The 81,011-nt window shown below is 34.4% G+C and carries 68 protein-coding genes (1 of these 68 only partly in view); 45 read left to right on the top strand and 23 right to left on the bottom strand.

What is annotated here, in order from left to right:
- Positions 1-2,415, top strand: a 2,415-nt coding sequence (locus ABD859_RS04455; protein ID WP_345140813.1) for a T9SS sorting signal type C domain-containing protein, incomplete at its 5' end; no start/stop codon positions are given.
- A 72-nt stretch (positions 2,416-2,487) separates the two neighbouring features.
- Here ABD859_RS04455 and ABD859_RS04450 read toward each other — a convergent pair.
- The 4 genes from ABD859_RS04450 to ABD859_RS04435 all read right to left on the bottom strand — a co-directional run bounded on the left by ABD859_RS04450 (position 2,488) and on the right by ABD859_RS04435 (position 6,185).
- Complete coding sequence (locus ABD859_RS04450; RefSeq protein WP_345140810.1) at positions 2,488-3,354, bottom strand: cupin-like domain-containing protein; 867 nt, start codon at positions 3,352-3,354, stop codon at positions 2,488-2,490.
- A gap of 81 nt (positions 3,355-3,435) precedes the next feature.
- Positions 3,436-4,527, bottom strand: coding sequence for a biotin synthase BioB (gene bioB, locus ABD859_RS04445; protein WP_345140807.1), 1,092 nt, complete (start codon positions 4,525-4,527; stop codon positions 3,436-3,438).
- A gap of 172 nt (positions 4,528-4,699) precedes the next feature.
- On the bottom strand, positions 4,700-5,137 hold the full coding sequence (locus ABD859_RS04440; protein WP_345140805.1) for a hypothetical protein: 438 nt from the start codon (positions 5,135-5,137) through the stop codon (positions 4,700-4,702).
- 118 nt (positions 5,138-5,255) lie between these two features.
- Positions 5,256-6,185 carry a bifunctional riboflavin kinase/FAD synthetase gene (locus ABD859_RS04435; protein WP_345140803.1) on the bottom strand — a complete coding sequence of 310 codons (930 nt, stop codon included), beginning with the start codon at positions 6,183-6,185 and terminating at the stop codon, positions 5,256-5,258.
- Between the two features lie 199 nt (positions 6,186-6,384).
- On the opposite strand from ABD859_RS04435, the gene ABD859_RS04430 reads away from it, so the two are divergent.
- Entirely contained in the window at positions 6,385-9,072 is a 2,688-nt protein-coding gene (locus ABD859_RS04430; RefSeq protein ID WP_345140800.1) for a zinc-dependent metalloprotease, read from the top strand.
- Between the two features lie 85 nt (positions 9,073-9,157).
- Here ABD859_RS04430 and ABD859_RS04425 read toward each other — a convergent pair whose 3' ends face one another.
- Positions 9,158-9,841 (bottom strand): ComF family protein, encoded by a 684-nt coding sequence (locus tag ABD859_RS04425; RefSeq protein WP_345140797.1) that lies wholly within the window; start codon positions 9,839-9,841, stop codon positions 9,158-9,160.
- Between the two features lie 98 nt (positions 9,842-9,939).
- Entirely contained in the window at positions 9,940-10,938 is a 999-nt protein-coding gene (locus tag ABD859_RS04420) for a hypothetical protein (RefSeq protein ID WP_345140794.1), read from the bottom strand.
- A gap of 230 nt (positions 10,939-11,168) precedes the next feature.
- On the opposite strand from ABD859_RS04420, the gene ABD859_RS04415 reads away from it, so the two are divergent.
- The 5 genes from ABD859_RS04415 (at position 11,169) to ABD859_RS04395 (ending at position 17,091) form a co-directional block, all read left to right on the top strand.
- Positions 11,169-12,710: a glycine--tRNA ligase gene (locus ABD859_RS04415; RefSeq protein WP_345140792.1), complete on the top strand. Its 1,542-nt coding sequence runs from the start codon at positions 11,169-11,171 to the stop codon at positions 12,708-12,710.
- A gap of 282 nt (positions 12,711-12,992) precedes the next feature.
- Positions 12,993-13,802: a LytR/AlgR family response regulator transcription factor gene (locus tag ABD859_RS04410; protein ID WP_345140790.1), complete on the top strand. Its 810-nt coding sequence runs from the start codon at positions 12,993-12,995 to the stop codon at positions 13,800-13,802.
- Positions 13,803-13,978: 176 nt separating this feature from the next.
- Complete coding sequence (locus ABD859_RS04405) at positions 13,979-14,236, top strand: hypothetical protein (protein ID WP_345140787.1); 258 nt, start codon at positions 13,979-13,981, stop codon at positions 14,234-14,236.
- 103 nt (positions 14,237-14,339) lie between these two features.
- Complete coding sequence (locus ABD859_RS04400; RefSeq protein ID WP_345140784.1) at positions 14,340-16,403, top strand: tetratricopeptide repeat-containing sensor histidine kinase; 2,064 nt, start codon at positions 14,340-14,342, stop codon at positions 16,401-16,403.
- On the top strand, positions 16,393-17,091 hold the full coding sequence (locus ABD859_RS04395; RefSeq protein ID WP_345140782.1) for a response regulator: 699 nt from the start codon (positions 16,393-16,395) through the stop codon (positions 17,089-17,091). Before ABD859_RS04400 ends, ABD859_RS04395 begins: the two co-directional genes overlap by 11 nt.
- Before the next feature lie 88 nt (positions 17,092-17,179).
- Here the strand turns inward: ABD859_RS04395 and thiL are convergent, their stop codons facing one another.
- A complete protein-coding gene (gene thiL / locus ABD859_RS04390) occupies positions 17,180-18,226 on the bottom strand; it encodes a thiamine-phosphate kinase (RefSeq protein ID WP_345140779.1) in 1,047 nt (348 codons plus the stop codon).
- 285 nt (positions 18,227-18,511) lie between these two features.
- Here thiL and ABD859_RS04385 point away from each other — a divergent pair, with 285 nt between their 5' ends.
- Together ABD859_RS04385 and ABD859_RS04380 are read left to right on the top strand one after the other, a co-directional pair.
- Positions 18,512-18,997 carry a DinB family protein gene (locus ABD859_RS04385; RefSeq protein WP_345140776.1) on the top strand — a complete coding sequence of 162 codons (486 nt, stop codon included), beginning with the start codon at positions 18,512-18,514 and terminating at the stop codon, positions 18,995-18,997.
- Positions 18,998-19,046: 49 nt separating this feature from the next.
- Positions 19,047-19,544: a DinB family protein gene (locus tag ABD859_RS04380; protein WP_345140774.1), complete on the top strand. Its 498-nt coding sequence runs from the start codon at positions 19,047-19,049 to the stop codon at positions 19,542-19,544.
- Between the two features lie 40 nt (positions 19,545-19,584).
- Here ABD859_RS04380 and ABD859_RS04375 read toward each other — a convergent pair whose 3' ends face one another.
- The 3 genes from ABD859_RS04375 to lepA form a co-directional block, all read right to left on the bottom strand.
- Complete coding sequence (locus tag ABD859_RS04375) at positions 19,585-20,541, bottom strand: helix-turn-helix transcriptional regulator (RefSeq protein WP_345140772.1); 957 nt, start codon at positions 20,539-20,541, stop codon at positions 19,585-19,587.
- Between the two features lie 118 nt (positions 20,542-20,659).
- A complete protein-coding gene (locus ABD859_RS04370; RefSeq protein WP_345140770.1) occupies positions 20,660-21,277 on the bottom strand; it encodes an outer membrane beta-barrel protein in 618 nt (205 codons plus the stop codon).
- A 229-nt stretch (positions 21,278-21,506) separates the two neighbouring features.
- Positions 21,507-23,303 (bottom strand): translation elongation factor 4, encoded by a 1,797-nt coding sequence (gene lepA / locus ABD859_RS04365; RefSeq protein ID WP_345140768.1) that lies wholly within the window; start codon positions 23,301-23,303, stop codon positions 21,507-21,509.
- A 484-nt stretch (positions 23,304-23,787) separates the two neighbouring features.
- Here lepA and ABD859_RS04360 point away from each other — a divergent pair, with 484 nt between their 5' ends.
- On the top strand, positions 23,788-23,997 hold the full coding sequence (locus ABD859_RS04360; protein ID WP_345140765.1) for a hypothetical protein: 210 nt from the start codon (positions 23,788-23,790) through the stop codon (positions 23,995-23,997).
- 55 nt (positions 23,998-24,052) lie between these two features.
- On the opposite strand, the gene ABD859_RS04355 is transcribed toward ABD859_RS04360, so the two are convergent.
- Both ABD859_RS04355 and ABD859_RS04350 read right to left on the bottom strand, forming a co-directional pair.
- The gene (locus tag ABD859_RS04355) at positions 24,053-24,787 is read right to left on the bottom strand and encodes an NUDIX hydrolase (RefSeq protein ID WP_345140762.1); all 735 of its coding nucleotides are present in this window, start codon (positions 24,785-24,787) and stop codon (positions 24,053-24,055) included.
- Between the two features lie 22 nt (positions 24,788-24,809).
- The gene (locus ABD859_RS04350) at positions 24,810-25,526 is read right to left on the bottom strand and encodes an NUDIX hydrolase (RefSeq protein WP_345140759.1); all 717 of its coding nucleotides are present in this window, start codon (positions 25,524-25,526) and stop codon (positions 24,810-24,812) included.
- A gap of 499 nt (positions 25,527-26,025) precedes the next feature.
- Here ABD859_RS04350 and ABD859_RS04345 point away from each other — a divergent pair, with 499 nt between their 5' ends.
- The 11 genes from ABD859_RS04345 to ABD859_RS04295 all read left to right on the top strand — a co-directional run bounded on the left by ABD859_RS04345 (position 26,026) and on the right by ABD859_RS04295 (position 49,695).
- Positions 26,026-29,157 (top strand): SusC/RagA family TonB-linked outer membrane protein, encoded by a 3,132-nt coding sequence (locus tag ABD859_RS04345; protein ID WP_345140756.1) that lies wholly within the window; start codon positions 26,026-26,028, stop codon positions 29,155-29,157.
- A gap of 11 nt (positions 29,158-29,168) precedes the next feature.
- On the top strand, positions 29,169-30,743 hold the full coding sequence (locus tag ABD859_RS04340; RefSeq protein ID WP_345140753.1) for a RagB/SusD family nutrient uptake outer membrane protein: 1,575 nt from the start codon (positions 29,169-29,171) through the stop codon (positions 30,741-30,743).
- Positions 30,744-30,766: 23 nt separating this feature from the next.
- Positions 30,767-32,134 carry a hypothetical protein gene (locus ABD859_RS04335; protein ID WP_345140750.1) on the top strand — a complete coding sequence of 456 codons (1,368 nt, stop codon included), beginning with the start codon at positions 30,767-30,769 and terminating at the stop codon, positions 32,132-32,134.
- Between the two features lie 79 nt (positions 32,135-32,213).
- Positions 32,214-34,697 (top strand): glycoside hydrolase family 2 TIM barrel-domain containing protein, encoded by a 2,484-nt coding sequence (locus ABD859_RS04330; RefSeq protein WP_345140747.1) that lies wholly within the window; start codon positions 32,214-32,216, stop codon positions 34,695-34,697.
- A gap of 200 nt (positions 34,698-34,897) precedes the next feature.
- Complete coding sequence (locus tag ABD859_RS04325) at positions 34,898-37,297, top strand: glycoside hydrolase family 31 protein (protein WP_345140744.1); 2,400 nt, start codon at positions 34,898-34,900, stop codon at positions 37,295-37,297.
- Positions 37,298-37,513: 216 nt separating this feature from the next.
- Entirely contained in the window at positions 37,514-39,520 is a 2,007-nt protein-coding gene (locus ABD859_RS04320; protein ID WP_345140742.1) for a glycoside hydrolase family 97 protein, read from the top strand.
- Between the two features lie 79 nt (positions 39,521-39,599).
- On the top strand, positions 39,600-41,156 hold the full coding sequence (locus tag ABD859_RS04315) for a GH39 family glycosyl hydrolase (RefSeq protein WP_345140739.1): 1,557 nt from the start codon (positions 39,600-39,602) through the stop codon (positions 41,154-41,156).
- Positions 41,157-41,254: 98 nt separating this feature from the next.
- Positions 41,255-43,489: a glycoside hydrolase family 3 C-terminal domain-containing protein gene (locus tag ABD859_RS04310; RefSeq protein WP_345140736.1), complete on the top strand. Its 2,235-nt coding sequence runs from the start codon at positions 41,255-41,257 to the stop codon at positions 43,487-43,489.
- Between the two features lies 1 nt (position 43,490).
- Complete coding sequence (locus tag ABD859_RS04305) at positions 43,491-44,996, top strand: cellulase family glycosylhydrolase (RefSeq protein ID WP_345140734.1); 1,506 nt, start codon at positions 43,491-43,493, stop codon at positions 44,994-44,996.
- 114 nt (positions 44,997-45,110) lie between these two features.
- Positions 45,111-47,057 (top strand): sialate O-acetylesterase, encoded by a 1,947-nt coding sequence (locus ABD859_RS04300; RefSeq protein ID WP_345140731.1) that lies wholly within the window; start codon positions 45,111-45,113, stop codon positions 47,055-47,057.
- A gap of 235 nt (positions 47,058-47,292) precedes the next feature.
- Positions 47,293-49,695, top strand: a complete 2,403-nt coding sequence (locus ABD859_RS04295) for a glycoside hydrolase family 95 protein (RefSeq protein WP_345140728.1) — start codon at positions 47,293-47,295, stop codon at positions 49,693-49,695.
- A gap of 287 nt (positions 49,696-49,982) precedes the next feature.
- On the opposite strand, the gene ABD859_RS04290 is transcribed toward ABD859_RS04295, so the two are convergent.
- Positions 49,983-50,528 carry a CvpA family protein gene (locus ABD859_RS04290; protein ID WP_345140725.1) on the bottom strand — a complete coding sequence of 182 codons (546 nt, stop codon included), beginning with the start codon at positions 50,526-50,528 and terminating at the stop codon, positions 49,983-49,985.
- Positions 50,529-50,579: 51 nt separating this feature from the next.
- Between ABD859_RS04290 and ABD859_RS04285 the strand changes: the two genes are divergently transcribed.
- The 7 genes from ABD859_RS04285 (at position 50,580) to ABD859_RS04255 (ending at position 56,245) form a co-directional block, all read left to right on the top strand.
- On the top strand, positions 50,580-51,365 hold the full coding sequence (locus ABD859_RS04285) for a hypothetical protein (protein WP_345140723.1): 786 nt from the start codon (positions 50,580-50,582) through the stop codon (positions 51,363-51,365).
- Between the two features lie 183 nt (positions 51,366-51,548).
- On the top strand, positions 51,549-51,905 hold the full coding sequence (locus ABD859_RS04280; RefSeq protein WP_345140721.1) for a hypothetical protein: 357 nt from the start codon (positions 51,549-51,551) through the stop codon (positions 51,903-51,905).
- Between the two features lie 128 nt (positions 51,906-52,033).
- A complete protein-coding gene (locus ABD859_RS04275) occupies positions 52,034-52,543 on the top strand; it encodes a hypothetical protein (protein ID WP_345140719.1) in 510 nt (169 codons plus the stop codon).
- A gap of 189 nt (positions 52,544-52,732) precedes the next feature.
- A complete protein-coding gene (locus tag ABD859_RS04270; protein WP_345140716.1) occupies positions 52,733-53,752 on the top strand; it encodes a phenylalanine--tRNA ligase subunit alpha in 1,020 nt (339 codons plus the stop codon).
- Positions 53,753-53,875: 123 nt separating this feature from the next.
- Positions 53,876-54,283, top strand: a complete 408-nt coding sequence (locus tag ABD859_RS04265; RefSeq protein WP_179004119.1) for a hypothetical protein — start codon at positions 53,876-53,878, stop codon at positions 54,281-54,283.
- 134 nt (positions 54,284-54,417) lie between these two features.
- Complete coding sequence (locus ABD859_RS04260) at positions 54,418-55,194, top strand: isocitrate lyase/PEP mutase family protein (protein WP_345140710.1); 777 nt, start codon at positions 54,418-54,420, stop codon at positions 55,192-55,194.
- Positions 55,195-55,201: 7 nt separating this feature from the next.
- Positions 55,202-56,245, top strand: a complete 1,044-nt coding sequence (locus tag ABD859_RS04255; protein WP_345140707.1) for a bifunctional transcriptional activator/DNA repair enzyme AdaA — start codon at positions 55,202-55,204, stop codon at positions 56,243-56,245.
- 143 nt (positions 56,246-56,388) lie between these two features.
- On the opposite strand, the gene ABD859_RS04250 is transcribed toward ABD859_RS04255, so the two are convergent.
- Positions 56,389-57,384, bottom strand: coding sequence for an NAD(P)H-dependent glycerol-3-phosphate dehydrogenase (locus tag ABD859_RS04250; RefSeq protein WP_345140704.1), 996 nt, complete (start codon positions 57,382-57,384; stop codon positions 56,389-56,391).
- 252 nt (positions 57,385-57,636) lie between these two features.
- On the opposite strand from ABD859_RS04250, the gene ABD859_RS04245 reads away from it, so the two are divergent.
- The gene (locus ABD859_RS04245) at positions 57,637-60,057 is read left to right on the top strand and encodes a toxin-antitoxin system YwqK family antitoxin (RefSeq protein ID WP_345140701.1); all 2,421 of its coding nucleotides are present in this window, start codon (positions 57,637-57,639) and stop codon (positions 60,055-60,057) included.
- A gap of 273 nt (positions 60,058-60,330) precedes the next feature.
- Here the strand turns inward: ABD859_RS04245 and ABD859_RS04240 are convergent, their stop codons facing one another.
- Positions 60,331-61,488 carry an iron-containing alcohol dehydrogenase gene (locus ABD859_RS04240; RefSeq protein ID WP_345140698.1) on the bottom strand — a complete coding sequence of 386 codons (1,158 nt, stop codon included), beginning with the start codon at positions 61,486-61,488 and terminating at the stop codon, positions 60,331-60,333.
- A gap of 107 nt (positions 61,489-61,595) precedes the next feature.
- Positions 61,596-62,357 (bottom strand): type 1 glutamine amidotransferase domain-containing protein, encoded by a 762-nt coding sequence (locus ABD859_RS04235; protein WP_345140695.1) that lies wholly within the window; start codon positions 62,355-62,357, stop codon positions 61,596-61,598.
- An 87-nt stretch (positions 62,358-62,444) separates the two neighbouring features.
- Between ABD859_RS04235 and ABD859_RS04230 the strand changes: the two genes are divergently transcribed.
- From ABD859_RS04230 to ABD859_RS04160, 15 genes are all read left to right on the top strand, one after another.
- On the top strand, positions 62,445-63,350 hold the full coding sequence (locus tag ABD859_RS04230) for a LysR family transcriptional regulator (RefSeq protein WP_345140692.1): 906 nt from the start codon (positions 62,445-62,447) through the stop codon (positions 63,348-63,350).
- Positions 63,351-63,481: 131 nt separating this feature from the next.
- Positions 63,482-64,174: an NUDIX hydrolase gene (locus tag ABD859_RS04225; RefSeq protein WP_345140689.1), complete on the top strand. Its 693-nt coding sequence runs from the start codon at positions 63,482-63,484 to the stop codon at positions 64,172-64,174.
- A 74-nt stretch (positions 64,175-64,248) separates the two neighbouring features.
- The gene (prs, locus tag ABD859_RS04220) at positions 64,249-65,082 is read left to right on the top strand and encodes a ribose-phosphate diphosphokinase (protein ID WP_345140686.1); all 834 of its coding nucleotides are present in this window, start codon (positions 64,249-64,251) and stop codon (positions 65,080-65,082) included.
- 119 nt (positions 65,083-65,201) lie between these two features.
- Positions 65,202-65,585, top strand: coding sequence for a hypothetical protein (locus ABD859_RS04215; RefSeq protein WP_345140683.1), 384 nt, complete (start codon positions 65,202-65,204; stop codon positions 65,583-65,585).
- 2 nt (positions 65,586-65,587) lie between these two features.
- The gene (locus ABD859_RS04210) at positions 65,588-66,457 is read left to right on the top strand and encodes a hypothetical protein (RefSeq protein ID WP_345140682.1); all 870 of its coding nucleotides are present in this window, start codon (positions 65,588-65,590) and stop codon (positions 66,455-66,457) included.
- 158 nt (positions 66,458-66,615) lie between these two features.
- Positions 66,616-67,701, top strand: a complete 1,086-nt coding sequence (locus ABD859_RS04205) for an adenylosuccinate synthetase (protein ID WP_345140680.1) — start codon at positions 66,616-66,618, stop codon at positions 67,699-67,701.
- Positions 67,702-67,710: 9 nt separating this feature from the next.
- A complete protein-coding gene (gene ybiA, locus ABD859_RS04200) occupies positions 67,711-68,238 on the top strand; it encodes a riboflavin biosynthesis intermediates N-glycosidase (protein WP_345140678.1) in 528 nt (175 codons plus the stop codon).
- A 6-nt stretch (positions 68,239-68,244) separates the two neighbouring features.
- A complete protein-coding gene (locus tag ABD859_RS04195; protein ID WP_345140675.1) occupies positions 68,245-68,658 on the top strand; it encodes an ADP-ribosylation/crystallin J1 in 414 nt (137 codons plus the stop codon).
- A 123-nt stretch (positions 68,659-68,781) separates the two neighbouring features.
- Complete coding sequence (locus ABD859_RS04190) at positions 68,782-69,288, top strand: O-acetyl-ADP-ribose deacetylase (RefSeq protein WP_345140672.1); 507 nt, start codon at positions 68,782-68,784, stop codon at positions 69,286-69,288.
- A gap of 88 nt (positions 69,289-69,376) precedes the next feature.
- The gene (locus ABD859_RS04185) at positions 69,377-69,847 is read left to right on the top strand and encodes a macro domain-containing protein (RefSeq protein WP_345140669.1); all 471 of its coding nucleotides are present in this window, start codon (positions 69,377-69,379) and stop codon (positions 69,845-69,847) included.
- Between the two features lie 63 nt (positions 69,848-69,910).
- Positions 69,911-70,552 (top strand): DUF4291 domain-containing protein, encoded by a 642-nt coding sequence (locus ABD859_RS04180; protein WP_345140666.1) that lies wholly within the window; start codon positions 69,911-69,913, stop codon positions 70,550-70,552.
- A gap of 48 nt (positions 70,553-70,600) precedes the next feature.
- A complete protein-coding gene (locus ABD859_RS04175) occupies positions 70,601-71,149 on the top strand; it encodes an RNA 2'-phosphotransferase (RefSeq protein ID WP_345140664.1) in 549 nt (182 codons plus the stop codon).
- A gap of 3 nt (positions 71,150-71,152) precedes the next feature.
- Positions 71,153-71,884, top strand: a complete 732-nt coding sequence (locus ABD859_RS04170; RefSeq protein ID WP_345140661.1) for a metallophosphoesterase family protein — start codon at positions 71,153-71,155, stop codon at positions 71,882-71,884.
- Position 71,885: 1 nt separating this feature from the next.
- Positions 71,886-72,824, top strand: coding sequence for an ADP-ribosylglycohydrolase family protein (locus ABD859_RS04165; protein WP_345140658.1), 939 nt, complete (start codon positions 71,886-71,888; stop codon positions 72,822-72,824).
- A 6-nt stretch (positions 72,825-72,830) separates the two neighbouring features.
- Positions 72,831-74,300, top strand: a complete 1,470-nt coding sequence (locus tag ABD859_RS04160; protein ID WP_345140655.1) for a nicotinate phosphoribosyltransferase — start codon at positions 72,831-72,833, stop codon at positions 74,298-74,300.
- 338 nt (positions 74,301-74,638) lie between these two features.
- Here the strand turns inward: ABD859_RS04160 and nadD are convergent, their stop codons facing one another.
- The 4 genes from nadD to ABD859_RS04140 form a co-directional block, all read right to left on the bottom strand.
- Positions 74,639-75,220, bottom strand: a complete 582-nt coding sequence (nadD, locus tag ABD859_RS04155) for a nicotinate (nicotinamide) nucleotide adenylyltransferase (RefSeq protein WP_345140653.1) — start codon at positions 75,218-75,220, stop codon at positions 74,639-74,641.
- A 109-nt stretch (positions 75,221-75,329) separates the two neighbouring features.
- Positions 75,330-75,902 (bottom strand): guanylate kinase, encoded by a 573-nt coding sequence (gene gmk / locus ABD859_RS04150; RefSeq protein WP_345140650.1) that lies wholly within the window; start codon positions 75,900-75,902, stop codon positions 75,330-75,332.
- Between the two features lie 57 nt (positions 75,903-75,959).
- Positions 75,960-76,820, bottom strand: a complete 861-nt coding sequence (locus ABD859_RS04145) for a YicC/YloC family endoribonuclease (RefSeq protein ID WP_345140647.1) — start codon at positions 76,818-76,820, stop codon at positions 75,960-75,962.
- A 95-nt stretch (positions 76,821-76,915) separates the two neighbouring features.
- Entirely contained in the window at positions 76,916-77,263 is a 348-nt protein-coding gene (locus tag ABD859_RS04140) for an arsenate reductase family protein (RefSeq protein ID WP_345140644.1), read from the bottom strand.
- Between the two features lie 78 nt (positions 77,264-77,341).
- Here ABD859_RS04140 and ABD859_RS04135 point away from each other — a divergent pair, with 78 nt between their 5' ends.
- The gene (locus tag ABD859_RS04135) at positions 77,342-77,797 is read left to right on the top strand and encodes a DinB family protein (RefSeq protein ID WP_345140641.1); all 456 of its coding nucleotides are present in this window, start codon (positions 77,342-77,344) and stop codon (positions 77,795-77,797) included.
- A 34-nt stretch (positions 77,798-77,831) separates the two neighbouring features.
- Here the strand turns inward: ABD859_RS04135 and ABD859_RS04130 are convergent, their stop codons facing one another.
- The 3 genes from ABD859_RS04130 to ABD859_RS04120 all read right to left on the bottom strand — a co-directional run.
- Positions 77,832-78,320: a septal ring lytic transglycosylase RlpA family protein gene (locus tag ABD859_RS04130; protein WP_425554224.1), complete on the bottom strand. Its 489-nt coding sequence runs from the start codon at positions 78,318-78,320 to the stop codon at positions 77,832-77,834.
- Between the two features lie 93 nt (positions 78,321-78,413).
- Positions 78,414-78,836: a hypothetical protein gene (locus ABD859_RS04125; protein ID WP_345140638.1), complete on the bottom strand. Its 423-nt coding sequence runs from the start codon at positions 78,834-78,836 to the stop codon at positions 78,414-78,416.
- Positions 78,837-78,943: 107 nt separating this feature from the next.
- Positions 78,944-81,011: the 3' portion of a TonB-dependent receptor gene (locus ABD859_RS04120; RefSeq protein ID WP_345140636.1), read on the bottom strand. Its footprint extends 758 nt past the window's final position; 2,068 of the gene's 2,826 nt are visible here — the last part of the coding sequence; the start codon falls outside the window, past its right edge; the stop codon is at positions 78,944-78,946.

Here is an 81,011-nt window from a genome sequence, read left to right as displayed (position 1 = left end):
TTATGCGGATCAGGTGCGGGTCAGTTGACTTTCACCGCAAGTGCAGGAACTGGTCCTTATACTGTTGTATATACAGAAAACGGCGGAACAAACAGGACAGCAACGGGAGTTGTGAGCGGTACATCTTTTACACCGTTTACCACTCCGGTTACAGGAACGACTACATATGCTTTAGTTTCTGTTACGGGAGCAAATAGCTGTGTTAGGAATACAGGTTTTACAGGCGGATCAGCAACGATCACAGTGAATCCTTTACCACAGGGAACTTTAAGTGCAGTCAGTCCATTATGCGGATCAGGTGCCGGTCAGTTAACTTTCACGGCAAGTGCAGGAACTGGTCCTTATACTGTAGTGTATACAGAAAACGGCGGAACAAACAGAACAGCAACGGGTGTTGTAAGCGGTACAGCTTTTACACCGTTTACTACTCCGGTTACAGGAACGACTACATATACTTTAGTTTCCGTTACGGGAGCAAACAGTTGTATTCGAAATTCTGGATTTACAGGTGGTTCGGCAGTAATTACAGTAATTCCAAAACCAGCAACTCCTACTACAGGAACAATAATTCAGCCAACTTGTGTTAATCCAACTGGAAGTATAACCTTAAATGGATTGTTGGATCCGGCTAGCTGGACAATTACACAAAGTAACGGAACAGTGTCGCAAACCTATACAGGTTCAGGACCTAACTTTACGATTACTAACCTAGCGCCGGGAACCTATACTTTTACAATTCATGAAAATTCACTCTGCCCTTCAAATCCTACTGCAGCAATAGAAATTCTGGCTCCGGTTACTAATACCTGGAATGGAACTACCTGGTCAAAAGGTAGTGAACCTGTATTGACAGATGCAATTAGATTTTCTGGAAATTATTCAACAACGGGTAACTTAAGCGGTTGTTCTTGTATGGTCGATCCGGGTGTAAATGTTACTGTAAATTCTAATCATACATTAACAATAACAAATGCCGTTACTAATAATGGAGGAACATTGACTTTTGAAAATAATTCAAGCTTATTACAGACTACTAATGCTGTCAATACAGGAAATATTATTTACAAAAGAAATACAACAACAAGAAGATACGATTATACGTATTGGTCATCACCAGTAGTTAGAGCACCAATTCCTTTTACAATGCATGATTTGTCTCCAAATACTTTAGCAGATAAATATACGAGCTATAATCCTAATGCAAGCTGGGTGATTCATTTTGGAGGAAATGTTGAAATGATGCCTGGTCAGGGATACAGTATTAGAGGGCCACAGGATTTCGATATCGTAACACCAGCGACCCAACTCGTTTCATTTGTTGGAGTTCCTAACAATGGTCCAATTTCAGTTCCTTTAGTCACTGCAGAGAGATTTCATTTAATTGGAAATCCATATCCTTCAGCAGTATATGCAGATCAATTTATACTTGATAACACTGCAAATTTATATGGGACTTTATATTTTTGGACTCACAATACAGCGCCGGCAGGTGATGGAAGTGGTAAATACAAATATAACTCTTCAGATTATGCTACTTATAATATGACAGGAAGTACAGGTACTGGAACAGGTGCTACAAGTCCGGGAAATCAGACTGCTCCTTTAGGTTATATAGCCGCAGGTCAGGCTTTCTTTGCAAAATCTAAAACTACTTCTCCAGTTGTTTTTAATAATAATATGAGGGTTCCCGGTAATAACAGCCAGTTTTATAAAACTAATAATACCGCAAAAATTAATTTAGAAAGACATAGAGTCTGGCTAAATTTAACGAATACAGAAGGGGCTTTTAAACAATTATTAATTGGATATATTGAGGGAGCTACTAATTCATGGGATCAAAATTACGATGCACTTTCTTTTAATGGTAATCGTTATCTGGATTTTTACAGTATAAATGAAGGTCAAAATTTATCTATTCAAGGACGTGCACTACCTTTTAATAATTCAGATGTTATTCCGCTTGGCTATGAATCTACTATTCAGGGAGAATTTTCAATATCGATTGACAGAACAGATGGTGTTTTAAGCAATCAGGAAATCTATCTTGAAGATAAGGTAGCTAATAAGATTCATAATCTGCAGACTAGTAATTACAAATTTACTACAGCTATTGGAAAGTTTCCAGAAAGATTTGTTTTAAAATATGCTAATACAACTTTAGGAACAGATGATTTTGAAGGACAAAATAATGGTTTCTATGCTTCTGTAAAAGATAAAACAATACAATTAAATTCTTCAACCAACATAATGAGGGAAGTTTCAATTTTTGATGTTTCAGGAAAACTGCTTTACAACAATAAAAAAGTAGAAAACACAGAATTGCAGATTTCAAATTTTCAATCAGGAAATCAGGTTTTAATAGTAAAAGTAACTTTAGAAAATGGAAATATGATAACCAAGAAAATTATTTTTTAATTAAATGATATTCAATAAAAAACGAGCTGCAATTTAACACTGCAGCTCGTTTTTTTTAGATAAGGATTTTGTTTAAGCGCTCTTTCGAAGATTTAGATTCGTATTCTGAATCGCTTTTTCGTTTTTGTAATCAATCCATTTTTGGCCTTTAAACTTTCGCATCATGATATCGAAATGGCGCATGATTAATACATTGTAAGCGGCTTTAGATAAATTAGTAATACTTTTAGGAAAAGCACGCAGACTCATAGAAAACCCCGGAGTTAAATATTTCATATAATGCCAGTATCCTTCAGGCATATACAGCATTTCTCCGTGTTTTAGATTAGTGATATAACCTTCAGCATTTTCAAGAGCCGGAAATTTATCATAATCAGGATTATCAAAATCGATGTCTTCTCTTGAAATCAAAGCATGAGGTACTTTATACATATACTTTGATTGATCCGGCGGGAATATCATGCATTGCTTTTCTCCATGAAAATGAAAATGCAGAATATTAGAATAGTCAATATCAAAATGCATAAAAACTTTGGCGTTTTGTCCGCCAAAAAAAAGCATAGGCAATTGCTTTACTAATTTCAAACCAATATCCGGCCATAAAAAGTCATTTTTCAGCACCGGTACTTCTTTCATTAAATTATAAAGAAAAATGCGATAATTGGTTGGTTTTGATTCTAATAAATTGATATAGTCACTCATTTTCATTTTCGTATGAGCTTCGTTAAAACCCTCTTCATGATTTACGGGTCTGTCATCATACAAAGGAACTGTAATATCACCGGCGATTTTATTTATGTAAGATAGTTTCCATTTCTCATAAGCCGGCCAGTCTTCGGTTAGTTCTTCAACAACTACTGGAATTTGTTTTTTCACATATTGGGAAACAAAATCATCTTTAGAGATCTTTTTAACCCTTTCTATTTCTTTTAACTTCATTTTTATATATAAAAAAATTGCTTATAACTCTGTGTCATAAGCAATTTAAAAATATTTATCGAGATTTTTGAGCTCTATAAATTAAATTTTTGATTTAATCGAAGCTTCAACGTTTCTTTCAATTGTATGTCCCGGTCTTGACCATTTTGGTTTTTCTCCTAATGTAGTAAATTGAGAATCAATTGCTTCAACTGTTTTTGGCTGCATTATTTTAATAAATGGTTTCTGAGCCACCATTCCTAGAGTCTCAAACATTTTCATGTCTTCGTTAACATCAGGATTTGGAGTAGTAAGTAATTTATCACCGGCAAATATTGAATTAGCTCCTGCAAAAAAGCACATGGCTTGACCTTCGCGGGACATATTCGTTCTTCCGGCAGATAAACGAACCTGAGTTTCCGGCATTACAATTCGGGTAGTGGCAACCATGCGAATCATCTCCCAGATTTCTACTGGTTTTTCTTCTTCCATTGGTGTTCCTTCAACGGCAACTAATGCATTAATTGGAACAGATTCTGGCTGCGGATTTAAGGTTGAAAGCGCAACAAGCATTCCGGCTCTGTCTTCGATGCTTTCTCCCATTCCAATAATACCGCCGCTGCAAACTGTTACATTTGTTTTGCGAACATTTTCGATAGTTTGTAAACGGTCTTCAAAACCACGTGTCGAAATTACATCCTTATAATATTCTTCAGAAGTATCTAAATTATGGTTGTATGCATATAAGCCAGCTTCGGCTAAACGCTGCGCCTGATTTTCGGTAAGCATTCCTAAAGTACAGCAAACCTCCATATCAAGTTTGTTTATCGTACGCACCATTTCCAGAACCTGATCAAATTCTTCACCATCTTTTACATTTCTCCAGGCTGCTCCCATACATACGCGCGAAGATCCGTTAGATTTAGCTCGTAAAGCCTGAGCTTTTACCTGACTTACGCTCATTAGATCATTTCCTTCTACGCCAGTATTGTACCTTGCAGCCTGCGGGCAATAGCCGCAGTCTTCCGGACATCCGCCGGTTTTTATAGAAAGCAGAGTAGATACCTGAACCACGTTTGGATCATGTTGTTGTCTATGAATTGTTGCTGCTTCATAAAGCAAATCCATCAAAGGCTTGTTATAAATTGCGATTATTTCGTCTTTTGTCCAATTGTGTTTTGTAGTAATGCTCATGGATACATTGTTTTTGAAGCTTCAAATGTAATTAAATTTTCGAACCAACGACACAGAGTGTTGTAAATGAATATTTGTTAAATAATTTCATAAAATAAGCGTTCTAAAATCATAAAAATTTATAATTATATGATTTTAGAACGCTTAATATAGTTGTTTTATTTCAAATTAATTAATCGGCAGCGTATTTGTTGTTCCAATACAACATCATCATTAAAGTAACAATTACCGAAGATGCAAGTCCCTCAAAAAGCAGACAGATGCAATAAGTTGGCACTGAAGGATTTCCTCCAAACATAAACGTTTTTGATAATGTTTCGACGTAAGCATCACCGCCTCGGGCATAGCTGTAAACTAATAATCCAAAAACGCTCATAGCTACTCCAACAACAGAAGTTGCCATAGCAGAGACGGCGTTAGATACAAAACTTGTTTCCCCTTCGTGAAGATTCATCTGCATGGTCCTGTTTACACCGTAAAATATAAAAAATACGTTAAGAGTACGCAGGTAGAATAAATCTGCTAAACCTAATAGGTTCATCAATAAAAAATAAATCCCAATTCCGAGGAATATTAAAAAACCGTTTGTTATTTCTTTAGGTAATTTCATAGTGGTTATTTTTAAAGAAGTTAATAGTAAATATTTGAAAAACAGAGTTCTATATCAAATTTACTAAAAAAATAACTACGATGTTCTAAAAAGAAGTAAAAGTGTTTTTTTGAAACCTTTAAAGTTTGCTCACAAATGCCAAAGCATTCTGTTTGTCCTGATTTAACTGCGCTTTTAATAAATCAATAGAGCCAAATTTTTGCTCTTCGCGAAGATATTGCAATAATGAGACTTCAATTTTTTTTCCGTAAATATCGGCATCAAAATCAAAAAGGTTTACTTCAATAGTTTGTTTCTGACCATTTACAGTAGGGTTAAAACCAATATTCATCATTCCAAAAACTTCTTTTTCGTTGATTAAAGTACGAACAACGTAAACACCATTTTTTGGAATTAGTTTGTATTCTTCTTCGATTTGAATATTAGCAGTTGGAAAACCAATAGTTCTTCCTAATTGTTTTCCTTTTACAATTTCGCCGGTTAAAAAATAATCATAGCCAAGATATTCATTGGCCAAAACCATATTTCCTTCATTAAGTGCTTTTCTAATTTTGGTAGAACTTACAGAAACATCCTGAATTTCTTCTGCAGAAATTTGTTCTACTTCAAAACCATAATCAATTCCAAAAGCAATTAAATTATCAATATTAGCGGTTCTGTTTCTGCCAAAACGATGGTCATGACCAATAATTATTTTTTGAATATGAAACTGATCTACTAAAATTGAATGAACAAACTCTTCGGCAGTTAATCTTGAAAAGCTTTCGTCAAAAGGATGAATAACCAGATTTTCAATTCCTGTAGCTTCTAAAAGTTTTGTTTTTTCAGAAATTGTGTTTAAAAGCTTTATTTCTGATTTTTCCTGCAGGACCATTCTTGGATGCGGGAAAAAAGTAAGCACTAAACTTTCATACTTTCCACTTTCGGTATTTTCAGTAATTCTTTCCAGAATTTTTTTATGACCAATATGTACGCCGTCAAAAGTTCCAAGAGTTAAAATTGTTTTCTTGGTCGAACGGAAATCGTTTATAGAATGAAAGAGCTTCAAAACAAATTATTTAAGATGCTGCAAATTTATACTATCTATTTTAAATTTTGTGCTTCGACGAATTGATTTTTTAAGAAGATTCTCTTTCTTTTGTCGAAAAAATATTTAATTCGTCGACTAAAAAACGTTAATTGTCGTTTACATGTAAGAATTTGATTTAAATCAACTAATTTTGATGTATATAAAAGCCTCTGTAAGTATGAAAAAACAACTACTTTTTTTAATGTTTATATTTTGTTGTGTAGAACTTCATGCCCAAAGTGATGATTTATGGCAGCGATCTGGTTCTGCTTCAACTTTAAAAAAGCAGAACAACAGCACCGATTCTGAGAAATTGTATTATAAACTAAATACAGATTTTTTTAAAGCAAAGCTTTCTGCATCAACGGCTAAAAACTCAAAAAGTAACAAGTCAGAAATTACAATACCTAATTCAGATGGAACACTCGAAAGATTTCAGGTTTGGGAATCTTCTAATTTTGATCCTGAACTTCAGGCAAAATATCCTGAAATAAGATCGTATACAGGAAATGGTGTAGATGATAAATCGGCTGTAATACATTTCAGTTTTTCACCAAAAGGTTTGCAAACAATGGTTTTTCGTGCTGATAAAGCGACAGAATTTATAGAAGAGAACCCAGATAATAAAACAGAATATGTTTTGTTTTCTTCTAAAAGTGAATTTTCAAAAGCTAAATTATCCTGTAAAACTGCCGATTTGGTTTTGCAAAATGCCAGTACTTCAAAAACAGCAAAAACAACTTCAAACGACAAAGTTTTTAAAACCATGCGTTTAGCATTGTCCTGTACAGGAGAATATACTGCCTATTTTGGAGGTACAAAAACGGGTGCTTTAGCAGGAATGAATGCTACATTAACCCGAGTAAACGGAATTTTAAACAGAGATTTAGCATTACAGTTAATTTTAATTGCCAATACAGATGCTGTAATTTATACAGATGCTTCTACAGATCCTTATTCTAATGCAAGCAAAGGAACTTCTACAGATACAGACGGCAATGATTTTTGGAGTAAAGAAGTTCAAAGCACCTTAAATAACGTAATTGGAGATGCAAATTATGATATTGGACATTTGTTTGGCGCTTCGGGCGGAGGCGGTAATGCGGCCTGTATTGGTTGTGTCTGCCAAAGTCCAACACCATCTGATGTTATAGGAAAGGGAAGTGGTTATACTTCGCCATCAAACGCAAAACCAGAAGGAGATACTTTTGATGTTGATTTTGTGGTTCACGAAATCGGACATCAATTGGGAGCCAACCATACATTTTCTTATGATATTGAAGGAACAGGAGTAAGTGTTGAGCCTGGAAGCGGTTCTACCATTATGGGATATGCTGGAGTAACAGATGATTATGATATTCAGGATAATTCAGATGATTATTTTGCATATGCCAGTATTCTTCAAATACAAAATAATCTTGCAGGTAAAAGCTGTCCTGTAAGTACAAGTATTGCTAACAATCCGCCGGTAATTAATGCGGGTGCTGATTTTACAATTCCAATTAGTACAGCGTTTGTTCTAACAGGATCTGGTTCTGGTGCCGAGAATATAACGTATACATGGGAAGAAAATGACAGTGCGACAAACACTTCAGGAGCAAACAGTATTGCTTATGCAACAAAAGCAAACGGACCATTGTTTCGATCAATAGCTCCGGGAAGTTCTCCGGTTCGTTATATGCCAAGTTTCAGTTCTGTACTTCAAAATAGACTGTCAACAACTTGGGAATCTGTTTCTTCAATTGCCAGAACATTAAATTTTACCTTAACGGGAAGAAATAACGGTGCTTTAGGCATTGCACAAACAAATACGGATGGAATGGTAGTAACCGTAACACCGTCGGCAGGACCTTTTGCAATAACATCTCAAAATACTGATAATTTGAGCTGGCAGCAAGGAGCATATCAAAATATTACATGGAGCGTTAATAATACCAATACACTTCAAGGTTCATCAACAGTAAATATCAAATTATCTACAGATGGAGGATTGACTTTTCCAACTGTTTTGGCAACGGCTACACCCAATGACGGATCAGAAACGGTATTAGTTCCTGAAGGTATCGAAGCAGCAACAAACTGCAGGATTTTAATTGAGCCAACGGCAAATATTTATTATGCTTTAAATACAAAAGCATTTGCAATAGGTTACACATCAACTACAAGTTGTAACGATTATAGTTTCGGAAGTTCTTTTGCCATTCCATACGGAACTTCATTTACAACTCGCAATGTTTCAGTTCCGGCCTCAACAGGAACAGTTTCTGATGTAAATGTTTCGGTAAATGTTACTCATGCCAGATTTTCAGATCTTGAAATTCAAATCGTAAGCCCAAAAGGAACTGTTGTGCGATTATTCGATAAAGCATGTGCGAGTACAAATTCTACACTGGCATTGCAATTTGATGATTCAGGAACAAACTTGCAATGTTCAACAACCACAAGTCAAATTGTTATTCCGGCAGATGCATTAAGTGTATTTAATGGAGAAGACCCAGAAGGAAACTGGACGCTGAGAGTTCGTGATGCCGTTGTGGGAAGTTTTGGAACAATAAATACAGCGTCATTAAATATATGCAGTCAAACCTTTACTTTGGGAGTTGATACTCCGGTTACAGAAGAAGTGATACCATATCCTAATCCAAATAAAGGAACTTTTACAGTACAATTCAAAAGTCAGTCAAAAGGCGGTGCACAGATATACGTTCGCGATGTTTTAGGAAAAACTATTTATTCAGAATCATTTGAGCACGCAGATAATTTCAATAAAGAAATCACACTGCCAATAGGATCATCTTCGGGAGTTTATTTTCTAACTATTATGGATGGAGATAAAAGAACAGATAAGAAGATCATTTTAAATTAAGAAACTTCAAATTTCAAATACTTAAATTCCAAATTCCAATCTTCAAACATTGGAATTTGGAATTTTTTATTAAAAATAATGTGTTTTAAGAATTCGCCATTGCCATACAGATAATGCTGATTTTGGCTCCCGGAATTTTTAGTAACGCGCGAGAACAAGCTTCGAGCGTAGCACCGGTTGTTAATACATCATCAACAATTAAAAAATGTTTGTTTTCATTTTCTGCTGTTAAATGCACATCAAATATATTTTCGATATTTTCAGTTCTTCCCAAAAGATTCTTTTTAGATTGGGTTTTAGAATATTTCTTTCGGTATAAAATAGAATCATCAAAAGGAATTTTTAAACTTTCAGCTAAAGCTTTTCCAAATGTTGTAACCTGATTATAACCTCTTTCTTTAAATTTTCTGGGATGAAGCGGAACAGGAATTATGACATCAAAAGCCTTTTCGAGTTTTAATTCTTTTAAATCTTCCGCATGCCAATTACCTAAAATAGTTCCAATTTCTTCGTGGCCTTTGTATTTCAAATTGTGAATGAGTTCCTGCACAATTCCCTTTTTATTAAAATATAAAAATGCCGATGCATGTTCTATTTCAATCTTTCCATAGAACTTTTTGACAGCCTGATTATCTGAATCCAGATGGTATTGTGTAAGAGGCATTTCATGTCGGCAGTTTGTACATAAAACCACTTCGTTAGACATTAAAACAGAGCGGCATCCGGAGCAGACTTTTGGGAAAAAGAGGTTAATAAGGTTTTTTAGCATTAGTATTTAAAGAGAAGAAGATGAAGCAGTTTTACTTTTGCAATAATTATAGAACAGCCAGATAGTTGCTGTTTGTAAACTCAATATTTTTTTAGCCGTTATTTCATGGGTTCACAAGTAAACAGAACCTCCCAAGTATTTCCATCAAATACCGCAGCCCCTTTTTGACCGCAAACCAGCATTTTTTTATTGTCTGGCGATATATCGATCCGGCCGCACAGAATGGCCACTTTTTCAGGGATTGGTTTGTGCTGTGCGTTGATTGCTAAGACAAGTTTGTCGTTTTCTAAAACCCAGATGCCATAATCGTTTGTAAACCACATACGATCGTCGAACCAAGCGCTGTCAAAAAACGAGAGTGACATGTTTTGTTCAACAAGTTTTTCCCATGTTGAATTACGTCCCATCCATATATTGCAATCTCTATCCGAAATATAAACCTGACCATTACCTGCACAGGTTACTGTGGTTAATTCTATGTTGGCAGGAAATGCAGTTTCATTCCATTTTTTTCCATCAAAATGATAAACAGAACCTTCGTCGCCAACCGCATACATATCATCTTCAGAAAAACCGGCCATATCCTGAAAATGATATGTTCCGCCATTTTCTATCATATGATAAGGAATTGGGAGTGTATTAAAATTATTTTCCCATTCACCTTCTCCTATGCGCTTGTAGATGCGAAACCATGCTCCCAATGCGTAGACAGATTGCCCCACTTTAACAACTTTTGAAATAGAACTAAAACGATTTGTCCCTGGAATTTCCCCATTTATTCTTCCTTCGCAATCATTTTCCCAACTTAATATTATACCACTCGTATCAATAGTGATATAATCGTTTGGATTGGGCGAGGAATTTATTGTTGAAAAGTCAATATCTTTAAAGGTTACAGAATAAAACCTCTCGTCCATCGGACTAAAATATTTGATATATAACAGTCTGGTGTCTGGGAGTGGATCTCTATAATTCAATTTATCTTTGTCATTTTCTATAAGTACAAAACCATATCGGCCTTCTTCAAAACCAAAACAGCCGTCGTATATATAATAACCATCTAAAAAATCTTTCTTTGTCGTTTCATCAAATATCATAAGAATAGTATTATTTTTTCAGCGTAAAAATAGTCTCTTTTTTCTTATAAAAAAGTTGTTTTTTAAATTTTAACTTATTGCTAGATAATATTTTAAAAATTTAATGAAATCAGAATTTTAAAGAAAGCTGTTCCAATAAATATATTTTTTTCTAACCAGTTAACAATTACAGATGTAAAAGTTTAATTAAATACAAAAATTTAATACACTTTTTATATTTTTGCATCACTATGGCAAAACAAGAAGATATATTTAAGAATGTGGTTTCGCACGCAAAAGAGTACGGATTTATTTTTCCGTCTAGCGAAGTTTACGATGGTTTAAGTGCAGTTTATGATTATGCACAAAACGGTGTCGAATTAAAAAAGAATATCCGTGAATATTGGTGGAAATCAATGGTTCAGATGAATGAGAATATTGTGGGCCTAGATGCTGCAATATTAATGCATCCAACTACCTGGAAAGCTTCCGGCCACGTTGATGCTTTTAATGATCCGTTAATTGATAATAAAGATTCTAAAAAAAGATATAGAGCTGACGTTTTGGTTGAAGATTTTGCTGAAAAAATTCACCAAAAAGCTCAAAAAGAAATTGATAAAGCAAAAGCTCGTTTTGGTGACGCATTCAACGAACAGGAATTTGTAACTACAAATGCTCGTGTAATTGAATATTTAGCGAGAGAAAAAGAAATCAGAGAACGTTTAGGACTTTCTTTAGGAAACGGAGATCTGGAAGATGTAAAAGCTTTAATCGAAGAGCTTGAAATCGCTGATCCTGAAACGGGTTCTAAAAACTGGACTGATGTTAAACAGTTCAACTTAATGTTTGGAACTAAATTAGGAGCTTCTGCAGAAAATGCGATGGATCTTTATTTACGTCCGGAAACAGCGCAGGGTATTTTTGTGAATTTCCTGAATGTTCAGAAATCTGGTCGTATGAAAGTTCCTTTTGGAATCGCTCAAACTGGTAAAGCATTTAGAAACGAAATTGTTGCAAGACAGTTTATTTTCCGTATGCGTGAATTCGAACAAATGGAAATGCAGTTTTTTGTACGTCCGGGAGAAGAAATGCAATGGTATGAGCACTGGAAAGAAACACGTTTAAAATGGCATTTGTCTTTAGGATTAGGAAAAGAAAATTACCGTTTTCATGATCACGAAAAATTAGCGCATTACGCAAATGCAGCTGCCGATATTGAATTTAATTTCCCATTTGGATTTAAAGAATTAGAAGGAATTCACTCTCGTACTGATTTTGACCTTAAAGCACACGAAGAATATTCAGGAAGAAAACTTCAATACTTTGATCCTGAATTAAATGAAAACTATGTGCCATACGTAGTCGAAACTTCAGTTGGTTTAGATCGTATGTTCTTGGCAGTTTTTGCAACTTCATTAAAAGAAGAAACTTTAGAAGATGGATCAGAAAGAACTGTCTTAAAACTACCGGCAGTTTTAGCGCCAACAAAAGCGACTGTATTGCCATTAGTTAAAAAAGACGGATTACCGGAAGTTGCCAAAAAAATCATCGAAGATCTAAAATGGGACTTTAATGTTGCTTATGACGAAAAAGATGCAGTTGGACGTCGTTACAGAAGAGCAGATGCTTTAGGAACACCTTTCTGTATTACAGTAGATCACCAAACTCTTGAAGACGAAACAGTAACTATTCGCCACAGAGATACAATGAAACAAGATCGCGTTAAAATATCTGAATTAAGAGGTATTATCGAAAACGAAGTTTCAATGAAAAACTGGTTAATGAAAATGTAATTTTTACATATTTGCACTATACAAAATCCCAAATTTCTTTAATGAGATTTGGGATTTTTTAGTTTGGAAAAAATATACATTTCATCGATCATTTTTGTATTTGATCCTTATGTGTTAACATTTCGTGGTAATCTATTAACAATGAAATAATTAAATCAATGAAAATCGTAAATTTAATTACCAATAAAAGAACTAAATCAATTTTTTTTGCGAAATACCAATAAACACATTGTCTAAATAGGCAAAGTCTCCTATATTCGTAAAAACCAACCAGACCAAAAATTGAAAAAGTACTCGTACATAATTATTGATGATGATGCCGAGAGTATTTCGAAAACTCAAACAATTGCTGAGGGTTTTTCGCAATTGTCTTTTCTGGCTTCGGCAGTAAATTATCAGGATGGCTTGGATTTGGTTTTAGAGCATAAACCTTCACTTATTTTTTTAGAGATAGATCCTAAAAAGTCTTCAAGTAATTTATCTCTTCAGTTTATTAACGAACTTCATCGGTTTTTAAATGTTCTGCCTCGAATTGTTGTTATAACATCTAAAAAAGACTTAGCATTTGATGCCATTAAATTCGGAGTTTTTGATTACTTGATAAAACCTGTTGTTACTGCTGAATTATTGATGACAATTTTAAAATTAGAAAAACAATCAGCAGAAGTAAAAACAACCCATTTTAAGAAAGAAAGTCCTTTTGTTGTAACTTCTGGATTAAAAGAGCGTCAAATAGATGAAAAATCGCTTATAATCTGCATTAAATCTTATGGAGATCATCGTTACCTAAATGCAGATGATATCAGCTATTTTCAGGCCGATAATAATTCGACCGATATTTATTTGAATTCAGGAGAAATGATAACCGCTTTTAAAACTTTAAAGCATTTTGAGCAGGTTTTATCATACCCTTTTATTCGAATTCATAACAGTTACATTATCAATCGAAATTACATTGCGAGGATTCATAACGGAAACTCAATGTGTTACATAAAAAACTCCACGAAAAAGATCCCTTTTTCTAAAACCTATAAATCAAATGTTGATTTAATTATAACCGATTTTTCTGAAGGTAATTACTTAGAAGTCTAATAATTAAGTGATTACATTGATTTGCTATCCATTGACTATCAATTGGGTACGATCTACCACAAACTGATTTTTTCGTATAAATTTTTTTTGATTTCGGGCTTAGTTTTACACCGTGATTAACACCAAAAACAATCACAAGCCCCAAATAAATATAAAAAAATAAAACACCTCAAAACATGAAAAAAACAGCTTTAACTTTCGGATTATTCTCATTAGTAATGGTAGCAACTTCTTTTGCAAATCCTGTAGCATCTAATTTATCAAATGACAAAACTATTGATATTGGTGTAGATACAGATGGAAGCCAGCATGGAAAAAATGGAAGAAAAACAGATGAGTATACAGGATCTAATCAATCAAACTCAAATAAAGATGTATTTAAAGGTTTTACTTCTGACAGTCAATTATCAAAATCAAGAATAAAGTTAGATTAATTCCCATAAATAAATTAATATAAGAAAAAAGTTGTCAGTTTTTTGGCAGCTTTTTTTTTGTGTTTATAGTTTTAGTATTTTTGGTGAAAATCAAAAGTATAAATTGAAAAGACACCTGCTGATATCATTATTTTTACTTCTTATTTTATTTGCATGTACAAATAAAAAAAAGAAAGAGAAAGATTTATCTTTAAATCCTTCAGAAGACAGCCTCTCTATTTATTTTTCTTTAGCCAATAATATAGATCTTCCTTTTCAATACAAACAAAAGTATAATAAGAAAGCATTTGATATTGTAAAGAATCAAAAAGACGATTCTATTAAAAAAGTAAATCTTTTTAAGGTTGCTAACCGTTATTATAATATGAGCGATTGGTCTTCATTTAAAGATGTATCAAAATTGCTTTTAGAAAAATCAATAAACAGCAAAGATTCTGTCAATATTGCCAAGTCATATACTTATTTAGGCGATTATTATCAATCACAGACTATTTCAGACAGTGCTTTTTTAAATTATTTTCGGGCTGAGAAAATATATTTAAAAATCAATGATGATTTTCGCTTAGCGAAAACTTTATTAACAAAAGCTGATTTACAGTTAACCGAAGGAGATTTTTTTGAAAGTGAGATAACCGTTTTTAAAGCTCTTAAAATATTAAAAGATAAAAAAAATGCAGCGAGAGATATTTATGACAGTTACAATTTACTGGGAATTATATATAACGAACGCGAGGAGTATGAAAAGTCACTCGAATATCATAATAAAGCATTAAATATTCTTGATGACAAATCAATTCCTGCAGATCTTCAGTTAAAAGCAATTTCGTTAAATAATATTGGCTTTGTTTATTTAAGGATGAATAATTTTAATAAAGCAAAAGAATATTTACGCAGAGGTTTAAATGAAAAAGACTTGTATAATGGAAATACAAATTTGTATGCCATGCTTTTAGATAATTTGGCTGTGTCTAAATTTAAATCAAAAGATTTTACAGAATTGCCAGAGCAGTTTTATGATGCATTAAAAATTAGGGATAGCTTAAAACAAGAATCAGGTATTATAATAAGCAAAATTCACTTATCTGAATATTATGCATTTAAAAAAGATACCTTGCGAGCGGTTCAACTTTCAAAACAAGCCTTAAACGTCTCAAGAACCGCAAATAAAGTAAGAAATACATTAGACGCTCTCAAGCAAATTGCTATTGTTGATCCCAAAAATGCCTCTAAATATTCAAAAGAATACATTCTTTTAAATGATAAATTGCTAAAAGCAGAACGAAATATGGGCGAAAAATTCTCTCGTATTGAATATGAAACCAATGAAATAAAAGATCAAAACTCCAATTTGCAGGAAAAAAATAAAACCCTGATTTATGTTTTCAGTATTTGTACACTCATAGGTTTGTTTTTTTATGTATACAAAACACAGCAGGCAAGAAATAGAGAATTGCTTTTTAAACAGCAACAGCAAATTGCAAATGAAGATATTTACAACTTGATGATTTCGCAGCAAAACGAAATTGAATCAACGCGAATTAAAGAAAAGAAAAAAGTAGCCCAGGAATTACACGACGGAGTTTTAGGCCGTATGTTTGGAGTGAGAATCAGTTTAGACAGTTTAGATAAAATTGATGAAGCCGAAGCTGCTTCAAAAAGAAAAAAATATTTAGCAGAGTTAAAACACATTGAAGAAGATATTCGGGAAATTTCACACGACTTAAATAGAGAAAAATCTGAACTAATTAATAATTTTGTAGTAATTTTAAATAAGTTATTTGAAAATCAGAAAAATACCTATCCATCTAAATTAGAAACCTCATTTGATTCTCATATAAAATGGGAGCTTGTAAACAATATTGTAAAGATTAATTTGTATCGCATTATTCAGGAAGCACTTCAAAATTGTAATAAATATGCTAATGCAGAGACAATTAAAGTGGAGTTTAAAAGCGAAATAGATCATTTGGTTTTGTCTATTTTAGATGATGGCGTTGGATTTAATGTAAAACGCACCAAAAATGGTATTGGACTGCATAATATTGAATACAGAGCGGCAGAATGTAAAGGTACCGTTAACATAAAATCTGCCAAAGGAGAAGGGACGCTTCTTGTGGTAAAAGTTCCAATTGATCAAAAAATTAACCTGCAAAAAAATGACATTTAATTTCAAAGCCCCAATTTCGGAATTAATTAAGCCCAACATCTTAATTGTAGACGATCATCCTTTTATTATCGAAGGATATAAAAATGCTATTACCCGCTACAAACCAAAAGAATATGAGTTTGAAATTGCACAGGCTCACGACTGCAGATCAGCTTATGAATTATTAGAAGATAAAAACACACCGCAGTTTGAAATTGCTTTTCTGGATATCAGCATGCCGGCTTATGAAGAAAAAAATCTTTTTTCGGGAGAGGACATTGCAAAATTAATTATGAAAAAAATGCCGCATTGCAAGATCATTCTCTTGACAATGTACACAGAACTGCTTAAAATAAAAACAATCATAAGAACTATTAATCCAAATGGATTAATAATCAAAAACGATCTTACTTTTGATGAACTTCTTCTGGCTTTTGATAAAGTAATGAATAACCAAAAATACTACAGTCAGTCGGTAGTTAAAATGCTCAATCAGTCACCTCATAATTCAATAGAAATAGATGAGTTTGACAAACAAATTTTATTTCATTTATCAAAAGGAACTCTCGTGCCGGATATGCCGCAATATATTCCTATTTCTTTAACGGAAATTGAAAAACGAAGAGTGAGTCTCAAAGAACTGCTTAAAGTACGGTCAGGTTCAGACGATGATTTGGTAAAAGAAGCTAAGAGTAAAGGACTTTTTTAAAGTTAAATCCCAAAATAAAAATTCCAAATTCCAAACAGCTATTCATATCATTGGAATTTGGAATTTTTATTTTGAAATTTTTTAAAATTTATTCAGAAAGCGCATCCCATCCACGTGCTTTTAAAGCAATTTTTGTATTGGCACGAGTTACAAGATGAATTCCTTCGCTTTCATCTGCCATGTGGCCAATGATTGAAAAGTTTGGGTTTCCTTTTATTTTATCAAAATCATTAATATCAATAGTAAAAAGAAGTTCATAATCTTCGCCACCGTTAATGGCAACCGTTGTACTGTCGATATTAAATTCTTCACAAGTCGATATAAACTGCGGATCTAACGGAAGTTTATCTTCATATAAATTACAACCCACTTTAGACTGTTTGCAGATATGAATAATCTCTGATGATAACCCGTCAGAAATATCAATCATCGAAGTTGGTTTAATTTCAAGAGCATGCAAGAGCGTTCGAACATCAGTTCTTGCTTCTGGTTTTAATTGTCTTTCTACCAAATAAGTATAAGGATCTAAATCCGGCTGATTGTTTGGATTTACCTGAAAAACCTGTTTTTCACGCTCTAAAACCTGTAATCCCATATAAGCAGCGCCAATATCTCCGGTCACAACTAATAAATCGGTATGTTTTGCACCGTTTCGGTAAGTGATTTCATCTTCATTAGCTTCACCAATTGCTGTAATACTTATAATTAATCCTTTTTGAGATGAGGTGGTATCACCACCAATAACATCTACTTTATATTCTTTTGCAGCATGCGTAATTCCTTCAAATAATTCCTCTAAAGCTTCTAACGGAAAACGATTAGAAACAGCAACAGAAACCGTAATTTGAGTTGGTTTCGCGTTCATGGCACAAATATCAGATACATTTACCACAACGGCTTTATATCCTAAATGCTTCAACGGCATATAAGCCAAGTCAAAATGGACGCCTTCAATTAGTAAATCGGTTGAAATAACTGCTTTTTTATCTTTAAAATCAAGTACAGCAGCATCGTCGCCAATACTTTTTAAAGTAGATTCCTGTGTTACATCAAAATTTCGGGTTAAATGGTCAATTAAGCCAAATTCGCCTAATTGTGATATACTGGTGCGCTGCGGATTTTTATCTTCAATCATTTTTTTAAGTTGCAAAGGTTTTTTTATAAGGAACTAAGTTTCTAAGTTGCAAAGGTACAAAGGATTTTATAAACGTCACCTATATCTGTAGAGACGCACTGTTGTGCGTCTACGTAACGTATTCTAATATTATTAATTTTTTGTGGATTCTCTTTGTGCAAACGCCCTGCAGTGCGTCTCTACGGCAGGAAAAAATAAATTTTAAAATTTATTTTTTCCTGCTGACAAACTGTTGTCACCGGCCCATTTTAATTTTGACGTATAGAAATTTAAAACATAAAAATTATGAAAACGTTAGAAGCACAACAAGTAATTACTTCAGAAGATTTATTAAAACACTGGCAAGGTCACCGCGCGCTTACGCGTCGTTTAATCGAATTGTTTCCAGAAAAAGATTTCTTCGAATTTTCAATAGGAGGTATGCGTCCTTTTGCAAAATTAGTTGATGAACTTTTAGCAATTGCGGCTCCGGCATTAAAAGGAATTGTAAATCGTGACGCGCAGCCTTATACTGAAGGAACAGAAAAACTGATTTTTAAAGCGCAATATCTTGAAAAATGGGATGAGGCAACAGAAGAAATCAATAAATACTGGGAACAATTATCGATTGAAGATTTTAGCCAGACTTTTAATCTTTTTGGTCAGTATGAATTTCCAATCATTCAAAACATCTTATATTTTATAGATAATGAAGTGCATCACCGCGGACAGGCTTATGTATATTTAAGAGCTTTAAATATTGAACCGCCATTTTTCTGGGAAAGACAATAGTATGATTTTAAAATTATAACTTTATAAAACTAATCTAAAACTAACCGTTATGAGTTTAAAAAAGATAATGTCTAATTATGCAGATTATAATTTATGGGTAAATCAGCAGTTTGTAAACTGGCTTTCGCCGAAATCAGATGAACTGCTTTATGCAGAAGTGCCTTCGAGTTTTTCAAATATTATGAAAACGCTCGATCATATCTGGTCTACCGAAGCATATTGGTTTTCTGTTATTTCTCAAACTCCCATGATAGAAAAAGAAAGTTTTGAAGATTTGTCGAAAGAAGAAATATTTGCAGGTCTGCTCAATTCATCTACAAAATTGAAACATCTTATTAACTCAATAACAGAAGAAGATTTAGTTCAGGAAGTTAAAATTACAAATCCGTGGTTTGAATGCGAACTGCCAATTGCCGATTATTTAATTCAGGTTATTAATCACGGAACCTATCACAGAGGCCAGATTGTAACCATGGGACGAAATGTTGGAATTACAGATGCCTCAAACACTGATTATAATTTTTATAATGTAGTAAAACAGAAATAAAACAAAAAAACTCCTGAAGATTTTCTCTCAGGAGTTTTTTTTATAAAAGCCTTTTTTTATTGATTTCTAATAATTCTAAAACTCTCGTTTTTAGAGATTCGGGCTCCAGAATTTTAGCATAGTCGCCAAACATTAAAAACCAGCGCGGAAAACCATCCTGAAGACTATGAGACATAAATGTCATTTCGATTTCGTCGCCTATTTCTTTTTGAGAAATAAAACCATGGTACTTTCTTTCAGTAGCTAAATATCTTGCGATTTTTTTCTGTACCAAAATCCGGACTTTTGTTGTTGGAAATGTTTCGTTTTTGGTTAAATATGTTTCCAGAGAATCATGTTCAATTGTAAAATCAAGATCCGTTTTTTTTATTTCCTGAATCCTGTCGGTTCTAAACTGCCTGTAATCTTTTCTAAGGTGACAGTACCCCAGAAAATACCAGTTATTATTATCGTGAAAAACACCTACAGGTTCCAGATTTCGCTGTGTTGTTTCTTCTTTATCAAAAGTTTTATACGTTAACAGAATTTGTTTTTTCTCGGCAATTCCTTCAAAAAGAACCTCTAATGTTTTTGGAGAACTGTCATTAAACATCGGTTCTGCATCCTGCATTACAATTCTCGATTCAATGTTCGAAAGATAATCTTTGTCGTTGCTTCTTAAAACAGATTTCAGCTTGTACATTGCCGATGCATAATGTGTGCCCAAAGACGGATCTGTAAATTTCTGCATTAGTTTTTCAGCAGCAATAAAACTGCTCACTTCTTCGCGGGTAAACATTACGGGCGGTAATCGATATCCTTCCATTAAAGCATAACCTACACCGGCTTCACTGTAAATAGGAACGCCCGAAGCTTCGAGAGTTCGAATGTCTCTGTAAATGGTTCTTAAACTGCATTCAAAACGATCCGCCAATTCCTGAGCTTTTACAATTTTTTTAGATTGCAGCTGAATCAGAATGGCAACTATTCGGTCAAATCGTTTTGGGGTTTCGTCCATTTTTCTTTTAAAAATTTAAAAATACAGAGATTCAAAGATACAAAGTTGAATGTTTAATGAAATAAAAAAAGCTGTCCCAAATTGAGACAGCTTTTTGTTTTATTTAATCAAACGGTATTTAGAATCTATACAAAACTCCAAACTGCGGCTGATCGAAAATATTTTCAAATAAATTAATATTTAACTGAAAAGTATCTGAAGAAGGGCCATTTTCCGGAGATACACTGTTGTAAGCCAAAACATTTGCAAGAACAAAAGTTACTGCGATATTTTTGGTAACAAAATAGTTTAATCCTACATTAATGTCGGCCGTTAAACTGTTGTCAGTATCACTTCCCACCAGCGGTGTTTCGATTTTGTTTCTTCCATAACCTAAACCAGCTTCTGCATAAGCTTTAAAACGTTTTTTATCTAGTTCTAAAAAGTAGTAACGTGCAAAAGCTCCAACTCCAAAAACGTTGGTTTTTATACCTGTTGTTTCTTCTTTATTACTAGAGTAATCTATTTTTGCCCCAACAGCGAATTTATCATTCAAAAAATAGCCAAACTTTGGACTAAATCCATAATAATCATTTTCGCCTCCGGTGCTGATTTTAATAGAACCTTCTAAAATCATATCTCCATTTTGAAAGGTTACGCCTTTTGCTGAATTCATTTCAGAATCTACTTCACTTTGTTGAGCGCTTGCGAAATAAAATGTGAAAAGCGCTAAAAAAACAGAAAATTTGGTTTTCATAATCTTACATTTTTAATTTGTTGTAAGATTAAAATTATGTTTTTATCTTAAAATTAACTTTCTATCCGACCAAATGCGTTAAAAGTTAAGTTATCAAGTTAATATTTAGCTTTTTTTATAGGTTTTATCCTGTAAAATTTTAGACGTCAGAGCCAGATAAATAAAAAACCCAATAACGAAAGTTATTGGGTTTATATCTATATTTTTAAGAATTGAGTACTTAAAAATTTTAATCATTCAGTTTCAAAACAGCCATAAACGCTTCTTGAGGAATCTCAACGTTTCCTACCTGACGCATACGTTTTTTACCTTTTTTCTGTTTTTCAAGAAGTTTACGCTTACGCGAAATATCTCCACCATAACATTTTGCGGTAACGTCTTTACGAAGCGCTTTAATAGTTTCACGAGCGATAATCTTAGCTCCAATTGCTGCCTGAATTGGAATATCAAATTGCTGTCTCGGGATTAGTTCGCGTAATTTCTCGGTCATTTTTTTACCGATGTTATAAGCATTGTCTTCGTGAATCAATGCAGAAAGAGCATCAACAGTTTGTGCGTTCAAAAGAACGTCAAGCTTAACCAGTTTAGAAGTACGCATTCCAATTGGAGAATAATCGAAAGAAGCATAACCTTTAGAAACCGTTTTTAAACGATCATAAAAATCGAATACAATTTCTGCCAAAGGCATGTCAAAGTTTAATTCAACACGTTCTGTGGTTAAGTATGTTTGGTTGGTAATTAAACCACGTTTTTCAATACATAAACTCATTACGTTTCCAACAAAATCAGCTTTTGTAATAATTGTCGCTTTAATAAAAGGTTCTTCAACTCGGTCTAGTTTTGAAGGTTCCGGTAAATCTGAAGGATTGTTTACTACTAAAGCAGTTTCTGGATGTTTTTTAGTGTAAGCCAAATACGAAACGTTAGGTACAGTTGTAATTACCGTCATATCGAACTCACGCTCTAAACGTTCCTGAATAATTTCCATGTGAAGCATTCCTAAGAATCCGCAACGGAAACCGAAACCTAAAGCAGCAGAACTTTCCGGAGAAAACACCAATGAAGCATCATTCAATTGTAATTTTTCCATTGAAGAACGTAAATCTTCGTAATCTTCTGTATCAACAGGATAAATTCCGGCAAATACCATTGGTTTTACATCCTCAAAACCAGTAATCATATTGGTTGTTGGCACTTTTGCATCAGTAATTGTATCACCCACTTTTACTTCGCGGGCTTCTTTAATTCCAGATATCAAATAACCAACATCTCCTGCCGAAACTACATTTTTAGGAACCTGATTTAATTTTAAAGTTCCAATTTCGTCAGCAAAATATTCATTATCAGTAGCCATGAATTTAATTTTCTGGCCTTTTTTTATCTCACCGTTTACAACTCTAAAGATTACCTCAATTCCACGAAACGGATTGTAAACAGAATCGAAGATCAAAGCTTGTAAAGGCTCTTCGGGATTTCCTTTTGGAGCTGGAATTTTTTCGATAATAGCAGCTAAGATATTTTCAACACCAAAACCAGTTTTTCCTGAAGCGTGAATAATATCTTCTAATTTACAACCTAATAAATCGATAATATCGTCGCTCACTTCTTCTGGGTTAGCACTTGGTAAATCAACTTTATTTAAAACCGGAATAATTTCCAGATCATTTTCTAAAGCTAAATATAAGTTAGAAATAGTTTGCGCCTGAATACTTTGTGCCGCGTCAACAATCAAAAGCGCACCTTCGCAGGCAGCAATAGATCGCGAAACTTCGTATGAGAAATCTACGTGGCCCGGAGTGTCAATTAAGTTTAAGATATATTCTTCGCCTTTGTATTTGTATTCCATTTGAATGGCATGACTCTTAATGGTAATTCCACGTTCGCGCTCCAGATCCATGTTGTCAAGCAATTGAGCCTTTTCTTCACGAGCTGTAACGGTTTGTGTTGCGCCCAAAAGCCTGTCTGCTAATGTACTCTTACCGTGGTCAATGTGTGCAATAATGCAAAAATTACGTATCTTCTTCATTTTAATATATCGGTTCTCTAATCGAGTTAAGTATTTTTTGGTACAAATCATGCCAAAACAATTGTTTTAATGCATGTTATCAGGGAGCAAAGATAGCGCAAAGTTTTGGATTCTGGAATTTAGCTGCAAGATTTTGAAATTTGAATCCAAAAAGCTGTTTTTCAGAGCCTAAACTGTTTTCTTTTTTGAAAAACAAGTTTTAGCTTCCATTCAAAAATCTCAAGAATGTTTTTATAAATTAAACTTCTAGACGCTGGGATTTCATAAAAAACATACAAAATCATTATTTACTGATTATTTGTAAATTTTGTGCGAATAATTGTCGGTTTAATTAAATATGATTATACTTGTAGTCAATATAACCATAAGATTAATTGGCTTCTGGTTTTAGGTATTGGTTTTTAGAATTTATCTGTGCACACGATGAATCTTCGAAAATAATATAAAACGAGTTTTTACTATTTACTAATTAAACCCAACGATTATGAAAAAACAAACCATGCAGCTTGCAGAAAAATTTGGCAGGCTGTCAAATGATGAAATGAAAAATATTACAGGAGGTGTAACACCTGTTGGCCGATTTACAGTTCCTAAAAGCATTTGTGCTTCGGGATATGGTTTAGTGGCTACAGGATGTCAGGGCAGTTCTTATCCTATGCTCGATGGTTACACTTGCGTTTTGACGTGTTTGTGATAAAAAGAATAGCATTAAAAAAAAAGAGGCATCAATTGGATGCCTCTTTCAGTTTTTAGAACTCAAAATTGAATCCTTTTTCGGTGAGTTTTTTATAAATATCAGGATCAAATTTATAAAGTTTTGCCGCTCTGTGTGACACATCTTGTTGTTTTTCGTCGAGCTGCACTAATAATTTCATATGCAGAATTTTTCGTCTAAAATTTGATTTGTCTAATTCAATACCCAAGATTTCTTCATATAACTGCATTAATTGCAGTAAAGTAAATTTTTCCGGCAGAAGATTAAAACCAATTGGCGCCTGACGCACGCGGTTTTGAAGCTGTTGTAAACTAAAATTGAGAATTTCATTATGGTCAAAAATTAAATTTGGAATTTCATTAATCTTACACCATTTAGCTTCTCGAACATCTAAACTGGCTTTTACGTCATAATCTTCCTGATTTACAAGCGTGTAATATCCTATTGTTACAATACGGCGGTCTAAAACACGGCTTGGATTTGTAAATGCTTTTAGCTGCTCCAGATAAATATTGTCTAAACTTGTAAGTTCATAAAGGATTCTTTGGGCAGCGTCGTCAGCACTTTCTGCTCTTTTCATCCAGCCCCCAAGCAGTCCCCAGCTTCCTTCACTTTCACCTCCCGCATGTTGTACCAAAAGCACTTCAAGACTTCCTTTTTTAAAACCAAAAATAACGCAGTCAATCGAAATACCGTCAATTTCTTGGACTGTTGTATTTTCAGCAATACAGCTGTTTACTTTTGAATCTTTTTTAGATGATAATGCCATTATTATGCTATTGTAAGCTTTTTTAAAATTCGAAATTGAATCCTTTCTCAGTCAGTTTATTATAAATATCGGGATCGAATTTATATAGTTTTGCGGCTCTGTGCGAAACATCCTGTTGTTTTTCGTCGAGCTGTACTAATAATTTCATGTGCAGAATTTTTCTTCTAAAATTTGATTTGTCCATTTCAACACCCAGAATTTCTTCATAAAGATGCATTAACTGGAGTAAAGTAAATTTTTCCGGCAGAAGATTAAAACCAATAGGTGCCTGACGCACGCGATTGCGAAGATTTTTTATGCTGTAGGATAAAATTTCGTTGTGATCGTAAATTAAATCAGGAATGCTGTTGATTTTATACCACTTTGCGTCTGAGGCCGTAAAACCTGCTTTAATATTATAATCTTCTCTTTTTACAAGAGCATAATATCCAATAGTTATAACACGTCGAAGCGGAAAACGATCAGGGTCACCAAAAGCTTTAAGTTGTTCCAGGTAAATATTGTCCAGTCCGGTAAGTTCATTTAATAAACGATGCGCAGCATCGTCTGTACTCTCTTTTTTATAAATCCATCCGCCGGGAAGTCCCCATTTTCCTTTACTGATCCCTTCTGCGTGCTGAACCAAAAGCACTTCCAGACTTCCTTCATCAAAACCAAAAACCACACAGTCAATGGTTATTGCATTCATTGCATTTTGTTCGCTTTTAGCAACAGACTCGGCATCTACTTTTTTATCCATGTGCGAAATATATTTTGACAAATTAAACAAATAAAATGCATAACTGTCTTTTTTGGTTACTTAATATTTTTTTAACAAAGCAAAAAATTGAAAATCAAAGATTTAAATTTTACTAAAAAAGCATCTTAAAATTATATTCTCTTTAATTGCTTGATATTCAAATCTGTAATTGGAAGTTTTTTCTGAAACTTTTATTTCTCGTTAGTAAGACTTGTTATAGTATTGATAAAAAGTACTTGCTATAAATCAGAATCAAAAAAAAATAACCTTAATATTTTGCTAAAATAGAAAAAAAGTTTTACACTTGTAGTCAAATTTACCATAAGATAAGTTCATGATGACTATAAGTTTTTGAAAAACTCTTTTTTTATGCGTAAAAAAGCCGTCGATTATCTTTTGAAATAATCAAACAACCGGCCCTCAAACCATTTGATGTGAAACTTACTCTTTAATCAATAAAACCGTAACTAACTTAAATTTAAACCAACTCTTATTAACTATGAAAAGCAAAGATTGTATTAAAACAACAGTTTTATCGTTTTGTACGACACTGTTGTTTAGCTTATTTATGTTACAGACGGGTTATGCGCAGGCACAATCCAGATCTGTAAGTGGAAATGTAACATCGGCTGTTGACGGAATGGGAATTCCCGGAGCAACTGTTGCAGTAGAAGGAACTAAAATTGGTGCCGCCACTGATTTTGATGGAAATTATAAAATAGAAGCAAAAACGGGCGACGTGCTTGTGTTTACTTTTATTGGATTTAAAACTCAAAAAGTAACCGTAGGAACTCAAAAAACGATAAGTGTTACTTTACAGGAAGAAACAGCAGAACTTAAAGAAGTGGTTGTTATTGGGTATGGCTCTCAAAAGAAAACATTGGTAACCAATGCTGTAACGCAGGTTAGCGGAGAGAGTTTAACAAAAACAAATACTACAAATGCGCTTCAGGCACTTCAGGGTCAGGCTGCGGGACTTCAAATTACATCTACTTCAGGACAGCCTGGCGAGAGTTTGAATGTCGTAATCAGAGGTGTGGGTTCTACGGCAGGAAGTAATCCACTTTATGTTGTTGACGGAATTTTGACAGGCGATATTTCGTATTTGAATAACTCAGATATCGAATCTATTTCTGTTTTAAAAGATGCTGCTTCGGCTGCGATTTACGGTTCGCAGGCTTCAAACGGGGTTGTATTGGTTACAACAAAAAAAGGAAAACGCGGTGCAACAGGCCAAATTACATTCGATCAATATTATGGAGTACAGTCTGTAGCCAGAAAAGTTGACTTACTGGATGCCAGAGAATATGCAACTATTTTGAACGAAGCGGCTGTAAACTCAGGTAAAAACCCATATTTTACGAATGATCAAATTGCAGGAATGGGTTCAGGAACAAACTGGATGGACAAAATGCTGACAGATAATGCAGCAACAAAAAACTTCTCTTTTGGAGCTTCGGGCGGATCAGAAACTTCAGTTTACTCTACTTCATTATCGTATTTAGGACAAGAAGGAGTTGTAGGAGGAAAGGATTTATCAAACTATGAGCGTTACAATTTCAGATTCAATTCAGAACATAAACTATACAAAGATGTAGTTTCGATAGGAGAAAATTTGAGTTTTGCGTATGTTAATAAAAACGGAATTGGAGTTGGAAATCAATACAATAACTCTTTAAGAGGTGCTTTTCAGGCAACACCTTTACTGCCAATGTACGACGCAAACGGAAACTATTTTGATACTACAAACAGTACAGAACCTTGGATTGCAGGTGTTGCAAATCCTTACGCTTTAATGACTTACAACAATCAAAATGAAAGTAACAATCAGAAACTATTAGGAAACGTTTACCTTCAGATTCAGCCATTTAAAAATCTGACTTTTAAAACTACTTTGGGTCTTGATTATAATGTAAATGAAGGACATTCTTATGCTCCGATTTACAGATTATCAATTTATGCCAACAGTGCTTTTGATAAAGTTACTCAGAATATGGATAAAAGTAAAAGCATTAACTGGGACAACTTGTTAACCTATAAATTTAATGTTGCTGATAGTCATCATTTTGAAGCATTACTGGGAACTTCTTACATTAAATACGACAAAACTTTAATTGAAGTAGCAAATGCTGATTCTGCTTTTAATGATTTAGAACATGCGTGGTTAGATACCACGACGAATAAAGATGGTGCGAGAATTTCAATGAAAGGTAATAAATTCGAAAATATCTTAATGTCTTATTTTGGAAGATTAAACTATAATTATAAAGAAACATATTTGCTAAATGCAACATTGAGAGCCGATGGTTCTTCAAAATTTGCAGCAGGAAATCAATGGGGTTATTTTCCATCAGTTTCTGGAGGATGGGTTGTTTCTAATGAAGGATTTTTAAAAGATTCAAAAGCAATAAACTTCCTTAAACTAAGAGCAAGCTGGGGTCAAGTAGGTAACCAAAGTATCAGGTCATTTCAATTTTTGGCAAAAGTAAAGCAAAAAGATGTTAATTATAGTTTTGGAGATGAAGAAGGTGTTCTTACGCCGGGAGCTTATTTGGAAAATTTACCAAATCTTGATTTAAAATGGGAAACTTCAGAACAAATTGACCTTGGTTTTGATGCGAGATTTTTAGACAATGCTTTGAGTGTAAACTTTGATGTCTATAAAAAAACAAACAAAGACTGGTTGATTTTAGCACCAACTTTAGCAACTACAGGAGCAGAACCACCATTTATTAACGGTGGAGATGTAGTAAATAAAGGAGTTGAGTTAAGCTTAAATTACCAAAATAAAATTGGAGATTTTAATTACAGTGTAAGCGCAAACGGTGCATACAACAAAAATACTGTAGGACAAATTCCAAATGCAGACGGAATTATTCACGGATTAAACGGTGAACTTTATGATAACTCAGGAGAGTTTTACAGAGCGCAAAACGGATATCCGTTAGGATATTTCTGGGGATATAAAACGGGAGGCGTTTTCCAAAATCAGGCACAAATTGATAATTACAAATCAGCAAGCGGTGTGGTTTTACAGCCAACAGCAGCGCCCGGAGATGTTATTTATGTAAACACAAACGGAGACGATAAAATTGATGCTTCTGATAAAACAAGTATTGGAAATCCAAATCCTGATTTTACTTACGGATTCTCTTTATCGGCAAACTATAAAGCTTTCGATTTTTCTCTTAATGCAAATGGTGTTGCAGGAAATCAAATTGTACAATCTTATAGAAATCAGGTAGGAACTTACGGAAATTACACATCAGCAATTTTAGGACGCTGGCATGGTGAAGGTTCTTCTAATACAATGCCTAGAGTAACAGAAGACAACAGAAACTTTACACAGTTTTCAGATTTGTATGTTCAGGATGGAGATTTTTTAAGAATCAATACCGTAACATTAGGATTTGATTTAGCAAAAATGAAACAGTCAAAACCATTTTTTGCAAGCCAGTTTAGAGTGTATTTCTCTGTATTAAACCTTTACACTTTTACGAAATACAACGGTATGGATCCGGAAATCGGATTTGGTTCTTCAAATGACGATCAAAAATTTTCATCTGGAGTTGATGTGGGATACTATCCAAGACCAAGAACATTTATGCTGGGTCTAAATGTTAAACTTTAATACCTAAAAAAATGAAAAATACCTATTTATATATTTTCTGTTTGTGTTTACTTTCATTGGCTTCTTGCAGTTTAGAAACGGAGCCTTACACACAGCAGACAGATGAAAATTTTTATAAAACTACAGATGATGCTTATCTAGCTCTTGTAGGATGTTATGACGGAATGCAGGTTGCTACCGGAGGAGCCGGAAAAGGAGTTCCTGTTGTAAGTGAGATCATGTCAGATGATTGTTTTGGAGGAACTGGTAATTCAGATAAATACGATTATGCAGCAATAGATGAGTTTGATATTTCTCGTGCTCCTGCTGAGGTTGATATGTTTAATGATAACTGGATTGCTTATTACAGAGCACTTTATCGTTGTAATGTTTTATTGTCTAAAATGGATCAGATTGACTGGAAAGGTGATACAGCTTTAAGAAATACGTATGAATCTGAAACTAAATTTATCAGAGCTTATTTATATTTTGAAATGGTGCGTCTTTGGGGAAATATTCCTTTGCTTACAGCACCTTCAACCGAAAATGTGCCACAGGCGTCACCAGACGAAGTTTATAAAGTTATTGCAGAAGATTTAGTTTATGCTTCAAATAATTTGCCTTCTGTAGCTTACAATGCTACTACAAGCGGGCGTGTTACAAAATGGGCCGCAAAATCCCTGCTTGGACGTGTTTATTTATACTACACAGGATATTACGGAAAAACGGATTTAGCAGGAGTGGTAACTAAAGCACAAGTTTTGACACATTTAGAAGATGTTGTTACTTTAAGCGGACATGCTTTAGTAGAAGATTTCTCAACACTTTGGCCAGCTGCTTCTGTAGATAAATATGCAGGAGAAAGTAATAAAGAAGTAGTTTTTTCTATAAAATATACTTTTACAAGTGATTACAACGGAAATACAGATGGTAACCATTGGTTAGTAATGTTCGGAATGAGAGAGTTCTCATCTTATCCTTACGGACGCGGTTGGGGTGTAACCGTAAATTCTAAATTATGGAATGCATATACGGCTAATGATACAAGACGTGTTTCAACAATGATTGGAATTACAGAAGAAAAAATACCTTTTAATAAAATAAATAATCAGCGTGAATATACAGGTTACTACAACAAAAAATATTCGCCAATGGTCGATAAAGACGGAAAAGATCTTCCTTTAACGATGGGAAGCCAGTTTTGGGATATCAGTCAGTTTCAGGATTATACCGTGTTAAGATATGCTGATGTATTATTAATGGCAGCTGAATTAGGAAGTGGCAATGCACAGAATTATTTTGATCAGGTACGAAGAAGAGCATACAAAACAGCTTTTACTGCTTTGCCTGTTAATCAGGATAATATCATGAACGAAAGACATTTAGAGTTTGCATTAGAAGGAATAAGATATTGGGATTTACTGCGTCAGGGAGTAAGCAAAGCATCTTCAAGCATTGCAGAAACTACTATTTTACTAAACGGAGGAGTTCAGTCTTCTAAAACAATTTCTGCAGGAAATATTCAAAAAACAAAAGGATTACAGCAAATTCCAAACACACAGATTACATTATCTAATGGAGTTTTAAAACAAAATGAAGGCTGGTAATTTTTAATTTAAAAAATAAAGAAATGAAAAATATAAAAATAATAATTACAACATTTTTGATGCTGGCAATGCTGGTATCATCTTGTTCGCCTGATAGTTATTCTCTAGACGGCGCGATTGATAAATCGGATATTCATTTTGAAATTACTCAGGATTTAGTAAAAGATCCGGGCGGAAATACCGTAATCTTAAAAAATACTACACCGGGAGTCGTATTAAATTGGGATTATGTAATAGGAAAATCAGACAAAGCTGTAGAAACGGTGCAATATGCTTTTAAGGGAAGTTATACCATTAAAATTTCGGCAGTTACCGGCGGTGGTATTGTAGAACTTGATCCTGTAACCGTAACTGTAACTCAGGATAATTTAAATTATGTAAACGATCCACTTTGGACAGCCTTATCCGGAGGAGTAGGAAAACAAAAAGTATGGATTGCTGACAATGGTAAATACGGAATGGCTCCAGGCGCAATGTCGTATGGAGATCCAAGTGTTACGCAGGAGTGGGGTAATTTCACGCCAAACTGGGAACCGGAAGGAAATGCAAATTCAAGCACAGATGCCGATATGCACTGGGGAAGAACAATGACTTTCAGTTTAGAAGGCGGACCATTTATGAAAGTAAATGAAGCCGACGGAACTCTTAAAGAAAGCGGTACTTATTTCTTAGATATTAATACCCATACTTTAACCACTACAGGAGCAACAATTTTAAGACCAGATAATTACATTGCAAATGCAAGCAACTGGAATAATAATGTTAAGATCTTAAAACTTACTGAAAATCAGCTGCGAATTGCCATAATGAGAACCAACAGCGAAGGTCCGTGGTGGTATATCTGGAACTTTGTTTCAAAAGAATATGCAGACAATTATGTACCGCCTGTTACAGGACCAACGTATGACGAAGGTTTCGATCCAACTTTTGCTTCTGGCGAGTTATTAAAAATGCTTACGGGCGGTGCTGGTACAGGTAGAGTTTGGGCTTTAGACGGAAATGGAAATCCAGTTGACTGGTTAGGTAAAGGAAAAGGCTGGACTGTTGATGCTACAAGTTCTTACAACTGGGGCTGGAATGACGATTGGGCAGCGGCTGCAGGTAATTCTTGGATTCGTTTTGATCAGTTTGGAGGTAAACTTAATTATACAAGAAGTCAGGATGGTGTTGTAACTACTGGTTTATTTACGATTAATGAAGCTGAGAACGAAATTAATTTAGGAAGTAATGTGCTTATTCAAAATTCAGGAAGCTGGATGAACCCAACAACCAATATTATTAAAGTCGTGAAAGCTTACAATAGTGATTATCTTACAAAAGGTATTTGGTTTGGAACTTCTTATGATGCTGGCAAAGATGAATGGTTTGTGTTCCACTATATAATTCCTTGAAAATGAAATAAATTTTAATTAACTAATAACTTGAAAGCAGCCTAAAAACTGCTTTCAGGTTATTAAAATTTAAAACACTATGTTTAAGCCGACTGCATATAAAAAATTAGGATTACTCTTTGTCAGCCTGTTGTTACTCACAGCCTGCAAAAAAGGAACCGATGAGAAATTTAGTAATCGAAAAGTTTCTTTTAATGAAGATTGGAGTTTTCACTTAAGTGATAGTTTAACATATAAAGACACTATTGGAACTACATTTGAATGGGAAACCTTAGATTTACCGCACGATTGGAGTATCGAAGGGAAATTCGATGAAAAAAGTCCGGCAGGTTACGGTGGAGGTTCACTTAACGGAGGTTTAGGCTGGTATAAAAAAACATTTAAAGTTGCTGAAGCAGACAGCACAAAAATTACTTCAATTACTTTTGACGGCGTTTACAGAAACAGCGAAGTCTGGGTAAACGGACATTATTTAGGAAAACGCCCAAACGGTTATATTGGTTTTCAATATGAAATCTCCAAATACTTAAACTACGGAGATAAAAACAATGAAATTATTGTTAAGGTTGACAATTCAAAACAACCTAATTCACGCTGGTATTCGGGTTCCGGAATTTTCAGAAATGTCTGGATCGAAACTACAGATAAACTTCATGTTTCGCAATGGGGTACGTACATTACAACTCCAAAAGTTACGGTTGAAAAAGCTTCAATAAATTTTGAAACGACAATTCAAAATCAATATGCTGAAAATAAAAAAGCGACTGTAACCACAACTATTTTAAAAAAAGACAAAAAAGTAACATCAGTTACTCAGGATATAACAATCAGTGCAAACGGAAATCAGAAATTAAATCAATCAGCCGAAGTTGAAAGTCCGATTTTATGGTCAGATGAAAATCCGGAATTGTATACAGCAGTTACCGAAATTTCGCTTGACGATAAAATCATCGATCAATACAAAACGACTTTCGGAATTAGAGATTTTAAATTTGATCTGAACAAAGGTTTTATTTTGAATGGAAAACAAGTCAAAATAAAAGGAGTTTGTATGCATCACGATTTAGGTCCATTGGGTTCTGCAATTAACACACGTGCTATCGAACGCCAATTGGAAATCTTGAAAGAAATGGGTGTAAACGGAATCAGAACTTCTCATAATCCGCCTGCTCCAGAACTTTTAGAACTTTGCGACAAAATGGGGTTCATTGTCATGGATGAAGCTTTTGACATGTGGAAACAAAACAAAACCAAATACGATTATGCGAATGATTGGGACAAATGGCACAAACAAGACTTAATCGATCAATTGTTACGCGACCGTAATCACGCCAGTATTTTTATGTGGAGTATTGGAAATGAAATTCCGGAACAGTGGAACGAAACCGGTATTGAAATCGCAAAAGAATTAGCCGCAATAACTCGTCAATACGATAAAACAAGACCAATTACAGCAGGAATGAATCCGCCGGTAAATATGAATATTGATGCAGTGACTTTACAATTTGAGAAAAAAGATGTTTCGATTAATCCGCTTGCCGGATCTGGAGTTTTAGATTTAATCGGATACAATTATGCGCATCAGACATTCGAACATCATTTGAAAAATTTCCCAAACACACCTTTCATTGCAACCGAAACGACTTCAGGTTTACAAACGAGAGGATATTATGATGCCGTTTCAGACACTATAAAAAAATGGCCAGTTCGTTGGGATCTTAAATTCACAGAAGGAAATCCGGGAAACACCGTTTCAGCTTACGATCAAGTGCAGACACCTTGGGGTTCAACGCACGAAGCAACTTGGAAAATTATTAAAAAACACGATTTCTTGGCTGGAATGTACGTTTGGACAGGTTTCGATTATATCGGAGAACCAACTCCATACGAATGGCCGTCGGTAAGTTCGTATTTCGGAATTGTTGATTTAGCTGGTTTCCCGAAAGATGTATATTATATGTATCAAAGTGAATGGACAAATAAAACCGTTCTTCACGTTTTCCCACATTGGAACTGGAAAGTCGGACAAACGGTTGATGTTTGGGCATATTACAATAATGCCGACGAAGTAGAACTTTTCGTAAACGGAAAATCAGTTGGAAAAAGAGCTAAAAAAGGAGACGATTTACATGTAATGTGGAGAATTCCTTTTGAAGCAGGAACGTTAAAAGCGATTTCCAGAAAAGGCGGAAAAGTAGTTTTAGAAAAAGAAATTAAAACCGCTGGAAATCCTTCGCAATTAAAATTAACTGCCGACAGAGCTTCAATAAAAGCCGACGGAAATGATTTGTCTTTTGTAACGGTAGATATTTTAGACGAAAAAGGAACTTTAGCACCAAATGCCAATAACGAAATTAATTTCTCTTTAAAAGGAGACGGAAAAATTGTCGGTGTTTCAAGTGGCGATCCAGTTAGTCATGAATCGTTTAAAGGAAATAAACATACCGCTTTGGCAGGAAAATGTTTAGTGATCATTCAATCTTCGAAAAAAACAGGAAGACTAGAATTAACCGCAAAAGCAAACGGACTAAAAGAAGCTGCAATAGTAATTACAGCAGAATAATAAGTTCACTCTCCTGCAAGGTTTTCAAAACCTTGTAGGTATAAAATATAGCCACAGATTAAAAGGATTAAAAAGATTAAAATCTGCCAGAGAAAGAAAAAAAATCCTTTCGAATCCTTTTAATCTGTGGCAAAAAAATAAAAGTTTAAACCTACAAGGTTTTGAAAACCTTGCAGGATGAAAAAATAAAAAAACAACCAATGAAAAAATCACATTTAAAAACCTTGTTCTCGATTTGCGCTTTTGGACTTCTGACAGTTCCAAATGCTTCAGCGCAAATTCAGAATGCAGACGTATTAAACGCTCCGATCGATATCAGCAAAGATTTTCAGAACTATCTGAACACATTTTATTTTGCTGATGAACTGGCTTCTTTTGATCCTGCAACAGGAAAAGGAACAATCAAATATTTGAGATACAATTATAAAACGCGTCAGGCTTTCAACAACATGATGATGAAACCGGATGTAGAAAAAGCAAACGAATTCCCGACAACAGAATACGCAGAATCTCCAGTTTTGCCTTTCGAAATTCAATTTGTTTCTGATAGAACCGTTAGAATCAAAACGACTTCTGGCCCGCAATTTCATCCACAAAAAGAGTCTTTAATGTTGGTTGACGGCGTTGCACCAAATCACCCTGAATTATGGAAATATTCTAAAATCGAAGGTGGCCACAGTTACACAAGCAAACATGGAAGAGTCGAAATTTTGACAAAACCTTGGCACGTAAAAATCTATGATGAAAAAGGAAAACTGCTGACAAGTACGCTTCACGATACAGATTTTAAAAATACCTATACGCCAACACTTCCGTTTTCTTATGTTCGCAGAAACAGCGATTATTCAAGAAGTATGGGCGCAGCGTTTAGTTTAGAACCAGACGAAAAAATATTTGGTTGTGGAGAATCATTCACACAATTCAACAAACGTGGTCAAAAAGTTGTTTTATGGACAGATGATGCCAACGGAATCCAAAATGAAACGATGTACAAACCGATTCCATTTTACATGAGCAGTCGTGGTTATGGCGTTTTCATGCACCATTCAACACCAATTACAGTTGACTTTGGAAAGTATTTTTCAAGCGCAAACGAAATGTACATTGGCGACGACGAAGCCGATTTGTTTTTCTTTATCGGAGAGCCAAAAGACGTTTTAGATCAATATACCAATTTGACTGGAAAAGCAGCGATGCCGCCACTTTGGTCTTTCGGTTTTTGGATGAGCCGTATTACGTATTTCTCAGAAAAAGAAGGTAGAGAAGTTGCAAGAGATTTAAGAAAATACAAAATTCCAACTGACGTAATTCACTTTGATACAGGTTGGTTTGATGTAGATTGGAGAAACAATTACGAGTTTGCAAAATCTCGTTTCCCAGACGCCACAAAAATGATGTCTGATTTGAAGCAAGACGGTTTCCAAGTTTGTTTATGGCAATTGCCTTATTTCACTCCAAAAAATACATTGTTTCCAGAAATTATGGACAAGGATTTGGCGGTAAGAGACAGAAAAGGAAATCTTCCTTATGAAGATGCTGTTTTAGATTTCTCAAACCCTGAAACTATTTCGTGGTACCAAGGAAAATTAAAAAAATTATTTGATGAAGGCGTTGCCGTTTTCAAAGTAGATTTTGGAGAAGCAGCACCGCCAGACGGAATTTACCATTCTGGAAGAACAGGTTTCTACGAGCACAATTTATATCCGTTACGTTATAACAAAGCCGTTGCCGAAATTACTCAGAAAGAAAAAGGGTATACATTAATCTGGGCAAGAAGTACTTGGGCAGGATCGCAGCGTTATCCGTTACATTGGGGAGGAGATTCTGAAACAACAAACGGAGCGATGTCGGCAGAATTGAGAGGCGGACTTTCATTAGGTCTTTCGGGTTTCAGTTTCTGGAGTCATGATGTTGGAGGTTTCGCAACAAAATCACCTGAGAATATTTACAGAAGATGGACGCCATTCGGAATGTTGACTTCGCACGTAAGAAGCCACGGAGAACCGCCTCGTGAGCCTTGGTTGTATAGCAAAGAATTCTTAGAAGGATTTAGAAAAGCAGATAATATGCGTTACGAATTAATGCCATATATCTACGCGCAAGCCAAAGAAAGTTCAGAAAAAGGATTGCCAATGATGCGCGCATTATTCGTAGAATATCCAAACGATCCGGGAGCCTGGTTGGTTGATAATCAATATTTATTTGGTTCAAGTATGTTGGTTGCACCGCTTTTTGAAGAAGTTGAAGAAAGAGACGTTTACCTTCCAGAAGGAACGTGGATTGATTATCAAACTAAAAAAGTATATCAGTCAGGATGGCATAAAATCAAAGCGGGCGAAATTCCGATTATTGTTTTAGTGAAAGACGGAACTGCATTGCCACACATCGGTTTAGCGCAGTCTACAAAAGATATGGACTGGAGCAAACTGACTTTGAAAGTTTATGCAAGTGATAAAACAAATACCGCTTCCGCGAAAGTATATCTTCCAAACGGAGACGCATTACAAGAAATCAAAGTAACCAAAACCGGAAACAATTTCGAAGTAACCGCAAATCCATTAAACGGAAAAACCATTTTCAAAACAGAGTGGGTTAAGTAAAAAGTTATAGCCAAAGATTAAAAGATTTAATTCTCTCGCAGATTCTGCAGATTGAACAGATTTTTTTTCTAAACTGTGGCAAAAAAATATAGGCACAGATTTAAAGGATTAAAAAGATTAAAAAAAATCTGCTCAATCTGCAGAATCTGCGAGAAACAAAAAAAATCCTTTCGAATCCTTTTAATCTGTGGCTAAAAAAACATAATTCCAAAAAACATGAAAAACTATCTAATTCTCCCAGCCGTACTGCTTTCGATCACAATCGGATACAGTCAGAAAACAAAAAATGCTTACGAACTGGCTTCACCAAACGGTCAGAATAAAATCAAATTTGAGTTAGTAAAAAATGCTCCAAAATATGGCGTTTCACACGGAAAAACCGAAGTGATCTCACCATCAGAAATGGGATTTTTACTAAAAGGAAATGAAGATTTGAGTACCAATTTCGAAATCAAAGGAGCCAAAACTTCAACCTTTGATGAAACTTGGGAACAAGCATGGGGAGAAAAGAAAAATATCAGAAATCACTACAATCAATTAGTAGTTGATTTACAGCAAAAAACAGGAAACAAAAGAAAACTTCAGATTCAATTCCGTGCATTTGATGACGGAGTTGCATTCAGATATGTTTATCCAAAACAAAATGTGAAAGACAGTATTTTCATCATGGATGAAAAAACCACTTTCAACCTAAAAGAAGATGGAAAAGCATGGTGGATTCCAGCAAACCGCCCAGACCGTGATGAATATTTATTTAAAGATGCGCCGGTAAGTACATTAGATACAGTTTTGACTCCGCTTACAATCGAAAGCAAAAGCGGTTTGGCTTTAAGTTTTCACGAAGCTAACTTGTATGATTTTGCGAGTATGACTTTGGTAAACACAAAAGGAACAGAATTAAAATCAGATTTAGTGCCGTGGGCTGACGGAGTTAAAGTTCGTGTAAAAGATTCATTTACTTCTTCTTGGAGAACGATTCAAATTGGAGAAAATCCGGGAGAATTGATTACTTCTTATTTGATTTTAAATCTGAACGAACCAGACAAATTAAAAAACACAGCATCTTATTTCAAACCATACAAATATTTAGGAATCTGGTGGGGAATGCATATTGGGAAATATACTTTCTGGGAAAGCGATAAACAAGGTGCAACAACGCAACATGCAAAAGAATATATTGATTTTACATCAAAAGAAGGTTTCAATCATTTATTGATCGAAGGCTGGAACAAAGGTTGGACGCCAGCTTGGTATGAAAACCGTATGCACATGTTCAGCTTTACGAAAAGTGCAGATAATTTCGATTTAGATAAAGTAGTTGCTTACGGAAAAAGCAAAAACGTAGAGTTAATCGGATACCACGAAACAGGTTCAAACTTAATTAACTATTTAAAAGAAGTTGACGAAGGTTTTGCTTTATACAAAAAACTTGGAATTCATACGGTAAAAATCGGTCACGTAGGTTCTAAACTGAATATGAAACAAATGCACTTCGGACAGTTTGGAGTGAATTATTTCAGATACATTTTAGAAAAAGCGGCACAATATGATTTGGCAGTTTTATACCACGAATCAATTAAAGATACAGGAGAAAGAAGAACTTATCCAAACATGGTTTCGAGAGAAGCGGCGCGTGGTCAGGAATACAACGCATGGAGTGAAGGAAATCCGCCAAACCATTTGAGTATTATTCCGTTTACAAGATTACTTTCCGGACCAATGGATTTCACTCCTGGGATTTTTGATGTTGAGGTAAAACAAGGTTACCCAGGAAAAAGAATTCAGGGAACAGTTGGACAGCAATTGGCATTGTACGTTGTGCTTTATTCTCCGATTCAAATGTTGGCCGATCTTCCTGAAAACTACGAAGGAAAACCAGCTTTACAATTCTTAAAAGATGTTCCAACAGATTGGGAAGACACTAAAATTGTAGAAGGAAAAATTGGTGAATACATCACAACAGCAAGAAAAGACAGAAAAAGTGCGGATTGGTATTTAGGAACTTTAACGAATGAAAAACCAAGAAAAGTGGAAGTTTCATTATCATTCTTAGATCCAAACGCCACTTACGAAGCTCAGATTTATGTTGATGCAGAAGGAACAGATCAAAAACACAATCCAGAAGGAGTTGCGATTTCTAAGAAAACCGTAAAAGCATCAGATAAATTACAATTGAATTTAGGTGGTGCCGGCGGTGGTGCGGTGAGATTTAAAAAATTGTAACCTCAAATTTCACAAATTTCCGCTAATTAAATTTGTGATAATTTGTGCAATTTGTGGTAAAAAACAAATCATTTTCCAGATGAAAAAACTTTTAATAGCAGTAGTTTTAATTAGTACGATCAATTTGACGGCACAAACCCGAACGATAAAAGTAGATTACAACAAATCGGCGGGAAAATTAAATACCATGTTCAAAGAATGCATAGGAGCGGGAAGAGCAAACGAAGGACTTCGCGCTGATTGGCAGCAACAATTGGCATTAGCGAAAAAAGAATGCGATTTTAAATATATTCGTTTTCATGGTTTATTGTCTGATGATATGGCGGTTTATCGTGAAGACTCAAAAGGAAATCCAGAATACAATTATCAATATATTGATGTTCTTTTCGATTATATTTTGAGTCTGAAAATGAAACCCTTTGTCGAATTAGGTTTTATGCCGAATGCATTAGCAAGCGGACCAGAAACGATTTTTTGGTGGAAAGGAAATGTTACGCCTCCAAAAGATTATAAAAAATGGGAAGATTTAATTAAAAATTTAACACAGCATTTTACAGAAAGATACGGAGTTGAAGAAGTAAAAACATGGTATTTTGAAGTTTGGAATGAACCGAATCTTTCACCAGGATTCTGGACAGGAACTCAGGCAGAATATTTCAAATTATACGATTATGCGGCGCGTGGTGTAAAAGCGGTCAACAAAGCATATAAAGTTGGCGGACCAGCAACGGCAGGCGCAGGCTGGGTTCCAGAAACTATTGATTTTTGTGCTAAAAACAATGTGCCGATGGATTTTGTTTCAACGCATACGTACGGTGTAAATCAAGGATATTTGGACGAATTCGGAACTTCGGGAACCGTTTTGAGTCCAGACGAAAACAGTATTAGCGGCGACGTTATTAATTCTCGAAAGCAAATTTCCAATTCGGCTAAACCCAATTTAGAATTGCATTATACAGAATGGAGTTCATCTTACACGCCTGCAGATCCAATTCACGATAGTTATCATTCGGCAGCTTATATTTTGCAGAAATTAAAACAAGTTGGAAATGCAGCAACTTCAATGTCATATTGGGTTTTTACAGATATTTTTGAAGAACCAGGACCAAGATTTACACCTTTTCATGGTGGTTTCGGATTGTTGAATACGCAGGGAATCAAAAAACCGGCTTATTTCTCGTATCAGTTTTTAAACAAATTGGGAGAAACAGAACTTCAAAATTCGGATAAAACGTCATGGACGACTAAAAACGCAAAAGGCGATGTGCAGATTTTACTTTGGGATTTTACCAATACACATCCCGGAGATAAAGTTTGGAACCAGACGTATTATGTTCAGGACCTTCCATCAAAAGAAAAAGGAATTGTGAAAGTTGAAGTTGACGGATTGCAGAAAGGAAAATATACTTTAGAAATCTATAAAGTAGGTTATAAAGTAAATGACGTTTATGCCGATTATTTGGCTTTGAATAAACCAAGTCAGTTAACGCGTGAACAAGTGAATGCCATGAAAAAGAAAAATAACGGCGACCCGATTGCAACAGAAAAAATCACAATTGATGCAAAAGGAAGTTTTAGCAGAGAGTTCAAAATCAATGAAAACGACGTTGTATTTCTAAATTTGATAAAACAATAAATTAAAAGCAAAAAACCACAAACAATATAATATTAACGAGATTTACTGATGATGCGTGAGGCATCAAAATCTTTAAGTCTAAAAACATCTAACTATCTATGAAAAACAAAATGATCATGTTGTCAGCGGTTGTTTTGGCATTATTTGCTTCTTGTAAAAATGATGCTCAGACAGCAGCTTCAAATTCGGCGCAGACCGAAGAATACGTTGGAAAAGAAATCGGAACAGAACATGATGCTGAAATCGACAAACTGATTTCGCAGATGACTTTAGAAGAAAAGATCGGAATGCTTCACGGGAATAGTATGTTTGCGAATGCAGGTGTAAAACGTTTAGGAATTCCAGAATTAAAAATGGCTGATGGACCGTTAGGAGTTCGTGAAGAAATTTCAAGAGACAATTGGGCGCCGGCAGGATGGACAAATGATTTTGCAACTTATTATCCAGCGGGAGGAGCTTTGGCAGCGACTTTTAATGCAGAAATGGCACATACTTTCGGAACTAGTTTAGGAGAAGAATTACGTGCTAGAGACAAAGACATGTTGCTTTCGCCTGCCATCAATATGGTAAGAACACCGCTTGGAGGAAGAACGTACGAATACATGTCTGAAGATCCGTTTTTGAATAAAAAAATCGCAGTGCCTTTGGTCGTTGGTTTACAGGAAAAAGATGTTATGGCTTGCGTAAAACACTACGCAGCAAACAATCAGGAAACGAATCGTGATTTTGTTGATGTTCAGATTGACGAGCGTACACTTCGCGAGATCTATCTTCCGGCTTTTGAAGCAACGGTAAAAGAAGGGAAAGCATACAGTATAATGGGCGCTTACAATAAATTCAGAGGTGAATATTTATGTGAGAACGATTATATGCTGAACAAAATTCTTCGTGACGAATGGGGATTCAAAGGAATTGTAGTTTCGGATTGGGCTGCGGTACATTCAACAGCAAAATCTTTGAAAAGCGGTTTGGATATTGAAATGGGAACTCCAAAACCATTTAACGAATTTTTCTTAGCTGATAAATTAATCGCTGCCGTAAAATCGGGAGAAGTTTCAGAAAAAGAAATCGATCTTCATGTAAAACGTATTTTACGTGGTTTATTCCATATCAAAGCAATGGGCGGCGGAACGCGTGCAAAAGGAAGCATCGCAACAGAAGCGCACTACAAAGATGCTTACGATATTGCTGCTGAAGCTATTGTTTTATTGAAAAATGAAAACAATGCGTTGCCGCTAAAATTAGACGGAGTAAAATCGATTGCCGTAATTGGAAACAATGCGACAAAGAAAAACGCTCTTGGCGGATTTGGTGCAGGTGTAAAAACAAAAAGAGAAGTTACGCCGCTTGAAGGTCTTAAAAACAGACTGCCTTCAACAGTAAAAATCAATTATGCTGAAGGATATTTAGAGCGTTACGACGAGAAAAATAAAGGAAACTTAGGAAATATTACGTCTACAGGACCAGTTACAATCGACAAATTAGACGATGCAAAAGTTCAGGAAGCGGTTGAAGCAGCTAAAAACTCAGATGTTGCAATCATTTTTGCGGGTTCAAACCGTGATTACGAAACAGAAGCTTCAGACAGAAGAGATTTACACTTGCCTTTCGGACAGGAAGAATTAATCAAAAAAGTATTGGCTGTAAATCCAAAAACAATTGTGGTGATGATTGCCGGAGCTCCATTTGATATTAATGAAGTCAGCCAAAAATCTTCAGCTTTAGTTTGGAGCTGGTTTAATGGTTCTGAAGGAGGAAATGCTTTAGCCGATGTAATTTTAGGAAAAGTAAATCCGTCAGGAAAATTACCTTGGACAATGCCTAAGAAAATTCAAGATTCTCCTGCACACGCTACAAACAGTTTCCCTGGAGACAAAGCGGTTAATTATGCAGAAGGACTTTTGATTGGATATCGTTGGTTTGATACTAAAAATGTAGCGCCGTTATATCCTTTTGGTTACGGATTATCATACACGACTTTTGCTTTAGAAAATGCTAAAACAAACAAAACAGATTATGCACAAAACGACGTAATCGAAGTTTCTGTTGATGTTAAAAACACTGGAAAAGTAGACGGGAAAGAAGTAGTTCAGGTGTATACTTCAAAATCAGATTCTAAAGTTACGCGTGCGGCAAAAGAACTAAAAGGTTTCAAAAAAGCGACTGTTAAAGCAGGAAGTTCAGAAACAGTTAAGATTAAAGTTCCTGTAAAAGAATTAGCATATTACGATGTTGCTTCAAAAAAATGGGTTGTTGAACCAGGAAAATATACTATTAAAGTAGGAACTTCTTCTAGAGATATTAAAAAAGAAATTGCTGTAACAATCAAATAAGATGAGAAAGTCACTAAAAGATTATACTTTAAGTATAGTATTAAGTTTTGCTTTTTTAGGAGTTTTGGCGTGCAGTTCGGATAAAGAAACTTCTCAGGAAACTACTGTAAAAACTTTAACAGCAAGCACAGCAAAAGTTGATTTTGAAAGTAAAGAAAATGCTGTTGATGTTACAATTACTTCAGATGCAACGGCATGGTCATTATCAAGTTCAGCGAGCTGGATAAAAGTAAGTCAGTCTGCAGGAACAAAAGGAACAATTATCGTTAAGATAACAGCATTAGAAAATGCAGAAAAAACAGCAAGAACAGCCGTTCTTACTTTAAGTTCTAACGAATCAAAATCGGTAACAATACAAGTTTCTCAAGCTGGAGGTACTGTCGTTGCAGGATTATATCCGAGTTATAACACCAATCCGATTGCAGCAGATCAAACAGGAATGGCAAGTACAGCCGTTCAATTGGCAGCAAAAATTAAATTGGGCTGGAATATCGGAAACACTTTAGAAGCAACAGGAGGCGAAACCGCTTGGGGAAATCCAAAAGTAACTAAAGCCTTAATTGATGCTGTAAAAGCAAACGGATTTAATGCCGTAAGAATTCCGTGTTCATGGAATCAAAACTTAGAAAATGCGGCAACGGCAAAAATCAAAACCGATTGGTTAAACCGCGTAAAAGAAGTAATTCAATATTGTGTAGATAACGATATGTACGTTTTGGTGAATATTCACTGGGACGGAGGCTGGTTAGAAAACAATATTACCGAAGCCAAAAAAGAAGAAAACAATGCAAAACAAAAAGCTTTTTGGGAACAAATTGCAACGCATTTAAGAAGTTTTGACGAACACTTACTTTTTGCAAGCGCCAACGAACCAGCGGTTGAAGACGCCGCTCAAATGGCAGTTTTAAATTCCTATCACCAAACTTTTATTGATGCAGTTCGTTCGACAGGAGGAAAAAATGCGTACAGAACTTTGGTAGTTCAAGGGCCAACAACCGATATCGAAAAAACAAACAAATTAATGACTACATTGCCAACCGATAAAGTGGCAAGCCGAATGATGGTTGAGGTACATTATTATTCACCTTGGAATTTCGCTGGTTTAACCAAAGACGAAACTTGGGGTAAAATGTTTTACTATTGGGGAGCTGGTTTTCACTCTACAACCGATACTGAGCGAAATGCAACTTGGGGAGAAGAAGCAGATTTAGAAAAGAACTTCAAATTAATGAAAACGCAATTTGTAGACAAAGGAATTCCAGTTCTTTTGGGAGAATTTGGAGCAATCAGAAGAACGACCTTAACTGGAGATGCTTTAACTTTACATTTAAACTCCAGAGCCTACTATTTAAAAACGGTGGTAAAAACAGCAAAAGCAAACGGATTATTACCTTTTTATTGGGATGAAGGAAGCAAAGGAAATAATGGTTTCGGAATTTTTAACAGAGACGATAATACCGTTTTTGATACCAAAGCTTTAACCGCTTTAAAAGAAGGATTACTGTAAAAATCTTTTTGAAAACAATATAAGTGATATAAGTAAATTTAAGTACGATGTAAATCATAAACTTAAAATAGCTTATATCACTTATATGGTTTAAATCATTTAATAAATAGAAAAATGAAAAAGTTAATTGTTTTTATTTTGCTGGTATTTAGTGTTATAGCTAACGCTGAAGTACGAATGCCTTTGTTGTTTTCTGACGGAATGGTATTGCAGCGCAACAAACAAATTCCGATTTGGGGTTTTGCTGATGCGAATGAAAATATCGAAGTCCATTTCAACAAACAAATTAAAAAAACAACAGCCGATAAAAACGGAAAATGGACGCTAAATTTAAATCCGGAAAAAGCTGGCGGACCATTTGAGTTAATCATTGTCGGAAAAAATAAAATCACCATCAAAAATGTTTTGGTTGGAGAAGTCTGGATTTGCAGCGGACAATCGAATATGGAATTTCAGGTTTTCAAAACCATGAATGCTGAAAAAGAAATCAGCAGTGCAGATTATCCAATGATTCGTCATTTTGGTGTTGCACAAGATTTAAGCGGTACACCAAAAGACGATTTAAAACAAGGAAAATGGGAAGAAGCCAATAAACAAAACGTCGGTAATTTTACAGCAGTTGGTTATTACTTCGCCAGAAAATTATATTCAGAACTAAAAATTCCAATCGGAATCATCAATACATCTTGGGGAGGTACCAATGTAGAAACATGGACAAGCCGTGAAGCTTTCGAAAAAAGTGATGAATTTAAATCGATGATCGCGAATGTTCCAAGTGTAGATATCAATGCGATTTTTGAAACGTATAAAAAATCAGTTTTAGACAATCTGAAAAAAGTACAGGGGTTTGATGTTTCGATGGAAAACGAAGAGCAGTTTCAAAACCCAAATTTCCAAGACAAAAACTGGCCCGAAATAAAAGTGCCTTCACTTTGGGAAAACCAGCAAATCGGAAATATAGACGGAATTGTCTGGATGCGTAAAACCATTGTTTTAACAGCCGAACAAGTCAAAAAAGAAGCCATTTTACATTTAGCAAAAGTGGACGACGAAGACAAAACTTATGTAAACGGAGTTGAAGTGGGTACCAATAATCTTTGGGATGTAAAAAGAATTTATAAAATTCCGGCCAATGTTCTAAAAGAAGGAACAAATGTAATCGCCGTTCGAATCACCGATTACAGCGGAGGCGGCGGAATCTACGGCGATCCGGAAGATTTAAAAATCGATTTTAAAGATTCAAATTTTCCGCTTGACGGACTTTGGAAATTCAATGTAATAAAAGTTAGAATAGAAGTTTCGCCAAACAGTTATCCGTCGTTATTGTACAACGCGATGGTAAATCCGCTTGTTCCGTATGCAATTCAGGGCGCTTTATGGTATCAAGGCGAAGCCAATGTTTGGAGAGCAAAACAATATAAAACGGCATTTCCATTAATGATAACCGATTGGAGAAGCAAATTCAAACAAGGCGATTTTCCATTTTATTTTGTACAATTATCTACTTTCGACGAATTCGGTGGCAACAGCCAAAAAGGAAGCCGTTGGGCAGAACTTCGCGAAGCACAATCCGAAATTTTAAAATTACCAAATACAGGAATGGCCGTTACAACCGATATCGGAAATGCAAAAGACATTCATCCAACAAACAAACAAGATATTGGTTTACGTTTGGCAGCAATTGCAATGAACAATATTTACGGCAAAAAGCAAGTTCACAGTGGGCCAACTTACAAATCTCAGGAAATAAAAGGAAATCAAATCATTGTGACTTTCGAGAATACAGGAACAGGATTATCAACGCCAAATAACGATGAATTAAAAGGTTTCGAAATCGCTGGAACAGACAAAGTTTTTCATGCCGCGAAAGCGATAATTAAAGACAATAAAATAATCGTTTCGAGCGAAAAAGTTCAAAATCCCGTTGCTGTACATTACGGTTGGGCAGACGATGATACGAATATCAATTTGTTTAACAAAGAAAAATTCCCTGCATCGCCATTCAGAACCGATAATTGGGAAATGGTAACAGCAAACGAAATTTATAAAGTGAGTAAGTAATATTTGGGCGTGACCCCATCCCGATAAGCGGGCAAATATTCTTTGCGCTTATTCGCCCACTTATCGGGACGCGGTCGGGCTATCCACGCTACTTCGGTAGCCAGCTCCTATCCCTCACGCAACTCAAAAATGTAAAGTACTGTTCCGTTAGGAACAATTCGTTGGTAATAATGTTAGATAAAACTAATTACATGTTCCATCGGAACATATGGTCAGTAAATTAAAAATATACCCCATGAATCCAAAAATCATAAAAAAAACATTTTATATTTTACTTCTAACAACTTTCTACGGAAAAGCACAATCCACTCAAAAATTGTGGTACAAACAACCCGCAGAATTTTTTGAAGAAAGCTTGGTTTCAGGAAATGGAAAAATGGGAGCGACAGTTTTTGGAGGCGTAAACTCAGAGAAAATTTATTTGAACGACATTACACTTTGGTCGGGCGAACCTGTAAATGCCAATATGAATCCGGAAGCATACAAAAACATTCCAGCAATTCGTGAAGCATTGCAAAACGAAAACTACAAACTAGCCGAAGAATTAAATAAAAAACTTCAGGGAAAAAATTCCGAATCCTACGCACCTTTGGCAACCTTAGAAATCAGCAATGCCGAAAAAGGGAAAGCGACGAATTATCATAGAGAATTGGATATTTCGAACGCTGTAACCAAAGTGAGTTACGAATTAGACGGTGTAAAATTTACCCGTGAATATTTTGTTTCGGCACCCGATCAAATTATGGCGATCAAATTTACAAGCAGTCAAAAAGGCGCTTTAAATTTTGATGTTAATTTAAAAAGTCTCTTAAAATCAAATCTTGAAATCCGAAATAATACCATGATGATGACGGGCAACGCGCCTATTCATGAAAATGCGGGTTATACTGTACAACCTAAATACCTTCAAATTCCAGAAAGAGGAACAAGATTTACGACTTTACTTCAAGTCAAAAATACCGAAGGGAAAGTAAGCAATAACAGTTCAACATTAACGGTAAAAAATGCATCAGAAGTTATAATTTATATTTCGGTTGCTACGAGTTTTAATGGTTTCGACAAAAATCCAGCGACAGAAGGTTTGGATGATGTAACAATAGCTTGGCAAAACCTGAATAATGCGATTGCAAAAACCTTTAATAAATTAGAAGAAAGACATATTGCCGATTATCAGAAATTCTATAATCGTGTCAATTTAAACCTTGGGAAAACAACCGCTCCAGATTTAGCAACAGACGAACGTTTACTACGTTATGCTGATGGAAAAGAAGATAAAAATCTCGAAATTCTATATTTCAATTACGGAAGATATTTATTAATAAGTTCATCTAGAACCTTGGGTGTTCCAGCTAATTTACAAGGATTATGGAATCCACATTTGAGTCCGCCTTGGAGCAGTAATTATACGATGAATATCAATCTGGAAGAAAATTACTGGCTGGCAGAAAACACCAATCTTTCAGAAATGCACGAATCGCTTTTGAGTTTTATCAAAAATCTTTCGGTAACCGGAAAAGTAACAGCCAAAACATTTTATGGCGTAAACGAAGGCTGGGCGGCAGCGCACAATTCAGACATTTGGGCGATGACCAATCCTGTTGGACAATTCGGAAAAGAAGATCCAATGTGGGCGTGCTGGCCAATGGCAGGCGCGTGGTTAAGCACACATATTTGGGAACATTATATTTTTACCCAAGACAAAGATTATCTAAAGAAAGAAGGATATTCTTTAATGAAAGGCGCAGCGCAATTCTGCCTGAACTGGCTCGTAACCGATAAAAACGGAAATTTGATTACATCACCTTCGACTTCGCCAGAAAATCAATATAAACTTTCAGACGGATTTGTCGGGGCAACTTTATACGGAGGAACTTCCGATTTAGCCATGATCCGCGAATGTTTTGATAAAACAATAAAAGCTTCGCAAATTCTAAATACTGATGTCGCTTTTAGAGCAAAATTAGAAACGGCATTAGCCAAACTGCATCCGTATCAAATTGGAAAAAAAGGAAATCTGCAGGAATGGTATTTTGACTGGGATGATAATGACCCGAAACATCGTCATCAATCGCAGTTGTTTGGACTTTTCCCTGGAAATCATATTACGCCGGCTAAAACTCCAGATTTAGCGGAAGCATCAAAGAAAACTTTAGAAATAAAAGGGGACGAAACCACAGGATGGTCAAAAGGCTGGAGAATCAATCTTTGGGCAAGACTTTGGGATGGAAACCGCGCTTATAAAATGTTCCGCGAATTACTGCGTTACGTAGATCCTGACGGAAAGAAAACAGAAAAGCCAAGACGTGGAGGAGGAACGTATCCGAATTTATTTGACGCACATCCGCCGTTTCAAATTGATGGTAATTTTGGAGGAGCTGCTGCTGTTGCAGAAATGCTTGTTCAATCAGATGAAAACGAAATCAGATTGTTGCCTGCTTTGCCAGACGCTTGGGAAGAAGGCTTTGTAAAAGGACTTTGCGCTCGCGGCGGATTCGAAATTGAAATGAATTGGAGCAATAAAAATCTTCAAAAACTGATTGTTTCTTCTAAAAAAGGAGGAAAAACAACGTTGATTTTTGGAGATAAAAAACAGGAAATTGTTTTGAAGAAAGGAGAGAATAAAGAGATTGTTTTTTAAGTTTCGGAGAAGCTCAATATTTGTAGAAAAAAAATATTTGTAATAAAAAAAGAAATCAAATACGCAATTGGGGAAGCCCCAGAGGAGCAAAATATTTGTAGCAAATAATAACCCGCCAAGAAAGAAGAGCTCCAGCGGAGCGACATATAAATTGATTCACAATCTAAATATGTCGCTCCACTGGAGCTTTTTTGTAATATCAATATTTTTTTTCTATAAATATTTAGCTTCTCCGAAGCTTCTGTGTTTGCGAAAATTAATTTTATTAATATTTCACCCTTTGAGATTTATTCTTTCTCTGGATTTTCTTTTTCCTCAGGTTTTTGTAAATGCTCCTCTTTAAAACTTTCGTACCATTTTTCAATTGAAGGATATACAAAAGAGGCTACTTTTTTCACTGGATTATAGAAAACATAACTGTCTAAAGTTTCTTTTTTTGCAAAAGTATTGTTGAAGTTTATTTTTTCGAACAAAGCAATAAAAATGCTCAAGATCAAAATGGTTTTTAAAATCCTGAAAAATCCGCCACCCAATTTATTCAGCCATCCCAACATGGCAAAATCGGCAATTCCGGTTAAGATTTTGGCTAGGAAATAAACACCGATTACTACAAGAATAAAAGTCAGGATAAAAGCGGTGATTTGAATATTGGTCGGATTCCACGAAACATGTTTTGAAATCATTCCCGTCATTAAAGATGAAAATTTAATGGCAAGATAAATTCCTAAAAGCAACGAAATAAAAGAAGCAACTTCTACAAAAAGTCCGTTTTTGATACCTTTATATAAACTATAACATAAAAGTACGGAAACGATAATATCAAAAAAACTCATGGTAAGGCTGTGAAAAGAATTATATTTTTATTTTTGCGAAAAAACATCAAAATGCGAAAAAACCTTTTAATCAATATTTTGACTGTTATATTGTTTGCTTCATGCTCAAACGACAACGAGGACAAAGATAATACAGTTGATCCAAAATCAATTCTGATAAAAAAAATAACTGAAACCATTTATTTTTCGAACGATTCTGAAACTCAAACATTAAATTTTTCATACGAAAATGATGTTTTAAAAAGCGTTACTTCGGGGAAAAATAGATCTGAGTTTTTATATAACGGTGATAAAATCAATAAGGTAAATTATTTTAAAAATGATATTGCAAATGGTTCTACAACATTTTATTACGATGGAGATCTTTTAGAATATACTTTATCAGGAACAAACCAAGATGAAAGAACTGAGTATTGGTACAAAAATGGGATTCTTACTTTGGAAAAATCAGGTTACTTAACGGGTGGAAATTTTGTAGTTCAAGAACAATCAATATATTCTTTTGATCTGAATAAAAATGCGGAACAAATTACAAAGAGAACATCTTTATTTGGCCCTGAAACAATTTCTAAAAACAAATATTTTTATGACAATAAAAACAACCCGATGAAATTTATGAATAAATATTATCGACTTGTTTTTGAGACAGAAGGTTTTGACGGAATATCTAATAATAATGCTACATCAAGAGAGTATTATTATCCTGTTACAACTGAAACTCCTGTTTATTATAATTTTGAAATAACTTATAATGCAGATGATTTTCCAATAGAAATAAAACGAATAGCAAAGGAAAATAATTTTGTGATTTCAAAAACAGTTATTGAATATCAATAAGCAAGCAGACTTCCTGCAATATTATTTTAAAATCCTATATTTTTTATTTTTGGTATGATTGAAATTTGAACTGCGTATCTTTGCCAATTCATATTTTAGAGTTCAGATTGCAGTTTCGATGTTTTTCGAAATGTTTGTATTACTTCGCAATCTAAAATCTACAATCAAAAATCATAAATTAAAATGTCCAGAGATACACAATTAAAAGAGCGATGGGAAAAGCTCGTTGATATACTTTCTAATCAATTTTCGCAAGGCGAAGATCTAGATTTAGATGCCATAATTTACCTAATCGGAGTTCAGGAATACGGAAAAGTTCATCGTGAATACAAGAAAGACGAGAAACTGAATCTTATGCATATCGCAATCTGCCGATTGTTAGAACCATACGGATTTTATGAATTTGAATATTTTGATGATGAAGGCTGGCCTCATTATAAAGTAAAAGAGCAGCTGCCACCGTTAAAAGCAGGTGAACAATCGGTTTTAATGAAAGAAGCGATTGTAAATTATTTTTTAGAAAGAAAATTGATTGAGTAGTAGTGTTCAGTGTGCGGTTTTTTAGAGGTCAGTAGTTTAGTACTAAACACTATAACTGTAAACCTAGCACTGTTCTGACCACTAAAAAACTGACCACTGATAACTAGAAAGAAATGTGTCGATACGCAATGACATCCTATAAACCTCATTATGCCTGTTTTAAATGTCATAAAACATTTAAAAGAAGACTTTTTAAGGATATTAAAAAAGGAGAATCAGGATTTGAAGCCAAATGCCCGCAATGTGCAGAATTAATGGCAGACATGGGACTTGATTTTGAATCGCCTAAAAAAGACGATTTAAAAAAGTGGGAACACATTAAAAGTCTATATTCTGTTGGAATTACTTTTCATTCCTGTGGTTGCAGCGGACCAGGTTACATTCCGAATTCGAAAGAAAAACTGATTGAATATTTTGAAGACATAAAAGAGACTTATTTTAAAAATCTCGATTTTTGGAGAAACAGAATAGAGCCTTCGACGAAAAAAGAGAAAGAAAAGGATTCCAATAAAAACTGGTTTGAATTAAGCAGAGTATCTTCAAATTATAAAAAAGAAGTTGTTAAAAATCAGGAAGGAATCGATTATTGGCTTGAAAGAGTTAGAAATATTGAAGCCAAAATAAGTCAGGTGAAATAATTTTAAACAGTATTTTTTTGAGTCAAAAAGAACTCGGCGTTGTCGACTTTCTTTTTTAATAGAAACAGTTTTTTTAATTCTTTAAAACTCAAATTAGCTGTAACTCTTTATAATAAAGGAAACTTTAAACTTTAGACATTAAACTTGAAACAAATTACTTAAATTTGTAATCTCAATTATTGAAGGAAAATGATAGATAAGATAAAACAACATATAGAGGAAGCCAAAGCCTTTAATGATAAAAACAAAGAATCTTTAGAACAATTCCGTATTAAATATTTAGGTAGTAAAGGTTTATTAAAAGAACTTTTTAATGAGTTTAAAAATATTCCGAACGACCAGAAAAAAGATTTTGGACAAGTAATCAATACTTTAAAAGCTGTTGCTGAAGAAAAAGTAAGAGCAATTCAGGAAGAACTTGAAAGCAAAGAAGAGACAAAAGGTGTTTTTGGAGATTTAACACGTGCGGCAGAACCAGTACTTATTGGTTCACGTCATCCTATTTCTATAGTTAAAAATCAAATCATCGATATTTTTGCGAATATTGGATTCAACGTTTCTGAAGGTCCGGAAATCGAAGACGACTGGCATAACTTTACGGCATTAAACTTACCGGAATATCACCCGGCGCGTGATATGCAGGATACGTTTTTCATTCAGACAAACCCAGATGTTTTATTGCGTACGCATACATCATCTGTTCAGGTGCGTTATATGGAAAATCATAAACCGCCAATTCGTACAATTTCTCCGGGACGTGTTTTCCGTAATGAAGCAATTTCATCTCGTTCGCATTGTATTTTCCATCAAGTGGAAGGATTATACATTGACAAAGATGTTTCTTTTGCCGATTTGAAACAAACGTTACTTTATTTCACCAAAGAAATGTTTGGAAAATCTAAGATTCGTCTTCGTCCGTCGTATTTTCCATTTACAGAACCAAGTGCCGAAATTGATATTTATTGGGGACTAAAAACAGAAACCGATTACCGTATTACAAAAGGAACGGGCTGGTTAGAAATTGGAGGCTGCGGAATGGTAGATCCAAACGTTTTGAAAAACTGCGATATTAATCCAGACGAATACAACGGATTTGCTTTTGGAATGGGAGTAGAGCGTATTGCGATGCTTTTGTACCAAATTGGTGACATTAGAATGTTCTACGAAAATGATGTTCGTTTCTTAGAGCAATTCAAAGCTAATATATAATTTTAGTCCCGAAGCCTCGGGATAGATTTTAGATTTTAGATTATTCTGAGTCTTGAATCATTTATAATAACAAACCTTTGTTGAAGTTCAGGCTTTGACAAAGGTTTTTAAAATTTAATAAAAATGAAAAAAGATATAATTATTCCAGAAGTCGAAAACGTATTTCTTGCCGCAGTGCAGGAATGGAGCGACGATTTTATGGAAAAAGTGTGGTACGCTTACTTGGTAAACGACAGTGACTTTAATTTAGACAGCGTAATGGTTGTTTCAAAAGCTTTTGGAACTATTGACGGCGAAATGAAGAAAACGTCTATTTTACGTCATGCTTTTGTTGAGGTTCCGTCTGTTTCTGTTGTAAAAATAGAATTGGTAGAGAAAAGCCTTTTAGTATTAAACAATGAATTTATGGTGACTTTCTTTATTGGAAATACTTTGTACGATAAGAAATTCATTTTTAAAGCTAATTCGCTTGACGAAAATAAAACGGAAGAAGTGCCGATTTTGTTTGTTGAAGGAATAATGGTGAAATAAACAAATCACAGAAAAATATCAGAAATCACGACTTATTTAGGTCGTGATTTTTTTTATAAAAAAATAGTTGTCAATTTTTCGGTTGCAGAAGATTTGGTCTCAAAAGTACTTTTGTAAAAACGAAACGAATAAATATGACAACAAAAATTGAAGAATTTAGAAATCTGCATCACAATGAAATGCCTTTAATATTAGGAAATGTTTGGAATGTGCAAAGTGCTTTACAATATGAAAAATTAGGTTTTAAAGCCCTTGGAACTTCAAGCGCTGCAATTGCCTCAGATTTAGGATATGAAGATGGAGAAAATATGCCTTTCGAAGATTATTTTTTTATGATTAAAAGAATAAAATCGGCTGTAAAAATTCCGTTAAGTGTAGATATAGAAGCGGGTTATGGAAAGAATGTGGAAGATATAACGGCTAATATTGTACGATTACATGAAATTGGAGTTGTTGGAATTAATATTGAAGATTCGGTTGTTGTTAATTCAAAAAGAGAAATAACAGAAACAGAATTTTTTACTTCAAGATTAAAAGCAATCGTAGAAAGTTTGAAAAAGAAAAACATCAATATGTTTATAAATGTGCGTTCTGATGTATTTCTTTTAGGATTGCCAAATGCTGTAGAAGAAACTAAACACAGATTAAAACAATATCAAACAACGGGTATTGACGGCATTTTTTTTCCATGTATTTCAAATGAAGCTGATATAGAAGAAATCTGTAAAGCAACAGAACTTCCTGTAAATGTTATGTGCATGCCTAATCTTCCTAACTTTGAAAAACTAAACGAATTAGGAGTAAAGCGTATTAGTATGGGGAATTTTGTGCATAGTTTTCTAAACAAAGAATTGGAAGAAATCATGTTGAGCGTAATTGAAAAGAAGAGTTTTTTTCCCATTTTTGAATAAATAATTTATGGAACTTACAGACGATATAATGTATCAGGCAGCAGTCAATAAAGACACTTCTTTTGAAGGTGTTTTTTTTACTGCGGTTAAAACAACGGGTATATTCTGCAGACCAACTTGTACAGCAAGAAAACCGAAAAGAGAAAATGTCGAATTTTTTACGAGTTCAAAAGAAGCGATTTTAAAAGGATATCGACCTTGTAAAGTTTGTTTTCCATTAGAAAAATATAACGAAACACCCGATTTTATAAAAGAAATCCTGAGAGAGCTTTCAGAAAATCCATCATTGAAATTTAAAGATTCGGATTTAATTCGACGCGGCATTGAACCCAGTAAAATGAGACGCTGGTTTTTAAAAAATCACAACATCACATTTCAGGCTTACCAAAGAATGTTCCGTATTAACAGTGCTTTCAAAAAGATAAAAGAAGGCGAAAGCATCACTGCAACAGCTTTTGATACTGGATATGAATCTTTGAGCGGTTTTAATGATTCTTTTAAATCGGTATTTGGTGTTTCTCCCAAAAACAGCAAAGCGCAAAATATAATTGATCTTAAAAGAATAGAAACGCCGCTTGGAACCATGTATGTCTGTGGTGTAAAAGAAGGAATCTGCCTGCTTGAATTTACAGACAGAAAAATGCTCGAAACCGAATTCAAATCATTAGCCAAAACATTAAATGCTGTAATTATGCAGGGCGATAATGTACATTTTGAAATTCTGGAAGAACAGTTAAAAGAATATTTTGAAGGCAGAAGAAAAGTTTTTACAGTGCCGATTTTCTCTCCCGGATCTGATTTTCAAAATGAAGTTTGGACGGCATTACAAAAAATCCCTTATGGCGATGTACGATCCTATAAACAACAATCGATAAATATTAATAAACCAGAAGCAATAAGAGCTGTTGCGAATGCAAATGGCGCAAATAGAATTTCGATACTTATTCCGTGCCATCGTGTGATAGGGTTAAATGGCGAACTAACTGGATATGGAGAAGGTTTGTGGCGAAAAAAATGGCTTTTGGAAATGGAGAAAAAGAATAATGTTTAGAGAGTTAGCGAAAGAAGCAGGAAGAAAGAAATAGCGTTTAGAAAATAGAATAAAGAGAAAGAGCCAAGGCTGAAATTCAGTTTGGCTCTTTTTTATGTGTAGCAAAAGTCTATTTTCTTGCTTCTTTCTTCTATTTTAAAAATCTAATCCAAAGATTCCGTTAGTTTTCTAAAAACCGATTTTGCATCTTTTCCTTCATATAAAACAGCATAAACGGCATCAATAATTGGCGTTTTAGCTCCGTAACCCTGATTTAATTTATAGGCACTTTTTGTAGCATAATAACCTTCGGCAACCATACTCATTTCCATCATGGCACTTTTTACGGTATAACCTTTACCAATCATGTTTCCGAACATTCTATTTCTCGAGAAAACAGAATATCCTGTAACCAATAAATCGCCCAAATAAGCCGAATCATTAATGTTACGTTTCATTTTATGCACTTTGCGAATGAATTTCTTCATTTCGCGAATGGCATTACTCATTAAAACCGACTGAAAGTTATCACCGTAACCCAAACCGTGAGCAATTCCGGCAGCGATAGAATATATGTTTTTAAGCATTGCCGCATATTCTGTACCAATAATATCGTCTGAAATTTTTGCTTTGATGTAATTTCCAGAAAGAGATTTTGCTACAATACAAGCTTTTTCAGGATCTCCACATGCAATCGTTAAATAAGAAAGTCTTTCTAATGCGACTTCTTCGGCATGGCAAGGTCCGGTAATTACACCAATGTTATAATATGGAATATCGTATTGAATGTGAAAATGCTCACCAACAATTAAACTTGTCTCCGGAACAATACCTTTAATTGCCGAAAAAATAATTTTATCAGATAATGAAACCGTCATGTTTTTCAATTCGGAATCAAGAAAAGCAGAAGGAATAGCAAAAATAATATAGTCTGCATATTCAATTGCCTCGTTTATATTACTGGTTAATTTAAGTTTGCTGGTATCAAATTCAACTGAACTTAAATAATTAGGATTGTGCTTGTATTTTTGAAGATGTTCGATTGCAGACTCATTACGCATATACCACGCAATTTCTGAAAGATTAACGCATAACATTTTTGCAATTGCCGTTGCCCAGCTTCCTCCTCCAATTACTGCAAATTTTAACTTTTCGCTCATTATTTTATTAATTTAAAACAAAAGTACTTAATAATGTGCTAATAAAGCAAAATCTGATTTAAGAAATTTGCCAAAGTATGTGCAGAGGGTTTTCTTTTAAATTAAAAGAGCTCAATCTCATAATATATTTTTAGCTTTAGAAACTAAAATTATTCAAAAAACAGTATTTTTGAGAAATTTCGCTCAATTATGAAACATAAATTTTTGATCATTTTTGTTGTTTTCGCAACCACATTTTCTTACTCACAAAAAATGGAACCACTTTATTTCGACGCCAATTGGAAAACTACAACTAAAGATAATGCTTCATTTTACAGAATCATGCCTTCTAAAACGGTTGGCAGTTTGGTTTTAATTGAAGATTTCTATATAAACAAAACACCTCAATTTCAGGGATACTCTCCTCAAAACAGCGAGTCTGATTATGTGGGAGATGTTATTTGGTTTGATGAAAATGGTTTTGATTCTTCTTCCTATCAGTTTTATAATTTTTCGACTGTTTCTGATTTGGTTTATTATTATCCAAGCGGTAAAAAGTTTAGAACCATTCAGTACAAAAACGGAAGAAAACACGGTGAAACCATCATTTACCATGAAGATGGATCTGTATTAATGAAAGGAAAATATGAATATGGAAAACCTGTAAACGGTGATTTTGAAGAAGTAGTAAACTGGGATGATTACAGAATGAACCGTTCAGACAGTGACGCAGGAAAAGAAGAACCTATTAAAACAACCGAAGGCATCATTATGCGCGATGAAAACAATTCGGCAAAAAAAAGACAAATAATTAAGAAAAAGATATTTTGGATTAACTCAAAGCAGCTGGCTCAGGAAATTTGGTATGACATAATAAATGATTATACCGAGCCTTTTAAGCAAATTAATTATGATAAATCCGGAAAGATTTTACAAACAATAAATGAAAAAGATTTTGTGCAATACGGCCGTGAAATTTCAAATGGTATTTTGTACGACTATTATTTTCAGAACAAATTTGCAGTGGCACTTAAATCTAAAACAAGTTATAAAGAAGGGCAAAAGAGTGGCGAAGCTGTTCAATATTTTCCAAATGGAAAAGTTCTCAAAACAGAAAAATATTTGGATGGAGAATTAAAAGGCGATCAAATAGAATATAATGCAGACGGAACTGTAAAAGCAAAACGAGTATATCAAAATGGGCAGCCTTTTGAAGGTAATTTTGATGAAAAATTTGCCAGCGATTTAGTCATCAATCAAAACTATATTAAAGGGATTAAACAAGGTGAAGTTATCGTAAAAGACGAATCGGGAAGTAGTGTGGCAAAAGGAATTTATAAAGATGGAAAACCTTTTAACGGATCGTTTGTTATTAAAAATGAAAATGAGCAGAACGAATTAATAAATGTTACTTCTTACAAGAAAAACGGCGTGCAGAAAATCTTTAATTATTATCTGGACGATCCTGTAAAAACGTATACTTGCAAAGATGATATCAAAAATGGAGAAACTGTTTTTTATGATAATCGTGAAATTATTGGTAAAATAGATTATAAAAATGATGTACCATATGAAGGAGAATTAGTTGAAAAACAAAAAAGTACGATTTATAAAAAAGGAAATATTACAGAAGAAATCTATTATAGAAGCGAATACGATAAAAAAAATGAAAACAACATTCAAAAAAGAATATACTTTGAGAACGGAAAAAGGACTAAAATCATCAATCAGTCTTTTTTAATTACTTCAGACAGACAAGATTCTTATACCGGAATTTATAAAAATGATAAACCGTTTTCAGGTTATTTTGCAACAGATTTTAACGAATTTAACCATGTTGATTATTATGAAAATGGAATTATCAAATTTCAATATTCCAATAATTATTTAGAAAATCTCGAAAAGTATCAATATCCAAATTACAATATAAAATCGACGTATAAAGACGGAAAAATTATTGACGGTCCGGAATACATAAAATTAGAAAAACAATTTGTTACTAAAAACTGGAAAGATGGCGTTCTGCAAAGTTTTGATTTTGATTTGTTTGCGATGCATTATTTTAATCGTTTTCATTTCGAACTAAAAAACAATGTTATTGAAGTAACAGTAATGAATAGCAAAAAAACTGCTCAAATTATAATAGAAAAGCAAGGCAGTAAAAACAGCAGTAAACTCATTATTGGAAAAAACACTATAATAAAATCTTCATTAGAAATTGAAAATGTAGTGCCAAATACAGCTGGTAATGTTTTGTATTATGAATCAGATAATACTGTGAAAGCACAAATTATAAGCGTTGAAGAAGAAAATAGAAATTCTGAAAATGAACACAGTCAGGAATTGGAAATCATCAAAAATTTATTTATTTCAAGTATTAATGAAGATGAAAGCATTGAAAAGAATTTCAATAAAATAGCCGTAACTTTTTCTGAAGACAAAAAACTAGAAAGTTTACTAAGCCGAAATGAAGAAACAGAAATAGTAAGTGCTTTATGGTTTAGGAAGGATAAAAAACCGGATACTGGAATCGCGATACTCAAAAGCGGAGGCAATTTTTATGACTTAAAATCATTTCTTGATGGAAAAGCTTTAGGTGAAAAAGCAAATGTGGATTTTAAAAATATTAGAAAAGAGATTGAAATCCTGCAGAAAACACTCGAAAAGAAAATGAATGAAAGTTTCAATAAATAATAACTTTTACGCCCAATTTTTTAAATCAAAAAAATATTTTCAAATTCAAACAATAAAACACAAAACAATACGTTGTAAGTCTTTATAAATTAGAATTTTAATGAATTTATCAAGATTTGAGTTAGTTAGTTTTGTTTTAGTATTTTAAAAAGGCGTTCCTAAATATTTTAAGAACGCCTTTTTTTAGTTTGCAGTGTTCAGGTTTTTAGTGTTCAGTTTAAAATATTAGATAAAACCTTTCACTGAACACTAAAAATCTGAACACTTATTATACTAATAAGAAAGCTCCACAATAGATCTTACTTTATCTAAAGTTACCAATTGTTTTTCGCCAAGACCTTTCCAGTTTCTTTCTTCGAAACGGTTTACGATAAAATCTGCTGTTTTCGAGTAATCCTCTGTGTATTGCGAAAGTTTAGTATCCATTCCCATTGTATGGAAAAACTCAACCGTTTTATTGATTGCTTCTTTCGCTACTTCTTCGTCAGAACCTGTTAAGGTGAAAATTCTTCTTCCGTATTGCGCCAGTTTTTCTTTTTTAGTTTCGAACATTACCGTATATAAACTTGGACCGATAATCGCTAAAGTTCTTGCATGATCAATTTCATATAATGCCGTCAATTCGTGACCAATCATATGCGTTGCCCAATCACTTGGAACACCTTTTTGAATTAATCCGTTTAAAGCCATTGTACAGCTCCACATAAAGTTAGAAGCCAACGTATAATCGGTTGGGTTTTTTACGATTCCAGGACCGACTTCAATTAAAGTCTGAAGAACACCTTCGGCAATTCTATCCTGAAGAAAAGCATCTGTAGGATACGTTAAATACTGTTCCATAACGTGAGTGAAAGCATCTACAACACCGTTTTCAATTTGTCTTTTTGGTAAAGACGCAATAACCGTTGGGTCGCAGATCGAGAATTGAGGAAACAATGCGCTTCCGCCAGAAGATAATTTTTCCTGAGTGGCTTCAATCGTAACCACATATCCAGAATTCATTTCGCTTCCCGTTGCCGGAAGAGTTAAAACAGTTCCAAAAGGCATTGCGTTTTCTTTAATCAAGATTCTTTTTTGAAGAATATCAATTGGATTTCCTTCAAAATTAACAGCTGCCGAAATAAATTTCACACCATCAATAACAGATCCTCCGCCGACAGCCAGAATAAAATCGATTTTTTCTGCTTTGATGACGTCAACAGCTTTCATTAAAGTTTCAAATCTCGGATTTGGTTCGATGCCGCCAAACTCCACAATTTCAAAACCTTTTAGCGCCGAAATTACCTGATCGTAAATTCCGTTTTTAAAGATACTTCCCCCGCCGTAAGCCAAAAGTACTTTAGCATCTTTAGGAACTAAAGTAGAAAGTTTTTCAATTTGTCCTTTTCCGAAGATTAAATTCGTCGGATTGTATAATTCAAAGTTGAGCATGATTTTTTTATTTTTTAGGTACAGAGGGACAAAGTTACAGAGGTTCAAAGCTTTTTACCTTTGTCACTTTGCACCTTTGTCACTTTGTCCCTTTGTCCCTATATTAATTAATTCAATTTTTTCAATAATTTTCCTGCGACTAATTTAGATGAAGCTGGATTTTGACCAGTTATTAAAAGTCCGTCTTCTACGGCGTAAGGCGCCCAGTTTGGTCCTTTAGAGAAAACGCCGCCGTTTGATGCTAAAGCGTCTTCTAATAAAAACGGAACCACTTTAGTTAAACCAACTGCTTCTTCTTCGTCATTAGTAAAACCAGTTATTTTTTTGCCTTTTACTAAATATTCGCCGTTTACTTTTACGTTTTTCAAAACAGCTGGAGCGTGACAAACAAAAGCGACAGGTTTATTGTGCGTGTAAAAAGATTCGATTAAAGCAATTGAATTTTGATCCTGAACTAAATCCCAAAGCGGACCGTGGCCTCCTGGATAAAAAACTGCATCATAATCTTTTTGATTTACTGTTGAAAGTTTTAAAGTGTGTTTTAATTTTTCCTGTAAAACTTTATCAGCGTCAAAACGTTTGGTGTCTTCTGTTGCCGATGCTGGATCGGCACTTTTTGGATCAATTGGCGGTTGTCCTCCCAGCGGAGACGCAATTGTAATTTCAACGCCCTGATCTAATAATTCATAATAAGGTGCAGCAAATTCTTCTGACCAGAATCCGGTTTTTTCTCCTGTGTTGCCCAGTTTATCATTGCTGGTTACGACAAATAATACTTTTTTCATACCTTTTTTATTTGATTTTTGAGCCAAAGCTGATGTGCTTACAGCTGTAAATGCAATTATTGAGAGTAATGCTATTTTCTTCATAAGATTTAAAATTTTTAACAAATTTACGTCTTATGTGATATCAGTAAAAATAAAATAAACTATGTTTGTTATAAACTAATTTATATCATGGTAAATCTCGAATGGTACAGGACCTTTAAGGCAGTATATAAAAATGGAAATTTTTCGGTTGCTGCAAAAGAGCTGTTTATGAGTCAGCCTGCCGTTAGTCAGCAGATTTCAATGCTCGAAGCTCACGTTGGAAACAAATTATTCAATAGAAAATCAAAAGGCGTTGAACCAACCGAATACGCTAAGTTACTGAATAATTTGATAATAGATGCGCTTGATCGTCTTGAAAGTGTCGAAACAGGTTTTCGCGCAAAAGCAGAAGATGCCAACCGATTAATTTCGGTCGGAATCTCTAAACATCTTTTTGACTGCGTTGGAAATCTCCTAATTTCAAAATTTGATTTAATCGATTTTACTTTCGCAGAAAACGACGAACTTTTTGCTTTGGTCGATGCTAAAAAATTAGATTTCGCTATCACCACAAAAAGATTTGATACGTTTGATACCACTTATGAAATTGTCGGTAAAATTAAACTCATAATGGTGGCTCCAACAAGTTTGGATATAACCGATTTCCGTTCAAAATTAAAAGCAGATAATTATACCGAAATAGAAAAATGGCTTAACGAACAAAAATGGTACAGCCATGATGCGAGAATTCCACATATAAAATTATTCTGGCTGCATGCTTTTAATAAAAAACGACCATCGATGGTTCCGAATTATATTATTCCGTCAGAATCTGAAATGCTTAGACTTTTAGCGAAAAATGAAGGTGTTGCAGTAACGTGGAATTGTAACGCGAGAAATTACATTAAAGAAAATAAACTGCAGTTAGTATGGAACAGTTTTCACGTTCCAGAAGAATTTGTGTATTTGTTATCCCCAAAAAATAATAATGTCAAATCAATTTTTGATGTTATTGAAAAAGAACTCAAATTGTTTTTTGGAAATAGATTGTAAATGTTTTTAGCCACAACCCGAGCGATAGCGAACGGGCGAAGCAATTCACGAATTAAATTTTTAGATATTCTAAAGATAAAATATTGGAAATTAGTGATTTAGTGGCGACCTCCTTTTTAAATAGTATGATTATGGAAAATCTACAAAATATTAGACTTGCTGTTGATGCCATTGTTTTTGGATATCAAAATAGTCAATTGTATGTGCTTTTGATTCAGCAGAAATTTGGTTCGGAGAATTCGTATTGGGCATTGCCGGGCGGATTGGTAAAAAATGATGAACCATTGAAAGATGCTGTAAAACGAGAGTTGAAAGAAGAAACCAATGTCGATGTTGATTATTTCGAACAATTATTCACATTTGGCGATGATGTAAATAGAGATCCAAGAAACCGCGTTGTTTCTGTTGCGTATTTTGCTTTGGTCGATCCTTCAAAATTAGAAATCAAAGCCGATTCAGATGCCGATAAAGTGCAATGGTTCAAAATTAAAGAAGTTCCGAAACTGGCTTTTGATCATAATAGCATTCTTAAAAAAGCAGAAGAACGCTTAAAAGCGAAACTCACTTATGAGCCGATTGGTTTCGATCTGCTTCCAAAAGAATTCCTTTTTTCGGAACTCGAAAACCTTTATTGTACCATTTTAGAAAAAGAAATCGAACGCCGAAACTTTAGAAAAAAAATCCTCAGTTTCGGAATTGTCGAAGAAACAGAAAATTATTCGCCAATAAAAACCGGCCGTCCGGCAAAATTATTTCGATTTAACAAATTGAAATATAATGAATTAGCTAAAGAAGGCTTTCACTTTGAAATAAAGTTTGCGTAATTTTTACACAAAATAAATTGTTTATTAAAAATTAAATTCTACATTTGCGTATAATTAACGCAAACCTAAAAACTATGATACTAAATCTCGACCCAAAATTCGCTCCTTTTCAAAATCAGGAAGAAATCAAATTTCAAAGTTTTACTTTCTCTGGAGGAGAGCCACACATTAAAATCGCACCAGATTTTGATCCAAACAGAAAAGTAACTATTACACATAGATTGAATTCATTCAATGATTTAGGATTATTATGTGTTACGGTTGATGCGCTTCGCAGAATGGATGTAAAAATTATCGAATTGTTTATTCCGTATTTTCCGGCCGCAAGACAAGATCGTGTTATGATTCCAGGTGAACCGCTGTCTGTAAAAGTGTATGCCGATATTATCAACGCCATGCAGTTGAATAAAGTTTATGTTTTTGATGCGCATTCAGAAGTAACTCCAGCGCTTTTAAATAACAGTACAGTAATTCCGAACTACACTTTTATTAAAGAAGTTATAAATAGAATTGGCAGTGATGTAAAATTGATTTCTCCAGACGGAGGCGCTTTAAAGAAAATCTACAAAGTATCTGAGTTTTTAGGTGGTGTTGAGGTTGTAGAATGCAGTAAAAGCCGTGATGTAAAAACGGGAAAACTATCTGGTTTTAAAGTTTACAATGATGATTTAGAAGGAATGGATTGTTTAATTGTAGACGATATCTGTGACGGAGGAGGGACCTTCGTAGGATTAGCCGAAGAACTAAAAAAGAAAAATGCCGGAAAATTATACTTAGCAGTAAGCCACGGAATTTTCAATAAAGGTTTTGAAGTTTTAAACTGCTTCGACGGAATTTTCACAACCAACTCTTTTAAAGATTTTGAAGGAGAAAACGCTCAGGTAATTGGATTAAATACTTTAGTTTAAAAAGTTTCAAGTTTCAGGTTTCAAGTTGTTGGAATCTAAAAAAATAAAAGCTATTAACGGTTTCAGGTTTATCCCGAAGCTTCGGGACCAAGTTTCACGTTCCAAAGAGAACCTGAAACTTGAAACAAAGAGAACCTGAAACAACCTTAAAAACAACCAAAAAAGTTATGAGTGATGATTTAAAACCAAGATTTATTGAATCTTTAAAAAGAAACAATGATCAGATTAGAGAAGACAGAGCCAAAGTAATTGGCGAAGATTCTGAATTAATTTACAGAAGAAGAGTCGAAGATATCGAATTAAAAATCAAAAGACTCGAAAGAGAACAAGAAGGATTGATTGATATTAGTCCGCTGGATAAAAACAGTTTGACATTTGTTGATTTTCAGCCGGAAGCTTTTGTTCAGAAAGACATGGAACTTTCACTGACAATTAGAAATTTAAACATCCAGTTTGAAGTAACAAAAAAGAGATTTGAATATTTATTTGGAAAAACATTTTAGTCATGGGAGGAACAAGATATGATTTCGGTGCTCGCGAAAGCAGAGCAAAAAAAGTAGGTTATGCTAGTAAATCAGCTGGCGAAATTTTTACACAAAATGCATTAAGAGTGGCTCACGAATCAATGAATCCGAACGGAGTGATTGTGAGAGAAGCTAGAGATTCTGAAGTGCATCCCAATACAGTTCCAATCATTTTAGGTTTGGACGTTACAGGAAGTATGGGACATATTCCGCATGAATTGATCAAAGAAGGATTACCAAAATTAATGGGTGGCATCATTCAAGGCGGTGTTCCAGATCCGGCACTTTTGTTCTTAGGAATCGGCGATCACGAATGTGACAGATATCCGCTTCAAGTTGGACAGTTTGAATCTGGTGACGAAGAATTAGATATGTGGTTAACGAGAACGTATATCGAAGGCGGAGGCGGAGGAAACGCTGGCGAAAGTTATCTTTTAGCGTGGTATTTCGCAGCCTTTCATACCAAAACCGATGCATTCGAAAAAAGAGGCCAAGAAGGATTGTTGTTTACCGTTGGTGACGAACCAGGTTTAAAAACGCTTCCGGCTTCTGCGATCAAAGAAATTATGGGTCAGGGACAACAAACCTATACACATCTTGAATTATTAGCAGAAGCACAAAAAAGATACGATGTATATCATATTAGTGTTTTACATTCAGGTCAAGCCATCAATGCCGATGTAGAATGGAAAGAATTGTTAGGTCAAAACTGTTTGTCAATTGAAGATCACAGAGAAATTCCAAACGTAATTAAGAAGATTATCTGCGATAAACACAAAAGTTCTGGATTAGGAACCATACCAGTTTTTGATTCAAAAGATACAGGTTTAGATAATATACAAATGCTTTAAAAACTTTGCGACTTCGCGTCTTTGCGAGATCGATACATAAGTTTTTTTCAGCGAAAGAAAATTTGCTCGCAAAGACGCGAAGTCGCAAAGATTATTAAAATAAAAACTTAAAAAAACTTTGCGCCTTCGTGCCTTTGCGGCATTAAAAAAACAACAAAATGAAAACAGCGAAAATAGTTATAGGTTTAGGATTTGGTGATGAAGGAAAAGGCATAACAACAGATTTTCTGGCAAAACAAAACCCTGAATCTATAGTTATTCGCTTTTCGGGAGGACAACAGGCGGCGCACACGGTTATGATCGGCGATAGAAAACACGTGCATTCGAGTTTTGCAAGCGGAGCGCTTCGTGGTCTTCCATCTTATTACAGCGAGCACTGTACGATTCATCCGCTTTTTTTATTCAATGAAAGAGAAGAATTAAAAGAGAAAAACGCTAATCTGGATTTGTACATTCATCCTTTAGCAAAAGTCACAACCCCTTTTGATGTTTGGCACAACAGAGGAAATGTTAGAAATATCGAAAACGGAACCTGCGGAAAAGGTATCGGTTCAACGATGAAAAGAAACGAAGGTCCGTATAAATTATTTGCCATCGATTTGATTGCACCACGCGAAATGCTTTTAGAAAAACTAAATCAAATCGCATACTATTATGGTTTTTTAAATGAAAGTGAAATCGATGATGAAGTGGAGCAGTATCTAAATGCAATTGATGAATTGAAATGGAATATCGTAGATTATACTTTCCTGAATAATTATGAAAATCTAATTTTTGAAGGAAGCCAAGGCATTCTATTAGACATGGATCACGGTGTTTTTCCGAATGTGACGTATGCGAATACAACATCAAAAAATGCGATTGAGATTTGTAATAAACTAAAAATCGAAGATGTAGAAATATATTACGCAACCAGAAGTTACACAACACGGCATGGACACGGCTGGATGCCAAATGAAGGAGAAATAAAATTAAAAAATAATGAAGAAGAAACTTGTGTTTTCAATGAGTACCAAAAACATTTACGTTTTGGAGCTCTCGATTATAATTTGTTGAATTACGCTCTAAAACTCGATGCAGCTTACAGCCCAATGGCAAAACGAAATTTGGTTGTAACCTGTATGGATCAGCTGGAAGAGCAGCATTATGAATTCGAAAGTCTCACAACAGAGTTTAAAGAAATCTACGGATCATTTTCACCCGATTCAAAAGATTTCAAAAACATAACTTCTTTATATCAATAAATCGAAAAAATGAAATACAATATAGAAAACATAGCTCCAGAAAGTAAGTTTTTATTTTTCTGGGGACATCAGCCAACTCAAGACGGAAGTATATCTAAAACCTGTTTCAGCCAGTGGTGGTTAAGTTCTTTTGAAGTAGATAACGTGACTTACAAAACAGCCGAACATTGGATGATGGCGAAGAAAGCTGAACTGTTTAACGATCAGGAAATTTTAGCTAAAATCATAGCATGTAATTCTCCGGCTGAAGCTAAAAAACTAGGTAGAAAAGTTAGAAATTACGATGATAAAATCTGGTTAGAAAACCGATTTGAAATTGTAAAACAAGGAAACTATCATAAATTCAGTAAGAACAAAGATTTGGCGGCATTTTTAATTAATACAAATGACCGAGTTATTGTAGAAGCAAGTCCCGTTGATCCAATTTGGGGAATAGGAATGGCAGGTGATCACAAAGATGCTTTGAATCCTGAAAAATGGAAAGGCTTAAATTTGTTAGGTTTTGCTTTGATGGAAGTTAGGGATGAATTGAAATGATTTAAAATGAAAACAACAAAATTATTTCGTCCAGTTGGATTGAAAGAAATGGAATTTATTACGACGTTAGGTTACAATGCATTTCCACCAAGATTAGATTGGCAGCCGATTTTTTATCCCGTTACGAATCAGCAATATGCAGAACAAATTGCTTTTGAGTGGAATACAGTTGACGAGTTTTCAGGTTTTATCGGAATCGTAACCGCTTTTGAAGTAAATAAAGACTTTTTAGAAAAGTATGAAATTCAAAATGTCGGAGATAAAAATCATAACGAACTTTGGATTCCGTCAGAAGATTTAACTGATTTCAATTCTAATATAGTTGGCGGTATTCAAATAGTAAATGTTTATTTCACAGAGCGTTCATTGGTAAGTGAAAGCGAAGAACTGAATAATAAATTAAACACTTTTAGAAAATAATAAAAAAAAGATGATAAACGATTAGTTGTTCCGAAGGAACATTTCATCGGTAGAAAAAAAATAATGGATTGAATTTACGTTCCATAGGAACGTTTGATTTAGACAAATTAAATAATTGTAGAAGTGATTATAGAAGTCATCAAAGGAGACATAACCGAAATTCATGTTGATGCAATTGTAAATGCAGCCAATACTTCTTTGCTTGGAGGCGGAGGTGTAGACGGAGCGATTCATCGTAAAGGAGGAAAAGCAATTTTAGAAGAGTGTGTCCAAATTCGCAATAAACAAGGAGGTTGTAAAACTGGTGATGCTGTAATTACAACTGCAGGAAATCTGCCTTCTAAATATGTTATTCATACGGTTGGACCGGTTTGGAATGGCGATAAAGAAGAAAAATCAAAATTGTTGGCAGATTGTTATCAAAACAGTTTAAAGCTTGCAGTTGAGAATGGAATTAAAACAATTGCTTTTCCAAATATCAGCACAGGAATTTATCATTTTCCTAAAGACAAAGCGGCTGAAGTTGCACTAAAAGCAGTGAAAGATTTTGAAAGAATTTCAGAATTGGAAAAAATACTCTTTGTCTGCTTTGATGATGAAAACTATCAAATCTATAAAAGCATTTTATAGTTGTTCCATAGGAACATTTCATCGGTAGAAAAATATATCGATAGATTGGATTGACGTTCCATAGGAACGTTTGAAAATAAACAAAATAATGAAAGACATTCAATATACAAAAGGCGATGCAACGTCGCCTCAAACATCAGGAAATAAAATTATCGTTCATGTTTGCAATGATATTGGTGGATGGGGAAAAGGATTTGTTATGGCGATTTCGAAAAGATGGAAAGAACCAGAAAAGCAATATCGTGAATGGTTCAAATCTAAAGAGGATTTCGAATTAGGAAAAGTACAGTTTGTTCAGGTTGAAGAAGATTTATGGGTTGCAAATCTTATTGGACAGCATAAAATTAATAAAGATGAAAATGGCGGCGCTCCAATTCGATACAATGCAATTGAAGAAGGACTAAAAGCAGTTTTAGATTTTGCAAAAACAAATAATGCATCTGTTCATATGCCAAGAATTGGATGCGGATTAGCAGGCGGAAAATGGGAAATGATTGAACCGATTATTCTTAAAACGCTTTCAAATCAAAATATAGAAGTAGTTGTTTATGATTTTTAAACAATAAAAAATAGTAAAAGTGTAAACTATAGAGTTTGCTTTATGGTTTGAAACACAATCAAAATGAAAATAGAATTAAAAAAATATAGCGAGCAATTAAAAGAATGGCCTAAAGAGGGTTATCACATAATGGCTCAGTATGATGATGAAAAAATAATAGCTTATCAGTCATACCGTAAAGAAATAGGCGATTTTGCCGTAAAGAATCAGTTTTTTGGAGGGGCTTTCAGTTTGGATCGAATGACCTGGATAAAACCTAATTTTCTCTGGATGATGTATCGAAACGGCTGGGGAACAAAAGAAGATCAGGAAGTAGTTCTGGCGATTCATTTAAAAAGAGAAGCTTTTGAAAAATACCTTGAAAATGCAGTCTATTCCTCTTATAATTCTGATTTAGGAATTAGTAACGAAGAATGGCAGTCACAGGTAAAATCATCTTCGGTGAGGTTACAATGGGATCCCGATCACGATCCGTACGGAGGAAAACTAGAAAGAAGAGCGATTCAGATTGGTTTACGAAATGAATTTACAAGATCTTTTGCAAAAGAAGATATTCTGTTGATTGAAGATATTTCAAATTACGTAGCCGAACAATATCAGTTTGTTCAAAAAAGAGAATTAGAAAATTTGAACATTCCAGCAGAGAAACCATTTCTTTTTAAGAATGAAGAATTGAATAAAAAATTAAAGTTAGATAAAATATAAAATCCCAAAAATGTTCCAGCAGAACATTTGATTGATAAAAGAAAAAAGATGAATGAAAAAACAGCAAAAAGCGTCAGCAAGTTTTTGAGTCTGGTGCTGCGACATTCGCCTGAAACTATCGGATTAAAATTAGACGAAAATGGATGGGCCGATGTAGAGGAATTAATTATAAAATGTAACAAAAAAGGAAGTCTGAATAAAATGACGACTGAACTTTTGGATTACGTTGTAGAAAATAACGACAAAAAGCGTTTCGCTTTTAACGAAGATAAAACCAAAATCCGTGCAAGTCAGGGACATTCTATTTCGGTAGAACTTAATTTGACTGAAACTGAACCTTTAGAATATCTTTATCACGGAACGGTTGGTAAATTCATGGAAAACATTCGAAAAGAAGGTTTGAAAAAAATGAGCCGTCAGCACGTGCATTTAAGTAAAGATAAAGAAACGGCAACGAAAGTAGGAAGCCGAAGAGGAATTCCGCAGATTTTAACTGTAAGAAGCGGTGCGATGCACAGAGACGGATATAAATTTTATTTGTCTGAAAACAATGTCTGGCTGACCGATGAGGTTCCGGCAAAATATATTGAATTTTAAAAAATGAAAAGAACATTAGTTTTTGGTGATATTCACGGTGGCTTAAAAGCCCTGATTCAGTTATTAGAAAGAATTGATTTGTCTGAAAATGATAGATTAGTTTTCCTTGGCGATTATGTAGACGGCTGGAGCGAATCGGCTCAGGTTATCGATTTTCTTATTGATTTGAGCCAAAAACAAGAATGTATTTTTATAAGAGGAAATCACGATGTTTGGTGCCACGAATGGCTTCAGAATAGTGTTGTAAACGAAATCTGGTTTATGCATGGCGGCGAATCAACCATAAAAAGTTATCAGAATATGGATCTTTCGCGAAAGCAGCAACATCTTGATTTCTTTGTAAATATGAAAGATTACTTCGTTGATGAAAATAACAATTTGTTTATTCATGCCGGTTTTTCATCTATGCACGGACCAGCAAAAGAACATTATCAAAGTAATTTTTCTTGGGACAGAACACTTTGGGAAATGGCTTTAACAATGGATAAACGAATTAAAAAAGATTCGCTTTTGTTTCCAAAAAGATTATTGCTTTTTAATGAAATTTATATTGGTCACACACCAACACTTCATTATAATGTTGAAATTCCAATGCAGGGCTGTAATGTCTGGAATATTGATACAGGAGCAGGTTTTTACGGTAAACTTTCTTGTATGGATGTTGAATCAAAAAAGTTTTGGCAGAGTGATGTGGTACAGACATTTTATCTCGAGGAAAAAGGAAGAAATAAATAAGATGAAAAATAAAATAGAATCAGCTTTGTTAGGTTTGGCTGTTGGTGATGCTTTGGGAGTTCCTGTCGAGTTTGAATCAAGAACTTACTTGAAAGAAAATCCAGTTACTGATATGTTTGGTTTTGGAACACATCATCAGCCAATTGGAACTTGGAGTGATGATAGTTCACTTGCTTTTTGTCTAGCTGAAAGTTTATGTTCGGGTTATAATTTAAATGATATCGCAAGGAATTTTGTTAAATGGTATAGTGCAGAATTATGGACACCGCATGGACAAGTTTTTGATATTGGAATCGCAACCAGAAATGCAATTCTAAATATTGCAAAGGGACATCAGCCTGATTTATGTGGAGGATTTTCTGAAAGCGATAACGGAAATGGCTCATTAATGCGTATTTTACCTTTAGTTTTTTGTCTTCAAAAAGAAAATGATATCGAAATTATTTACCAAAAAGTAAAAGAAGTTTCATCAATAACACATGCTCATTTCAGATCTGTACTTGCCTGTTTTATTTACATTGTCTTTTGTTTGGAAATCTTAAAAGATAAAGATAAATTCGAATCTTATAAAAAGATGCAATTTATTCTTTCTGAATTTCTGAAAGATAAAAGTTTTAATCCTGTTGAAGTTGAATTGTTCGATAGAATTTTGAAAAATGATATTTCAAAATATAATGTAAACGAAATACATTCTTCGGGCTATGTGCTTCATAGTTTAGAAGCGAGCATCTGGTGTTTTCTGAATTCAGATTCTTATCAAGAAACCGTTTTAAAAGCGGTTAATTTAGGACAAGACACAGATACAACGGGTGCAATTGCTGGAGGTTTGGCAGGAATTTATTATGGAATAGATGATATTCCGCATAAATGGATCGAGAATTTAGTCAGAGTAAAAGATATAAAAGATTTGGCTGAACGATTAGCAGATAAAATTAAATAAAAATATATGAACCCACTATTATTAACCGACGGTTACAAAGTTGACCACAGAAGACAATATCCAGACGGAACAACATTAGTATATTCTAACTGGACACCAAGAAAATCACGTATAGAAGAAGTTGATGAAGTGATCTTTTTCGGATTGCAGTATTTCATCAAAAAATATATCATTCATGACTTTGAGGAATCTTTCTTCAAAAAACCGAAAGAAGAAGTTACTAAAAAATACGCTAGAAGAATTAATAATTATTTAGGCGAAAATTTAGTCGGAATCAAACATATTGAAGATTTACACGATCTTGGATATATCCCGATGGTTTTTAAAGCATTGCCGGAAGGAGCAAGCGTTCCGTTGAGAGTGCCAATGTTTACGATGTACAATACGATTCCAGAATTTTTCTGGCTGACAAATTATTTCGAAACCTTACTTTCTGCGGTGGTTTGGTTACCATGTAACTCGGCAACAATTGCAAAAGAATACAGAAAAGTATTAGACAAATTTGCAGCAGAAACTTCTTCTGTTCCAGAATTTGTTGACTGGCAGGCGCACGATTTCTCAATGAGAGGAATGGGCGGAATTGAAGCGGCTTTAACTTCAGCAGCGGGACATTTATTAAGTTTTACAGGATCTGATACGATTCCGGCGATCGATTTCTTAGAAGAATATTACAATGCTAATTCAGATCAGGAATTGGTTGCGGGTTCAGTTGCAGCAACAGAACACTCTGTAATGTGCATGGGAACGACAGAAGGTGAGTACGAAACATTCAAAAGATTAATCACAGAAGTTTATCCAAAAGGAATTGTTTCTATCGTTTCTGATACTTGGGATTTATGGAAAGTTTTAATGGATTATCTTCCAAGATTAAAAGAAGATATCGTTTCTAGAGAAGGAAAAGTGGTAATTCGTCCTGACAGCGGTGATCCAATCCTAATTATCTGCGGAAATCCAGATGGAAAAACAGAACAAGAAAGAAAAGGAGTGATTGAATTGCTTTGGGATGTTTTTGGAGGAACGACAAACGATAAAGGATTCAAAGAATTGGTTCCTCAAATAGGAGCGATTTACGGAGATAGCATCACTGTAGCAAGAGCAACTCAAATCTGCGAAAAATTAAAAGCGAAAGGTTTTGCTTCTACAAATGTGGTTTTAGGAATCGGATCTTTCACGTATCAATACAATACGCGTGATACTTTTGGTTTTGCAATGAAAGCTACTTACGGAGAAGTAAACGGAGAGGGAAGAGCTATCTTCAAAGATCCAATTACTGATGACGGAACTAAAAAATCAGCCAAAGGATTAATGAAAATCGATTTAATCGACGGCAAGTATCATTTAACAGATAATGTTTCTTGGGAAGAAGAAAAACAAGGTGAATTGAAGGAAGTTTTCAGAGACGGAAAACTTTTAGTAGATCAAACGTTGAGTGAGATTAGAACAAGGGTGAAAAGCGATGTAAGTATTGAAGCTTAAGCAATTTTATTAATAAGTCCCGGAGGGACGAAATATTTCTAGAATTCATAATTGTATTGAATAGAAAGCCCCAGAGGGGTGACATATATCGCTCCGCTGGAGCTTTTGAATGTTCGTATGATTATCTATAAATATTTAGCTCCGCTGGAGCTGTTTCAAAACTAAAAAGCCTGAATTTTGAATTCAGGCTTTTTTATGCGTTTTTGTTTTTTAGTTTTGTTTGTCATTTCGACGAAGGAGAAATCTCCGCGAGAAGCTCGACAAAGATTGGAATTTCGTTGAGGAGTTACTTGCGGAGATTTCTCCTTCGTCGAAATGACAATATTGTATGTGATCTTTTATTTCCTGTAAAAATTATTATGATCAATATAGTCCCAAACCTTCGGAGGAAGTAAAGGCTGAATATTTTTTCCTTCTTTGATATTATTTCGAATAAAGGTGGAAGAAATCTCTACAATCGGCGCATCAATAACATGAATTTTTGGATGCGATTTTAATTCCATATTTTCAGGTTCATCAGAAATTCTTGGATAAACATAAATATCATGATTTTCCAGAATTACTTCGTAGTTTCTCCATTTATGAAGCGTTTTCAAATTGTCTTCACCCATTATTAAAGAAAACTCATGATTAGGGTATTTTTCCTGTAAATGCGCGAGAGTAATAACAGTGTAACTCGGTTGAGGTAATTTAAATTCGATATCCGACGGTTTTATCTTTGGATAATCTTCTGTTGCCAGAAAAACCATTTCTAATCGCTGATGATCGTCTAAAAGCGTTGCTTTTTTCTTTAACGGATTATGAGGAGTCACGACCATCCAAATCTGATCTAAATCGGCATATTCTGCCATATGATTGGCAATAATCAAATGCCCGACATGAATTGGGTTATATGTGCCGAAATAAAGACCTATTTTCATTTTTTATTGTTTCGCAGAGAGGCGCTAAGATAACACAAAGATTCGCAAAGTTTTATTAGAACTCTGCGAATCTTTGTGTTTTTTCTTTGTGAATCTCGGTGTAATAAAATTACTTGCTTATGAAATCTTTTACCAATTGATGCGCTTCTTCAAGTGCAACTGGTAAATCATAGTTTTTTATAATCACATCAAACTGTGGAGCTGTTGCTAATTCTACAGAAGCTTTTGCAATACGCATATTGATTTTGTCTTCACTTTCTGTAGAGCGCTGTTTTAATCGGCGTTTTAATTCGTCAACACTTGGAGGTTTTACAAAAACTGCCAGAGTTTCTTCTGGAAATTTATGTTTAATACGAAGACCGCCAACTACGTCAATATCAAAAATGACATTTTTTCCTAAAGCCCAGATTCTTTCAATCTCCGATTTTAAAGTTCCGTAAAAGTTATCACGGTAAACTTCTTCCCACTCCAGAAAATCTTCCGCTTTAATATGTTTTTTGAATTCTTCTAAAGAAATAAAATAATAATCTTTTCCGTGAACTTCTTCGCCACGCGGTGCACGCGATGCTGCCGAAATCGAAAATTCAAGATTTAAATCTTCTTGTCCTAATAAATGTTTTACGATAGTTGTTTTTCCTGATCCTGACGGTGCCGAAAAAACAATTAGTTTTCCTTTGTTCATTGTGTATGCTTTAGGCTTTAAGCAATAGGCTCTAAGCTTTAATTTTGTGTAGTTGTATTATAAGACGTTTAATACTTGCTCTTTAATCTTCTCCAATTCATCTTTCATCATTACGACCAATTTCTGCATTTGAGCATGATTTGATTTAGAACCCATTGTATTGATTTCACGACCCATTTCCTGAGTAATAAAACCAAGTTTACGTCCGTTAGCTTCAGAGCCATTTAAAGTTTCAAGGAAATAATCCAAATGATTACCTAAACGAACTTTTTCTTCCGTGATATCTAATTTTTCTAAATAATAGATTAATTCCTGTTCAAATCGATTTTCGTCAACATTAACCTGCAGTTCTGAAATAGCAGTATGGAGACGATCTTTAATTGCCTGAACGCGTTCTGGATCAAGAGCTAAAGTATCGTTCATTAACTGGCGGATATTTCCAATTCGTAAGTTGAATTCTCTTTCAAGAGATTCACCTTCGTCTTTTCTAAAGTTTAGGATATTTTGGATTGCTTCATCAATAATGACCTGAATTTGTTCCCAGTCATTTTCGTCGATTTCTTCGCGTTCTGTTTTTAAGGTATCCGGCATACGAACGGCCATTTTCATCAATTCCGTTTCATCTGCATTGGCATAAACTTCTCTCAATTGCGCGATATAAGATTTTACAACAGGCACGTTTACTTTTGTCGAAGTTTGTTCTGCTGTACTTTCTACATAAATAGCAAAATCAACTTTTCCTCTTTCGAGTTTGGTCGAGATCTGCGTTCGTAAACCTAATTCCATTTCACGGTAAACCGATGGCATTCTTACGTTTAAATCTAAACCTTTACTGTTTAAGGATTTTACTTCGACTGTAATCTTTTTTGTAGGCAGTTGCAAAGAGGCTTTGCCAAACCCTGTCATAGATTGTATCATATAATTGAGTATAAAGGCGCAAAGATAATTAAAAGTTTGATGCCTTGTGTTGTAAATTGTGAATCAGTTTTATACATCAAACTTTAATAGTATTCTTACGATAATGCTTGTATTACTTCTGCAACATTTTTTTGGCTGTTGCCGATGTAAATTTTTCCGTCAATAATAAAAACCGGACGGCTTAAAAAAGTATAATGTTCCAGAATATATTTTTTAAAATCAGCTTCAGTCAACGATTGATCTTTTAAACCCATTGATTTGTACAATTGTGCTTTTCTGCTGAACAATGCTTCATAACTTCCTGCCAATTTGTGCATTTCATCTAATTGTTCTTCTGTAATAGGATCTTGTCTGATGTCTTGAAATACCAAATTGTTTTCTGGAAGACTTTTTATGATTTTTCTGCACGTATCGCAAGAGGCTAAATAGTATATTTTGTTCATGATTTTTGAATTGAATTAGATTACAAAGAAAATCCATTTGAAATTGAAAAATGACTAATTTTAGAAAAAAAATAAACGATGAACCCAATTTTTGAAGTACAAAAAACGATTAGAGAAATTCTGCTAAAGATTTTAGACAGCCATTCATTAGAACAATTAAATAAAATTCCGGAAGGATTTAATAATAATATCATTTGGAATATTGCGCATTGTGTTGCAGCGCAGCAAACATTGGTTTATAAGCTGTCAGGTCTTCCAACAATGGTTACTGAAGAATTTATTTCAAAATATCGCAAAGGAACCAAACCAGAAGGAGATGTTTCGCAAGAAGAAGTAAACGAAGTAAGAAACTTACTTTCAGAAACATTCGAGAAAACAAAAAATGATTTTGAAAGCGGACTTTTTGTTGATTATACCGAATATACAACAAGTATGGGATTTACGCTTCGAAATGTACATGATGCTTTAAACTTCAACAACTATCACGAAGGAATTCATACCGGAATTATAATGACTTTGAGAAAATTAGTTTAAACAGAAAATCCCGCTGAAAAGCGGGATTTTTTATTTATTCGACTATAGTTTCAAGAGTTACTTTCATAGCTCCGGCACCTTTGTTTTTGGTGATTTCCATAAAAGCTCTTTTCGAAAGATCTATTTCGCGGGTTTTTACAAATGGACCACGATCGGTTATTTTTACAATTACAAATTTTCCGTTGGCTTCGTTGGTTACTTTTACTCGAGTCCCAAAAGGAAGTTTTTTGTGTGCTGCAGTGTATTTGCTATTATTAAATCTGCTTCCATTTGCCGTTTTCCTTCCGTTAAATTTATCGGAGTAGTAAGATGCGTGAGCATTTTTTTTGTACGCTTTTAACTTTAAACCTTTATCTGTAAAAACAGAATCGGTTGGAAGAGCAATAATATCAGGCCTGATGTTTTTTACAGTGTCTTGAGGTTTTTTAGGATCAATTACTGGTTTGGTCTGGCTTATAACGTAGGTAAAACAACTTAAAAAAGTTGTTGTTAATGTGGTGAGAATAATTGTTTTTTTACTCATGATTTATTTTTTTTCAGACTTGGGGGAGTTTGTACAAATAATATGCCGAGAAAAAAAAAGCCCTATGTTTCCAGGGCTTTTAATTGGTATTTTTTAGAACCATAGGTTCCAAGGAATTCTACTCAAAATAAGTATCAATCCTAATCCGTAAAAAATAGCGAAAGTTTTAAATTTAGATTCGCTGTTGATTAGTTTTTTATGTTTTGACCATCCTATTGTTATTAAAACTATGGCAATAAGGTTAATAAGCGGATGTTCTAATGATGTTAATCTTAGTGCAGCATTTGACATTTGTCCTAAAGAATCTTTCCCCAGCGGAGAAACGAAATAAAGGATTAATCCAATCAATAACTGTGTGTGGGTTCCAATTAAGGCAAATAAAGAAATTTTACGATCTTTTGCTGTAAACTCTTTTTTAGAAGTAAAACCTATAATGGCATTTATAACGGCGAACACTAAAAGCAGTAGTGCTAAGTATGCCCAGCCCGAGTGAAATTTTTGTAAAAAATGATACATAAACTGTGTTTTTTTGTTAAAAACAAATATAACAAAAATGGCCATAAAAAAACGGCATTCACTTTAAAAGTCAATGCCGTTTTTATTATTTATTTAGATTCTAAATTTTAGAAATCGTAACGTAGAGTAAAGTTCCAAGTTCTTCCGAAACCAAAGAATACCTGGTTACCATCTGCTAAACCTCTGTACAATCTGTTGTTTGAAGCATAAGTTCCTGCAGCAGCATTTGAACTTACGTTGTCATCAGCAAAAATGTTTGTTCTAGACTCAGCAATGTAAATTTTGTCAAATAAGTTATTTACGTTTAATCTAAAGTTAACTGATTTGTCTTTGTTTTTACCTGTTAACATTTTGTATGAGAAACCAGCGTCAAATAAACCGTAAGAAGGTAATTGTAAAGCTCCTTTGTTATCTGCACTTGTAAATGTTGTAGGGCTTAATCCAGCGTATAATTTATCGTTAAAGTTATAATTTGCATCAACAGTTACTCTTGTTAAAACTTCATAAGAAGCTCCAACTGAAGCTGTCATTTGTGCAGCATCACCAACTTTTACTTTGTCCATGTATACTGTAGCAGCAGTATATCCAGCAACTGGAGTATTGTCTGCTTGGTAGTAAGCGTTTACACTTGCGTTTCCTTTGTATTCCCAGATACCGTAAGAGAACATAGCGTTAACTTTGAATTTATCTGTAATGTTAGAAGATCCTTCAAACTCAATTCCAGAGTGAACCTCGTTAAGACCTGTAAACTCAGTATAAGTTGTGTTTGCAGCAATTCCATTACCAGCAGGAAGAGCGTTACCTTTTAAGTATCTGTCGTTCCAAGTTGTGTTGTAAAGGTTTACTGTAGCGTTAAAGAATCTTGAACGGAAACCATATCCAGCTTCAAATCCAGTAATTTTCTCATTAGTAAGGTTAGGGTTTACTGTAGATCTGTTGTTTGGATAAACTGAGTTAAAGAATGGTTGTCTTGAGTAGTATCCAGCATTAACGTAAACATTGTGTTTTTCGTTGATGTTGTAGTTAGCACCTGCTTTTGCATTTCCACCTAAGATGTTTTCGTAATCTGTAGATGCTAATGGATCAGTTGGTAAGTATACGAAATTATCTTCTCTCTTAAATCCTTGTTGAGAAATTGCTCCCTGAACAAATGCAGTTAAATTATCTTTAGAGTACTCTAATTGTGTAAATGCACCATACCATCTAACTTTTCCAGTACTGTTAAATGAGATTTTATCATAATCTCTCTTATCAAAAACATTCCATTGAACGTTTGTAGCGTAAGTAGATGTAAGATGTCTTCCAGCTGGTTTTAAACTAGCGATATTGTTATCGAAGAATTCACCACCTCCTAATAAATCATTTACTACTGTAAAGTGGTATCCAGTGTAAGTTCTAGCATCAATACCAAAATCTAATGTTAATGTGCTAGATAATTTTTTGTTCAAGTTGATTAAAGCTCCAAACCAGTCATGAGAGTTGATAGATGAAGTTTGTGAAATACCAGATGTAGTATTGTAAACGTATGGATCAGCAGTATTTCCTGCACCAGTTCTACCTGTTGAAGAACTATTTTGGTATACACCTCCAATTTGTGTTCTAGTTCTGTTTGCTCCATTAAAGAAAACACTTCCAGTACCATTATTCCAAGCTTGGATTTTGTCGTAATCAACCATACCGTTTGGTAATAAGAAAACTGAACTGTTGTAAACATTTCCTCCAATACCACCTGTAGCACTTGCTCCAGCTCCACGTCCCATAGACGCATAAAGTACAGAAGAAAGTTTTGTAGTTTCATTAATGTTGTAATCCCAGTTAAAAGAAGCTACTGGTTTGTGGTAGTAGTTTTTTCTGATGTTATATTGCTCACCATTTAAATAACCTGTATCAGGATTGTATCTGATGTTTGGTTCAGCAAGAGAACCATATTTTTGGTAAGTTGCAATTGTAGAAGCTGTAGATCTCTGGTTGTGCCATTGTGGAGCACCAGTTACAGTAAGTTGAAAGTTGTGTTTGTCATCTTTAGTTCCATAACCTAAAGCGATGAAATAGTTTGATCCTTCAAATTGAGTTCCCGGAATGTAACCATCTCCCATTGTTTGAGATAATAATACAGATGCAGAAAGACCGTTTTCTAATTTTCCTGTATTGTAAGATCCTTGAATTTTGAAGTTT

It is taken from the genome of Flavobacterium ginsengiterrae (genome assembly GCF_039539785.1).
Lineage (GTDB): Bacteria > Bacteroidota > Bacteroidia > Flavobacteriales > Flavobacteriaceae > Flavobacterium > Flavobacterium ginsengiterrae.
Note: the sequence above shows the minus strand (reverse complement) of the source record. Positions and strands in the feature narration are given on the sequence as shown.

What these genes read in the sequence shown, in the direction of transcription:
- ABD859_RS04355 (WP_345140762.1), bottom strand. Translation starts at nt 24,787, where the DNA reads ATGGCATTATCATCTAAAAAAGATTCAAAAGTAAACAGCTGTATTGCT.
- ABD859_RS04210 (WP_345140682.1), top strand. Translation starts at nt 65,588, where the DNA reads ATGGGAGGAACAAGATATGATTTCGGTGCTCGCGAAAGCAGAGCAAAA.
- ABD859_RS04375 (WP_345140772.1), bottom strand. Translation starts at nt 20,541, where the DNA reads ATGGACGAAACCCCAAAACGATTTGACCGAATAGTTGCCATTCTGATT.
- ABD859_RS04330 (WP_345140747.1), top strand. Translation starts at nt 32,214, where the DNA reads ATGTTTAAGCCGACTGCATATAAAAAATTAGGATTACTCTTTGTCAGC.
- ABD859_RS04310 (WP_345140736.1), top strand. Translation starts at nt 41,255, where the DNA reads ATGAAAAACAAAATGATCATGTTGTCAGCGGTTGTTTTGGCATTATTT.
- thiL (WP_345140779.1), bottom strand. Translation starts at nt 18,226, where the DNA reads ATGATTGAAGATAAAAATCCGCAGCGCACCAGTATATCACAATTAGGC.
- ABD859_RS04225 (WP_345140689.1), top strand. Translation starts at nt 63,482, where the DNA reads ATGGAAAATCTACAAAATATTAGACTTGCTGTTGATGCCATTGTTTTT.
- ABD859_RS04360 (WP_345140765.1), top strand. Translation starts at nt 23,788, where the DNA reads ATGAAAAAACAAACCATGCAGCTTGCAGAAAAATTTGGCAGGCTGTCA.
- lepA (WP_345140768.1), bottom strand. Translation starts at nt 23,303, where the DNA reads ATGAAGAAGATACGTAATTTTTGCATTATTGCACACATTGACCACGGT.
- gmk (WP_345140650.1), bottom strand. Translation starts at nt 75,902, where the DNA reads ATGAACAAAGGAAAACTAATTGTTTTTTCGGCACCGTCAGGATCAGGA.
- ABD859_RS04205 (WP_345140680.1), top strand. Translation starts at nt 66,616, where the DNA reads ATGAAAACAGCGAAAATAGTTATAGGTTTAGGATTTGGTGATGAAGGA.
- ABD859_RS04245 (WP_345140701.1), top strand. Translation starts at nt 57,637, where the DNA reads ATGGAACCACTTTATTTCGACGCCAATTGGAAAACTACAACTAAAGAT.
- ABD859_RS04275 (WP_345140719.1), top strand. Translation starts at nt 52,034, where the DNA reads ATGACATCCTATAAACCTCATTATGCCTGTTTTAAATGTCATAAAACA.
- ABD859_RS04305 (WP_345140734.1), top strand. Translation starts at nt 43,491, where the DNA reads ATGAGAAAGTCACTAAAAGATTATACTTTAAGTATAGTATTAAGTTTT.
- ABD859_RS04130 (WP_425554224.1), bottom strand. Translation starts at nt 78,320, where the DNA reads ATGAGTAAAAAAACAATTATTCTCACCACATTAACAACAACTTTTTTA.
- ABD859_RS04280 (WP_345140721.1), top strand. Translation starts at nt 51,549, where the DNA reads ATGTCCAGAGATACACAATTAAAAGAGCGATGGGAAAAGCTCGTTGAT.
- ABD859_RS04440 (WP_345140805.1), bottom strand. Translation starts at nt 5,137, where the DNA reads ATGAAATTACCTAAAGAAATAACAAACGGTTTTTTAATATTCCTCGGA.
- ABD859_RS04265 (WP_179004119.1), top strand. Translation starts at nt 53,876, where the DNA reads ATGAAAAAAGATATAATTATTCCAGAAGTCGAAAACGTATTTCTTGCC.
- ABD859_RS04270 (WP_345140716.1), top strand. Translation starts at nt 52,733, where the DNA reads ATGATAGATAAGATAAAACAACATATAGAGGAAGCCAAAGCCTTTAAT.
- ABD859_RS04385 (WP_345140776.1), top strand. Translation starts at nt 18,512, where the DNA reads ATGAAAACGTTAGAAGCACAACAAGTAATTACTTCAGAAGATTTATTA.
- prs (WP_345140686.1), top strand. Translation starts at nt 64,249, where the DNA reads ATGATACTAAATCTCGACCCAAAATTCGCTCCTTTTCAAAATCAGGAA.
- ABD859_RS04380 (WP_345140774.1), top strand. Translation starts at nt 19,047, where the DNA reads ATGAGTTTAAAAAAGATAATGTCTAATTATGCAGATTATAATTTATGG.
- ABD859_RS04125 (WP_345140638.1), bottom strand. Translation starts at nt 78,836, where the DNA reads ATGTATCATTTTTTACAAAAATTTCACTCGGGCTGGGCATACTTAGCA.
- ABD859_RS04340 (WP_345140753.1), top strand. Translation starts at nt 29,169, where the DNA reads ATGAAAAATACCTATTTATATATTTTCTGTTTGTGTTTACTTTCATTG.
- ABD859_RS04170 (WP_345140661.1), top strand. Translation starts at nt 71,153, where the DNA reads ATGAAAAGAACATTAGTTTTTGGTGATATTCACGGTGGCTTAAAAGCC.
- ABD859_RS04335 (WP_345140750.1), top strand. Translation starts at nt 30,767, where the DNA reads ATGAAAAATATAAAAATAATAATTACAACATTTTTGATGCTGGCAATG.
- ABD859_RS04395 (WP_345140782.1), top strand. Translation starts at nt 16,393, where the DNA reads ATGACATTTAATTTCAAAGCCCCAATTTCGGAATTAATTAAGCCCAAC.
- ABD859_RS04415 (WP_345140792.1), top strand. Translation starts at nt 11,169, where the DNA reads ATGGCAAAACAAGAAGATATATTTAAGAATGTGGTTTCGCACGCAAAA.
- ABD859_RS04315 (WP_345140739.1), top strand. Translation starts at nt 39,600, where the DNA reads ATGAAAAAACTTTTAATAGCAGTAGTTTTAATTAGTACGATCAATTTG.
- ABD859_RS04425 (WP_345140797.1), bottom strand. Translation starts at nt 9,841, where the DNA reads ATGCTAAAAAACCTTATTAACCTCTTTTTCCCAAAAGTCTGCTCCGGA.
- ABD859_RS04430 (WP_345140800.1), top strand. Translation starts at nt 6,385, where the DNA reads ATGAAAAAACAACTACTTTTTTTAATGTTTATATTTTGTTGTGTAGAA.
- ABD859_RS04240 (WP_345140698.1), bottom strand. Translation starts at nt 61,488, where the DNA reads ATGCTCAACTTTGAATTATACAATCCGACGAATTTAATCTTCGGAAAA.
- ABD859_RS04345 (WP_345140756.1), top strand. Translation starts at nt 26,026, where the DNA reads ATGAAAAGCAAAGATTGTATTAAAACAACAGTTTTATCGTTTTGTACG.
- ABD859_RS04140 (WP_345140644.1), bottom strand. Translation starts at nt 77,263, where the DNA reads ATGAACAAAATATACTATTTAGCCTCTTGCGATACGTGCAGAAAAATC.
- ABD859_RS04165 (WP_345140658.1), top strand. Translation starts at nt 71,886, where the DNA reads ATGAAAAATAAAATAGAATCAGCTTTGTTAGGTTTGGCTGTTGGTGAT.
- ABD859_RS04285 (WP_345140723.1), top strand. Translation starts at nt 50,580, where the DNA reads ATGCGAAAAAACCTTTTAATCAATATTTTGACTGTTATATTGTTTGCT.
- ABD859_RS04180 (WP_345140666.1), top strand. Translation starts at nt 69,911, where the DNA reads ATGAAAATAGAATTAAAAAAATATAGCGAGCAATTAAAAGAATGGCCT.
- ABD859_RS04450 (WP_345140810.1), bottom strand. Translation starts at nt 3,354, where the DNA reads ATGAAGTTAAAAGAAATAGAAAGGGTTAAAAAGATCTCTAAAGATGAT.
- ybiA (WP_345140678.1), top strand. Translation starts at nt 67,711, where the DNA reads ATGAAATACAATATAGAAAACATAGCTCCAGAAAGTAAGTTTTTATTT.
- ABD859_RS04300 (WP_345140731.1), top strand. Translation starts at nt 45,111, where the DNA reads ATGAAAAAGTTAATTGTTTTTATTTTGCTGGTATTTAGTGTTATAGCT.
- ABD859_RS04230 (WP_345140692.1), top strand. Translation starts at nt 62,445, where the DNA reads ATGGTAAATCTCGAATGGTACAGGACCTTTAAGGCAGTATATAAAAAT.
- ABD859_RS04420 (WP_345140794.1), bottom strand. Translation starts at nt 10,938, where the DNA reads ATGATATTTGATGAAACGACAAAGAAAGATTTTTTAGATGGTTATTAT.
- ABD859_RS04235 (WP_345140695.1), bottom strand. Translation starts at nt 62,357, where the DNA reads ATGAAGAAAATAGCATTACTCTCAATAATTGCATTTACAGCTGTAAGC.
- ABD859_RS04405 (WP_345140787.1), top strand. Translation starts at nt 13,979, where the DNA reads ATGAAAAAAACAGCTTTAACTTTCGGATTATTCTCATTAGTAATGGTA.
- ABD859_RS04135 (WP_345140641.1), top strand. Translation starts at nt 77,342, where the DNA reads ATGAACCCAATTTTTGAAGTACAAAAAACGATTAGAGAAATTCTGCTA.
- ABD859_RS04255 (WP_345140707.1), top strand. Translation starts at nt 55,202, where the DNA reads ATGGAACTTACAGACGATATAATGTATCAGGCAGCAGTCAATAAAGAC.
- ABD859_RS04175 (WP_345140664.1), top strand. Translation starts at nt 70,601, where the DNA reads ATGAATGAAAAAACAGCAAAAAGCGTCAGCAAGTTTTTGAGTCTGGTG.
- ABD859_RS04185 (WP_345140669.1), top strand. Translation starts at nt 69,377, where the DNA reads ATGAAAGACATTCAATATACAAAAGGCGATGCAACGTCGCCTCAAACA.
- ABD859_RS04160 (WP_345140655.1), top strand. Translation starts at nt 72,831, where the DNA reads ATGAACCCACTATTATTAACCGACGGTTACAAAGTTGACCACAGAAGA.
- ABD859_RS04195 (WP_345140675.1), top strand. Translation starts at nt 68,245, where the DNA reads ATGAAAACAACAAAATTATTTCGTCCAGTTGGATTGAAAGAAATGGAA.
- ABD859_RS04250 (WP_345140704.1), bottom strand. Translation starts at nt 57,384, where the DNA reads ATGAGCGAAAAGTTAAAATTTGCAGTAATTGGAGGAGGAAGCTGGGCA.
- ABD859_RS04260 (WP_345140710.1), top strand. Translation starts at nt 54,418, where the DNA reads ATGACAACAAAAATTGAAGAATTTAGAAATCTGCATCACAATGAAATG.
- ABD859_RS04350 (WP_345140759.1), bottom strand. Translation starts at nt 25,526, where the DNA reads ATGGATAAAAAAGTAGATGCCGAGTCTGTTGCTAAAAGCGAACAAAAT.
- ABD859_RS04145 (WP_345140647.1), bottom strand. Translation starts at nt 76,820, where the DNA reads ATGATACAATCTATGACAGGGTTTGGCAAAGCCTCTTTGCAACTGCCT.
- nadD (WP_345140653.1), bottom strand. Translation starts at nt 75,220, where the DNA reads ATGAAAATAGGTCTTTATTTCGGCACATATAACCCAATTCATGTCGGG.
- ABD859_RS04325 (WP_345140744.1), top strand. Translation starts at nt 34,898, where the DNA reads ATGAAAAAATCACATTTAAAAACCTTGTTCTCGATTTGCGCTTTTGGA.
- ABD859_RS04320 (WP_345140742.1), top strand. Translation starts at nt 37,514, where the DNA reads ATGAAAAACTATCTAATTCTCCCAGCCGTACTGCTTTCGATCACAATC.
- ABD859_RS04295 (WP_345140728.1), top strand. Translation starts at nt 47,293, where the DNA reads ATGAATCCAAAAATCATAAAAAAAACATTTTATATTTTACTTCTAACA.
- ABD859_RS04370 (WP_345140770.1), bottom strand. Translation starts at nt 21,277, where the DNA reads ATGAAAACCAAATTTTCTGTTTTTTTAGCGCTTTTCACATTTTATTTC.
- ABD859_RS04290 (WP_345140725.1), bottom strand. Translation starts at nt 50,528, where the DNA reads ATGAGTTTTTTTGATATTATCGTTTCCGTACTTTTATGTTATAGTTTA.
- bioB (WP_345140807.1), bottom strand. Translation starts at nt 4,527, where the DNA reads ATGAGCATTACTACAAAACACAATTGGACAAAAGACGAAATAATCGCA.